Origin of the sequence: Rhizobium changzhiense (assembly GCF_013087625.1) — a bacterium.
Lineage (GTDB): Bacteria > Pseudomonadota > Alphaproteobacteria > Rhizobiales > Rhizobiaceae > Rhizobium > Rhizobium sophorae.
Map to the genome: position 1 here is coordinate 1,452,357 of NZ_JABFCQ010000001.1, position 110,479 is coordinate 1,562,835.

Here is a 110,479-nt window from a genome sequence, read left to right on the forward strand (position 1 = left end):
GGCGCCACCGTGTCATCCGACGTGCCCGAAAATATGAGCTTCGACCCGGCGCGGCTGCGCCAGGTTCTGTTCAACGTCATCGGCAATGCCGTGAAGTTCACCCAGGTTGGCGGCGTCTTCATCCGCGTGTCGCTCGACGCGGACGACCTATCGATCACCGTCACCGATAGCGGTCCCGGCATGACGGCGGAGGAGCAGGCGCGCGTCTTCGGCGAGTTCGAGCAGGGCGGGAGCGTTGCCGACAAGAGCAGCGGGACCGGGCTCGGCCTTGCGATCTCCGCCCGCATCATGCGCGAATTCAACGGCGCGCTGACGGTTGCCAGCGAAAAGGGCAGAGGCAGCGAATTCACCATCCGCTTCCCCATCGATATCGGCAGCGAGCGCCCCGACCGGCGAAACACGCTGCTTGCCGGCAACAGTGTCGTGCTTTTGGCGCCGACAGGTGCGGCGCGCACCGCCATCGCCGAAACCATCACCGCGCTCGGCGGCCTCTGCCATCTCGTCGCCGACGGCGAGACGGCGCGGGCAACACTGCTCGAGCTGGCGAAGGACGGAAAGCGGCCGACCGATATTATCATCGACCATCGCATGTCGGCGGAATTTTCCGCCCATCTTGCCGATCGCGCCGAAATCGCCGCACTTGGCTTGCGCAAGGTCCTGCTCGTCAATCCGGAAGAGCGCAGCGCCCATCCGCTCGACCTCTTCGATGCCTGGCTCATCCGGCCGCTGCGCGAACAGTCGCTGATCGACGTGCTGCGCGGGCGCATGCGCGGCATGGAGAAGCGCGACGCGTTGAACGACAACCAGCCGGGCTTCGGCCTTTCAGTGGCGGAGACGCTGGTTGCCGCCAGTGGGCTCAGCATCCTGCTCGGCGAAGACGATCCGATCAATGCCATGCTGGTGCGTGTCGTTCTGGAAAAGGGCGGGCATAAGGTGCGCCATGTCGAAGATTTCGAGGCGCTGCTCGACTGCGCGCTCTGCGAGGCCAATGCCCGGCCCGATATCATCATCAGCGATCTCTCGATGCCTGGCGGCAACGGCATCGACATGCTGGGACGCCTGCGCGGCCACGAGCGGCGGCTCGATCTCGCCTCTGTGCCGGTGATCGTGCTGACTGCCGACAAGAGCGACGAATCGCGCCGCCAAGTCTTGCTCAACGGCGCCAACCGCGTCATGATAAAGCCGGTTGATCCGGTTCGGCTGCTGACCGAAGTTCAGGCAGTCGCCGCCCTTTCCGCCCGTCGGGCAGAGGCGCGCTGAGCGCCTCGGAAACCGGCACGCTTCTTGCGCTTGGAAATTCAAAATGTCACTTTCCTGTCGTAGAGAAGTGTTTTATGGCGTCGATAAGCCGGCAACGGGAGAATCGTCATGTCCGCCATCGACATCCTGAATCGTGACACCACCGCGGAGGCAGCACGGCCCTCGACGGCTGCTGTACAGAAGGACGGCGATATCCTCGGCCGCATCGGCAATCTGGAGACCCGCCTTGCCCGCACGGCACGCGAGATCGATGCCGCCCAGGCCGTGCGCTACCGGGTCTTCGTCGACGAAATGAAAGCGCAGCTGCCGCTGGACGCCATGCGCCGCCAGCGCGATGTCGACGCCTACGACGCCGTCTGCGATCATCTACTCGTTCTCGACCGCTCGATCGAGGGCGATCCCGAAGACCAGATCGTCGGCACCTACAGGCTGTTGCGCCAGGATGTCGCCATCGCCAATGGCGGTTTTTACTCGGCTTCCGAATTCGAAATCGAGGGCCTTATCGCCAAACATCCGGACAAGCGCTTCATGGAGCTCGGCCGCTCCTGCGTGCTGCCGGAATACCGCACCAAGCGCACCGTCGAACTCCTGTGGCAGGGCAACTGGGCCTACGCCCTGAAGCATGGCGTCAGCGCCATGTTCGGCTGCGCCTCTTTCCCCGGCGTCTATCTCGAAAGCCACGCGCTGGCGCTGTCCTTCCTCTACCACAATGTGCTGGCGGAGAACGAATGGGCCGTCGGCGCCCTGCCGCATCTGGCCCGCAACATGGACCTGATGCCGGTCGAGGCCATCAACCCGAAGCGGGCGCTGATGGCCCTGCCGCCGCTGATTAAGGGCTATCTGCGCCTCGGTGCGATGGTCGGCTCCCACGCGGTCGTCGATCATGCCTTCAACACGACCGACGTGCTGATCGTGCTGCCGATCTCCAGCATTTCGGACCGCTACCTGAATTATTACGGCGCCGACGCCGGCCGCTTCGCGAGCTAAACGCCAAGGACCGCCGGCAATTCAAAGTGTTGCAGCGTCCTTTGCGCGTCTGAAAAAACGCGCGGCGTTGTAAGGCTTGACGATCCCCCGCCATCCCTTCATCCTGACATCGCGTTTTCCGTGGGGCGCATCGGCATTGTGCCGGCTGGGCTATGCCCGCCCACACATCTCAACCATGCGCCATGTCGAATTTCGAAAACCTCCGCAAGAGAGCCAAGCTCTATAAACGTTGGCATCAGAACAGGTATCATCCTGTCGCCGCCGAAATCCGGCGGTGGCTCCCCCGTTACAGCGGCCTGGACGATCGGCAGATTCTCGACTGCGCGTTCAAGCTCGCCGATGCGCAGGAGCTCGTTGCGGCAAAGGAAGGTTTCGAAAGCTGGACGGCGCTGAAACAGGGACTGACCTTGATGAACACGCCTCAACAATCAAAAGTTTCGACACCGACATTCATCGACGCGCAACCGCAACTCTTCGTCCGGGATATCGGCAGCTCCTGTGAATTCTATATCGGCAAGCTCGGCTTTGAGCTTGCCTTCGCCTATGGCGAGCCCGCCTTCTATGCTCAGGTCTTCCGGGGTGCGGCGCGGCTCAATCTTCGCTCAGTCGACATGCCTTTTCTCCATCCGGATTTCCGGCTTCATGAGGAAGACGCGCTTTCGGCAACCATCACGCTTGACGACGCCAAAGCACTGTTCCTGGAATATACGAGAGCTGAGGTCCCGTTCCATCAGGGCTTGAGAATCGAGCCATGGGGTTGCCCAGACTTTCATTGTTCGCGATCCCGACGGCAATCTGATCGCCTTCGTCAGCTGAGCGCCGTTGTCCGGCCAGACTGGACGAGCGCTAACGGAAGAGCCGGATCGGGCCGGGATAGAGCGCGACGGTCTCATCCGTCGTCAGCAACTGAATGCCCTCGACGATCGACTGCGCGATGAGGATCCGGTCGAAGGGGTCGGCGTGGATTGCCGGCAATCGATGCACCGCCAGCGTATGCATGACGGTGATCGGCAATTCGCAATAGTCGTTGTCGATGAGGGCACGGTAGAAGAGCGGCGGATCGAGATTGAAATCGTCGCGGCCGACGGCGCGCTTGGCGCTGAGTTCACCAAAGCTTGCGGGACTGAAGAACAGCTGGTTGAGGGGATCGGCGACCAGCTCCTTCGCAGCAGTCGGCAGTTTCAACGAATCCTCCGCAAGCCAGATCAGCAGCAGCGTGTCGAGCAGGAGCTTCATCGCGGCTCTGAAAACCTTGCGACGTCCTGCAGATCCATGCTGTCGAAATCATCCGGCACGGAGATCCGCCCCTTCAGGAAACCGACACGCCGGATCTGCTGCGCACCGCCGGCATCGAGCGGCACCACCTTGACCAGCGGCTTGCCGGCCTTGGCGATCACGAAGACCTCACCGTTCGCGGCGTTTTCGACGAGCCGCGACAGATGAGTCTTTGCCTCATGGATGTTGATGATTCGCATGTCGCTTCGGCATCCATAAACTTAGTTCAATCAACTTAGTTTATGGATCTGGATTTCGCAAGAAGCAAAATTCCCCTCGAATCAGTTCATTATCAGCAGCTTAGCGTAAATCGCAGCCTATGCGAAGCCGGGTAAGGACAATCCACAAAAACGCTGTACCCGGCCGACGGGCGGTCGGCCGGGCACGGAATGCCATCTCATATGCGCGGAGGAGTTTACGAACCGCCGTAGGCGGCGATCGCCGCCATGTTGACGATGTCGGAATCCTTGGCGCCCATCGAGGTGATCTGCACCGGCTTGTCGAGGCCGACGAGGATCGGGCCGATCACCGTGGAGCCGCCGAGTTCCTGCAGCATCTTCGTCGAGATCGAGGCCGAGTGGAAAGCCGGCATGACGAGGACGTTGGCCGGCCCGGAAAGGCGGCAGAACGGATATTGCTCCATCACCTTGCGGTTCAGAGCGACATCGGCCGCCATCTCGCCGTCATATTCGAAATCGACGCGGCGCTTGTCGAGGATCTTTACCGCCTCGCGCACCCGCTCGGAGCGTTCGCCCGAAGGATGGCCGAAGGTGGAATAGGCAAGCAAGGCGACACGCGGCGGATAACCCATGCGCCTTGCGAGACCAGCAGCTTCCTCGGCGATGTCGGCAAGCTCTTCGGCCGTCGGCATGTCGTGCACTGCCGTATCGGCAACGAAGACCGTGCGGCCGCGGCAGAGCGCCAGGGATACGCCGATGACGCGGTGGCCGGGCTTCTCGTCGATGCAGCGGCGCACATCTTCGAGCGCCGTCGAATAGTTTCGGGTGATGCCCGTCACCATGCCGTCGGCGTCGCCGAGCGCCACCATGGTAGCGGCGAAGTGGTTGCGGTCGTTATGGATCAGCCGCTGGGCGTCGCGGTGGAGATAACCGTGCCGCTGCAGCCGCGCATAGAGATAGTCGATATAGGCCTCGACCCGGGTCGAAAGCCGGGCATTGACGATTTCGAGGCCCGGCCGGTTGAGATCGATGCCGGCACGTTCCGCCGTCGCCCGAATCAGGTCCTCGCGGCCGAGCAGGATGGCGGTGCCGAGCTGCTGGTTGGCATAGGACATCGCCGCACGCAGGACCTGTTCCTCCTCGGCCTCGGCAAAGACGATCCGCTTCGGGCGGCGACGGACACGCTCATAAAGGCTGGCAAGCGTCGAGGCGATCGGATCGCGGCGCGCCGAAAGCTCGCGGGCATAACCGGCCATGTCGGTGATGACCTTGCGGGCGACGCCGCTTTCGATCGCGGCCTGCGCGACCGCGACCGGGATCGCCGAGATCAGCCTGGGATCGAAGGGAACGGGGATGATGTATTGCGCCCCGAAACGCGGCCGGTTGCCCTGATAGGCGGCCACCACGTCATCCGGAACGTCCTCGCGGGCCAGGTTTGCCAGCGCGTTGACGGCGGCAATTTTCATCGCGTCGTTGATTGTGGAGGCACGGACATCGAGAGCGCCGCGGAAGATATAGGGAAAGCCGAGGACGTTGTTGACCTGGTTCGGATAGTCCGAACGGCCGGTCGCCATGATGGCGTCGTCGCGGATGCGGGCCACCTCTTCCGGTGTAATCTCGGGATCGGGATTGGCCATCGCGAAGATGATCGGCCGCTCCGCCATCGAGCGGATCATCTTGGCCGAAAACGCGCCCTTCTGCGACAGGCCGAAAACGACGTCCGCGCCCTTCATCGCCTCTTCCAGCGTGCGCATGTCGGTCTTTGCCGCATGCGCGGATTTCCACTGGTTCATGCCCTCGGTGCGGCCCTGGTAGATGACGCCCTTGGTATCGCAGAGGATGACGTTCTCAGGCGCAAAACCCATCGCCTTGATGAGTTCGACGCAGGCGATCGCCGCAGCACCCGCACCGTTGCAGACGAGTTTCGTCGTTTTCAGATCGCGGCCGGTCAGCTCAAGCGCGTTGATCAGGCCGGCGGCGGCGATGATCGCCGTTCCATGCTGGTCGTCATGGAACACCGGAATGTCCATCAGCTCGCGCAGCCGGCTTTCGATGACGAAACAATCCGGCGCCTTGATATCCTCGAGGTTGATACCGCCGAAGGAAGGACCGAGGAAACGTACACAGTTGATGAACTCATCGACATTTTCCGTATCGATCTCGAGGTCGATGGAATCGACATCGGCGAAGCGTTTGAACAGCACCGCCTTGCCTTCCATGACGGGCTTGGACGCCAGTGCGCCGAGATTGCCGAGGCCGAGGATCGCCGTGCCGTTGGAAATGACGGCAACCATATTGCCCCGCGCCGTATAATCATAGGCCGTCTGCGGATCGGCGGCGATTGCCTTGACGGGCACGGCAACACCCGGCGAATAGGCGAGAGAGAGGTCGCGCTGCGTCGCCATCGGCTTGGTCGGGTTGATCTCCAGCTTGCCGGGCCGGCCCATTGCGTGAAATTCGAGCGCCTCCTGGTCGGTAACCGAGGTCACCGGCCGGTCCTTCTTATCGATATCGGGCATAAATCCTCCAACGTCCTGTGGGCGACGCTTTGCTCTTCCTCAAATGCTGTTGTCATCTATAGCGGCGCGCGGATAGGGTTGGCACCTGTTTTTTTGGGAAAAACTCCACCTCCGTGAACGCACGAATAGACACAGGGAATGAAGCCTTTTCGGCTGCCGAGCTCGCCACGGCGGAAAGCCGTGCCTCGGCGACGCCGATGATGGAGCAATATATCGAGATCAAGGCGAACAATCCCGGTTCGCTTCTGTTCTATCGCATGGGCGATTTCTACGAGCTGTTCTTCGAGGATGCGCTGGAAGCCTCACGCGCGCTCGGTATCACGCTGACCAAGCGCGGCCAGCACATGGGCCAGGATATCCCGATGTGCGGCGTTCCGGTGCATGCGGCCGACGATTATCTGCAGAAGCTGATTTCGCTCGGCTTCCGCGTCGCCGTCTGCGAGCAGATCGAGGATCCGGCCGAAGCGAAGAAACGCGGCGGGAAATCCGTCGTCAAGCGTGACGTCGTCCGCCTGGTCACACCCGGCACGATCACTGAGGAAAAGCTGCTTTCGCCCTCAGAATCCAACTATCTGATGGCGCTGACCCGCATTCGCGCCAGCGGCGAGGCCTTGCTGGCGCTTGCCTGGATCGATATTTCCACAGGCGTCTTCCGGCTTGCCGAGACCGAAGCCTCGCGCTTGCTTGCCGATATTCTGCGCATCGATCCGCGCGAACTCATCCTGCCCGACACGATCTTCCACGATCCCGAACTCAAGCCGGTCTTCGACGTGCTCGGCCGGACAGCCGTGCCGCAGCCGGCCGTGCTCTTCGACAGCGCGAGTGCTGAAGGCCGGATCGCGCGGTATTTCGGCGTCGCGACGCTCGACGGCTTCGGCACCTTCTCGCGCGCCGAGCTGGCGGCAGCAGCAGCCGCCGTCGCCTATGTCGAGAAGACGCAGATTGCCGAGCGTCCGCCGCTTGGAAAGCCGGAACGCGAAAGTGCGGCCTCGACACTGTTCATCGACCCCGCCACCCGCGCCAATCTCGAACTTGCCCGCACACTCTCCGGCGATCGCAATGGTTCGCTCTTGAAGGCGATCGACCGCACCGTCACCGGCGGCGGCGCCAGGCTTCTTGCCGAGCGGTTGATGTCGCCGCTGACCGACCCCGCCCGCATCAATGCGCGGCTCGATTCGATCGGCTTCCTGATCGACGAACCCCTGCTCTGCGGCAATCTGCGCGACACGCTGAAACATGTCCCCGACATGCCGCGCGCCCTGTCGCGCCTGGCGCTTGACCGCGGCGGCCCGCGCGATCTCTGGGCGATCCGCCAGGGCCTTGACGCGGCGGGCGGAGTTGCGGCCATGCTCGGCAAGGCGATGCTGCCCGAAGAGCTCGGCCAGGCGCTATCCGGCCTGCAGGCCCTTCCCGCGGCACTGGAAAAGCTGCTTGCCGAAACGCTTGCCGACGAATTGCCGCTGTTGAAACGCGATGGCGGCTTCCTGCGCGACGGCGCCAGCGCCGAGCTCGACGAGGTCCGGGCACTGCGCGACCAGTCGCGTCGCGTCATCGCCGGCCTGCAATTGCAATATGCTGAGGAGACCGGCATCCGGTCGCTGAAGATCAAGCACAATAATGTCCTCGGTTATTTCATCGAAGTCACCGCCGGCAACGCCTCGCCGATGACGGAGACGGCGGACGCGAAGGCCCGCTTCATCCACCGCCAGACCATGGCGAACGCCATGCGCTTCACCACGACCGAACTTGCCGACCTCGAAAGCCGCATCGCCAATGCCGCCGACCAGGCGCTGACGATCGAACTCGAAGCCTTCGACAGAATGACGGCGGCCGTCGTTGCGGAAGCCGAGGCGATCAAGTCGGGCGCCCGGGCGCTCGCCGTCATCGACGTCGCCGCAGGCTTGGCGCTTCTCGCCGAGGAGCAGGCTTATTGCCGCCCGCAGGTCGACGGCTCGAAGATGTTTGCCATCGAGGGCGGGCGCCATCCGGTCGTCGAGCAGGCGCTGCGGCGGCAGGCGGGCGGCCCCTTCGTCGCCAATCATTGCGATCTGTCGCCCAGGACCGGCGACCGGGACGGCGCGATCTGGCTGCTGACCGGCCCGAACATGGGCGGCAAGTCGACCTTCCTGCGCCAGAACGCGCTGATATCAATCCTGGCGCAGATGGGCTCCTTCGTGCCGGCGACATCGGCCCATATCGGCATCGTCGACCGGCTTTTCTCGCGCGTCGGCGCCTCCGACGATCTGGCGCGCGGACGCTCGACCTTCATGGTCGAGATGGTGGAAACGGCGGCGATCCTCAACCAGGCGAGCGACCGTTCGCTCGTCATCCTCGATGAGATCGGCCGCGGCACCGCTACGTTCGACGGCCTATCGATCGCCTGGGCCGCCGTCGAGCACCTACATGAGGCCAATCGCTGCCGCGGGCTTTTCGCCACGCATTTCCACGAGTTGACCGTTCTTTCGGAAAAGCTGGGCCGGCTATCGAACGCCACGATGCGCGTCAAGGAATGGGACGGCGACGTCATTTTCCTGCATGAGGTCGGGCCGGGTGCGGCGGACCGCTCCTACGGCATCCAGGTCGCGCGCCTTGCCGGGCTTCCGGCCTCGGTCGTGGCGCGCGCCCGCGACGTGCTCACCCGTCTGGAAGATGCCGACCGCAAGAACCCGGCGAGCCAGCTGATCGACGACCTGCCGCTTTTCCAGGTGGCGGTGCGCCGCGAGGAAACGGCCCGCGGCCCCTCCAAGGTCGAGGAGGCGCTGAAGGCGATGAGCCTTGACGACATGACGCCGCGCGAGGCAATGGATGCGCTTTACGACCTCAAGAAGAAGCTGAAATAGGAGCGGCGCGCCATGTTCATGGAAAAACTGGTTCGCGAAACCGAGCGCCTGTCGCTCATCTGCTCCATGCTCGATACGATGCGGCGCGCCGATAAGGACCGCAATGCCCGCGGCTGGACTTCGCCGATCGGCATGCTGAAAATCACCCGCTGCTGCGCTGTGATCTCAGAACTCGGAACCTCGATTGCCAAGGCCGGCTATCGCGAATGCGACAGGCAGGCGCTCGAGGAAATCATGCGCGAGACACGGCAGGTGCTGCATTTGCTGAATGCGCGGGCCGCCAGCTGAGGATTCCGGGAAAGCAGGCGCCTTCGCGTCAAAGCGCCCTTGCCTCTTGCGGCGAACCAACACCATTTCGCCAAATTTAAAGGTTCTTGCAGTATCAAAGCCCGTGTCAATCGCCGGGCAAAGGGGCTATAGCGCATGCAGACGAAACAAGCGGCAGGCCGTGAACCGGCAGTCCGGCATGAACAGGAAACCGCCCCGGCGACAGCGATGCGCGACCTCGATTTCTCCAATATCCTCGACGTCGAGCTCTTGCAGAAGCAGTGTGACGCCGTTGCCGAGGCCAACCGGAACCGGCCGGACGTCCTGCGCGCCGATCTTCTGGTGGTGCTGAAGAAGGCGAGCACCGAAGGCCGGCAGAAGGCGCGCGCCGCACTGATGGCCGACGGCGGCGGGCTGAATTGCGCCTACCGGATTTCCTGGCTGCAGGACCAGATCATCACCGTCCTCTACAATTTCGCCACCGCCCATATCTTTCCGCATCAAAAGGACAAGTTCGCGGTCACCGCCGTCGGCGGCTACGGCCGCGACACGCTGGCGCCGGGCTCGGATATCGACCTGCTCTTCCTGTTCCTGCCGAGGCCGGCGGAAGAGACGCACAAGGCGGTCGAATTCATGCTCTACGTGCTCTGGGACATGGGCTTCAAGGTCGGTCACGCCACCCGCACGGTGGAGGAATGCATCGCGCTTTCCAAATCCGACATGACGATCCGCACCGCCATCCTGGAGATGCGCTACATCTGCGGCCTGCAGCGGCTGGAAACCGAGCTCGAGACCCGTTTCGACAAGGAGATCGTCACCGGCACCGGGCCCGAATTCATCGCCGCCAAGCTTGCCGAGCGCGACGAGCGCCACCGCAAGGCGGGCGACACGCGTTATCTCGTCGAACCGAACGTCAAGGAAGGCAAGGGCGGGCTTCGCGACCTGCACACGCTGTTCTGGATCTCGAAATATTATTATCACGTGCGCGACCAGGCGGAGCTGGTCAAGCTCGGCGTGCTGTCCAAGCACGAATACCGCCTGCTTGAGAAAGCCGACGATTTTCTCTGGGCGGTGCGCTGTCATATGCACTTCCTGACCGGCAAGGCCGAGGAGCGCCTGTCTTTCGACATCCAGCGCGAGATCGCCGAAGCCTTCGGTTATCACACCCGCCCGGGCCTTTCGGCCGTCGAGCGCTTCATGAAGCACTATTTCCTCGTCGCCAAGGATGTCGGCGATCTCACGCGCATCCTCTGTGCCGCACTTGAAGACCAGCAGGCGAAGTCGATCCCCGGCCTCACCGGCGTCATCAGCCGCTTCACCCATCGCAACCGCAAGATTGCCGGCAGCGTCGAATTCGTCGAAGACCGCGGCCGCATTGCGCTGGCCGACCCCGAAGTATTCAAGCGTGATCCGGTCAACATCATCCGGCTCTTCCACGTCGCCGACATCAACGGGCTGGAATTCCATCCGGATGCACTGAAACGCGTTACCCGTTCCCTCGCCTTGATCGACAACAGCCTGCGGGAAAACGACGAGGCCAACCGCCTGTTCATGTCGATCCTGACGTCGAAGCGGGATCCGGCGCTCATCCTGCGCCGCATGAACGAGGCCGGCGTGCTTGGCCGCTTCATCCCCGAATTCGGCAAGATCGTCGCGATGATGCAGTTCAACATGTATCACCACTATACGGTCGACGAACATCTGATCCGCACCGTCGACATTCTCTCCGAGATCGACAAGGGGCGCGCCGAGGATCTGCATCCGCTCGCCAACAAGCTGATGCCCGGCATCGAGGACCGCGAGGCGCTTTATCTCGCCGTTCTCCTCCACGACATCGCCAAAGGCCGCCAGGAGGATCATTCGATCGCCGGTGCCCGCGTCGCCCGCAAGCTCTGCGCCCGCTTCGGCCTGTCGCAGAAGCAGACGGAAATCGTCGTCTGGCTGATCGAAGAACATCTGACCATGTCGATGGTGGCGCAGACCCGCGACCTCACCGACCGCAAGACCATCACCGATTTCGCCGACCGCGTGCAGTCGCTCGACCGGCTGAAGATGCTGTTGATCCTGACGATCTGCGATATCCGCGCCGTCGGTCCGGGTGTGTGGAACGGCTGGAAGGGCCAGTTGCTGCGCACGCTCTATTACGAAACCGAACTGCTGCTCGCCGGCGGCTTTTCGGAGGTCTCCCGCAAGGAACGCGCCAATGCCGCCGCCGAGGCGCTGCATTCAGCACTCGCCGACTGGAGCCAGAAGGACCGCAACACCTATACCAAGCTGCACTACCAGCCCTATCTGCTCTCCGTGCCGCTGGAAGACCAGATCCGCCACGCTGATTTCATCCGCCAGGCGGATAAGGCGGGCCAGGCGCTCGCCACCACGGTGCGCACCGACAGTTTCCACGCGATCACCGAGATCACCGTGCTGTCGCCCGACCATCCGCGGTTGCTCGCCGTCATCGCCGGCGCCTGTGCTGCGGCCGGGGCCAACATCGTCGACGCCCAGATCTTCACGACGTCGGACGGGCGGGCGCTCGACACGATCCATGTCAGCCGCGAATTTACCGACGATGCCGACGAACTACGGCGGGCTGCGACGATCGGCCGGATGATCGAGGACGTGCTGTCCGGCCGCAAACGCCTGCCCGAGGTCATCGCCACGCGTGCGCGCAACCGCAAGAAAAGCAAGGCCTTCGTCATTCCGCCGTCGGTCAACATCACCAACAGCCTGTCGAACAAGTTCACCGTCATCGAGGTCGAATGCCTCGACCGGCCGGGGCTGCTGTCGGAGATCACCGCCGTACTGTCCGATCTGTCGCTCGACATCCAGTCGGCCCGCATCACCACCTTCGGCGAGAAGGTGATCGATACCTTCTACGTCACCGATCTGGTCGGCCAGAAAATTTCCGGCGACAGCAAGCGCGCCAACATCACCGCCCGGATGAAGGCCGTCATGGCCGAGGAAGAAGACGAGCTGCGCGAGCGCATGCCCTCCGGCATCATCGCACCCGCCGCCACCGCCCGGACCCCGCCTGCCAGCGAAAAGAAGGCCGGTTCCCCCATATGAGCCTGAACGCATGAGCCCCAACGCATGAGCCCGAACGCATGAGCTTGGTCAAGAAATTCGCGACCGTCGGCGGCGCCACCCTCGGCAGCCGCATCTTCGGCTTCGCCCGCGAAACGCTGATGGCTGCGGCCCTCGGCACCGGACCGATGGCCGACGTCTTCTACGCCGCCTTCCGCTTTCCGAATCTCTTCCGCCGGCTGTTTGCCGAGGGCGCCTTCAACGCCGCCTTCGTGCCGCTCTTTGCCAAGGAGATCGAGGCGAACGGCACCGATGGCGCCAAGCGCTTTTCGGAAGAAGTCTTCGGCGTGCTGTTTTCGGTGCTGCTCCTCATCACCATCGTGATGGAGCTTGCCATGCCGCTCTTGGTGCGCTTCGTCATCGCGCCGGGCTTTGCCGACGACCCCGAAAAGTTCTCGATCACGATCCGCATGGCGGCCGTGATGTTTCCCTATCTGATGTGCATGTCGCTGACGGCGATGATGAGCGGCATGCTGAATTCGCTGCATCATTTCTTCGCCGCCGCCATCGCGCCCGTCTTCCTCAACGTGGTGATGATCGGGGCGCTGCTTTATGCGCTTTACACCGGCGCGGATCCGCTGGCGACGGCCTGGTATCTCTCCTGGGGCGTGCTTGCCGCCGGCGTGTTGCAGCTCGCCGTCGTTTATGTCGGTGTGCTTGCGGCAGGCATGAGCATCGGATTCCGCTTCCCGAAGATGACGCCGAACGTCAAGCGGCTGCTGATCCTGGCGGTGCCGGCGGCGGTGACCGGCGGCATCACCCAGATCAACCAGCTGATCGGCCAGGCGATCGCGTCGTCCCGCGACGGCGCGATCGCAGCACTGCAATATGCCGACCGCATCTATCAGCTGCCGCTCGGCGTCGTCGGCGTCGCCGTCGGTGTGGTGCTTCTGCCGGAACTGGCCCGAGCGCTGAAGGGCGGCAACCTGCGCGAGGCCGGAAACCTGCAGAACCGCTCGATCGAATTCGTGCTGTTCCTGACGATCCCCGCCGCCTTCGCGCTCTGGATCCTCTCCGACGAGATTATCCGCGTGCTCTATGAGCGCGGCGCTTTCCATCAGGAAAACACCGCCGTCGTCGGCTCGATCCTGGCGATTTACGGCATCGGCCTGCCTGCCTTCGTGCTGATCAAGGCGCTGCAGCCCGGCTTCTATGCCCGCGAGGACACCAAGACGCCGATGCGCTTTTCGGCTATTGCGGTCGCGACCAACTGCGCCACGGCGCTGACCCTCTTCCCTTATATGGGCGCGCCCGGCATCGCGGTTGCGGAAGCCACCGCCGGCTGGATCAGCACCGTGCTGCTGTTTGCCACGCTTTTGCGCCGTGGACATCTGACATGGGAATGGGCGCTGGCAAAGCGCACCGCCCTTTTGATCGTCGCCGCAGCCGTCATGGGTGCGGCCATCGTCTTCCTCAAGCAATACTGGGCGCCGTGGCTTGCTTCCGGCGCGCCGCTTCTCACCAAGATCGGCACCCTTGGGCTGCTGATTGCAATCGCCATGCTGATCTATTTCGCCACCGCCTTCCTGGTCGGCGGGGCAAATCTTGCCATGATCCGACGCAATCTGAACCGAAAGCCGGCGCCGGCAAAGGACGGGTGAGGCCAGTCGCACCACTGTGACTCTGGCTAGTTGATGGCTGTGGCTTGCGACCAGACAACCATCCATCGTTCGTCATGGCGCTCATACGTGTCAGTGTGCCAGTAGTCGTTGAGGGCGACTTTGTGGCCGCCGAAGACAACCTCCAGCTGAGCACGGTACCGAAGAACGGCGACCCCGTCATAAAGGCGCACGGCAATGTCGGCCGGCTGCCAGACCAGGTATTTGATCTGACCGGAGGCGATCGCACCGAGATATTCCTCCTTTGAAAGCATGGCACCGATTGGCGTGATCAACTGGAAGTCCGGAGCGTGAAGCTGATGTGCCCGAACAATATCGGCGTTGACCAGGGCATATAGCCTCGCGCGCTCCGTTTCGCGAAGAAGGTTGGCCTCACTGGCCGGTGAGGATGCGTCGACGGTCGGGATGGTCATGTCCGTTCTCCAATTGAAAGCTAAGGATCAATCGATTCTCCCGGGATAGGCGGCGACGTTGCATCATAGTCACGGGTATCTCCTGACTGCGCACAGATGCGCCTTCATCGATTTAGACAGATAAACATTATTTGTCTACTCGTCTTTTGACAGAATGGTCATGAAGTGTCAGCCTGTCCAAATGATGCAGAATGACCGGAAAATCGCTCAAATCCTGGATGCTGCCCTGCCGGTGTTCGTGCGGTTTGGCTTTCGCAAGACTTCCATGGCCGACATTGCGCGCGCCGCAGGAATTTCGCGAGCATCGCTCTATCTGAGCTTCAACAGCAAGGAAGAGCTTTTCCGAGCCGGTTCCATACGAGCGCATACTCGAGCACTGGATGAGGTGGGAGCGGTTCTGGCAGGACAGGGGAATACCTTTGACCGTATGGAAATGGCCATAGCGGTGTTTCAGCGGGAGTTAATCGCCCCTTTTGGCGGCAGTTCCGATGCAGAAGAACTGTTTGCCGCCAATGTGGCCTTGGCTGCGGATATCACGCTCAACGCGCGGACACGGCTATTGACGATGCTGACACAGACGTTGAATGCCGCTGCGGAAACCAAGGAAATCGATCTCGAACCGCTGCAGGCCTCGCCTGTTCAGCTGGCCAATATCATAATGGCTGCAATGGATGGGATCAAACACGCGCAATGGAATGGTTCCAGCCTCGATGACGATACAAAACTATTCATGCGCCTCCTGCGGGTGGCGGTGACGCCGCGGAGCGGCCAATAGAGGTGGTCGCGGCAGGTCTTTTCGCCGCCACTGAATTGGCGACCCTTGAACCGGAATGGGAAAAGGCGGGCCGGATGGTTCCTCAGCAGTCGACCCATCGTCGCTGCGGTCCGACGTCGACATGAATGATGCCGTTGCAATAGCTGCCGATGCCGCCGATGCCCGGCGCGCTTCTTGCGGCAGCAATGATCGTGCGCTCCGACACGCCGGGCATCCTGAAATCGGCCGCCAGACATTTCCCGTGCAGGGACCCGTGGCGGCGGGGATGCGGTCTGTGGCCCGAGGTTATCACAGGGCGTCGGCCGGTCTTTGCAGCAATATGCGACAGGATCGCTCGCAGGCGCCCTGGAAAGCAGCCGGCACGAACGCTGACGGTCTGGACCGTGTAGGCAAGACGTGCCTGATGTTTTGGAAGATGAACGGCATGCCTTTTCATGTCTTGACCGACGGCACCCGTTGCTGATTGAAAGGCGAAAAGGCCTGCCATGGCGAGCAAAATTGCGTTCTGCATGGTCGCTCCGATCGGCTATCCCAGCGACCCCAACGGCGCCGGCACCAGGCGCAGGATTTTCGGTTCAAAAAAAGCTTTTTTGTGAAATTTTATACTCAATTATGAGTAAGGCGGTTGATCAATTCGGCTTAAAATCCGGGGATTTTCTGCTCAAAACTGGAATAAACATCTCAAACGCGAGGCAGCACATGACGATCCAGTCTCTTTTTCTCGTCACCCTCGTGGTCGACGACTACGACCGCGCCAAGGCTTTTTACTGCGATGGTCTCGGTTTCGATTGCCTTCAGGACGAGCTACAGCCGGAGGGCAAGCGCTGGGTGGTGGTAAAGCCGAGGGGTAGGGATGGAGCCGCTTTTCTGCTGGCGCGGGCGGCAGACGAGACGCAGCGCGCGGCCATCGGCAATCAGACCGGCGGGCGTGTCGGCTTCTTTCTGAAGACCGACGATTTCGCCCGCGACCATGCCGCGATGCTGGCAGCCGGCGTGCGCTTTCTGGAAGAGCCACGTCACGAGGTTTACGGCACGGTGGCGGTGTTCGCGGATCCCTACGGCAACACTTTCGATCTGATCCAGCACACGGCTGCCTGAACCCCTTGATTGCGACCGGTCGCCCGTGCATAAGCCGCCGCGTTAGCAACATGGGCGCAGAGCCCTGGGGCCCTCCACCAGCCTATTGAGGACGACATGAACGAATTCAAGAAACTCGTATTCTCCGGCGTGCAGCCAACCGGCAATCTGCATCTCGGCAATTATCTCGGCGCGATCCGGCGGTTCGTGGCGCTGCAGGAAGGCAATGACTGCATCTACTGCGTGGTCGACATGCATGCGCTCACCGCCCAACTCGTGCATGAGGACATGCCGAGCCAGACGCGCTCGATCGCCGCCGCCTTCATCGCCGCCGGCATCGATCCGGAAAAGCATATCGTCTTCAATCAGTCGGCCGTGCCGCAGCATGCCGAACTCGCCTGGATCTTCAACTGCGTCGCTCGCATCGGCTGGATGAACCGGATGACGCAGTTCAAGGACAAGGCCGGCAAGGACCGCGAGCAGGCCTCGCTCGGGCTCTACGCCTATCCGAGCCTGATGGCTGCCGACATTCTCGTCTATCGCGCCACCCATGTGCCTGTTGGTGAGGACCAGAAGCAGCATCTGGAGCTTGCCCGCGACATCGCGATGAAGTTCAACCTCGACTATGCCGAGCATATCAGCAGGACCGGTTACGGCGTCGACATCACCGTCGGCAACGAGCCGGTGCATGCCTATTTCCCGATGGTCGAGCCGTTGATCGGCGGGCCGGCGCCGCGCGTCATGTCGCTGCGCGACGGCACCAAGAAAATGTCGAAGTCGGACCCCTCCGATCTCTCGCGCATCAACCTGATGGATGACGAGGACGCGATCTCGAAGAAGATCCGCAAGGCCAAGACCGATCCGGACGGCTTGCCGAGCGAGATCGACGGGTTGCAGGGCCGTCCGGAAGCCGACAATCTGGTGGCGATCTATGCCGCACTCGCCGACAAATCGAAGGCGGACGTGCTTGCCGAATTCGGCGGCCAGCAATTCTCCGTCTTCAAGCCGGCGCTGGTCGACCTGGCAATCAACGTGCTCGCGCCGATCACCGGCGAAATGCGCCGGCTGATGGACGATACCAGCCATATCGACGCGATCCTGCGCAAGGGCGGCGAACGCGCCAGGGCACGCGCCGAGGTGACGATGCAACAAGTGCGCGACGTCATCGGCTTCCTCTATTGAGATAGATCTCCCCTTTTCCCGCCAGGGGAGAAGGGGACCTTCCCCTGGGGAGAAGTGGATTTCTTCTCGGGCATCAGGGCAAAAACTGGGCTTGCAAATTTTCCGCTTCGGGTGTCAGAGTCCGCGCCATGGTATCGAAGCGACTCTCACGGCTCGAAGGTCACCGCCGCAAATTCATGGCGGTAATCGACGGTACACCAGAATGCCAACGCGCCGTTCATTATGCCGGCCGGCGCGCGAAGAATTCCAATGGCGGGCTGGTGCTGCTCTACGTGATCCCGGATGGGGATTTCCAGCAATGGCTCGGCGTCGAAGAAATCATGCGGGCCGAAGCGCGTGAGGAGGCCGAGGCGGTGGTTGCCAAGATCGCCCAGATCGTGCGTGAAACCATCGGCATCGAGCCTGAGGTCGTCATCCGCGAGGGCGGTGCTGCCGAACAGATCAACGCCGTGATCGAGGAAGACCGCGATGTGGCGATCCTGGTTCTGGCCGCCGGTTCGGCGAAGGAAGGCCCTGGGCCGCTGGTCTCCTCGGTCGCCGGTCGCGCGGCGGCGTTTCCGATCCCGGTCACCGTGCTGCCGGATACGCTGACCAACGAGGAAATCGACGCCCTCTGCTAGTGCATGATGCCGAAAACTGTGAGTGGTTTTCGGACGACGTCATGCTCTAACTATATAATGTAGAACAGGATTCAGATTTTAGGTCGCCCCGGCCTAAAATCATCCTGTTCTAGCTTTTCTTGAGTACAAGCCTCTTGATTAGAGCCCTCAATCGGCTTATCTTCTTTTGAAGAATTCTAAAGACGGCCGAGACTATGGGCCGGCCGCATGGAGAACCAGATGTTCATTCAGACCGAAGCCACGCCGAACCCCGCCACGCAGAAGTTCCTGCCGGGCAAGGTGGTGATGGAAAACGGCACGGCCGAGTTCCGCAGCGCCGAAGAAGCTCAAGCTTCGCCGCTCGCTGCCCGCCTGTTCGAAATATCGGGCGTCACCGGCGTCTATTTTGGCTATGATTTTATTTCCGTCTCCAAGGACAATGCCGACTGGCAGCATCTTAAGCCGGCTATATTAGGCTCGATCATGGAGCACTTCATGTCCGGCAAGCCGGTGATGGGCGATGCCTCCATCCTGTCCGAAGACGCCGATGCCGGCGACGAATTCTTCGACGAAGGCGATGAATCGATCGTGCTGACCATCAAGGAGCTTCTGGAGACCCGCGTGCGCCCGGCCGTTGCCCAGGACGGCGGCGACATCACCTTCCGCGGCTTCAAGGACGGCAAGGTCTATCTGAACATGAAGGGCTCCTGCGCCGGCTGCCCGTCTTCGACGGCAACGCTGAAGCACGGCGTTCAGAACCTGCTGCGCCATTTCGTTCCGGAAGTGCAGGAAGTGATTGCCGCTTAAAATCCTGAATTCGTCCGGCCGTTCATCTCAGGTTCGACTGAGCGGATTTATCGATAGGCGACACTGGTTCATTCGGAAATTGATGGCATGATCATTCTGGCGCTCGACACGGCGGGTGTGGACTGCGCTGCCGCCGTCTATGACAGCGGCAGGAATACGGTGCTGGGGGAGGCATCGGACATGATCGGCAAGGGGCATGCTGAACATCTGATTGGTATCGTCGATCGCGCACTCGATCAGGCGGGACTGGCCCTTTCGGATGTCGACCGCCTTGCCGTTACCATCGGTCCCGGCTCCTTTACCGGTATCCGCGTCGGTGTTGCCGCAGCCCGCGGTTTTGCGCTTTCCCTCAATGTGCCGGCCGTCGGCGTCACCACGCTCGAAGTCATGGCATCAGACCAGCGCGACAAGACGCCTCATCGCGCCGTGCTGGCAGCGATGGATGCCAAGCGGGACGAAATCTACCTCCAGTCCTTCGCAGCCGACGGTTCGCCGCTCGACGCGCCACGGGCAGTCAGCGTTGCGGAAGCGCAGGCATATGCTGCCGGCTTCGACGGCGAGATAACCGGTTCGGCGACGCCCCTCCTCAAGGCCGGCGCCGGCGGCGATCACACCAACAGGTTCCCGATCTCCGTCGTGGCGCGCCTGGGCGCTGCCGCCTCCCCCGATGCCGGAAAGCCGAAGCCCCTTTATCTGCGCGGACCCGATGCCAAGCCGCAGGCCGGGTATGCGATTGCCCGACGAGTATGACGATGCTGGAAGCCTATCTGACGCTGAAACCGGAATTCGAGATCATCGCAATGGAGCGCGAGGATTGCCGCGATGTCGCCATCCTGCACGGCGAGCGGTTCGCCCGGCCCTGGGGCGACGGTGAATTTCACGGCCTGCTGATGCAGGATACCGTCTTCGGCTTCGTCGCGCGCCAGACCAATGCCATCCTCAAAAAGCCGCTTCCCGGGTTCATCCTCGCCCGCCATGTCGCCGGCGAGGCGGAGATCCTGACGATTGCCGTGCAGGCGAAGGTTGCCCGTGCCGGTCTTGGCTGGCGGCTGATGCAGGCGGCGATGCGGGAAGCGCGCTCGCGCGGCGGCGAGAGCATGTTTCTCGAGGTCGACAACGGCAATACGGCAGCGCTTGGCCTCTACCGCAAGCTCGGCTTCGAAAAGGTCGGCGAACGTCAGGGTTACTACAGACAGGAAAACGGCGCACTCTCCACGGCGCTTGTCATGAAGCGCGTTCTTCGGTAGTTCCTGCCAGCGAGATGACATGCAGGCTGGCGCAAATGCCCAGCGGCGTTGTCGAAACACGAATATCTCTATAGGCCGGCGATGACTGATGTAGCCAAGACCCTCGAGGAGCTTTGCACCGAACGCGGCATGCGCATGACCGAGCAGCGCCGCGTGATCGCGCGCATCCTGGAAGACTCGGAAGACCATCCCGACGTCGAAGAACTCTACCGCCGCTCGGTGAAGGTCGACGCGAAGATCTCGATCTCGACCGTCTACCGCACCGTAAAGCTGTTCGAAGATGCCGGCATCATCGCCCGCCACGATTTCCGTGACGGACGCTCGCGCTACGAAACGGTGCCGGAAGAGCATCACGACCACCTGATCGACCTGAAGACCGGCACGGTCATCGAATTCCGCTCGCCGGAGATCGAAGCGCTGCAGGAGCGTATCGCCCGCGAGCACGGCTTCCGGCTGGTCGACCATCGACTAGAGCTCTACGGCGTCCCGTTGAAGAAAGAAGACCTCTGAAGCAATGGCCGTCCGGGAGACCAGCATTTGATCGCCTGGTTGCGCATCGCCTTCGCCGCGATCGTCATCCTTGCGGTCAGCATCGTGCTCATGCCGCTGCAGCTGCTGGCGCTGCGCTTCGACTGGCGGCTGCGGCGCAGGCTGCCGCGCGTCTGGCACCGTATCGTCTGCTATTGTCTCGGCATCCGCGTCCACGTCACGGGCAGGCTGGAAGACCGCCGGCCGCTGATGCTCTGCTCCAACCATTCCTCCTGGCTTGATATCATGGTGCTGTCGGCCGTTGCCGACGTCGCCTTCATCGCCAAGATCGAGGTGAGCGACTGGCCGATCTTCGGCACGCTTGCCAAGCTGCAGAAGAGCGTCTTCGTCGTGCGCGAGGAGAGGCGCAAGACCGGTCACCAGGCAAACGAGATCGCCGGGCGCATGGCAGACGGCGAGATCGTCGTGCTCTTCCCGGAAGGGACGACCTCGGACGGCAACCGGCTGCTCGAGGTCAAGTCCTCGCTGTTCGGCGCCGCGGCGATGGCGGTGCCTTATTCGCCGACGGGAACCGTCGTGGTGCAGCCGGTGGCGGTTGCCTATACCAGGGTACACGGCATCGCAATGGGACGTTATCACCGGCCGCTCGCCGCCTGGCCGGGTGATATCGAGCTACTGCCGCACCTCCTCGACATCGTGCGCTGCGGCGCGATCGACGCCGAGGTTTCCTTCGGCGAGGCGGTGGATTACCGCAGTGAGACCAATCGCAAGGAGGTAAGCGCGACGATCGCCTTGCGCATTCGCAACCTCCTGAACAGCTGCCTGCGCGGGCGAGAAATCTCCTGAAACAAGATTTCGATTTTCTCGGGCGGCAAAAACCACTAAATAGCGCGCCATGACACAGGACAGCGCCCTTCTCCAGGCCCCGGCGGCAATTCTCCGCGATGGCAGCAACAGCCGCAAGGTCTTCATCAAGACCTATGGCTGTCAGATGAACGTCTACGATTCCATGCGCATGAGCGATGCGCTCGCCCGCGACGGCTATGAGCCGACGGAAGATATGGAAGAGGCGGACCTCGTTCTCCTCAATACCTGTCACATCCGCGAGAAGGCGGCCGAGAAGGTCTATTCGGCGCTCGGGCGACTGCGCGAGATGAAAAAGAAGAAGGCGGCGGACGGCCGGGAGATGATGATCGGCGTTGCCGGCTGCGTTGCCCAGGCCGAAGGTGAGGAGATCCTGCGCCGCGCACCGGCCGTCGACGTCGTCATCGGCCCGCAGACCTATCATCGCCTGCCGGAGGCGCTGCGCCGGGCCAAACAAGGCCAGCGCGTCGTCGACACCGAATATGCGATCGAGGACAAGTTCGAGCATCTGCCGATCGCCGAGAGCCGGAGGATCCGCGCCCGCGGCGTCACCGCCTTCCTGACGGTGCAGGAGGGCTGCGACAAATTCTGCACCTTCTGTGTCGTGCCCTATACACGCGGCTCGGAAGTGTCGCGGCCGGTTTCCCAGATCGTCGAGGAAGCTGAAAAGCTTGTCGACAGCGGGGTGCGCGAGATCACCCTGCTCGGGCAGAACGTCAACGCCTGGCACGGCGCCGGGAGCCAGGGCGAGGCATGGAGCCTGGGCGACCTGCTCTACCGGCTGGCCGAGATCCCCGGCCTGGCGCGGCTGCGTTATACCACAAGCCATCCGCGCGATATGGACGACCGGCTGATCAATGCCCATCGCGACCTCAGCGCACTGATGCCCTATCTGCACCTGCCGGTGCAATCGGGCTCGGACCGCATCCTGAAAGCGATGAACCGGCGCCACACGGCGGCCGAATATCTGACGCTGATCGAGCGCATCCGCACGGTGCGGCCCGACATTGCGCTGTCGGGCGATTTCATCACCGGCTTTCCGGGGGAGACAGATAAGGATTTTGAGGATACACTGAGGCTTGTGGAGGAGGTCCGTTATGCACAGGCCTTCTCGTTCAAATACTCGACACGGCCGGGCACACCCGGCGCGGAACTGAAGGACCAGGTGCCGGAAGAGATCAAGGCAGAACGGCTGGAACGCCTGCAAATGCTTCTCCTGAAGCAGCAGCAGGAATTTGCCGAATCCTGCATCGGCAAAGAGATCGACCTGTTGCTCGAAAAGCCCGGTCGCATGCCGGAACAACTAATCGGACGTTCTCCCTGGCTTCAATCCGTGAATGTTGATGCAAAAGCATCGCAAATCGGTGACATTATTAAAGTGCGAATCACAGGAACCGGAACAAACAGCCTGTTTGCGGAACGCGCAGAGGCTGCGGTTTAACCCAAGGAGCCCGACCGCTTGAACGGACAAGAATTGGTTTCTTCTTCACCGCGCCACCCCCGCACGCCGAGCGATACCAATCACTTCGTCCTGACGTTCGAGAACAACCGGTTCGCCAGCGAGCTCTTCGGTCAATTCGACCAGAACCTCAAGCTGCTCGAGCAACGGCTGAACATCGATGCGCGGGCACGCGGCAATTCGGTCGTCATCACCGGCGATATCGTGACCACCAATCAGGCGAGGCGCACGCTCGACTATCTCTATGAAAAACTTCAGAAAGGCGGCAGCGTGGAACGATCCGACGTCGAGGGTGCAATCCGCATGGCGGTCGCCGCCGACGATCAGCTCAGCCTGCCGACCATGGAGCGCAAGGCCAAGCTGACGATGGCGCAGGTGTCCACGCGCAAGAAGACGATCATCGCCCGCACGCCAACCCAGGACGCCTATATCAGGGCGCTGGAACGCGCCGAGCTTGTCTTCGGCGTCGGCCCGGCCGGCACCGGCAAGACCTATCTCGCCGTCGCCCATGCCGCCCAGCTCTTGGAGCGCGGCGCTGTCGAAAAGATCATCCTGTCGCGCCCGGCCGTCGAGGCCGGCGAACGTCTCGGCTTCCTGCCCGGGGACATGAAGGAAAAGGTCGATCCCTATCTTCGCCCGCTCTATGATGCGCTCTACGACATGATCCCTGCCGACAAGGTCGACCGGGCGATCACTGCCGGCGTCATCGAAATCGCGCCGCTCGCCTTCATGCGCGGCCGCACGCTCGCCAACGCCGCCATCATCCTCGACGAAGCGCAGAACACGACGTCGATGCAGATGAAGATGTTCTTGACGCGTCTCGGCGAGAATGCCCGCATGATCGTCACCGGCGACCCGAGCCAGATCGATCTGCCGCGCGGCGTCAAATCCGGCCTCGTCGAGGCCTTGCAGCTTCTGAACGGCGTCGAGGGCATCTCGATCGTGCGCTTCACGGATACCGACGTCGTCCGCCACCCGCTGGTCGGGCGCATCGTCAGGGCCTATGATTCCACCTATGCCGTCGCCGAAGACGTCAGCCGGCAGGGCTAATGGCCGAACTCGACATCCAGATCAGCGTCGAGGACATCGGCTGGCCCGGCGAGGAGACGCTGCTGTCGTTTTGCGAACGCGTGCTCGGCGCAGCAGTGGTCTATCTCAGCGACAGCGAGAAGCAGCCCTTCCCGACGTTGCCGCCCGAGGTTTCGCTCGTTTTCACCGACGATGCCTCGATCCAGGACATCAACGCCGAATGGCGTGGCAAGGACAAGGCGACCAACGTGCTCTCCTTTCCGGCCTTTCCGGTTCAGCCCGGCAAGATGCCCGGCCCGATGCTCGGCGACATCATCATCGCCCGGGAGACGCTGGAGCGGGAAGCGGCCGAGCTCGAAAAGAGTTTCGACGACCACCTGACCCATCTTCTGGTGCACGGTTTCTTGCATCTTCTCGGCTACGACCATATGAATAGTGCCGAAGCCGAAATTATGGAGGGGTTGGAGACTCGCATTTTGGCGCAGCTCGGCCTATCTGATCCCTACGAGGGTCAAGACCTTAAAATGGAACCATGAGCGACTTTACGACGAAGCCGGCGGCAGACGCCAAGGACTCCGAGCTATCCTCCTCTTCGGACGAGGCAGGCAGTAGTAGTCGGCCATCCGGCCGATCCCAATCCTTCTGGTCGCGCGCCGCGCGCATCCTTCGTCCGCAGCAGGGTTCGCGATTGCGCGAGGATCTCGCCGACGCGCTGATGACCGATGCGGCCGGCGACGACGCCTTTTCGCCCGACGAACGGGCGATGCTCAACAACATCCTGCGCTTTCGCGAGGTCCGCGTCGCCGACGTGATGGTGCCGCGCGCCGATATCGAGGCGGTCGACCAGAACATCACCATCGGCGAGTTGATGATCCTCTTCGAGGAATCCGGCCGCTCGCGCATGCCTGTCTATGCCGATACGCTCGACGATCCGCGCGGCATGGTGCATATCCGCGACCTGCTCTCCTATGTTGCCAAGCAGGCCCGCAACAAGCGCCGCGGCCCGACGAAGCCGGCCGCTGTCGTGCCGGCGATCGAGGTTGCGGCCGAAAACATCCAGAAGACCACGCGTTCGGCCAAGCAGAATTTCGATCTCGCCCGCGTCGACCTGCAAAAGACGCTGGCCGAGGCCGGCATCATCCGCAAGATCCTGTTCGTGCCGCCGTCAATGCTGGCGTCAGACCTGTTGCGCCGGATGCAGGTGAACCGCACGCAGATGGCGCTCGTCATCGACGAATATGGCGGCACCGACGGGCTTGCCTCGCATGAAGACATCGTCGAAATGGTGGTCGGCGACATCGACGACGAACATGACGACGAAGAGGTGATGTTCAAGCGCGTCGCCGAGGACATGTTCATCGCCGACGCCCGCGTCGAGCTGGAAGAGATCGCCCAAGCGATCGGGCCGGATTTCGACATCAGCGAGCAAGTCGACGAGGTCGATACGCTGGGCGGCCTGATCTTCTCCGCACTCGGCCGCATTCCGGTGCGCGGCGAGGTCGTCCAGGCGCTGCCGGGCTTCGAATTCCACATTCTCGACGCCGATCCGCGCCGCATCAAGCGGCTGCGCATCACCCGCAAGCGCCACGCGGTTCGCCGCCGCGCCAAGGCGGATGGCGACGCCGCTCCCGGCTCCGAGGCCGGCGACGACCGGCCGGCGGAATCGACCGCCAACTGACTGGACCCAACTGACGGGACAAAGAGCCGCTTTTTTGAAAGACTGCGAATGGGTTGATTCGCGGTTTGATGGGAGTGTGCATGGAGCGGCTTGCGGACAGGGTTATCCTCGTCTGGGGTTTCAAACGGTCGCTGCTGGCCATCGCCGCCGGGGCATTCGCGGTTCTGGCGCTGCCGCCCATCGGCTTTTTCGCGGCGATGTTCGTTTCCTTCACCCTGCTCGTCTGGCTGATCGACGGGGCGGCGGCTTCGCCTGAAAGCGGCCTGATCGGCAGGCTGTGGCCGGCGTTTGCCACCGGCTGGCTGTTCGGCTTCGGTTATTTCGTCGCCGGTCTCTGGTGGCTCGGCCATGCGCTGCTGGTCGATCAGGAAGAATTCGCCTGGGCGCTGCCCTTGGCAATCCTCGGGCTGCCGGCCTGTCTTGCGATCTTCTACGGCCTGGCGGCCACCCTTGCCCGCATCGTCTGGTCTAATGGCATGGGGCGGATCGCCGCGCTTGCGGCAGGCTTCGGGCTGATGGAATGGCTTCGAAGCGTGATCCTCACCGGCTTTCCCTGGAACGCCATCGGCTACGGCATCATGCCGGTTCCGCTGATGATGCAGTCGGCGCATGTGATCGGGGCGATGGGCGTGACGGCCCTTGCCGTCTTCGTCTTTTCTGCGCCTGCCCTTGCCGGGACGCGGCAGGGCGCGAGACCGGGCATCGCGCTCGCCCTCCTGCTATTTGCTGCCCATCTCGGTTATGGCGCTTACGCTCTCCATCTCGCGCCGCGTCCGGACGCATTGCCTGAGGACAAGCGGCCGTTGGTGCGGCTGGTGCAGCCGGCGATCGACCAGACAGAGAAAATGGATAACGACGTCGACCGCGCCGCGATCTTCGAGACGCATCTGAGGCTGTCGGCCGAAGCGCCGAAGAATGGCGGGCGCAAGCCCGATATCATCGTCTGGCCGGAAACTGCGATTCCCTTCATCCTGACCGACAATCAGGATGCGCTGACGCGGATTGCCGATACGCTCGACGACAATCAGATCCTGATCGCCGGCGCCGTTCGCGCAGAGGAGATGGGACCAGGCACGCCGCCGCGCTACTATAATTCCATCTACGTGATCGATGGCCGCGGACAGATCATCGCCGCGTCCGACAAGGTGCATCTGGTGCCCTTCGGCGAATATCTGCCCTTCGAGGACGTGCTCACCGAATTCGGCATCCAGAATGTCGTCGAGATCCCGGGCGGCTTTTCGGCCGCGGCAAGCCGGCATCTGCTGGCACTGCCCGGCGGGCTCAATCTCTATCCGCTGATCTGCTACGAGATCATTTTTCCCGGCGAAATGACCGGTGACATAAAAGACGCCAACGCGATCCTCAATATCACCAACGATGCCTGGTTTGGCGCGACGCCCGGCCCCTACCAGCATTTCCAGCAGGCGCGCGTGCGGGCTGTTGAAACCGGCCTGCCGCTGATTCGCGACGCCAATAGCGGCATTTCAGCGCTGGTGAATGCGCATGGGGAAATTATTGCGGGCCTCGATCTTGGAGAAACCGGCTTTGTCGATGCAACGCTCGATAGTATCAGCGCTGGAGTCGGAACGACATTCCCCCGGCAAACATACTTCTGGTTGACCGAGGCGCTGCTGATTTTGATTGCGCTAATTTCTCGCAGAGGTTTTATTTCCGGGTTGAATTGACCAAAAACCCCTAAAATTGCATAGTGATGTCAATCGGCGTTCTTAACGTATGTTTGAAGGTGGGTTCCTCACCGCTTGCAACGTGGCGTTTTGGGATGGATCAGGGGCATGCCGGTTAGAAACAGGTTGAAATTCTTAGCTAGGGCACGACCATGATTGAAAACAAGAAGAAGCCTAACCCGATCGACATCCATGTTGGCAGCCGTATTCGCCTCCGCCGTACAATGCTGGGCATGAGCCAGGAAAAGCTTGGCGAAAGCCTTGGCATCACCTTCCAGCAGATCCAGAAATACGAAAAGGGCACCAACCGCGTCGGCGCAAGCCGTCTGCAGAACATCTCGAACATCCTCAATGTTCCGGTGTCGTTTTTCTTCGAGGACGCGCCCGGCGAACATTCCACTGCCGGCGGCGGCATGGAAGCTTCCAGCTCGAATTACGTCGTCGATTTCCTGTCGTCCTCGGAAGGACTGCAGCTCAACCGCGCCTTCGTCAAGATTTCCGATCCCAAGGTTCGCCGCAAGGTCGTGGAGCTGGTGAAGGCGTTGGCCGCTGAAGCCGACGCCGACTGAACCAAGACCATCGCAGAATTCGAAAGGCGGTCGAAAGGCCGCCTTTTTTGCGTTTTTAGGGCAAAATTTGTCACTTTGCCGCAGATATAAAGATATATTTATGTCCTTCTGCGCTTGTCATCGGCCCTCGAACTGAGTACCTACTAGCTGGCTTTTATTCTTTGAGGGGAATCCCGAAATGCGCGCGAATTATCTCTTTACCAGCGAATCTGTTGCCGAAGGTCATCCGGACAAGGTCTGTGACCGCATCTCCGACGAGATCGTCGATCTGGTCTACCGCGAAGCGGCCAAGACCGGCGTCAATCCGTGGGGCGTGCGCATTGCCTGCGAAACGCTGGCGACGACCAACCGCGTCGTCATCGCCGGCGAGGTCCGCCTGCCGCCGAGCCTGATGAAGAAGGACAAGGACGGCAAGGACGTCATCAACCCGTCGAAGTTCAAGGCCGCCGCCCGCCGCGCCATCAAGGATATCGGCTACGAGCAGGACGGCTTCCACTGGAAGAAGGCCAAGATCGACGTGCTCTTGCACTCGCAGTCGGCCGACATCGCGCAGGGCGTCGATAGCGCCGCCGACCAGCAGGGCGACGAGGGCGCCGGCGACCAGGGCATCATGTTCGGTTATGCCTGCCGCGAAACGCCGGACCTGATGCCGGCCCCGATCTATTATTCCCACAAGATCCTGCAGCTGCTCGCAGTTGCCCGCAAGAAGGGCGACGGCGAAGTCGCCAAGCTTGGCCCCGACGCCAAGAGCCAGGTAACCGTGCGTTACGTCGACGGCAAGCCGTCGGAAGTAACCTCGATCGTGCTTTCGACCCAGCATCTCGACGAGAGCTGGGATTCGAAGAAGGTCCGCGCCGTCGTCGAGCCCTATATCCGCGAAGCGCTCGGCGAGCTGAAGATCGCTGACGATTGCAAATGGTACATCAACCCGACCGGCAAGTTCGTCATCGGCGGACCGGACGGCGATGCGGGCCTCACCGGCCGCAAGATCATCGTCGACACCTACGGCGGTGCCGCTCCGCATGGCGGCGGTGCATTCTCCGGCAAGGACACGACGAAGGTCGACCGTTCGGCCGCTTATGCCGCCCGCTATCTTGCCAAGAACGTCGTCGCCGCCGGCCTTGCCGACCGCTGCACGATCCAGATCTCCTACGCGATCGGCGTCGCCCAGCCGCTGTCGATCTATGTTGACCTGCACGGCACCGGCAAGGTTACCGAGGATCAGATCGAAGCGGCTATCCGCAAGAACATGGACCTTTCGCCGACCGGTATCCGCCGCCATCTCGATCTCAACAAGCCGATCTATGCCAAGACCTCTGCTTATGGCCATTTCGGCCGCAAGGCCGGCCGCGATGGCTCCTTCTCCTGGGAGCGCACCGACCTCGTGAAGGCGCTCAAGGAAAGCGTGAAGGCCTGAGATAAAGCATGACGGATATGGAACGCCGCGGCCGGGCGACCGAAGCCTTTTTCGGTCGCCGCAAGGGCAAGGCCCTGCGCGAACAGCAGGCCGAGACGCTGAACAGTCTCCTGCCGGCATTCCTGATCAATCTCTCAGCGGCTCCCCCGGAGCCGCTGACATCCCTCTTCCCGGTTCCGGTCGAAAGATTGCGGCTGGAAATCGGTTTCGGCGGCGGCGAGCATCTGATCCACCGCGCGCTGGAGAGGCCTTCGACCGGCTTCATCGGCGTCGAACCCTTCGTCAATTCCATGCAGAAGCTGCTGTCGCGCATCGGCGAGACGGGTGCCTCCAATATCCGCGTCTATAATGACGACGCGACGCAGCTGCTCGACTGGCTGCCGGACGGCTCACTCGATCAGATCGACCTGCTCTATCCCGATCCCTGGCCGAAGCGGAAGCACTGGAAGCGGCGCTTCGTCTCGAAAACCAATCTCGACCGCTTTCATCGCGTGCTGAAGCCTGGCGGCCTGTTCTGTTTCGCCTCCGACATCGACACCTATGTGAACTGGACGCTGATCAAATGCCGCGACCATGGCGGTTTCGACTGGATAGCCGACAATGCAGCCGATTGGCTGACCGCCTATGAGGGCTGGCCGAGCACACGTTACGAGGCCAAGGCCCGCCGCGAGGGCCGGTCTTCGGCCTATCTGACTTTCAGGAAGATCTGAGGCTGGCGGCAAGTCGGCGAACACGCCGTGATGTTCATCGCTGCGAACAATCGCGTGGGACGCTTGCCTGATGAATTTCCGGCATCCGGATCTAGAATAGCTAAAGCCGACAACAGACCGGACTGAACGAGCTGCGCCCTCACTTGCGGCGCGCAGAGTTCCGCCGATGGACCGGTTGCCATTAGCGCTCACGCGACTATTTTCTGTGCTGGCCACCCTCCTCTCAGATGGAGAGACAATGACCGGGAGCAAGTCATGTGCCGAAATATAAAACCCCTGTTCAATTTCGATCCGCCAGCGACGGACGACGAGGTCCATGATGCCGCGCTCCAGTTCGTGCGCAAGGTGAGCGGAACGACCAAACCGTCGAAGCGCAATGAGGTCGCATTCGAGCGCGCGGTCAGTTCGATCGCGGCATGCGCCCGTGAGTTGCTCGATTCGCTGGAAACGTCTCAGCCTCCTCGTGATCGCGAAGAGGTAGCGGCAAAGGCCCGCGCGAGATCGGCGGTTCGGTTCGCGTAAGAGAGCCCGTCGCGCGCGGGAGATCTAAATCAAGCCTCGAGTGGCCTACCTGACGGCTTTCGGCCCAGACTCACCGTCGCACAATCTGCTAGAGTGATCTAATGTTCGCGACCAATCCGTACGAGTTTCGCAGAGCAACCCTGGATGATCTCGCTTTACTGAAGGCCTGGCGGTCGAATCCGCATGTCCTGGAATGGTGGGGTTCTGGTGAGCCGTATGGTGAAGCAGAACTGGTTGATCCTCGGGTGGCTCGCTGGATCATTTCAATTAACGAACGGCCATTTGCGTTCTTGCAGGACTACACGGTCCACGGATGGGAAGATCACCATTTTGCCGGCCTTCCCAAAGGGTCGCGGGGAATTGATCAATATATCGGAGACCCCGAAATGGTCGGCGTTGGACATGGTTCAGCGTTTATCGGAATGAGGATGCAGGCTCTTTTCGATGAGGGCGCACCTGTGATCGCGACCGATCCGCATCCAGACAATGAACGGGCGATAGCCGTCTACAAGAAGTTGGGGTTCGAACCGTCTGGACCACCCCAAGAGACCGGATGGGGTTTGATCTTACCAATGCTGGCGACGCGGTAAGCAGAATGGATGCAACGGCAGCAAAGACTGCATAGTTGCCATAGCTCTATATAAGGCTGGTGCAGAGGCTGCCGAATCCTGGAATTTTCCACGTCGTCGCCCATAAGGCTCTCGAAAGAGCTACGCGCATATGTCGCGACATCCGTCCCGACCGCAGCGAAATCGATAGAGCGACCGCGCACCGCAAGCAGTGAAACGCGACAGACGGTCTTGACGGTCAGTGCAGGCTGACCGTCTTCAATTCGTCCTCGGCAGCCTTGAAAAAGGTGCTGGAGCGGTTGTCCGTCAAAAGGATCGGCGTGCCGTCGGCGCCGAAGAGTGCCCAGAGATCGACGTTCGGATCGATATCCGGCGCCTCGGGAAAGCACTTGGCGACCTCATCGGTCCGCATTTTTCTGATATAGGCGACCTCGCCGTTGCCGATGTGGGCAAGCTCGGATTTGGTCAAGTGAGACGTGGCTTCTTTCATCAACATTCCTGTTCCTCCGGGAGAAGGGACCAACGGTTCGACAAACCGTTGTGCTACTGTGAGACCGAAATGTTAATTTTCTTGACCATGCGCGCGGGTTCCGGACGAATTAGATCGACGGAGAGCAGGCCGTTCTTCAGGGCCGCACCCAGCACCTGCATGCCGTCGGCAAGAACGAAAGTCCGCTGGAACTGACGGGCGGCGATGCCGCGATAGAGATAGTCTCGCTCGCCCTGTTCCACCTGGCGCCCGCGGATCACCAGCTGGTTCTCCTCGGTGGAGACGTCGAGTTCCTCCTCGCTGAAGCCGGCCACGGCAAGGGTGATGCGCAGACGTTCCGGCGCGCCGCTGTCGGCGGCGATACGTTCGATATTATAGGGCGGATATCCGTCGCTCGCCTTGGAAATGCGCTCCAGCGTCTTTTCCATGGCATCGAAGCCCAGAAGCAGCGGACTGGCGAAAGGGGTAATGCGGCTCATCTCTTTTCAAGTCCTTGATGCAAGCGACCATCCCGGACCTTAACGGCAGCATCCGGATGCCGCTAATATGGGGAGAGGAGCCCGGCGCTGCAAGGCATCGGACGCGCCGCGCCGGCGTCACCTCTGATTTTAAGGCGATGGCGTCAGGCTCCTTCCTTGACAAAGCGCCTGCTGCCTCGCATCAAAACATGCCCGCGCGGATTGTGCTGATTTGTGACGGGACGTGAAGAAATCGGTGCATGCCCGATAACACGCAGTGCGAGGATGGAACCATCGGAATGGCAAGCGCAAGAAAGATCATCATCGACACGGATCCCGGTCAGGACGACGCGGCCGCCATCATGCTTGCCTTCGGCAGCCCTGATGAGCTGGAGGTGCTTGGAATCACCACAGTTGCCGGCAATGTGCCGCTTTCGCTCACCAACCGCAATGCGCGCATCGTCTGCGAGCTCTGCGGCCGGACGGAGACGAAGGTTTTCGCCGGCGCCGACGCGCCGATCGCTCGCAAGCTGGTGACCGCCGAACATGTGCACGGCAAGACCGGCCTCGACGGTCCGGAACTCAGCGAACCGACGATGGCGCTGCAGTCCGGCCATGCCGTCGACTTCATCATCGAGACGCTGCGCCGCGAGCCGGAAGGCACGGTGACGCTGTGTACGCTCGGGCCGCTCACCAATATCGGCATGGCCTTTCAGAAGGCACCCGATATCATTGCCCGTATCCGCGAACTGGTGATGATGGGCGGCGGCTTCTTCGAAGGCGGCAACATCACGCCGGCGGCCGAGTTCAACATCTATGTCGACCCCGAGGCCGCCGATATCGTCTTCCGCTCAGGCGTTCCAATCGTGATGATGCCGCTCGACGTGACGCATCAATTGCTGACCCGCAAGGACCGGGTGAAGCGCATGGCCGAGATCGGCACGGCGCCGGCAAAGGCCATGGTCGAGATGCTGGAATTCTTCGAACGCTTCGACATCGAGAAATACGGCTCCGACGGCGGGCCGCTGCACGACCCGACCGTCGTCGCCTACCTGCTGAAGCCGGAGCTTTTCAACGGCCGGGACTGCAATGTCGAGATCGAGGTCCAGTCCGAACTTACCGTCGGTATGACCGTCGTCGACTGGTGGCACGTGACCGAGCGCAAGCGCAATGCCAGGGTCATGCGCCATGTCGATGCGGACGGCTTCTTCGATCTGCTGATCGAACGCTTCGCCCGCATCTAAAACTTCGGTTTCCCTTCCTCGCGAGGAGGAAGGAAACGATCTCAGGCGTCTTTCTCGTCGAAGACGGAATTGGTTTCGGCTTCGGCCGGCTTCGGGCCGCCCTTGGCAACACCGACCATGGCCGGGCGCAGCACGCGTTCGCCGATGGTGAAGCCTGCCTGCACGACCTGGACGACCGTGTTGTTCGGCACATCAGGGTTCGGCACCTCGAACATCGCCTGATGGAAATTTGGATCGAACTTCTGGCCAACCGGCTCCAGCTTGCGAACGCCGTGGCGCTCGAGAGCCGACAGCATGGCACGCTCGGTCATCTCGACACCCTCGATCAGCGTGCTCAGGCCGGCGTCTGCTGCAGCCTTTGTCTCCGGAGGGATGGCATCAAGCGCGCGGCGCAGATTGTCGGAGACGGCGAGCATATCGCGGGCAAAACCCGCGACGGAATAGGACTTGGCATCCTTTACCTCGCGCTCGGTGCGGCGGCGCAGATTGTCCATCTCGGCAGCAAGGCGCAAATAGCGGTCGCGCAGCTCGCCGTTTTCGGCTTTCAGAAGCTCGATCGGGTCCGGCTGGGCGGGCTCTTGCTGCGCAGTTTCGTTCTCGACGTAGGCGGCAGCGTCGGCTGCGGCATCGGCCGCAGTTGCGTCAGGTCCGTTTTTCGTCGTGTCATCGGTCATGACGGTCTCCGGTTGGTGTCTTCAGATGCGCCCGATATCGAGGTTTGACCAAAAAAAATCAAGTCTGCGTGACAAAGAAGCGAAAATTCCGCGTGACTGATTGCAGCGCATCAAAGCTGATTGCGCGAAAGGCGGGAGACGAGCTGGGCCGTATAGTCCACCATCGGCACGATGCGAGAATAATTGAGCCGCGTCGGGCCGATGACGCCGACGGCACCGACGATACGATCGTCGTCGTCCCGATAGGGCGCGACGATGAGCGACGAGCCGGACAGCGAGAAGAGCTTGTTTTCCGAACCGATGAAGATGCGCACGCCCGAACCGCTTTCGGCGAGATTGAGGATCTCGATCAGGCTGTCCTTCTTCTCGAGATCGTCGAACAGCAGGCGCAGCCGGTCGAGATCCTCGGCGCCGGCGAGGCCTTCGAGCAGGTTGGCGCGGCCGCGGATGATCAGCTGCGTCGGCTTTCCCTCGTCCGGGCTGCCGGCCCAGACAGCAATGCCGCGCTCGACCAGATCGCGCGACAGGGTATCGAGCTCGTGACGGACGTCGTCCTTCAGCCGGCTTAATTGTTTGCGGAGCTCCGGCAGGGTCTGGCCGGACATATGGGCATTGAGGAAATTCGCCGCCTCCGTCAGCTGCGAGGAGGTGACGCCCGCCGGCAGCTCGATGATGCGGTTTTCCACCTGATCGTGATCGCCGACGAGCACGGCCAGCGCCTTTGTCGGTTCGAGCCGGATGAACTCGACATGTTTCAGCACCGGATCGCTTTTCGAGGTGATGACGAGGCCGGCGCCGCGCGAAATGCCGGATAACATGCGGCTTGCCTCGTTCATCATCGATTCGACGGGATTGCCGCCGCTTTCGGCCCGCACCTGACGGTCGATGTTGGCGCGTTCCTCGGCCGAGAGGTCGCCGACCTGCATGAAAGCATCGACGAAGAAGCGCAGGCCGATCTGGGTCGGCAACCGGCCGGCGCTGACATGCGGCGAATAGATCAGGCCGAGCTCTTCGAGATCGCTCATGACGTTGCGCACCGAGGCCGGCGACAGCGACATCGGCAGGATTCGGGACAGGTTGCGCGAACCGAGCGGCTCGCCGCTTTCCAGATAACCTTCGACGATGCGACGAAAAATTTCCCGGGAGCGCTCGTCCAGCGCAGCTACGGCATCCGAAACCGACGTCGACCTGATGCCCATGAAGCTTTCGAACCCGCGCTGATGATACTTCCCGAAAATATAGTCAAACTAACACCCGTGGCAAAAGGGAATTTGCAAATGAGCGCCGCCAATCGTAGAAGCGGTCAAATAAACCCCAGGAGATAAGAATGCGGCCTTCAGGCAGAAAAATCGACCAGATGCGCAAGGTCTCGTTCGAGCGCAATTTTTCCAAGCATGCGGAAGGCTCCTGCCTGGTGAAGTTCGGCGATACGCATGTGCTCTGCACGGCGAGCCTCGAAGAAAAGACGCCGCCATGGCTGCGCAATACCGGCAAGGGCTGGGTCACGGCCGAATACGGCATGCTGCCGCGGGCGACCGGCGAACGTATGAAGCGCGAAGCCGCCGCCGGCAAGCAGGGCGGCCGTACCCAGGAAATCCAGCGGCTGATCGGTCGGTCGTTGCGCGCCGTCGTCGACCTGCAGGCGCTCGGCGAACGGCAGATCACGCTCGATTGCGATGTCATCCAGGCCGATGGCGGCACGCGGACAGCGTCGATCACCGGCGGCTGGATCGCGCTTTACGACTGCCTGAAATGGATGGAAAGCCGCAACATGATCAAGGTCGATCGGGTCCTGAAGGATCATGTCGCCGCCATTTCGTGCGGTATCTTCGCCAGCCAGCCGGTGATCGATCTCGATTACCTCGAGGATTCCTCGGCCGAGACCGATGCGAACTTCGTCATGACGGGCACCGGCGGGATCGTCGAGATCCAGGGCACGGCCGAAGGCACGCCGTTCAGCGAGGGCGAATTCACCTCGCTGATGCAGCTTGCCAGAAACGGCATCGGCGAACTGGTGGCGCTGCAGAAGCAAGCCGTCGAAGGATGAACCCCATGCTGGAAGGCATGTTGGAAACGGCGCTCTATGCGCGGGATCTCGACCAGGCCGAGGCGTTTTACGAAGACGTTCTCGGACTTGAAAAGATCGCCCGCGCCGCCAACCGGCATGTCTTCTTCCGCTGTGGGCCCGGCGTCCTCCTGATCTTCAATCCCGAGGAAACGGTGAAGCCGCCGGCGCCGGACGCACTGCAGGTGCCGCCGCACGGCACGACCGGCCAGGGCCATGCCTGTTTCCGGGTGTCCGGCGGCAATATCGACGCCATGGCCGAACGGCTCACGGCGGCCGGCGTGGCGATCGAATCCGAAGTGCGCTGGCCGAACGGCGGCCGCTCGATCTATTTCCGCGATCCGGCCGGCAACAGCCTGGAATGCGCGGAGGCTAAAATCTGGGGCATCGAACAGGATATCTGAATGCGCAAGCTTGAAACCAAGACCATCGTCGTCGCCAGCCACAATGCCGGCAAGATCCGCGAGATCCAGGAACTGATCGGGCCGCTCGGCTTCACAGCCAAATCGGCTGCGGAGTTGAATTTCGTCGAACCCGACGAGACCGGCACGAGCTTCGAGGAGAATGCGACGATCAAGGCGGTCGCCTCGGCCAATGCCGCCGGCATGCCGGCGCTTTCGGACGATTCCGGACTGGTGGTCGATGCGCTTGGTGGCGATCCCGGCGTCTACACCGCCAACTGGGCGGAGAGGGCCGACGGCACGCGCGATTTCGACATGGCGATGGCCAAGGTGGAAAAGGCGCTGCAGGATGCCGGCGCGATAAAGCCGGAACAGCGCTCGGCCCGTTTCATCAGCGTGCTCTGTCTCGCCTGGCCGGACGGGCACACCGAGCTGTTCCGCGGCGAGGTGGAAGGCAGCGTCGTCTGGCCGCCGCGCGGCACCCAGGGCTTCGGCTACGACCCGGTCTTCCAGCCTGAGGGCTACGACATCACCTTCGGCGAAATGAGCGGCGAGGAAAAACACGGCTGGAACGTCGGCAAGCCGCAAGCGTTGTCGCACCGGGCCCGCGCCTTCAAACTCTTTGTCGAAACCTGCCTGGAGGCATAAGGTCTGTCCGTGGGCACATCAGACACGCCAAGCCTGCTGCGCGATGCAGCACTTTTGCCCGATACCGGTGAGCCGGGCTTCGGCGTCTATGTGCATTGGCCCTTCTGCGCGGCCAAGTGTCCCTATTGCGACTTCAACAGCCATGTGCGCCATCAGCCTGTGGATCAGGAGCGCTTTACGGCTGCCTTCCTGACGGAGATGGCTGCAGTCCGGGCGATCAGCGGGCCGAAGACGGTGACGAGCATATTCCTCGGCGGCGGCACGCCCTCGCTGATGAAGCCGGAAACGGTCTCGGCCATTCTCGACGGCATTGCACGGCACTGGCATGTGCCTGCCGGCATCGAGATCACCATGGAGGCCAACCCTTCGAGCGTCGAGGCCGAACGCTTCCGCGGCTACCGGGCGGCCGGCGTCAATCGCGTCTCGCTCGGCGTGCAGGCGCTGAACGACCGGGATCTGAAATTCCTCGGCCGGCTGCATGATGTCGCCGACGCGCTGAAGGCGATCCGGCTGGCGCGCGACATTTTTCCGCGCATGTCCTTCGACCTGATCTATGCCCGGCCGGAGCAGACGGTCGAGGAATGGGAAAAGGAACTGAAAGAGGCGATCTCCTATGCAGTCGACCATCTTTCGCTCTATCAGCTGACCATCGAGGAAGGCACGCCCTTCTACGGTCTGCACAAGGCCGGCAAGCTGATCGTGCCGGATGGCGAGCAATCGGCACTGCTCTACGAGGCGACGCAGGAGATCACCGCACGCGAGGGCATGCCGGCCTACGAGGTTTCCAATCATGCCCGGCCGGGTGCTGAAAGCCGGCATAACCTGACCTACTGGCGCTACGGCGATTATGCCGGCATCGGCCCGGGCGCCCACGGCCGGCTGACGCGTGGCCCTGAAAAGCTCGCGACGGCGACCGAGCGCAAGCCGGAAACCTGGCTCGACATGGTCGAGCGTGATGGGCACGGCATTCTCGACGAGGAGCGGCTCGGCTTCGAGGAACAGTCCGACGAGCTGCTGCTGATGGGGCTGCGGCTCAGGGAGGGTGTCGATCTTGCCCGCTGGCAGCAGCTTTCGGGCCGCGACCTCGACCCGAAACGCGAGGAATTCCTGCTCGAGCACAAATTCATCGAGCGGATCGGCAATTCGCGCCTGCGCTGCACACCATCCGGCATGCTGATCCTCGATTCCGTCGTCGCCGATCTCGCCTGCTAACGCGGCGGGTTGGATTTGCGGCACGGCGGCATCGGTATTGCCGCCGCACCTGAGGGCATGTCTCAGCCGTGGCTGGTCGCACCCGCCTTGAAGAGGCTGCCGGTCGGTGTCTTCAAAAACATCTCCAGCGGAATATGCTCCTGGTGCAGGAAGCCGGTTGCCGGCAGCAGGCCGTCGCGGACCATCTCGATGACGGCGACGACGGAGGCTGACGTCGTCCAGGCGATCGCCGTGCGGCGCGCCCCGGCAATCTCGATCGGGTAATAGGCGCGCACGAACTCCTTGCGGCGCGGGCTGCCATTCTCGGTGCCTTCGGCAGCGACATGGACATAGACGACGTCGTCTTCAACCGGCGGCTTGGCATTGGTCAGGATCTCGCCGGCGAGCTTGCGCTTGTCGCGCATCAAGAGCTCGTGGAAGAAGAAGTTCATCAGCTCCATATGGCCGGGATAACGCATGGTCTTGTAATCGAGATTGTCGATCTTGCCGAGCATGGTATCGCACATGGTGCCAAGTCCGCCCGACGTCGTGAAGGCTTCGAGCTTCACACCGCCGACATAGACGGTCTCGTGCCATTCCATCGGCGAGACGAGCTTGCGCACACCGCCCTCAATGACCTCGCAGTCGTTCAGATATTCGTTGACGACGCCCTCAGGCGACCAGTTGAAGGCATAGCCGAGTAGCCCGGTCGGATGCTGCGGCAAGGCGCCGACGCGCATGCGGATCGACCGGCAGCGATCGAAGCCGTCGGCCAGGCTTGCGCCGACGATGCCGACGAAACCCGGCGCCAGGCCGCATTGCGGCGCCATCAGGCCGCGGGCGGTCTTCGACAGCTCGATGATGAAATTGGTTGTGGGAACGTCTTCGGTCAGATCGAAATAATGGATGCCGGCAAGGTGGGCGGCGCGCGCCAATTCGATGTTCAAATGATAGGGCAGGCAGGAGAGCACCGCCTCGACACTCGAGAGCAATTCGCCGATCACTTGCGGGTCGGAGATATCGCCGGTGCGGCACTTGAAGGGGACGTCGCTCAGCGGCAATTGCGCGTCGACCCCAATGACCTCGAAGCCGCCTTCATGCAACAGCGTCGCCGCCAGCCGTCCGACCTTGCCCAGGCCGAGAACGGCGATCTTTTCAAAACTCATTCATTCCTCCCACGCGCCGTTTTGGCGCTTCAGTCTTTGACATGCACGTAATGCGCGGGAGGTATAGAATAAAAAACTTAGAAAGGAAAACGGCCGGAATCGCTTCCGGCCGTGGATTTTTCGGGAAAACTAGTCGATTATTCGTTGATCAGCCGCTTCAGAAGCTCGACTTCGTGCGAAAGCTTGGTGTCCCCCGAAATCAGCTCCTCGATCTTACGCACGGCATGCAGCACGGTCGTGTGATCGCGCCCGCCGAACCGGCGGCCGATCTCCGGGAAGGAGCGTGGCGTCAGCGTCTTCGACAGATACATGGCGATCTGGCGCGGCTTAACGATGACGCGGGTGCGGCGGTTCGACACCAGTTCCTGGCGCGAGACGTTGTAATGCCTTGCGACGATGCGCTGGATATCCTCGATGCGCACACGACGGGGCTCACCGGAGCCGACCAGATGGGCGAGCAGTTCGTCGACGCGTTCGATCGACAGGTTCGGCTCGAAGGAGCGGCGGAAGACCAGCTGGTTGAAGGCGCCTTCGAGTTCGCGGCCGCTGGCCGTGACGTTGCGGGCGACATGCTGGAGCAGTTCGGCCGGAATTTCGAGCGACGGATCTTCGAGCCGGGCGACCGCCAGGCGACGCTTGAGGATTTCTAGACGCATCTCGTAATCCGGCGCGTCGAATTCGATCGCCACACCGCCCTGCAGGCGCGAGCGAACGCGGGGGTCGAGCGACTCCAGCTCCCAGGGCGCACGGTCGGCGGCAACGACGACCTGCTTGGCGCTGTCGAGCAGCATGTTGAGGAGATGGCAGAATTCATGCTGGATCATCTTGCCCTGCAGGAACTGCATGTCGTCGATGATCAAGAGATCGATGTTGCGCAGCGAATCCTTCAGTGTCAGCGCATCATTGTCGCGGATCGCGGTGGCGAAACGCCACATGAAATATTCGGCCGTCAGATAGACGACGCGCAGAGCCCTGGGGTTCTGCACTGCTGCATTGGCGACCGCCTGCAGCAGGTGGGTCTTGCCGAGGCCGACGGACGAATGGATGAAGAGCGGGTTGAAGCGCACGGCGCCCTGACCAGCTTCCGCAATCGTCTTTGCAGCCGCAAGTGCGACCCGGTTCGAGCTGCCTTCGACGAAGGTGTCGAAGGTGAAGCGGCTATCGAGCGGCGAACCGAAGAGCGGCGAGCCAAAGCTTGCTGGCCTTGCGGCGGCAACAGCCGAAACCGCCTGCTGGACGGCCTGACCGGCCGGCTGCGCGCTTGTCGGGCGGCGCATCTGCGTGGGGGCGGCTGGTTCCGGCGCGACCGCCTCATCGAGCGCCTTCGTGCCGTGGCGCGTCGCCGTGCGCACCAGGACTTCGATTTTCAGAATTTCCGGATCCTCGGCCTGGAACAGACCGGTGATGAGATCGAGATAACGATTGTTGATCCATGACTTCAGGAAGGTCGTGGGAACCGAAAGGCGAACCACGCTCTTCGAGACCGAATGCAGCTTCAGCCTGGCAAACCAGCTGGCATAGACGTCAGGACCGACCTGGGCCTTCAAGCGCGCGCTGACGCGCTCAAACAATACGTTCTGCTTCATTTCCGCCTTTGCTTCGCCCACTTCGAGACGAATGGAGCCGAACGTCTGCGGTGCCGCATCCCCATTGTCGAGCCCGCCCGTCGTCATCGTATTCATGTGCATAATGCCGCCTTTCAATTCCACCGGGCGGCATCCGCTAAAACAGCCGCCCGATCATTCCCCGCTTTGGCAGGCTGACGGATCCTCATGAGCCGCTCGCCTGCCGGTTCACTCAAAACACTGGTCCCTCAATGGGACCGACGCAGAACTCCGTTGCAGGGGCCGCGGTCATGCGGCAACCTTCATCGGCTTTCCGTGTCAGGCCGGCGGTCGAACCTCGTTTTCGGCCGACCAGCCCGAACGCAATATTACTTTAACCTTCTCCGGTGGCCTCGCCTTAAACGTGCAGCCACTGAAGGCACAAAACATCCCCGCTCCGTAACAGCCACGTTACGGCCCAAATCCGTCGAGTGCTTGAAAAAACGAAAGCGCAAGGCTCCGTAACAAAAGGCACAAACTCATCGCCCTGCCGACGTGGCAGTTAAAACCGAGCCTCTGCAGGTGATGTCCGCGCCCTCTGTTGAAAGCCATTTAGGCAGGATCAAAAGGCAATATCAACGATGAATTTTACGCAAAATTAAGAAGCGGCCATTGACTCCGCCTGCCCTTTTCGGGCGTCACACCAGCGTCAAAAAAGAATCGCAGTTGAATCAAAGAGATTCCCCGTTCGGGCTATTTTGACACGCATTGAAAGAAAAAAAAATAAAATCCTCTTGACTCGCCTGTGGTCCCGGAAGCTTGGGGCAGAGTCGCGCAGTGCAAAAGCATCCTTGCGCAAGCCATTGTTTTTAAACACTTTTTCCTGTCATGGCGCTGACACGAAACAGTCGTGAGATTAACCATGCAGGGGCTGATCGGTTGAATCGAAAAAGCCCGGTAAAATTACCGGGCTAATCATAAAGAAGAAGTCCTTAACGGAAGATTACGCGGTCGTGGTGACCGAAAGAGCCTTCACACGAGCAGCCAGACGCGAGACCTTGCGCGATGCCGTGTTGGAATGCAGCACACCCTTGCTGGCGGCGCGGGCAAGCTCGGGCTGAGCAGCCAGGAAAGCTTCCTTTGCCTTGGCGGCGTCACCGGATGCGATGGCCTCTTCGACCTGGCGAACGAAAGTACGAACGCGCGAGCGACGAGCCTTATTGACGTCGGTACGGCGGGCGATCTTGCGGGTCGCTTTTTTCGCCGAAGTTGTATTGGCCATGGATGCCTCTCTCAAGAATTCGAACAAACTCCGCCATTACCGCGGGCCCTGCGGCCACAAAATCCAGCAATGCGGGAGCAATCGCGGAAAACCAAACCGGCTTTCCGAACCGTGGGCGGGCATATAACTCTAAAGCCGGCCCACGTCAACGCGGATTTTCAAGCTTTACCACCGGCAAGCGCCTAAAAGCATTCAACGGTGCGTAAAAGCAGGTTTGCGCTTCTCGACGAAGGCCGCCATGCCTTCTTTCTGGTCGTCCGTGGCAAAGAGACTGTGAAACAGCCGGCGCTCGAAACGCAATCCCTCCTCCATCGTCGTCTCGAATGCGCGGTTGACCGCCTCCTTGGCCATCATCACCGAGGGGCGCGACAGCGAAGCGATCTTTTCGGCTGCGGCAAAAGCCTCGTCGAGCAGACGTTCGGGCGCCACCACACGCGAAACGAGTCCCGATCGTTCAGCTTCCGCCGCATCCATCATTCGGCCGGTCAGGATGAGATCCATTGCCTTCGCCTTGCCGACGGCGCGCGTCAGCCGCTGCGAGCCGCCCATGCCGGGAATGACGCCGAGGGTGATTTCCGGCTGGCCGAACTTCGCCGTCTCCGAGGCGATGATGAAATCGCACATCATGGCGAGCTCGCAGCCGCCGCCGAGCGCAAAACCGCTGACGGCAGCGATCACCGGCTTGCGCGCCTTGGCGACCTCATCCCAGCCGCTGATGAAATCACTCTTATAGATATCGGCGAACTGGAGCGGCTGCATCTCCTTGATATCGGCGCCGGCAGCAAAGGCGCGCTCGGAACCGGTCAGCACGATCGCCCCGATCGTCTCGTCGGCGTGGAAGGCGGCATAGGCCTCTTTCAACTCCTTCAGGACGGTGGAATTCAGCGCATTCAGCGCCTGCGGGCGGTTCAGCGTGACGAGGCCGACATTGCCTCGGGTTTCGACGATCAGGGTTTCATAGGCCATGCTGTTCTCCCGGTTTCTCACTCTTAACTTCTGGCGGGCTTATTTCTGGCAGGTGGCGCAATAGAAGGTAGAGCGACCCGCCTGGACGATGCGGGCGACCGTACCGCCGCAGCCGGGCGTGCGGCAAGCCTGACTTTCGCGATCATAGACGGAGAAGGAATGCTGGAAATAGCCGAGCGATCCGTCGGTCTGGATATGGTCGCGCAGCGATGATCCGCCGGCGGCGATCGCGTCGGCGATGACGTCGCGGATCGAAGCAACGAGCAGGTCGAGCTGCGTCTTCGGCCGGCCACCTGCCGTCACCAGCGTGCCGGCGGCGCGGATCGGCGAAAGATGCGCGCGCCACAATGCTTCGCAGACATATATATTGCCGAGACCGGCAATGTTCTTCTGATCAAGCAGCGCGCTCTTCAGCGGCTGCGCCTTGTCCCGAAAGCGTTCGGCCAGACAGGCGGCGCTGAGCTCGTTTCCCGTCGGCTCGGGGCCGAGATCGCGGAAGAAGGGATGGGCGGCGAGATCGGCGCGTCCCACCATATCCATGAAGCCGAAACGGCGCGGATCGTTATAGACGACGCGGCGGGGGCCGCTGGCCGCTTGCAGATGGAAGACGACGTGATCGTGCTTCTCGTTCTTCGAGCGGGCATGGTGGAATTCGCCCGGCACGCCGGGCGCAGCCCCCTCCTCGATGCGAAACGAACCGGACATGCCGAGATGCGAAATCAGCGTGTTGCCGTCGTCGAGATCGACCAGCAGGTATTTGGCGCGGCGGCCAAGGCTGACGATGGTGCGGCCGGAAACCCTGTCCGCGAAAGCGTCGGGAAAGGGGAAGCGCAGATCGCCGCGGCGCAGCTCCAGCCTGGTGACGCGCGTGCCCTCCATCGCCGGCGTCAGGCCGCGTTTCACCGTTTCGACTTCTGGCAATTCCGGCATCTTAACCCATCTATCTCTAACGTGTTTCAACCGACGACGATGTGCGCTATAGCGCCAGTGTGCCGCGGAAAACGCGGCCCATAGATAACGTCGCGCGCGGTCTTTCGCTATGGCCGTCGCGCCCGAATCTTTAGGAACGGAGCAGTCTGATGTCAGAAAGCCGCACTTCCGCCGATGGCGGTATGGAGACCTCCTACGGCTTCCGCGAGGTGCCTGACGGCCAGAAGCAGGGCCTGGTCAACCAGGTGTTCCACAAGGTCGCCAAGCGCTACGACATCATGAACGACGTCATGTCGATGGGCATGCACCGAGCCTGGAAGGATGCGATGATCTCGGCGCTGAACCCGCGCAAGGAGCCTGGCTATAAGATACTCGACGTTGCCGGCGGCACGGGTGATATCGCCTTCCGCATCGTCGAGGCGTCGGGCAGACAGGCGCATGCCACGGTGCTCGACATCAACGGTTCGATGCTCGGCGTCGGCGCCGAGCGGGCGGAAAAGAAGAAGCTTTCCGGCAATCTCACCTTCGTCGAGGCGAATGCCGAGGAACTGCCTTTCGAGGCAGGCAGCTTTGACGCCTATACGATCGCCTTCGGCATTCGCAACGTGCCGAGGATCGATGCGGCGCTGTCTGAAGCCTATCGCGTCCTGAAGCGCGGCGGACGGTTGCTGGTGCTGGAATTTTCCGAAGTCGATATGCCGCTTCTCGACAAGATCTACGACGCCTGGTCGTTCAACGCCATTCCGCAGTTCGGCAAGGCGATCACCGGCGATGCCGAACCCTACCAATATCTGGTGGAATCGATCCGCAAGTTCCCGAACCAGGAGAATTTCGCGGCAATGATCCGCCAGGCCGGCTTTTCGCGCGTCACCTTCACCAATTATACCGGCGGCATCGCCGCACTCCATTCCGGCTGGAAGCTCTGACGCATGACGCCGAAAAGTGTAGAGCGGTTTTCGAATAGCGTCGCGCGAGAATCAAACAGAACATGAGTACTTTCGGCGCATATTTCCGCCTTTGGCGCGTCGGCTGGGTGCTCGTGCGTGAGGGTGTCGTGTCAGCCCTTCCTTCCGAAGGGCTGCCGCCTCCGGTCGCGCTCGCCAAATCCTTCGTCACGATTTTCGAGCGAAGCAAGGCGCGGCATCAAAAGCGCAGCGACCGGTTGGCCCAGGCTGTCGAGCGGCTCGGTCCCTCCTATGTGAAGATCGGGCAGTTCCTGGCGACGCGGCCGGATGTCGTCGGCGTCGAATTCGCCAATGACCTGTCGCAGCTTCAGGACCGGATGGCCTTCTTTCCCTCGGCAGCCGCCAAGGCCAATATCGAAGGCTCGCTCGGACGGCCGATCAGCGAGCTCTATGCGAGCTTCGGCGATCCGATCGCCGCCGCCTCGATCGCGCAGGTGCATCCGGCCGAGGTCGATAGCGCCGAAGGCCGGAAGAAGGTCGCCGTCAAGATCGTGCGGCCCGGCGTGCGCCAGCGCTTTGCCCATGACATCGAGGCAATGTATCTCGTTGCCCACATGCAGGAGCGTTTCCTGCCATCCAGCCGGCGGCTGCGGCCGGTCGAGGTGACGAAGACGCTGGAGCAGACGACGAAGGTGGAGATGGATCTTCGCCTGGAGGCGGCCGCTCTTTCCGAGATCGCCGAAAATACCGAAAAGGACCCGGGTTTCCGCGTGCCGAAGGTCGACTGGGAGCGCACCGGGCGCGACGTCATCACCATGGAGTGGATCGACGGCACGCGGATGTCCGATGTCGAGGGCCTGCGCGCTGCGGGCCACGATCTCAACCTGCTTGCCGATACGCTGATCCAGTCGTTCCTGCGCCACACGCTACGCGACGGCTTCTTCCATGCCGACATGCATCCGGGCAATCTCTTCGTCGATGCGGGCGGCATGATCGTCGCCGTCGACATGGGCATCGTCGGGCGGCTGGGCAAGAAGGAACGGCGGTTCCTCGCCGAAATCCTCTATGGCTTCATCACCCGTGACTATATCCGGGTTGCCGAGGTGCATTTCGAGGCCGGCTATGTGCCCGGCCACCACAATGTCGAGAGCTTCGCCCAGGCGATCCGGGCGATCGGCGAGCCGATCCATGGACAGCCGGCCGAGACGATCTCGATGGGCAAGCTGCTGACGCTGCTGTTCGAAGTGACCGAACTCTTCGACATGGCGACGCGGCCGGAGCTGGTGATGCTGCAGAAGACCATGGTCGTGGTCGAAGGCGTATCGCGCATGCTCAATCCGCGCTTCAACATGTGGAAGGCCTCCGAGCCTGTCGTCGGCGACTGGATCCGCACCAATCTCGGACCGAAGCGGATCGCCACCGATCTCAAGGACGGGCTGAAGGCGGCGGTAAAGCTCGCCGAAGCCGTGCCCGAAATCGCGGCGAAGACCGAAAAATTCCACCACCAGCTTCTGCACATGAGCGAGCACGGCTTACGTTTCGATGCTGAGACGGCGGAAGCGATCGGCAAGGCCGAAGCGCGGCACAACCGCTCGGCCAAGATTGCTTTGTGGGTCATCGCATTGACGCTTCTCTATATTGCCTGGATGCTGAGCTGACCGCCTGCCAAAAACATGCTGTGTTCGGTATTTGGGATATCCCATATGACGGAGGGCTCGCTTAGTCTCACTTTTCAGGAGATAGGCACATGAAGCACGGACGCCTTGGCATCGAACTTTCCGGACGACCGCTCGGTTTTGCCGAGATGGTAACGATTGGTGCGGGCAAGGCTGCGATTTCCGCTTCGGCGACAGGCATGGCCCGCATAGCGATCGCCCGCGAGATCGTCGAGGATGCCATTGCCTCCGGCATGCCGGTCTACGGCTCGACGACAGGCGTCGGCGCCATGAAGGATGTGGAGTGGTCGGCCGACGAACTCGACACCTTCAATCTCGGCCTGGTGCGCGCCCATCATTTCGGCACCGGCACCCCCTTTTCCTGCAATATCGTGCGCAATGCCATGGCGATCCGTATCAACACGGCGCTGACCGGCCAGGTCGGCTGCACGCCGGAGCTGATCCAAGCCTATATCAGGATGCTCGAAGCCGATCTCATCCCGGTCGTGCGCCGTACCGGCTCGATCGGCTGTGCGGATATCGGCCTGATGGGACAGATCGGCGCGGTGCTGACCGGCGTCGGCGAAGCGATCTATCGCGGCAACCGGATGCAGGCGGCTGAGGCTTTCCAGGCGGCGGGGCTGGAACCGATGCGTATGGCGCCGCGCGACAGCCTCGCCTCGCTCAGCATCAATGCGGTGAGCTTTGCCTCGGCAGCGGAAACGACGCGCAACGCCGCGGCCTCGATCCGCGTCCTGCTGGCGACGGCGATGATGGCGGCCGGCGCGCTTGGCGCTTCCCGCGATCCCTGGAAGGCGGTCCGGCATGTCGGAACGGCGCGTGAAGCGCTGATCGGCGCATGGCTCTGCAATGCCTCCGACGAATGGAACTGGCCTGTGGCAACGCATGTGCAGGACCCGCTCAGCCTGCGCATGATCGCCCAGGTGTTCGGCGCGGTGATCGAGAACCTCTTATCGACCGGCCACAAGATCCTTGCCGCCACCGGGCGCTCGGACGACAATCCCGTCGTGGTCGAAGGCCGGGTGATGACGTCGGGCGGCTCGCTGCCGCTCGATGTGACGATCCTGCTCGAATCGGCAGCACTCTGCATGGCGCATGCGGCGCGCAACGCCTTCAACCGCTGCGTCATTCTCGGCAATGGCCAGCGGCGCGACCTGCCGGTCAATCTCGTGCCGCCGGGGCGGATTGCCACGGGTTTCGGGCCGATCATCAAACTTGCCGGCGAGATCTTCTCGCGCGTGCTTTCGATGTCCAATCCTGTGTCGGCCCAGTCGCTGGTCGTCGCAGCCGGGCTCGAGGATGAGGCGGCCTTCCTGCCGCTCGTCATCGAACGCTTCGACCGGCAGATGCGGGCGCTGAAGCGCCTTGCAGCCCTCGAGGCGCTGCTGTCGGCCCAGGCGATCGATATTCTCGGCGATGAACCGAAGGGTGTCGCCGCCATGCTCTACGAGGTCGTGCGCAAACATGCGGATTTCTATACGGTCGACCGGCCGCTTTCGGCGGAAGTGGAGGCGATCGAGGAGGAACTTGGTTCGGACGAATTCGTTACGAAGCTGACCGAGCAGGTTCCAATCGCCTCCTTCGACGATTTCTTCGCCCTCGGCTCGCTGGAGCGCATCGAGGAACGGCTGACCCATCACGAGCCGGCAGCAGTCTGATTTCCAGTTACGGAGGAAGCAGCATGGACTTCGATCTCGTTCTGCAGGGCACAGTGGTGCTGCCGGACCGCATTGTCGAAGAGGGCTATGTCGCCGTGCGCGACGGCAAAATCGCCGAGGTCGGCCTCGGTGTGCCGCCTGCGGGCCGCGAACGGCATCTGCTCGGAAAAGCGCTGATCCTGCCCGGGGCGATCGACGCCCAAGTGCATTCGCTTTCCCAGAAAGACCAGGAAGATTTCATCTGGTCGACGCGCTCGGCGGCGGCCGGCGGCGTGACAACAATCGTCGACATGCCCTATGACGAAGGCAATCTCGTCTGCTCGGCAGCGGCGGTGAAGCGGAAGATCGACCATGCCGGCCCGCAGGCGCGCGTCGACTTCGCGCTTTACGGCACCGTCGATCCGGAAGAAGGACCGGCGCGAATCCGCGAAATGGTGGAGGCAGGCGTTGCGGCCTTCAAGTTCTCGACCTTCGGCACCGACCCCAAGCGCTTTCCGCGCATTCCGCCGGCCCTGCTCGACGCCTGCTTTGCGGCAATCGCGCCGACGGGACTGACGGCCGGCGTGCACAATGAAGACGACGAGGCGGTGCGCACTTACATGGAACAGGTGAAGGCGAGCGGCATCACCGACTGGCGGGCGCACGGCCTGTCGCGGCCGCCGATCACCGAATTGCTGGCGATGCATACGATCTTCGAGACCGGCGCCAATACCGGCTGCCCGGCCCATGTGGTGCACTGCTCGCTCGGGCGCGGCTACGATATCGCGCGCGCCTATCGCCGCGATGGCTTTGCGGCGACGGTCGAATGCTGCATCCACTACCTGACGCTCGACGAGGAAAACGACGTGAAGCGGCTCGGCGGCAAGGCGAAGATCAATCCGCCGGTGCGGCCGCGCGCCGAGGTGGAGAGGCTCTGGCGGAAAGTGGCCGAGGGCGATGTCTGGCTGGTTTCGACCGACCACGTCAGCTGGTCGGAAAACCGCAAGACCAATCCCGACATGCTTGCCAACGCCTCCGGTGTTCCCGGCCTCGAGGTAATGGTGCCGCTTTTCGTCAAAGGTGCCATCGAACGCGGCATTCCGCTGACATGGGCCGCCATGCTGATGGCGGAGAACCCGGCGAAGCATTTCCGGCTCGACCATATCAAGGGTGCGCTGACGCCCGGCAAAGATGCCGATATCGTCGTGCTGGAGCCGCGCGACAGCGTCTATGACGCCGCAGCGAGCGGCAACAATGTCGTCGGCTGGAGCCCCTATAACGGCATCCGCCTGCCCTGGACCGTCTCGGCCACCTATCTGCGCGGCGAAAAGATCGCCGAGGGCGGAAAAGTGCTGGCCGAGCCCGGCACCGGGCGCTTCGTGCGGCCGCTGCCGCGCCAGCTTATTGCGGGAGCCGTCACATGAGCCGCAATCTTCCCGTCAATGCCGACCGGATCGCCGAAGACATCGAGGCGCTGGCCGGGATGACCGAGCCGGGGCATCCCTGGACGCGGCGGGCGTTCTCGCCGCTCTTCCTCAAAGGGCGGGCCTATATCGAAGCGCGGATGAAGGCGGCGGGGCTGGAAACGCGGATCGATGCCGCCGGCAATCTGGTCGGCCGGCAGACAGGCCGGAAACCGTGGCTCGGCACGATCATGGTCGGTTCGCATTCCGACACGGTGCCGGACGGTGGCCGCTTCGACGGCATCGCCGGGGTGATCTCGGCGCTGGAGGTGGCGCGAGCGCTTGGTGATCAGAGTATCGAGCTCGATCACGATCTCGAAATCGTTGATTTCCTCGCCGAGGAAGTCAGCATCTTCGGCGTCTCCTGCATCGGCAGCCGCGGCATGACCGGCCAATTGCCGGAGGCTTGGCTTTCGCGCGTCAGCGACGGGCGCGACCTCGCCGAGGGCATCGCTCAGGTCGGTGGCAGACCTGATGTGCTGATGCAGCAGAACAGACCCGATATAGCAGGCTTTCTCGAGCTTCATATCGAACAAGGTCCGGTGCTCGAAGCCGAAAAGCAGGATATCGGCGTCGTCACCGCGATCTCAGGCATCACCCGAATCGAGATCACCGTCGAAGGGCGGGCCGACCATGCCGGCACGACGCCGATGGACCGGCGGGCGGATGCGCTGGTGGCGGCGTCACAGCTGGTGCTCGACATTCGCAATGCCGCCGCCGAGCTTGCCAAAACGCCGGGGCATTTTGCAGCGACGGTCGGCGAATTCCGCATCGAGCCGAATGCCGCCAATGTCGTGCCGTCGAAGGTGGTGCTGCTGATCGATGGCCGTGCCGAAATCCGCGCCGACATGGAGGCTTTCTGCCGCTGGCTCGACGGCCATGTCGAAAAGCTGGCGGGCGCCTACAGCGTGACGATCAAGGCGCCGAACCGGATTTCCGACAATCTGCCGACGCCTGGCGATGCCGGGCTGCTGTCAACGTTGGAGGCTGCCTGCGAGCGGGTCGGCGCGAAGCACAGGCGCATGGCCTCCGGCGCGGGGCACGATACCGCCTGGATCGCCAAAGTGGCGCCGGCGGCGATGATCTTCGTGCCTTGCCGGGAAGGCCGCAGCCATTCGGCCGACGAATGGGCTGACAATGACGATATCGCGCTCGGCGCTGCCGTGCTTTTCGAAGCGGTGCGCGAGATGGACAAAAGCCTGAATCAGGAGAAGGCGAATGGGACGCATACTCGTTGAGAAGGACGTGGAAGCTGCCGTCAAGGGCGGCTCCGTCTACGCCGCCGGCGGCGGCGGCTGGGCCGATCACGGGCGGATGCTTGGGCTTGCCGCCGTCAATGTCGGCAAGCCGGAGCTGGTCTCGATCGACGAGTTGAAGGACGAGGCGTGGATCGCGACTGCGGCCGCGATCGGCGCGCCGGCCTCCACGACCCCCTGGGAAATGCAGGGCATCGACTATGTGAAATCAGTGCAATTGCTGCAGGAGGCGCTGGGCGAAAGGCTGTCCGGGCTGATCATCGGCCAGAACGGCAAATCCTCGACGCTGAACGGCTGGCTGCCGTCGGCAATCCTCGGCACCAAGGTGGTCGACGCCGTCGGCGACATCCGCGCGCATCCGACGGGCGACATGGGCTCGATCGGCATGGCCGGTTCGCCCGAGCAGATGATCCAGACCGCCGTCGGCGGCAATCGTTCCGAAAACCGTTATATCGAACTGGTGGTGAAGGGGGCGACGGCGAAGATCTCGCCGGTGCTGCGGGCTGCGGCCGACCAATCCGGCGGCTTCATCGCCAGCTGCCGCAATCCGCTCCGGGCCTCCTATGTCCGCACCCATGCGGCGCTCGGTGGCATCTCGATGGCGCTTGCGCTCGGCGAAGCGATCATCGCGGCGGAGAAGCGCGGCGGATCTGCCGTCATCGACGCGATCTGCAAGACGACGGGTGGGCATATCCTTGCCGAAGGCATTATCACCCGCAAGGACGTCGTCTACACCAAGGAGGCCTTCGACATCGGTACGATCACCGTCGGCTCGGGCGAAAAGTCGGTGACGCTGCATGTGATGAACGAATATATGGCGGTGGACGACGCGGGTTGCGGGCGGCTAGCGACCTTCCCCGCCGTCATCACCACGCTTTCACCGGAGGGCGAGCCGCTTAGCGTCGGCCAGCTCAAGGAGGGCATGCATGTCTTCATCCTGCATGTGCCGATGGATATCATTCCGCTGTCGGCAAGCGTGCTCGATCCGACCGTCTATCCCGTCGTCGAAAAGGCGATGGGGATCGAGATCGCACGCTATGCACTGGCGACGAAGGCCTGAGCCATGGCGCGTGATTCCGGCCTGGAAGAACTGATGCGTGAGGAACTCGGCGAGCGGCCGGGCCTCGCCGAAAAATCCATGTTCGGCGGCTGGGCCTTCATGCTGAACGGCAATCTTCTCTGCTGCGCGCGCCATGACGGCATGTTGATCCGCCTCGGCAAGGGCAATGACGGCTGGGCGCTGGCGCTGCCGGGCGTGATCCAGATGCTGTCGGGCGAGCGGGTGATGCATGGCTGGGTGCGCGGCAATGCCGAGGTTTACGGCGACGATGCTCTGAGACGGCGTCTGCTCGATGCGGCGCTCGCCTATGTGGGATCGCTGCCGAGCAAATAGCAAAACGAGGAACCCACGATGCCGAAGGCCAATCCACGTCATCCGAAATTTCCGATTCCCGGCGGGCCGGAACTGCGCGCCAAGGGCTGGCGGCAGGAGGCGCTGCTGCGGCTGCTCGAAAACGTGCTCTCTGTCGGCGAGGATCCCGACAATCTGATCGTCTATGCCGCTCTCGGCAAGGCGGCCCGCAACTGGGCGGCGCACAGGGGCATCGTCAAGGCGCTGACGGAGATGGAAGAGGACCAGACGCTGCTCATCCAGTCCGGCAAGCCGATCGGGCTCGTTCGAACGCATGCCAAGGCGCCGCTGGTCATCATGGCGAACTGCAATATCGTCGGGCAATGGGCAAAGGCCGAAGTGTTCTACGAGCTGCAGCGCAAGGGACTGATCTGCTGGGGCGGGCTGACGGCCGGCGCCTGGCAATATATCGGCAGCCAGGGCGTCATCCAGGGTACCTACGAGATCTTCATGCGCATTGCCGAGCGGCGCTTCGGCGGCGATCTCCTCGGCCGGTTTGTGCTGACGGCAGGCCTCGGCGGCATGGGTGGGGCGCAGCCGCTCGCCGGCCGTATGGCGGGGGCTGCGATCCTCTGCATCGACATCGATCCGGAGCGCGCTCGCAAGCGCCAGCAGATCGGTTATCTCCAGGAAATCGCCCCCGATCTCGACACCGCGCTTCGGATGATCGATGCGGCTGTGAAGGAGAAGCGGGCGCTGTCCGTCGGGCTCGTCGGCAATGCGGCGGAAGTCTATCCCGAGATCGCCCGGCGCGGCATCGTGCCCGACATCGTCACCGACCAGACCTCGGCGCATGACCTCGTCTACGGTTACGTGCCGAAGGGCATGAGCCTCGACCAGGTCAAGGGCCTGCGTGACGACGGCCAGGGGCAATTGATGGCGGCAAGCCGCGCCTCGATCGTAGACCATGTGACGGCGATGCTGGAATTCCAGAAGCGCGGCTCGGAAGTCTTCGACAACGGCAACCTGATCCGCACACAGGCGAAAGAGGGCGGCGTCGCCAATGCCTTCGACATTCCGATCTTCACCGAAGCCTATCTCAGGCCGCTGTTTGCGCGGGCGATCGGCCCATTCCGCTGGATGGCTCTGTCAGGCGAGGAGAGCGATATTGCCCGGATTGACGACCTGTTGCTCGAAATGTTTCCCGACAACAAGATCATCACCAACTGGATCCGGCTGGCACGAGAGCACGTGCCCTTCGAAGGGCTGCCGGCGCGCATCGCCTGGCTCGGCCATGGCGAACGCACGGCACTCGCCCGGCGCGTCAATGCGCTGGTTGCGAGCGGCGAACTCAAAGGCCCGGTCGCCTTCTCGCGCGACCATCTCGATGCCGGCGCCATGGCGCATCCGAATATCATGACCGAGCGGATGAAGGACGGCTCGGATGCGATCGCCGACTGGCCGCTGATTGATGCGATGATGCTCTGCTCGTCGATGGCCGATCTCGTCGTCGTCCATTCCGGCGGCGGCGGCTATGCCGGCTACATGACAAGCTGCGGCGTCACCGTCATCGCCGACGGCACGGACGGCGCCGACGAACGGCTCGACCATGCGCTGACCAATGATACCGCACTCGGCGTCATGCGTTACGCCGACGCAGGTTACGAGGAGGCGCTGGACGAGGTGGCGAAGAAGGACGTGCCCTATATCCGGCTTGGTTGATCAAAAATTGCTATGTATCATTTCACAACTCGTCGGGAGCCATGACATGGAAACAGCAAAGATCTTCTGGTCGGGGGATTCACAAGCCGTCCGACTTCCAAAGCAATTCCGCTTCGATGGCGATAGCGTCACCATTCGCCGGCAGGGGCGTGCGATCATTCTCGAGCCGATTTCCGATGATTGGGACTGGCTTGCCGATGTGACCGGTCCGGTCGATCCCGACTTTGCAACAGCGGCGGAAGAGCAGCCTGCTGCGCAGGAGCGATCCTAACTCGGCTTCTTCAAATGAAACATATGCTCTATGCGAATGCCGTCATTCCAAATGATGAAGGGCAACGATCGTCTCGTCGCAAAACTGGGCAAACACCCGCAAATCTTCGACGGATCGGCTGGAGCCGAGCAGCGCGTCAGGCGATCAGATTGGAGACTTCGATGAGGTTGCCGTCGGGGTCTCTGAAATAGACCGAGCGCAGACGTCCGGTCGCACCGGTGCGCTCGACGGGACCCTCTTCGATCGCAACGCCCGCGGCCTGTAGATCAGCGATGACGTCGGCAAGCGGTGTCTCGGCGATGAAGCAGAGGTCGCCGGAGCCGGATGTGGGATGTCTCGCCTTGGGATCGTATTCATGACCGGCCTGGTGCAGGTTGATCTTCTGGCCGCCGAATTTCAGCGCCTTGCGGCCCTCTGCAAAGGTTTCGACCGACATGCCGAGGATGCGAGAATAGAAATCGCAGGTGATGGCGATATCGGCGACAGTCAGCACGAGATGGTCGAGACGGTCTATGCGGATCATGCTTTTCTCCTCGCGAGGTGCTGTGCAACACAGGCGGAAGCGAAGGCCAATGCCAGCATGGCAAGCGTGAAGATAACGACGGCGGCCCAGCCTTCAACCGCGTAGAACCAGCCACCCGCCGAACCCATGAGGCTGGAGCCGACATAATAGGCGAGCATATAGAGCGACGAAGCGTGGCCTTTGGTGCCGTGCGCCAGCTTGCCGACAAGTCCGCTGGCGATCGAATGGCTCATGAAGAAGCCGGTTGTGAGTACGATGATACCAAGGATGATGACCGGGAGCGAGGCTGCGAGCGTCAGCGCGCTGCCGGCGGCGGTGAGCGCCAGACCGAAGAGAAGCACGGAAAAATGCCCGATCCGGTCTCCGAGCAGGCCGCCGATCGAAGAGGCGCCGATGCCGAAGAGATAGACGGTGAAGATCAGCCCGAGTTCGGTCTGATTGAGGTCGTAAGGCGGCGCCACAAGGCGGAAACCGGCATAATTGTAGATAGTCACGAAGGAGCCCATCGCCAGGAAGGCGATGGCGAAGATGAAGGGCAGCGCCGGATTGCTCAGATGGCCGAGCCAGGCTTTTGCATGAAAGCGCGGATCGAAGCCCGGCCGGCGGGCGAAATTGCGTGACGGCGGCAAGAGGGCGATGAAGCCGATCGCGGCGGCAAGGCCGATGGCGCCGATGAGAAAAAGCGCCGGGCGCCAAGTGAGATATTCGGCGAAGATGCCGGTCAGCACGCGGCCGGACATGCCGCCGAAGGCCGTGCCGCCGACATAGAGGCCCATGGTGGCGCCAAGGCCGCGCGGGTCGATTTCCTCGGCGAGATAGGCCATGGCGACAGCAGGCACGCCGCCGAGAACGAAGCCCTGCAGGGCGCGGATGACGAGCAGAAGGTGCCAGTTCGGGGCAAAAGCCGTGGCGATGGTCAGCAATGCCGCGCCGACCAGCGATATCGACATCAGGCTGCGGCGGCCAAGGCCTTCCGAGACGGCGGCGGCACAGACGATCGCGACCGCGAGGAAACCGGTGGAGAGCGAGAGGGACAGCGAGCTTTCGGCCGGACTGACGGAGAATTGCTGCGAGAAGATCGGCAGCAGCGGCTGCACGCAATAGAGCAGCGAGAAGGTGGAGAAGCCGGACAGGAAGAGCGCCAGGCTGGCGCGGCGATAGGCGCCGGTGCCACGGATCAGGTAGTGTTTTTGCCCTGGGATCGCGGTTGTCTCGGCGGTCTTCGCGGCATGCGCTGACGTCGGCATGTGTTCATCCTTCCGACCTCCGATCTAGTCAACGCCGCTCCATTTGTCCAATATATGACACTGGCGATTTCGATATGTTTTGGAGATGGCGATGGAGTTGCGGCACCTGAGATATTTCCTGGCAGTGGCGGAAGAAGGCAATTTCACCCGTGCCGCCGGCAAGCTCGGCATCGGGCAGCCGCCGCTCAGCCAGCAGATCCGCGACCTGGAAAGGGAAGTGGGCGCGGCGCTGTTTCATCGCGTCCCGCACGGGGCCGAATTGACGGCGGCGGGCGTGGCCTTCCTCGGTGAGGCGAAGGCATCGCTGGCAGCGGCGGAAAAGGCGAAGCTTGCGGCGCAAAGCGCCAATCGCGGCGAGACCGGCCGGCTGTCGCTCGGCTTCACCGCATCCTCCGCCTTCAACCCCGTGGTCAGCACGACGATTCGCCGCTTTCGTGCGCGCTGGCCGGAGGTGCAGCTGTCGCTGACGGAAATGAATACGCTGGCGCTGATGCAGAAGCTGGAACGCGGCGAGCTCGACGCCAGCTTCATGCGCCCCAGCCTGGACGATCCCGCCGGTATCCGGCTGCGGCGGCTGCCGGATGAGCCGATGGTGATTGCCCTGCCCGCCAGCCATCCCTTGGCACGGCACAGCAAGCTGCCGCTTGCGACGCTGGCGGACGAACCCTTCATCCTCTTTCCGCGGCTCGTGGGCTTGAGCCTCTACGACGATGTCGTGCTTGCCTGCCGCAAGGCAGGATTCGAGCTGACCGTGGCACAGGAGGCGCCGCAGATTTCCTCGGTCGTCAATCTGGTGGCGGCCGATCTCGGCGTCTCGATCGTGCCGGCCTCGATTTCGCAGATCAAGCTCGAAGGTGTGGCCTACCGGCCGATCGAGGGGCCGCCGGCCGTGGCGCGCCTGGCGCTGGCAATCCTGAAAACACATCGCTCGCCGGTCACCGAGAACCTGATGAGCCTCTTGAATTCATGAATTAACCCGCCGGATCCCAATAGGGCGGATCGCCGAAACTCTTTTTCAGGTGATCGGCGATGGCGCGGAGCTTGGCCGAGGGATTTCGGCCTTCGGGATGGGCCATGTAGATGAATTCGGCCTCCGGCCTATGGCCGACATCGATTTCCGCTAGCCGGCCCTCGCGGATGGCCGGGCCGGCGATGAAGGCAGGCAGCAGCGCGATGCCGAGCCCGGCAATCGCGGCGTCGCGGAGCATGTCGCCATTGTTGATGCCGAGCGCCAGTTTCGCGCGGATGACGATCGCGCCCTCAGGCGTCTGGAAACGCCAGTCGGCAACGCCGCGATTGGTGTAGAAGATGCCGCGATGGCTGTCGAGATCAGCCAGCGACGACGGAACTCCCTGGCGGGCGAGATAATCCGGCGAGGCGCAAAGAAGACGGCGGCTATGCGCGAGCTTCCAGGCGACCAGCCGGCTATCGGCGATCGGACCATTGCGGATGATGGCATCATAGCCGTCCGAGGCGGCATCGACGCGCCGGTCATCGATATCGAGGGTCAGTTCGATCTCGGGATGTTCGGCAAGAAAGGGATAGAGCGCTGGACCGAGATGCATGCGGCCGAAGGTGACGGGGGCGGCGATGCGGATCGGTCCGGACAGTGTTCCGCGCCGCTCGGCCATATCTGCCGCGGCTTCCTCGATCTCGCGCACGATGCGCGCGGCGCGCCCAAGGAAGACCGTGCCATCCTCCGTCAAAGTGAGCTTGCGCGTCGTTCGGTGCAGCAGCATGCCGCCCAGCGATTTCTCCAGTTCCGCCAGCCTTTCGCTGACGACGGATTTGGACAGCCGCAGGCGCCGGGCCGCCTCGCTGACCGAGCCCGCCTCGACCACAGCGACGAAAGCCGCAATACCTTCGATCCTGATCATCGTTCGGCTTTTCCGAATTCGAGTTCCCCAATCTGGAGACTAATCCGAACGAGAGGAAAATGCCATCTTCCACTCATCAAAAGGGACGGCAGGGGCCGCCTCACCTTAAACGCAGGAGATGGAACCATGAACCGCTTGAACAACAAGGTCGCAATCGTCACCGGCGCAAGCTCCGGCATCGGCCGCGCCACGGCAAGGCTCTTCGCCGCCGAAGGCGCCAAGATCGTCGTCGGCGCCCGCCGCCAGGGCGAACTCGACAGCCTCGTCGCGGAGATCAAGGCAGAGGGCGGCGACGCCATCGCCATTGCCGGCGACGTGCGTTCGGAAGATTATCACAGGGCGCTGGTCGCCGCCGCCGTGACGCATTACGGCAAACTCGACATCGCCTTCAACAATGCCGGCACGCTCGGCGAAGCCGGTGCGAGCACTGCCGTTTCGGAAGCAGGCTTCAGCGAGGCGCTGGCGATCAATCTGACGGCCTCCTTCCTCGCCGCCAAGCACCAGATCGGCGCAATGGTGGAAAATGGCGGCGGCTCGGTGATCTTCACTTCGACCTTCGTCGGCTATAGCTTCGCCTTTCCCGGCGTTGCCGCCTATGCCGCCAGCAAATCCGGGCTGATCGGCCTGACGCAGGCGCTTGCCGCCGAATTCGGCCAGCAGGGCGTGCGCGTCAATGCCATCCTGCCGGGTGCTGTTGATACTGACATGTATCGGGACATGAACGATACGCCTGAGAAGCAGGCCTTCGTCACCAATCTGCATGCGCTGAAGCGTGTCGCGACACCCGAAGAACTCGCCCGCTCGGTGCTTTATCTCGCCTCCGACGATGCGAGCTTCGTCACCGGCACGGCCGCGCTGGTCGACGGCGGCGCTTCGATCACCCGCACCTGAGGCGGCGCGGTGCGATTATCCGCTGCGGGTTGACGATCCTTCAACACGCCGGCTTATCGCGCCGCTTTTTTCAGAGCATTCTCCCATCCAACAACAACAACGGGCCGCGGCCCAAAATTCGATCAAAGGAACGTCCTCATGTCACGCCTGCAAAACAAGACAGCCCTCATCACCGGCGGCACCAGCGGCATCGGTCTCGAGACCGCCCGCCAATTCATCGCCGAGGGCGCCCGCGTCGTCGTTACCGGCAGCAGCGCGGCAAGCGTCGAGGCGGCCCGCGCCGAACTTGGCGGCAAAGCCACCGTCATCCAGGCCGATGCCGGCAATGCGGTCGGCCAGAAGGCCGTCGCCGATAGCGTGAGAGAGGCTTTCGGGACGCTCGACATCCTCTTCGTCAACGCCGGGGTCGCCGAATTTGGGCCGCTGGAACAGTGGAGCGAAGCCGCTTTCGACAAGTCGGTTGATACCAACGTCAAAGGCCCGTTCTTCCTGATTCAGTCGCTGCTGCCGATTTTTTCGAAGCAGGCCGCGATCGTGCTCAACACCTCGATCAACGCCCATATCGGCATGCCGAACTCGAGCGTCTACTCGCTGACGAAGGGTGCATTGCTGACGCTCGCCAAGACCCTGTCGGGCGAACTCATCGGCCGCGGCATCCGCGTCAACGCCGTCAGCCCGGGTCCGATCGCCACGCCGCTCTACAGCAAGCTCGGCGCTTCGCAAGCCCAATCCGAGGCGATGACTGCGCAGATCCAGTCCCAGATTCCCGTCGGCCGTTTCGGAACCCCCGGCGAAGTCGCCAAGACGATCGTTTTCCTCGCCTCCGATGAGGCGGCCTATATCGTCGGCAGCGAACTCATCATCGACGGCGGGATGAGCAACCTCTGACCCACGAGTGCGGCGGAGACTAGAGCAGCTTCGATGCCTGTCACCCGCGTGATTGCATGTTCTCCGCCAAAGGCTTAGGGTCGAGGGCGGTCAGAAAAGGCAACGGGTAGAAGGCCATGGCTCTCAGCGGCAAACGCATCCTCCTCATCATCTCGGGCGGCATCGCGGCCTATAAGAGCCTGGATCTGATCCGCCGGCTGCGCGAGCGCGGCGCGAGCGTGCGCCCTGTCATGACCAAAGGCGCGCAGGAATTCGTCACGCCGCTTGCCGTCGGTGCGCTGGCGGCGGACCATGTCTTCCTCGATCTGTTTTCGCGGCACGACGAACAGGATGTCGGTCATATCCGGCTGGCGCGCGACTGCGACCTCGTGCTGATCGCCCCTGCCACTGCCGATCTGATGGCGAAGATGGCGAACGGGATTGCAGACGATCTCGCTTCAACCGTGCTTCTGGCGACCAACAGGCCGGTGCTGGCGGCACCGGCGATGAACCCCGCCATGTGGGCGCATCCGGCGACGCGGCGGAATGCCGCGATGCTCAGAGCCGACGGCATCCGCTTCGTCGGGCCGATGGCCGGCGAGATGGCGGAAAGCCGGGAGGCGGGGCTTGGCCGGATGGCGGAGCCGCTGGAGATCGTCGCTGCCGCCGAAACCATGCTCGACGACGGAGAAAAGCCGCTCAAGGGACGCAAGGCGATCGTCACCTCAGGACCGACGCACGAGCCGATCGATCCGGTGCGCTATATCGCCAACCGCTCCTCCGGCCGGCAGGGGCATGCGATCGCCGCAGCCCTTGCAAAGCTCGGAGCGGAGGTGACGCTGGTATCGGGGCCGGTGACGATCGCCGACCCCGTCGGCGTCAATGTCGTGCATGTCGAGAGGGCCGAGGAAATGCGTGATGCCGTGCTTGCGGCGCTGCCGGCCGACATTGCCGTGATGGTCGCGGCGGTGGCGGACTGGCGCGTCGCCTCGGCGGCCGACCAGAAGCTGAAGAAACATCCGGGCGAATCCATTCCGACGCTGGCGCTGACCGAGAACCCGGACATCCTGAAAACCGTCGGCCATCACACGATGCGGCCGAAGCTGGTGATCGGCTTTGCCGCCGAGACGCAGGACGTGGAAAGCAATGCGAAGGCGAAACTCGAGAGAAAAGGCGCCGACCTGATCGTCGCCAATGACGTCTCTCCTGCGACCGGGATCATGGGTGGCAGCCACAACAGGGTCAAACTCATTCGCCGCGACGGCGTCGAGCAATGGCCTGACCTGACGAAGGAAGAGGTTGCCGAAAGGCTGGCGGCACTGATCGCCAAGCAGCTCCGCTGATCGCCAGCGGCTCGGCTGACGTCGAACGGCTCAGCTGACGCCAAGTGTTCAGGCAGGAATGGCCACGCGCTGCGGCTTGGCAGCACTCCGCTTCTCCGGCCGGAAGTCGGCGACATCGATGCCATCTTTGCCGATAGTGACAGCGCTGCCATCCGGAATTTCGGCCCAGGCATCGCCATCGTCGTTCAATGGTTCCGACACAAGGCAATAGCCCGCGCCGACGGGAGAAGCATAGAGCGTCGGCGCCTTGCGATCTGTGGCGTAACGGATCGCATAGAGCGTGCTGCCGTCGGAGAAGGCGGCTGTAAAGCGCAGCAGGATCGAGCCGATGACGCTTTCGGCCAAGTCCTCGATCACACCGATCATTTTCGCCATCGCGGCGACCGGCGCCTCGCGCAGGCCGAACTGCAGGGCCAGCAGGAACATCAGCTCGGAATCGGTCGTGCCGCCGCGGGCATTGAACAACTCGTCGTCGAGCATCGCCTCCATCGGCCGGCGCAGGCGCTCGAAGCCGGCGATCTGGCCGTTGTGCATGAAGGACCAGGTGCCATGGGTAAAGGGGTGGCAGTTGTCGCGGCGCGTGCCGCCGCCTGTGGCAGCGCGGACATGGGCAAGGAAGAGCGGCGAACGGATCTGCCGCGCCAGGCTCTTCAGGTTGCAATCCGACCATGCCGGCAGGATATCGCGGTAGCGGCCGGGCTCCGGCCTGTCGCCATACCAGGCGATGCCGAAACCATCGCCATTCGTCGCCGTCTTGGCGCGGGTGGCGCAATGAGACTGCTCGATCAGCGAATGGGCGGGCGAGGATACCAGTTCCTCGAGATAGAGAGGGTCTCCGCGATAGGCTGCCCAGCGACACATGGCTCTTTGCTCCGGAACCCGCCGCCGCATCGGCGGGAATGCTGAAATTGTCGAACGACGCAGCTAACAACAGCTTAACGCGCGGCCGGTTTGCAAGCCAAACATGACGGTTTCTTGACGTATAGCCTCTTCAAATTCGGCAAAACACTGTGTTCTCTCGTGAACACCCGTGTTTCCCAAAGCAGGGCATGCGTGCATTTTTGCTTGCATCTCGAAAGAATCAGCCTAACTTTAAGCCATCAGCAACAGAACGAAAGGAAGGTGATCCAATGTCTAATGAGATTTCGGACCTCGTAACGGGCATGGAAGAGGTGACGAAGGCGAGGCAGCCCTCGCTCTAATCCCCGCCTTCCTGGGGCTGCATAGACAGTCCAGGCCAGTTTGAGGCCAAACTCATGGAAAGGGTCGCTGAGGCGGCCCTTTTTTATTGTCTTTATGTCTTGATTGCCGGGCGTTGACGGAAGATCGAAATCCCACTACTCATAAAGTCATCAGATGACTTTATGAGTAGTGGGATGAGAGCGCTCAGCAAGACCAATCTCGCCGATGAGGCGATCGAGGCGATCCGCGGCGACATTCTCGGCAAACGCTGGGCGGTCGGCGAGAAATTGCCGAATGAAGCCTCGCTATCGGCCATGCTTTCCGTCAGCCGGGGCACGGTGCGCGAGGCGGTGCGCGTTCTTGTCTCCCAGGGTTATCTCGAAACAAGGCAGGGATCGGGCACCTATGTCCGCGCCACCAGCGATGCCGGCCGGCCGCTGACGATGGCGCGGCGCGCCAGCCTGCGTGACCAGTTCGAAGCGCGCCTGGCGCTCGACGTCGAGGCCGCCCGACTGACCGCGATCCGCAAAACGCCGGAGACGGTTGCCGGGTTTCGCCGGCTGCTTGCCGAGCGCGGCAATTACGATGGCGGCAACCAGGCCGCCTTCATCGAACGCGACCTCGCCTTTCACAAGGCCATCATCGCCGCTTCGGGCAATCGGGCGATGATCGAGATCTATGATTTCTTCTCGGCCTCGATCGCCGATACCATCGCGGCGACGCTGGGCAAGGACATTCCCGAGCCGGATATGCGGGCGCATGCCGATATCGTCGACGCCATCGAAACCGGCGATCCCGACAGGGCGGATGCGGCGGTGCGCCGCTTCATGGCACCGGTTCTTGCCGCACTCGACCGGATGATCCTGTCATGAACACGCCTGCCAGCCATGCCGTCAGCACGCTTGAGGCGGCCGACGAACTGCTGATCGACGCCGAGGCCGGCAGCCTTCCGCCGCCGCAGGCAACGCCGACGCGGGGAGTTGTGGATCGTTTTCTGCTGGGCGCAAGCCTGGTGCTGATCGCCTTCAACCTGCGCCCGGTCTTCTCAAGCGCCTCGGCGCTGCTGCCGGAAATCCGCTCGGAGCTCGGCCTGAGCGCCCTTGGCGCCAGCTTGCTGACGACGCTTCCGGTCGTCTGCCTTGGAGCCTTCTCGCCGCTTGCGCCTCGTCTTGCCCAGCGCCTCGGTACTGAACGCACGCTGCTCGGCGTTCTCCTGCTTCTAGCCCTCGGCACCGCATTGCGCGGGCTTTCCTCCGTGCCGTTGCTCTTCATCGGCACGGCCCTTGCCGGCGCCTGCATTGCCGTCGGCAACGTGCTGCTGCCGGGGCTGGTGAAGCGGGATTTCGCCGGGCGCGCCGCGCTGATGACCGGCTTCTATACGATGGCGCTCTGCGCCGGGGCAGCAAGTGCCGTCGGGCTGACGCTGCCGATCGAGCATGGGCTGGGCGGCTCTCTAGAGGGCGCCCTCGCCGTCTGGGCGCTGCCCGCCCTGATCGTCAGCCTGCTCTGGCTGCCTGAGGTTCTTCGCAGCGGCAGACAGGCAAGACGGAACGGCTTTCGCGTCGAAGGCCTCTGGCGCGACCGGCTCGCCTGGCAGGTGACGCTGTTCATGGGCCTGCAATCGGCCCTTGCCTATTGCGTCTTCGGCTGGCTGGTTCCGATCTTGCGCGAACGCGGGCTCGACGGCGTCACCGCCGGAGCAATCGTTTCGCTGTCGGTGATGGTGCAGGCGGCATCCTGCCTGATCGTGCCGCATATCGCGGTGCGTGGCCGGGACCAGCGGCTGATCAATGCCAGCCTCTGCGGCGTCGCCGTCATTGCCCTGCTCGGCCTGCTCTTCGCGCCGCTTTCGACGGTCTGGCTGTGGGCGGTGCTGCAGGGCATCGGCCAGGGCGGGCTGATCGCGGCAGCCATGACGACGATCGTGCTGCGCTCGCGCGATCCCGATGTCGCCGCCCATCTTTCCGGCATGGCGCAATGCGTCGGCTATCTGCTCGCCGCCATCGGCCCGCTCATCGTCGGCCTCATCCGCGGCTGGACCGGAAGTTTTTCCTGGTGCGCCGCCCTCTTCGTCGCACTCGGACTGGGCGCGGCAATCAATGGCTGGAAGGCCGGGCGGGCGGTGGAGATCAATGTCCATGCGGTCGAAAAGGACGGCTGAGCCCTTCGCTCACCTGTCCATCACCATCTCTTGATGCCGGTCGTCGGCCGCGGATGTTACGCTATCTCAGCCTCTCATTCCCGACCGCCGGAGGAGACATCTTGCGCCTACGAACCCTGTTTCTGCTCACCGCATTTATGGCGTCGCTGGCGCCTGCCCTTTCCCATGCGCAGGAAAGCGATCCACCGAGGGCGAATGTCCAGAGCGGCGCACGCGACGGCGTGCTGAAGCTGCTGCCGGCCGATTCCATCACAGAGCACGCGCTGGCGATCAGTGGCCGGAAGATCGCCTATACCGCCACCGCAGGCACGCTGGATCTCTTCGGCCAGGACGGAGCGCAGACCGGCGCGATCTTCTACACCGCCTATGTCGCAAGGGATAGCGGGGCGAACCGGCCTCTGACCTTTGCCTTCAACGGCGGGCCGGGTGCCGCTTCCGCCTTCCTGCATCTCGGGCTGGTCGGGCCGAAGGTGCTCGATTTCGGGCCGGATGGACGCGACGGCGCCAATGCGAAACTCGTCGACAACCCGCAAAGCTGGCTCGATTTTACCGATCTGGTGTTGATCGATCCGATCGGCACCGGCTGGAGCCGAACGGCAAAGGCGGACGACGCCTCCAATTATTATAACGTTAGTGCCGACGCCCAGAGCATTGCCAAGGCGATTGCACTCTATATCGCACACAACAACCGTTCCAACTCGCCGAAATATCTTCTCGGCGAAAGTTATGGCGGTTTCCGCGCCGCCAAGGTCGCCTCGGCGCTTCAGGAAAGCCAGGGCATCATCGTCGCCGGTGCGGTGATGCTTTCCCCCTTGCTCGAGGGCCAGCTGATGTTCAATGCCGACCAGTTTCCGCTCGGCGCCGCGCTGGAGCTGCCGTCGCTGGCCGCCGCCGAACTCGACCGGCATAACGCCTTTGACGAAGAGAAGCAGAAGGCAGCCGAGACTTTCGCGCTGGGGGACTATCTGACGACGCTCGCCGGGCCGCCGCCGACGGGTGCCGAGGCCGCCGCCTTCTATGGCAGGATCGCCGCATTGACCGGCATTCCCGAGGATATCGTCACCCGCAACCGCGGCTTCCTCGGCAGTTCCTTCGTCAAACATTCAGATGAGGGCAGCGGCGAGGTGATGAGCTCTTACGACGCCTCCTTTGCAGCGCCTGATCCCTATCCGGAATCGGATTACGATCGCGGCGACGACGCCATCCTCGACGGTTTCACCCGCGCCTATGGCGGGGCTTTCTCCGACTATGCCCGCAACGAACTCGGTTTCAGGACCGAGATGACCTATTCGCTGCTCGACGGCGATATCAGCCGGCGCTGGGAATGGGGCGGCGGGCGCGGCGGCGGATCGCGCTTCCAGGCCAGCGCCACCGACGACATAAGGCAGTTGCTCGCCGCGAACCCGGCCTTCCATCTGCTGATCGCACATGGCTATAGCGATCTGGTGACGCCTTATGGCGTCAGCCGCTACGTGGTCGACCATCTGCCGCCCTCGCTCGCCGGCGGCCGTGTCGGACTGAAGCTTTATCGCGGCGGCCATATGTTCTATACAAGAGCTGATCAGCGGGCCGCCTTCACGGCGGATGCAAAGGCGTTCTACGCCACACATTTGGCCGCTCAGCCGGCGGACTAAAGCGTGGCGATGTCTTTGTCGCTAAACCGCTCTGCAGTTTTGCGCGACATGCTTTGGGGACTTGCCGATGCATATTACCGGAGGATGCCACTGCGGCGCGATACGCTATCAGGCGGAGATCGACCCGGAGCGGGTCTCGATCTGCCATTGCACCGATTGCCAACGGTTGACGGGCTCGGCCTATCGCATCACGGCGCCGGCGCGGCCGGGAAGTTTCACGCTCACGTCAGGCGAGCCAAGAGGCTACGCAAAATATGGCGACAGCGGTGGTCTCAGCCGCCAATTCTTCTGCCCGAATTGCGGATCGCCGCTCTACCGCACGGACGGCGACGGCAGCGCGATCGGCATCCGCGTCGGCAGCATCGACCAGCGGCAGGAGCTGACGCCGAAGAAACAGATATGGTGCCGCTCAGCCCTGCCCGGGGTGGAGAACATCGAAACGCTTCCGCGCTTCGAGGGCGAGGATTAGGCTGGCCTCGGCTTAATATCCCGCCTTTATTCCGGCATAGGCATGTCCGGCCAGCTATCGGTGACGCCGGCCTGTACCGGACGCTCTAGATAGGTGGATAGGGCGATATAGCTGCGGGTGCCGGTGACACCGGGAACGGCGTGGATCTGGGCGAGAAAAGCTTCCAAGGCCTGCGGGCTGGCGGTGCGGACCTTGAAGAGAACGCTGGCGTCGCCGGCGACCGAATGCATCTCCTCGACCTCGGGAAACTGCAGGACCTGCATCAGCCGCTCGCTCTTGCCCCAGCCGGCCGCCTCCACATGCACGAAGGCAAGCAGCGGTTTGCCAAGGGCTGCGCTATCCAGCGCGGCATGCACGCCCTTGATGGCGCCGGATTGTTTCAGGCGGCGCACCCGCTCATGCACGGCCGGCGCCGACAGGCCGACCGCCTCGCCAAGCCTGGCATAGCTCTGGCTGCTGTCGGCAGCGAGCGCGGCTAATATTTTTCGGTCGAATGCATCGATGACAGCCTGCTGCCTGCGTCCCTGCCGAAGATCGTCTGTATTTTTCGCCATTCCGCAAACTCCACTTTCTGCCGAAGGATAATCGCCGATACTGGCTTTCTTCAATAGGATATTCGGAGGAGAAAGAACTCATGGAGATGATCGCGCACAATCCGGCAAACGGGATCTATGCAGCGAGCCCTGATTACATCCATGCGCTGGAGGTCAGGCATCCATCCCGGCTGCTGTTCGTCAGCGGCACCATGGGTCTCCATCAACAGGGAATGGCGGCGGCCGATCTGGAAGGGCAATTGGAGCTCATCTGGTCCAATCTGCGCGCCATCCTCACTTCCGCTGATATGACGGTGGACAATATCGTGCGGCTGACGAGCTATCTCAGCGACGGCGCCTTTATGGAGGCGAACCAGAACGCCCGTCTTCAGGCGCTTGCCGGCCGCGCCGTGCCGACCACGGCGATCATCGTCGAAACGCTGCGCGACGACTGGCTGGTCGAGATCGAGATCATCGCCGCCGGCTGACGGCAGATCGGCCGCCGCGCCGCAGGGGCGCGACGGCCGCGGCGATCAGGCCGCCTGTTTCGACAGGCCGAGCGCTTCGGCCAAATCGACCTCACCGCGGAAACCGCCGCTGCTTTTCGCCTCCTGCCGATGCTCGATCGCATGGGCAAAACGCACGGCGGGCTGCTGCTGCATGCACTCATAGAGGCGATGCAGGCCGGGAAACTGCCGGCGGTCGACGACCTTGTGGAAATCGTTCCAGCGGGCGATGCCGACGAAATAGGCATCCGCCAGGCTCGGGCCGTTGCCAAGAAGCCATTCGCGGTCGTCGAGCAGCCGCTCCAGCGTATGATGCGCCTTTTCGACCGCGGCGATGCCATAGGCGGTGAGGGCCTGCTTCTGCTGCGGCTCCAGCGGATGCTCGATCGCATACCAGAGCGGGCCGAAGGCCTGGAAGAAGGTGGTGTTGAGAAAGGCGAGCATCTGGTTCAGCCGGTCGAAATCCGCCGAGCCCTGCGCAAAACCCAGACCGCTACCGATCGTGCGGGCGCCGATATGGTGCAAGATCGCCATGCTTTCGCTGATTGCCCTGCCATCTTCGAGCAGCAGCGACGGCGTTTCTCCGACCATGTTGATCCGCTTGTAGTCTTCGCTGGAGACTATTTCCGGCATCTCGACGCGGCAGAGCCGATAAGGCAGGCCGGACCATTCCAACGCGACGATCGAGCCGAAAGAGCAGCCCTCCGGAACGCCGTAAAACAATATGGGTGACATCAATCGTTCCTTTCAGAATTGAACCCGTTTGGACGCGATGAATGTGAAGATGTGGACGATCTTGCGGTAGAGGCTATAAATGCATCGCAATGTCCACATATCTGGAAGCTGGCGATGGCGCTTTTCAACCTCAACGATCTCCATCTTTTCGTGCAGGCCGTCGACAGCGGCAGCTTTACCGCCGCGGCCAGACATCTCGGCATTCCGAAATCGACGGTCAGCAAGCGGGTTGCGGAGCTGGAGACACGGCTCGGCGTCCGGCTGATCCAGCGCACGTCGCGAAGCTTCGCACTGACCGAGCTCGGCCGGGAATTCTTTCAGCATGCCCAGGCCTCGATCATCGAGGCGGAGATGGCCGAGGGCATCGTGCGGCGGCATCTGGCCGAACCCGCCGGCAGCGTTCGCCTGACCGCCTCGGTGCCGACGGCGCAGTTTACCTTGACTGAGCATCTGCCGGCGCTGGCTGTGCGCTATCCGAAGCTCCGGCTCTCCGTGCACGTGACGGACCGTTTCGTCGATATCGTCCAGGAGGGTTTCGATATCGCGCTGCGCAGCCACCGGACGCCGCTGCCGGATTCGGCGCTGGTGCAGCGGAAGCTCGCCAGCCACCCTTTCTTCATCCTCGCCTCGCCGGATTATGTGAGTGCCCATGGGCAACCGCGCCGGCCGGAGGAGCTGGCAGAGCATGCAACGATCATGACCAGCCTGACGGAGGATCAGTGGCGGCTTTATTCGGGCGGCGACGAGGTTCTCGTCACGCTGCATTCCGTCATGGCGGCGGATGAGCCCTATGTCTTGATGGAAATGGCCATGTCGGGGCTTGGCATTACCTGCCTGCCGACATCCGTCTGCCGCAAGGCGCTGGCAGACGGGCGGCTGGTGCGGGTGCTGCCGGAATGGACGGCCGGCAGCATCGAAACGACGATCCTGATGCCGCACCGGCGCGGGCAGCTGCCGGCGGTGCGCGCCGTCGTCGACTTCCTGGCGGAACGGCTCGCTGGGTAGAACCGCTTCGTACTTCCTGGAGTTTAGCGATCACGCCGCCTTGGCGGCGTGATATTCCTTGATGGCGACCATCTTGATTGCCGGATGACGCTCGGACTCGTAACGCAGCGAGAAACCGTCCTGGGCGAGGAAGACCGGGTCGCCATCCAGATCGCGGGCGATATCGCCGCGTTTGACGGTGAGGAATTTTTCGAGATCGGCCGGCTGATCAGCCGAGATCCAACGGCAGACCGAGAAACGCGACATTTCGAAGGAGACCGGCAGGCCGTATTCGGCCATCAGCCGCTCCTTCAACACGTCGAGCTGCAGGGCGCCGACGACGCCGACGATCGCCGGCGAGCCGTCTTCCGGCGAAAACAGCTGGACGACGCCTTCCTCGGCCATCTGCTGCAGGGCTTCCTTCAGCTTCTTCGCCTTCATCGCATCTTCCAGACGCACGCGGCGCAGGATCTCCGGCGAGAAGTTCGGCACGCCCTGGAAGACCAGCGATTCACCTTCGGTCAGCGTATCGCCGATCCGGAGCGTCCCGTGGTTCGGAATGCCGACGACGTCACCGGCATAGGCGGTGTCGGCGAGCTGGCGCTGCGAGGCGAAGAAGAATTGCGGCGCCGTCAGGCCGAGCTGCTTGCCGGTGCGGGCAAGCCTTGCCTTCATGCCGCGCTCGAGCTTGCCGGAGCAGATGCGGGCAAAGGCGATGCGGTCGCGGTGGTTGGGATCCATGTTGGCCTGGATCTTGAAGACGAAGGCCGTCATTTTGTCGTCGGTCGCGTGCACGGTCCTGGTATCGGCGACCTGGTCGCGCGGCGGCGGCGCAAAATCGCCGAGCGCGTTGATGAGATCGCGAACACCGTAATTGCGCAGCGCCGAGCCGAAGAAAACCGGCGTCATATGGCCTTCCAGGAAGGCTTGGCGGTCGAAGGGACGGCAGGCCTCGATCGCCAGCTCCGTCTCCTCGATGAAGACCTGGCGCTCGTTTTCCGGCAGCCTGCCGGCCACGCTTTGCGGGCCATTGACCGGCGTTCCCTCGATTTCGGTATCCGAACCGCGCACCGTGTTGGCGGCGATATTGTAGGAGCCGCAAAAGGTCTTCGAGCGGCCGATCGGCCAGGTGATTGGCGCCGTATCCAGCGCCAGCTTCTCTTCGACCTCGTCGAGGATCTCGAAGGGATCGCGGCTTTCGCGGTCCATCTTGTTGATGAAGGTGATGATCGGGATATCGCGCATGCGGCAGACTTCGAAAAGCTTCAGCGTCCGCGGCTCGATGCCCTTGGCGGCATCGATGACCATGACGGCGGCGTCGACGGCAGTCAGCGTGCGATAGGTGTCGTCGGCGAAATCCTCGTGACCCGGCGTGTCGAGGATGTTGAAGACATTGTCGTTATATTCAAAGGTCATCACCGAGGTGACGACGGAGATGCCGCGTTCGCGCTCGATCTTCATCCAGTCGGAGCGCGTCTGCATGCGATCCTTCTTCGCCTTGACTTCGCCGGCAAGCTGAATGGCGCCGCCGAACAGCAGCAGCTTTTCGGTGAGCGTCGTCTTACCCGCGTCCGGGTGGGCGATAATAGCGAATGTGCGGCGGCGGGAGACCGCCTCGGCGAGACTTTCGGCCATACTTGTAAATCCTGTGGAATTGCCGCGTATCTAGCGATTAAAGCCCGGCAATGCAATTGACCTCGGGCCTTCCGGCGCAAAGTAATGGGCCATGACCATTCATCACGATACACGCCCGATGCTGAACCTCATCCGCTTAGCCAATGGCGAAGGCCTCGACCTGCCCGCCTATGAAAGCAAGGGAGCGGCCGGCATGGACCTGCGCGCTGCCGTCGACGAGGCAGCGCCGCTGACGCTTCTGCCCGGCAAGCGGGCGCTGGTGCCGACCGGCTTCATCTTCGAGATCCCCGAAGGTTTCGAGGGACAGGTGCGGCCGCGCTCCGGCCTGGCCTTCAAAAACGGCATCACCTGCCTGAATTCGCCGGGCACCGTCGACAGCGACTATCGCGGCGAGGTGAAGGTGCTGCTCGTCAATCTCGGCGAGGAGCCCTTCATCATCGAGCGCGGCATGCGTATCGCCCAGATGGTGATCGCGCCGGTGACCCAGGCGCGGGTGGCAGAGATCACCGCGGCCAGCGAAACGGCACGCGGCGCAGGCGGCTTCGGCTCCACCGGCGTCTGATGACGCGGCACCCCGACAGCGCAGGCCTGACCTTCCGGCAGGACTATTTCGGTGACCCTGCCGGCTGGGCGGCGCTGGTCTGCCTGCTCAACGATATTTTCGGCATCGATATCGGGCCGCTGCAACAGCTTGGCGGACCCGACCCCACCAGCATGCCCTTCGGCTGGTTTGATTCCGAAGGCGAAGTTGCGGCCAATATCTCAGCCTTTGCGCTGCCCTTCGTCCTTAATGGCAGGATCGTCCATGCCGCCGGGCTGCAATCCGGCGCGGTGCGGCCGCCATGGCGCGGCCGCGGGCTCTACCGTGACGTGACGGTAAAAGCGCTCGACTGGTGCGATCAGCAGGGTTTTGAAGCCGTCATCCTCTATACCGACAAGCCGTCGCTCTACGAAGCCTACGGTTTCCACGCGATACCGCTGCACCGATATGAGGGAGCGGCGCCCGCCCCTTCGGCACCAGCCGCACCCGCCCGGCCGCTTTTGCCGACAAACGCGGATGATCTTGCCCTGCTGCAAGCGCTGCTGAAAAGACGAAGCCCGGTTTCGACCTCGCTGGCGGTCACGGTCAATGCGGCGATGTTTCTGATCAACACCCAGCTCGATCCCGACATCCGCATTAGCTTCCTGGAAGACAAACAGGCGGTCATCGCCTGGAAGATCGATGAGACGGGCCGCTTCAGCCTTCTCGATGTCGTGGCGGCTGATATGCCGTCGCTTGCAGCGATCCTTAGCGGGCTTAGGATCGCGCCCGCCTCCGCCGAGGTGCTTTTCCGTCCCGACAAGCTCGGCTGGGAGGGTGTTCCGCAACCGTTGGAAAGAGGCACGAGGCTGATGCTGCGCGGGCTCGGCGATGCCACCCCGGATTTTCCGGCGATGTTGTCACCGATGGCGGAATTCTAGAGCAGTTCGGTGGATGAACGGCGGGAGCGGTGTTTGTTGGAGGCGCTTATGTCATTTAGGAAAGCGCCATGGCGCTTGATTGCGGGACTAGCTACAGCGCTGATCGCGACACCGACGCTTGCGATCGATTCAACAAAGCTTCAGTCGATTCGCTCATCTCTGTCTTTGGAAGAAATAGTTGCGTTTGCGGTTTCCAAATCGACAGCGCCCATTCTCGATATCGACAAAACAATCGAAATGAACATCGTCCTCAACGTGAAGGGCATGGAGAAGCGCGATATTCAATCTTTGCAGATCGAGCTTTTGCGCGTGTTTTCTGCGATCGGGGCTTACGCGGAAATCAGTATCAATTTCGATGCTAGCCGATCCATAGATTACTCGCCTGCAGCGCCGTATGCGCCTTTCGGCGATCAGAACCAGCCGCCAAACACCCAGACTCTCGACGTGTTCATCGATCGTGATGCGCTTAAATTGGCAAAGTTGGGCCAAATAGCAGTTCACGACATAGACACGCTTCGAGGCAAGCCAGACACCTCGACATGCTATCACGAGAGCCAAATAGGAAACCCAGTTATCAATGTTATCGTCGACCGCGACATCAATCCGGTAGGCTGCGTTTATGGGGTTCTACTACAATCAATCGGACTTACCGATGCTTTTGGCCGAGCTGCCGCGACTTTCAGTCCCGGAAGGATTCCCGGCTTCAGGATCAACGCTGAAATGGCGGCAGCATATGCCGTTCGTGAGTGTCGGGATGTCGTTGATAAAAAAGACCAACTTGAGAAATGTCTGAGAGGCGTTCTCAAGGAAGAGAACTGAGGATCGCGGTATTGGTCGACGCCACCTCGAATTTCCTTGTGATATGGCATCATCGCGGATTCCTTGGAGGTCGAGTCAGTTTCTACCTTTTCCGCGAAAGCGGCGGCAGGCGGCGCTTGACGGGCGAGGCTTTGATCATCGCGGTGTTGGTCTCCGCTCTTTCGGCGACCCGGTCGAGGATGCCGTCGAGGTCGGCCATGGAGCGGATGACCAGGCGGGCAATGAAGCAATCCTCGCCCGTCACCTTGTCGCATTCGATGATTTCCGGAATTTCCTGGATGATCCGCTCGACGATGTGCAGCTGTCCCGGCAGCGGACGCACGCGCACGATCGCCTGCAGGGTATAACCGACGGCGGCGGGATCGAGATCGATAGTAAAGGCCTTGATGACGCCGCGCTCCTCCAGCCGGCGCAGACGCTCGGCGGCACTCGGCGAAGAGAGGCCGACCTGCTGCGCCAGCTCCTTCAGCGAGATCCGCGCATTGCCGGCCAGCGCTTCCAGAATGGCCTGATCGATTTCGTCGAGCGATTGCACATCATTAGCCATGGCGATCTATTTTCCTATTATGATTAGGCCAAGCCTGTCACTTTCCTTTTTATCTTTATATAAAATCGCCTCTCGCCGCAATATTCTTATGCCATCGAAGACGGAGGCAATCATGGGCAGCGACATCAGACGAGGCACGGCGGAAATGACGGCAGCGATGCTGATCTCGGGGACGATCGGCTGGTTCGTCGTCATGTCCGGCCAGCCGGTCATCGGCGTGGTCTTCTGGCGCTGCCTGTTCGGCGCGCTCGCCTTGCTTGTCATCTGCGGCGCTCTCGGGCTGCTGCGGCCCGGCATCATCACGCTGCGCGCCTTCGGCATCGCCACTTTCGGCGGCGTCGCCATCGTCTTGAACTGGCTACTGCTGTTTGCCTCCTACTCGCATGCGACGATCTCGATCGCGACGACCGTCTACAACACCCAGCCTTTCATGCTGCTCGTGCTCGGCGCACTCTTTCTCGGCGAGAAGATCACCGCGACCAAGCTGTTCTGGCTGGCGCTCGCCTTCGCCGGCATGGTGGCGATTGTCCAGGCAAAACCCGGTGCGGGCGGCGCTGCATTCGACGGCTACGGCCTCGGCATTCTGATGGCGCTCGGTGCGGCGTTCTTCTACGCGCTCGCAGCCCTTGCCGCGAAATGGCTGAAAGGCACGCCGCCGCATCTGATCGCGCTCATCCAGGTCGCAACCGGCATGCTGATGCTGGCGCCGATGACGGACTTTTCCCATCCGCCGGGGGATGTCGGCGCCTGGGCGATCCTCGTGACCGTCGGCGTCGTCCATACCGGGCTGATGTATGTTCTGCTCTACGGCGCAATCCAGAGGCTGCCGACGCATCTCACCGGCGCCCTGTCCTTCATCTATCCGATCGCCGCGATCCTCGTCGACCGGCTGGCCTTCGGCCACGCGCTGCAGCCGATGCAGATCGCAGGCGCGGCGATCATTCTCCTTGCCGCCGCCGGCATGAATCTCGGCTGGACGCCGCGGTGGCTGCGGCCGCGGGCGCTCGAGAGTTGAGAACCGGGCGGGCATGGCAGGCACTCCCGGGCATGGCAAGCACGCCCGGGAGATGCCGATATTATTTCTGCCCGCGCGTCGTTTCGAACAGGAACCAGGTGCGGCGCTCGCCCTCGTCGATCCAGTTCTCGATCAGGCTGGCGGTCGCGACATCATTATGCTCGTCGCAAAGTCCATGCACCTCGCGCAGCAGCGAAACGAGCTGAACGTTATCCTCGCGCAGTTCCGACAACATGTCCTCGGGCGTGACGAAATCCGCGTCGTTGTCCGAAATGCGCTGCTGGCGAGCGATCTGGCCGATGGAGCGCAGCGTCGTGCCGCCGATCTTGCGGGCACGCTCGGCAAGGTCGTCGGTCATGGCGAAGATCTGTTCCGCCTGTTCGTCGAGCAGCAGATGATAGTCGCGAAAATGCGGGCCGGACATGTGCCAATGGAAATTCTTGGTCTTCACATAAAGCGTAAAGACATCGGCGAGCAGTGCGGTCAGCGCCGCCGAAATATCGGTAGTGGCGTTGGTCGACAGGCTGGATGGCGTCTTGAGTGGCGAAAGCCTGCGGGTTTCGGCTGGCGTATGGGACATTTAATCTCTCCTTGGTGATGAAAATCTCTAGCGCCACCGGCCGGGAAAACGCGGCGGGCCGCGCTGATCGCACATTTGCAGAGAGAGAAATAGCAAGGCCGGGTCGCTTTCCAAGTGGATTATGGTCTAGCAAACCTATTCCTTATGGTTATGGACCGATCAGCGCCAAAGCATTGATGAGGAAGCGGCGCTTGCCTATAGATGGGCGGTGGAAGCCCTGAGGGTTAAGAAGATGAGCCTCACCGTCCTGATCACCTATGCCGGAGCGCTGTTCATCGCCGCGGCCATTCCGGGACCGGGGATCACCGCGATCGTCGCACGCGCGCTCGGCTCGAATTTCCGCGAGACCTTCTTCATGGGTCTCGGCCTGGTGCTCGGCGACATGACCTATCTGACAGCGGTCATTCTTGGCCTTGCCTTCGTGGCGCAAACCTTCACCGAGGTGTTCATCGCCATCAAGATCGCCGGCGTCCTCTATCTCGGTTACATCGCCTGGAAACTCTGGACGGCGGGATTGCTGCCGCAGGATATCGCGGCGCGCAAATCCACCAATATTGGTATGTCCTTCCTCTCCGGCCTGCTGGTGACGCTCGGCAATCCGAAGACGATGCTCTTCTATGTCGCCCTGGTGCCGACGCTGATCGATATCGGCAATATCGGCTTGCGAGACTATGCGCTCCTGCTCACCACCACCTTCGTGGTGCTGATCGTCGTGCTCGTGCCCTATATGCTGCTTGCCTCGCGGGCTCGCACGATGCTGAAGCAGCCTCGCGCCTTGCAGGCGCTGAACCGGGTTGCCGCCGGCATCCTCGCCGGCACGGCCGCCTTCATCGCCACGCGGGCGGCCTGAAATAAACATTCGGCAAGAAACGGTTTTCAAAGGTTTTTTTCTCTCCTGATCGCCTCTCCAGGTCGAACGCGCTCTGGCCTAGACGGGCCTTTGACCCTATTCTCCCCTCGATTTCAGGAGCAGGATTTCAAAGGGAGGCACCCATGTCGCACAAGCCCGGCCGCGGCCGCATCTATTCCTCGATCACCGAGACCATCGGCGACACGCCGCTCGTGCGCTTCGACAAGCTGGCGCGGGAAAAAGGGGTCGTGGCGAACCTGATCGGCAAGCTCGAATTCTTCAACCCGATCGCCTCCGTGAAAGACCGTATCGGCGTCGCGATGATCGAAGGCCTTGAAGCGCAAGGCAAGATCACCCCCGGCAAGACGGTGCTGATCGAGCCGACCTCCGGCAATACCGGTATCGCGCTCGCCTTTGCCGCCGCCGCCAAGGGTTATCGGCTGATCCTCACCATGCCGGAGACGATGTCGGTCGAGCGCCGCAAGATGCTGGCGCTGCTTGGCGCCGAGCTGGTGCTGACCGAGGGACCAAAGGGCATGAAGGGCGCCATCGCCAAGGCCGAAGAACTGGCGTCCTCCCTTCCGGATGCCGTCATCCCGCAGCAGTTCGAAAACCCAGATAATCCGGAGATCCACCGCAAGACGACGGCCGAGGAAATCTGGAACGATACCGACGGCACGGTCGATATCGTCGTCTCCGGCATCGGCACCGGCGGCACGATCACCGGCGTCGGACAGGTGCTGAAGAGCCGCAAGCCCGAGATCAAGATCATCGCCGTCGAGCCGGCCGATTCGCCGATCCTCTCCGGCGGCAATCCCGGCCCGCACAAAATCCAGGGCATCGGCGCCGGCTTCGCGCCGAAGATCCTCGATACCGGCATCTATGACGAAGTCGTCACCGTGACCAACGACGAGGCCTTCGAACAGGCGCGCCTGGTCGCCCGGCTCGAAGGCGTGCCGGTCGGCATCTCCTCGGGTGCGGCACTGACGGCCGCGATCAAGGTCGGCATCCGTCCCGAGAATGCCGGCAAGAACATCGTCATCATCATCCCCTCCTTCGCCGAACGCTATCTCTCGACGGCGCTGTTTGAAGGGCTGGGGAGTTGAGGCTGTATTTGGCCGGGCTTTGCCGGTCACTCGTCTTCGCAGGATATCGGGCCTGCTTCGGCGCTCTGTGAGCTGCTGATAAAGCCGACCCACTCCTCTTTCGTCATGCTCGGGCTTGTCCCGAGCATCTGCAGCCAGTTGATATGCAGCAGATCCTCGGCACAAGGCCGAGGATGACGCCGAGTAAAGGACGAGCTGCCAACAAACTGTCGGGCGCGCTTCGCGCCTCTCACGCCGCCGCCGTCAGCCTTTCGCCGGCGATGCGGTAGGAGATTGCTTCGGCGAGATGGATGCGGCCGACGGTTGGCTTGCCGTCGAGATCGGCAAGGGTGCGGGCAACCTTGAGCACGCGGTGGTAACCGCGGGCGGAGAATTTCATCTTCTCGGCGGCGTCGCGCAGCAGTTGCAGGCCGCTGGCGTCGGGCTCGGCCAGTTTCTCGATCATCGCGGTGGAGCAGCGGGCATTGGTGCCGATGCCCTTTGCGCCGGTGCTTTCGAAGCGCTCCTGCTGGATCTCGCGGGCGCGGGCGACACGGCGGGCGACGTCGGCGCTGGTTTCAGCTGCCGTGGGCCGGATGAGATCGGCAGCGGAGACGGCCGGCACGTCGATGCGGATATCGATCCGGTCCATCAGCGGGCCGGAGATGCGGGCCTGATAATCGCTCATGCAGCGCGGGCCGCGGGCACAGGTATGGCCGGGCTCGCCGGCCATGCCGCAGCGGCAGGGGTTCATCGCCGCGATCAGCTGGAATTTCGCCGGATAGGAGACGCGGTGATTGGCGCGCGCAATGACGCATTCGCCGCCTTCGAGCGGCTGGCGCAGCGCATCGAGCGCCTGCGGCGTGAATTCGGGAAACTCGTCGAGAAAGAGCACGCCGTGATGGGCAAGCGAGGCTTCGCCCGGACGGGCGCGCAGGCCGCCGCCGACCAGCGCCGCCATGGTGGCGGAGTGATGCGGGGTGCGGAAGGGCCGGCGATCGGAAAGCTTGCCGCCGGAGAGCTGGCCAGCGATCGAATGGACCATCGACACCTCCAGCAGTTCGGCGGCCGAAAGCGGCGGCAGGATCGATGGCAGCCTCGCCGCCAGCATCGACTTGCCGGAGCCCGGAGGACCGACCATCAGCAGATTATGGCCGCCGGCGGCGGCCACTTCGAGCGCGCGCTTGGCGCTTTCCTGGCCCTTGATCTCGGCAAGGTCCGGCAGGTTTGCGGCATTGGCGCGGATCGACGCCTCCGGCCTGGATAGGACCTGCGTGCCGCGGAAATGATTGGCGAGGGCGATCAGGCTGCGCGGGGCGAGAATATCGACTTCGGCGCCCGCCCAGGCGGCTTCGGCGCCGCTTTCGGCCGGGCAGATCAGCCCCTTGCCGAGCGCATTGGCGCCGATCGCAGCCGGCAGCGCGCCTGATATGGCGGCGATCGTTCCGTCGAGGTTGAGCTCGCCGACGACGACAAATTCCGACAGCGCATCGGCGGGAATGGCGCCGAGGGCGGCCATCAGGGCAAGGGCGATCGGCAGGTCGAAATGCGAGCCTTCCTTCGGCAGGTCGGCAGGCGCCAGATTGACCGTCACCCGCTTCGCCGGCAGCGCCAGGCCGGAGGCGTGGAGGGCCGCCTGCACGCGCTCGCGGCTTTCGGCAACCGCCTTGTCGGGCAGACCGACGATCTGCATGCCGACCTTGCCGGGAGCGACCATGACCTGGACCTCGACCGGCACACCTTCGATACCCTGAAATGCCACCGTACTGACACGCGCGACCATATGCCCATCCCTTGTCCCGCAAACTCTTATACCGCCCCCGGCCGTTCAGGGCCAGCGGTTGCAATCTGGCATGGAAGCTGGAATAAAACAAGAACAATCAAAGAACATAGTCAGGCATCCGCTGTGACCTTGGTTGTGCTCGGTCGCGGGACCAGAACGGTCATGAGCGGCTGGCTCAGCCGCGCTTGCGCTCGATCGCATCCCAAAGCAGCGCTGCTATATCGGCGCCGCCGAACTTCTTGACCTCGCGAATGCCTGTGGGCGAGGTGACGTTGATCTCGGTCATGTAATCGCCGATCACGTCTATGCCGACGAGCAGGAAGCCGCGCTCCCTCAGCGCCGGGCCGATGCGGGCGCAGATTTCCTGTTCGCGCGGCGTCAGTTCGGTCGCCTCGGCGCGGCCGCCGACATGCATGTTGGAGCGGCTGTCGTGTTCGGCCGGAACACGGTTGATGGCGCCGGCGAATTCGCCGTCGACCAGGATGATGCGTTTGTCGCCCTTGCGCACGTCGGGCAGATATTGCTGGGCGATGAAGGGTTCGCGGAAAAGCTGGCCGAACATTTCCAGCAGCGAAGAGAGGTTGCGGTCGTCGCGGGTCGAATGGAAGACGCCGGCGCCGCCATTGCCGTAGAGCGGCTTCAGGATGATATCGCCCATCTCGTCGCGGAAGCGGCGGATCTCGGTGGCATCCTTGGTGATCAGCGTCTTCGGCATCAGATCGGAGAATTCGGTGACGAAGATTTTTTCCGGCGAATTGCGTACCCAGGCCGGATCGTTGACGACGAGCGTCTTCGGGTGGATGCGCTCGAGCAGATGCGTCGAGGTTATATAGGCCATGTCGAAGGGCGGGTCCTGGCGTAGCAGCACGACGTCCATGGTCGAGAGATCGACGCGCTCCGGCGCGCCAAGCTCGAAGTGATCACCCTTGACGTCGCGCAGCATCATCGGCTCGACGTGGGCATAGAGCTTACCGTCGCGAAAGCTCAGGCGGTCGGGGGTATAATGGAAGAGCTTGTAGCCGCGCGCCTGGGCTTCCAGGCTCATGGCGAAGGTGGAATCACCTGCGATATTGATGCCTGCGACATGGTCCATCTGGACCGCTACATTGGTGATCTTGGCCATTTCCATCCCTCGCTGAATGCCGGACAGATGTAGGTCGGCCAGATATCAAACGCAACGGGCAATCAAGGGCTTCCGGTCGCAGTTTTCAGGCGGCGATGCCCTGGTTGCCGTTGTTGCGCAGCATGTTGCGGAGACGGTAGGCAATTGCCAATGGCTTCGGGAAGGGCTTGCGCAGGAAGGCGACCTTGCGGACGTAATTGTCGACCCGCCAGCTCGCCCAGGTTCCTCCGGCGAAAAAGGCGACGTCGCCGGCGCAGAGCGTTCGTTCGGTGCCGTCCTCGGCAGTGATATGGACCTCGCCTTCGAGGATCATCACCGTCTCGTCCCAGCCGAAGCGCCAGCGGAATTCGCCCGCCGTGCAATCCCAGATCGCCGTCAGCGAGGCCTCGTCATGGCCGCGCGAATGTTCGGCGGTGCGGGCCTGCGGATTGCCGCTGACGATCCAGTCCGGATTGATCGGTGTGGACTTCAGCGGCAGCAGATCGCTCGCATGCGCCACGAAGGATTTTCCGGCCGGCTTCGCCACCGCATACGGCACCGAGCGCGCGGCCATGGCGACCGCACTTGCAAGCATCAGCTTCCAGGCCATGAAACAACCCCAATTGTTATCCCTACCAAGACTGCGATAGCAGAGAGTCGTAAGGACCTGGTTCAAGCGGGAGCTAAAATTTTAACGATCCGGAAATCCGATGGGTCGAAAGAGGTCAGAAGGCATCCGGAAAGTGCCGCGGCAGCCGGCCGGGCATGATCGCCACGATGTCATAGCGCTGGGAAAGGCGGGCCTGATCCGCCTGGCGGGCGAGCCAGAGATCGCTTGCCGCCCGTATCCGCTTCTGCGAGGCGACAGAGACGGCATCGACCGCCGCGGCCTCGCCATGGCGGGCCTTGACCTCGACAAAGACGGCGAGATCGCCCTTGCGGGCGATGATATCGATCTCGCCGAGCCGGGTGCGGTGGCGTAGCGCCAGGATGCGATAGCCTTTCAGCATCAGGAAGGCTGCCGCGACATATTCCGACATGCGGCCCCGGCGCAGCGCCTTCCTTCTGATCGTTGCGAGATCATTATCGCCCATCGGCGTTCTTGATCTCCAGCAGGCGCTGATAGAGCACCTTGCGCGGCAGGCCGGTGAGGCGGGCCGCCTCGGTCGCGGCGCCGGCCGTCGGCATCGACTTCGACAGGTCGGCCAGCATGGCTTCGACATCGGCCTCATCGGTCTCGACCGGCTCCGGCGGACCGATCACGAGGACGATCTCGCCCTTGACGTTTTCCACCTGCTGATAATGGGCGGCAAGCTCGGCAAGCGTGCCGCGACGGAACTCTTCATAGGTCTTGGTCAGTTCGCGGCAGACGGAAGCGGGGCGCGTGGGCCCGAGCACATCGGCGGCTGCCAGAAGCGTTGCGCCGATGCGATGCGGCGATTCAAAGAAGATCAGCGTCGCGGGTACTGGTGCAAGTTCACCGAGACGGTCGCGGCGGGCCTTGTCCTTGGCCGGCAGGAAACCGGCGAAAAGAAAGGCATCGTTCGGCAGGCCGGAGCCGACGAGGGCTGCGAGCGGGGCGGAGGCGCCGGGAATGGGAATGACGCGGTACCCTGCCACTATCGCCTGCTGCGCCAGCCGATAGCCGGGATCGGAGACCAGCGGCGTGCCGGCATCGGAAACCAGCGCCACCGAACGCCCGGCTTCGAGCGCCTGCAGCAGCCTGGGACCGGCCTCGTCGGCATTGTGCTCGTGATAGGCGAAGGGGCGGTTCTGGATGCCGTAGCGGTCAAGCAGCACGCGGGTGACGCGCGTATCTTCGCAGGCAAGCACGTCGGCGCCGGCCAGCGTTTCGAGCGCCCGCAGCGTGATGTCGCCGAGATTGCCGATGGGGGTGGCGACGAGATAGAGCGCCGACTCCAGCGGCCGTGCCGGCACCGTTGCATTGTGCAGGCGGAAGCTTCGCCGGCTGGCGGCGTCCGCTGTCGTTTCCTCATTCATGCCATTTGCTTTCGTCCCGCCGGCTCGTCGCCGGCATCGAACCCTTATGGGCGAGCCGCACCGCTTCGGCAAGGGTTTGGATTTCTGTGAGCATTGCTCTGGAAAACCGCAAATGCAGGGGTGCCGGCGTCCATGCCTCTTGCAAAGCAATGCTGAAGTCTGCCATTTTGCCCGTCCACTCCCCCGGCCGCAAGCCGGGACAGCATTCTTCGGGTGCTCGACGCGCCCGGACAGTCACGGTCGAAAGCGGTAGCATCCCATGCGTATTACTATTGAGCGGTCAAACCTGTTGAAATCGCTGAACCACGTCCACCGCGTGGTCGAACGTCGCAACACGATCCCGATCCTGTCCAACGTATTGCTCAAGGCCGACGGCCAGAAGCTCGACATGAAGGCGACCGACCTCGACCTCGAAATCACCGAGGCGACACCAGCAAGCGTCGAGCAGCCCGGCGCAACCACCGTTCCCGCCCATCTTCTCTACGACATCGTGCGCAAGCTTTCCGACGGCTCGGAAGTGCTGCTTGCCACCAGCCCCGATGGCGGCGCGATGACCGTGCAGTCCGGCCGCTCGAAATTCTCGCTGCAGTGCCTGCCGGAATCGGACTTCCCTGATCTCACAGCCGGCACCTTCACGCATTCCTTCAAGCTGAAGGCGACCGATCTGAAAATGCTGATCGACCGCACGCAGTTCGCGATTTCGACGGAAGAGACGCGTTATTATCTCAACGGCATCTTCTTCCACACGATCGAGAGCAATGGCCAGCTGAAACTCAGGGCGGTTGCGACCGACGGCCACCGGCTGGCGCGCGCCGATGTCGATGCGCCCTCCGGCTCCGAGGGCATGCCCGGCATCATCATTCCGCGCAAGACGGTCGGCGAACTGCAGAAGCTGGTCGACAATCCCGAAACGACGGTGACCGTCGAGGTTTCCGACGCCAAGATCCGGCTGACGATCGGCTCGATCGTCATGACCTCGAAACTGATCGACGGCACTTTCCCGGATTATCAGCGCGTCATCCCGACCGGCAACGACAAGGAAATGCGCGTCGACTGCACGAGCTTCGCACAGGCCGTCGACCGTGTCTCGACAATCTCCTCCGAGCGTGGACGCGCCGTCAAGCTGGCGCTTTCCGAGGGGCAGTTGATGCTGACCGTCAACAATCCAGACTCCGGCAGCGCGACTGAGGAAGTCGCCGTCGGCTACGACACGGATGCGATGGAAATCGGCTTCAACGCCAAATATTTGCTCGACATCACCGCCCAGCTTTCCGGCGAGGAAGCGATCTTCCTGCTTGCCGATGCCGGCTCGCCGACACTGATCCGCGACACGGCTGGCGACGATGCGCTCTACGTGCTGATGCCGATGCGCGTCTGACCGGAACGAAGGCCGCCCGCTGCCGTTTTTCCTCCTGTCAAAACGGAGGATCTCATGGCCAAAAAGACGGGAGCGGTGCGCATCGGCATATCCGGCTGGACCTATGCGCCCTGGCGCGGCCAATTCTACCCGGAGGACCTGCCGCAGAAGCAGGAGCTTTCCTACGCCGCCCGGCACTTCCGGTCGATCGAAATCAACGGCACATTCTACAGCTTGCAGCGGCCCGAAAGCTTCGGCCGCTGGCGCGATGAAACGCCGGATGATTTCGTCTTCGCGGTCAAGGGACCGCGCTTCATCACCCATATGCTGCGGCTGCGCGATATCGAGACGGCGCTCGCCAATTTCCTCGCCTCCGGCCTGCTGCGGCTTGGCCCCAAGCTCGGGCCGATCCTCTGGCAATTCCCGCCGAACATGGCCTTCGATCCTGATCTTTTCGAGAATTTCCTGGCGTTGTTGCCGCATAATGGGGAAACGGCGGCAGACCTGGCCCGGCGGCACGACGGACACGTCAAGGGGCGAGCCTGGCTTGAAAGCGACGGGCACCAGCCGATCCGCCACGCGCTCGAAATCCGCCACGAGAGTTTCCGCTCGCCGGCTTTCATCGAGATGCTCAGGCGTCACAAGGTCGCGCTTGTCTGTGCCGATACGGTGAAATGGCCGCTGCTGATGGATATCACCGCCGATTTCGTCTATTGCCGCCTGCATGGCTCCGAAAAGCTCTATGTCAGCGGCTATGAGGACGAAGCACTCGACATCTGGGCGCAACGCATCCGCGCCTGGGCCACGGGCGGAGAACCCGAGAATGCGACGCGGGTGCTGGCGCCTCTACCGGCGTGCAACAAGGGCCGCGACGTCTATCTCTATTTCGACAATACCGACGTGAAGCTGCGTGCTCCAGTCGACGCCGATCACTTGAGCGAAAAGCTCGCCGATCTCATGCCGGGTTCAGCGCCGAAAGCTGCATGAACTGTTGACGCCGATGTTCTTGTTGCGAAAATCCTTGTCCCTTAAGCGACAAGCGGCATATTAAGGCATTCGATCAACATGCAGATGGGTGGAGAATGCGCTTACGGGTCAAGGTGAAGGAACGGCTGGGCAAGAAGTTCGACGACGAGATCCGCTTCTTCCGAGGCATGATGCAGGGGCCGAAGACGGTGGGCTCGATCGTACCGACCTCCTCGATCACGGCGAAGCGCATGGCAAGCGTCATCGACACCAATTCCGGCCTGCCGGTGCTCGAACTCGGACCGGGCACCGGCGCCATCACCAAGGCCATTCTCGGCCGCGGCGTGAGGCCGGAAAATCTGGTCGCGATCGAATATTCGACGGATTTCCACCAACATCTGCTGCGGACCTATCCCGGCGTGCACTTCATCAACGGCGACGCTTTCGATCTCAAGACCACGCTCGGCGATTACGGCGACCGGACATTCGATTGCGTCATCTCGTGCATTCCGCTGCTGAACTTCCCGATGGCAATGCGGGTCTCGCTGCTCGAAAACCTGCTCGATCGCCTGCCTGCCGGGCGGCCGGTGGTGCAGATTTCCTACGGCGCGATCTCGCCGATCGCTGCCAACGCCGATCGTTACAGCATTCATCATTTTGATTTCGTCGTGCGCAATATTCCTCCAGCTCAACTCTGGATCTATCGGCGAGGATAAGTGTTCGGACTCTATATCACCCACCCCCAGGTCAAAATCGACCCACAGGTTCCCGTTCCCAAGTGGGGTCTCTCCGACATCGGCGCTGAGCGTGCCCGTAAGGCTGCGTCGAGCAATTGGGCGAAACGGCTGACCCGCATCATCTCCAGCGACGAGACGAAAGCGATCGAAACCGCGGAAATCCTGGCCGAAGCCGCGGGCGTGACAATCGAGATCGTGCATGGCACGCATGAGAACGATCGCTCTGCCACGGGCTTTCTGCCGCCGGACAAGTTCGAAGAGGCAGCCAACTGGTTCTTCGCTCACCCGCAGGAGAGCTTCAGGGGCTGGGAGCGGGCCGCCGATGCGCAGGCCCGCATCGTCGCGGCCGTCAACACCGTTCTGGCCACGCATGATGCGGCAGCACCGATCGCCTTCGTCGGCCATGGCGGCGTCGGCACGCTGCTCAAATGCCATCTGGCGGGCAGGCCGATTGGCCGCGACCGCGACCAGCCTGGCGGCGGCGGCAATCTCTATGCTTTCGGTCTTGCGGATCGGCGCTTATCATGCGACTGGACACCCATCGAAGACTGGCAGGGGTGACTTCAGATGGACGCACGCGAGCGGTTGATCGTCGGCCTGGATGTTCCAACGATCGGCGAGGCGGAAAGACTGGTTTCCACGCTCGGCGACGACATTCTCTTCTATAAGATCGGCTATCAGCTGGTCTTTGCCGGCGGCCTGGAATTCGCCCGCGATCTTGCCGCAAGCGGCAAGAAGATCTTTCTCGACATGAAGCTGCTCGACATCGACAACACCGTTGCCTCCGGCGTCGAGAACATCGTCAAGATGGGCATGTCGATGCTGACGCTGCACGCCTATCCGAAAGCGATGAAGGCGGCGGTCGAGGCCGCGTCCGGCTCCGGCCTCTGCCTGCTCGGCGTGACCGTGCTGACCTCGATGGATGCCGATGACCTTGCCGATGCCGGCTACAGCCAGGATCCGCACAGCCTGGTGCTGCGCCGCGCCGAACAGGCGCGCGCCGCCGGCATGGGCGGTATCGTCTGCTCGGCGGAGGAAGCGGCTGCGGTGCGCGAGATCGTCGGACCCGACATGGCAATCGTCACCCCCGGCATTCGCCCTGATGGTAGCGACAAAGGCGACCAGAAGCGGGTGATGACGCCTTTCGACGCGCTGAAGGCAGGAGCGACGCATCTTGTCGTCGGCCGGCCTGTCGTCAAGGCGCCGGATCCCCGCGATGCCGCCCGCGCGATCCTCAGCGAAATGGTGAGCGCGCTCTGGCCGGCAAACCGCTAAATTAAAGGGAGAAGACCATGGCCAAAGGATACTGGATCGCCCGCGTCGACGTTCGCGATGCCGAGCGCTACAAGGATTACGTGGCGGCGGCCAAGCCGGCCTTCGAAAAATATGGCGCCAATTTCCTGGCGCGCGGTGGCGCCTTTACCGAACTCGAGGGCAAGGCGCGCGTCCGCAACGTGGTGATCGAATTCCCCTCGATGCAGCATGCCGTCGACTGCTATAATTCGCCGGAATACCAGGTCGCCGCGAAAATCCGCCAGGAAGTCGCGGATGCGGAAATGGTCGTCGTCGAGGGCGTCTGATCGACGTCACATCTTAAAAAACTGACGGCGTGATGGGCCTTCCCGTCGCGTCGGGATTCGGCTAAGACGAGAGCCAATTCAGCATCCCGCAAAGCCTTTCGAGGAGCCTGCCATGACCCTTGCCAACCTGCCGCCGCTCGTCACCGTGTTCGGAGGGTCCGGCTTCGTGGGCAGGCACGTGGTTCGGGCGCTGGCCAAGCGCGGCTATAACATCCGCGTCGCAGTGCGCCGTCCCGATCTCGCCGGCTTCCTGCAGCCGCTCGGCAATGTCGGCCAGATCTCCTTCGTGCAGGCGAACCTGCGCTACCGCAGCTCGATCGACCGCGCCGTCGACGGTGCGAGCCACGTCGTCAACTGCGTCGGCATTCTGCATGAGACCGGCCGCAACACTTTCGACGCCGTGCAGGAATTCGGCGCTCGTGCGATTGCCGAAGCGACGCGCGGCGCAGGTGCGACGCTGACGCATATTTCGGCGATCGGCGCCGACGCGAAATCCGATTCCGACTATGGCCGCACCAAGGGTCGCGCCGAAACGGCCATCCTCTCAATCAAGCCCGATGCGGTGATCTTCCGTCCGTCGATCGTCTTTGGACCGGAAGACAGCTTCTTCAACAAGTTTGCCGAGATGGCGCGCATATCGCCGATCCTGCCGCTCGTCGGCGGTGGCAAGACGAAATTCCAGCCTGTCTATGTCGAGGATGTCGCCGAGGCCGTCGCCCGCGCCGTCGACGGCAAGGTTGCCGGCGGCAAGGTCTATGAGCTTGGCGGGCCTGAGGTGCTGAGCTTCCGCGAATGTCTCGAAACGATGCTGAAGGTGACGTGCCGCAAGAACCCGCTGGTATCCCTGCCCTTCAGCATCGCTTCGATGATCGGCAGCATCGCCTCGCTGGTCCCCTTCATAACGCCGCCGATCACGCCGGATCAGGTGCGCCTGCTGAAGCGCGACAACATCGTCTCCCGGGAAGCTGAGGCGGAAGGCCGCACGCTGAAGGGCCTCGGCATCGCGCCCACCATGGTGGCATCGGTGCTCGGCTCCTATCTCGTGCACTATCGTCCGCACGGCCAATACACCGGCACCGGCAAGGCCGCCTGACCATCTTTTCCACATGATGAAACTTGGCCGTCTGCGGATGTCGCGGGCGGCCTTTTGACGTTGCCGTGTCCCGCAAAGCCCGGCGCAAGTTTGAAGTGTTCTGGTGCTCGGCATATTCAGTAGCGTTGCATAAAAGACGCATCGGAATTTTTGTGGAATTAACGCCAAATTTAGCAGGAACGTTTATTGCTATTTGTCATTCCACTGACTACCAAACCCGCGCGTCTTCCAACGGACTCAACGCCTGCGAAAAGCGTGCGGCAATCACTGTGAAAGGCATTTCTCGATGGGCAAGTCAATCGCGCTCCTGTTTGCGTGTGCGGCGCTGGTTATCCTTGCAGGCTCTTTCGTTGCGCCCGGTTCGGTCGCGGCGGTAAAGGGCGATTGCTCGCCGGCCTACGGCGTCGATCCTTGCTCTACGGCCTCGATCATCCACTAGCAAAAGGACTGGCGTTGGCGCCGCCATTCTTATTAAAGACAAGAAGGTTAACCCGAACGCCTGATTTAAGGCGCTTGAAATGCGGGTACCGTCCGGCAATATCAAACGGCGCGGGCGTGCGCCACTTAGGTCATTGCAAAACTGCCCCTTGTAATACACTTTCAAAACAGCTGTGGTCGGATGGCTTTTTGAGAGGTTGAAAAGATGTTGCAGGTGCCACAAGAGACCGAACGCCTCGCGCGGCTCGTCGCCGACCGCACGGGGCGAAGCGCCGAAGACGTCGTTCGCATCGCGATCGAGCGTGAAGCCATCACCTTCGGAGTGCTCGATAAGCCGAAGCACCGGATGACGGCGGAGGAGATGCTCGCCTTCGGAGATAGGATTGAGGCCATGCCCGTGCTCGATCCGCGCAGTCCTCAAGAGATCATGGACGACTTAAACGCAGTATGATCGTCATCGACACGTCTGCTCTGATCGCCATCTTCGAGAAAGAAGCCGACGCGGCGACTTATGCCGGCGCGATCGCCAACGCCGACCGATTGGTCATGTCGGCGCTGAATGTCTATGAAACCGCGATGGTCCTCCGCTCTCGCCGCGGCGAGGCGGCGGTCAATCAGCTCTGGATCTATCTGGACGAAGCGCAGGTCGAGATCGCCGCATTCGATCGAGAGCAGGCCCGATTGGCGGCCATAGCTTTCGGACGATTCGGCAAAGGAATTCATTCGAAAGCTAAACTCAACCTTGCCGATTGTGCTGCCTACGCGCTGGCGAAGAGCCTATCTCTACCCCTCCTCTTCAAAGGCGACGACTTCGCCCATACGGATATCGAACCATGGCATTGATCACGGATTTCGACCCGTGATCAAACGGCGCAGGCAAGCTTCGCAGAATCGTCAGCCCCGATAGGGCACCTTGCATTCGCGCCGGGAGTTGCGCGAATGCAAAGCGGAACGGATGTCTCAGGCAATCAAGCCGGTCGCGGCCATGCCGAGCAGCAAAACACCGAGAATGATGCGGTAGATGGCAAACAGCGTAAACCGGTTGCTTCTGATATAGGCCAGCAGCCATTTGACGGCGATGAAAGCGACGATCGTGGACACGACGAAGGCGATGCCGAGCGCCGTCCAGTCTTCGCCCGCCGCTCCGCCATCCCTGAACGTCTTCAGCAATTCATAGCCGCTTGCGGCGTACATTGTGGGTATGCCGACGAGAAAGGCGAATTCGGTCGCCGCGGCGCGGTTGCCCGTGCCTGCCAGCATGGCGACGAAGATCGTGGCGCCAGAGCGCGACGTTCCCGGGAAGACGCCGGCAACGATCTGGGCGATGCCGACCAGGATGGCGACAAGCCAGGTGATCTCTTTATGGGGCGGCCTGCGCGCAGCGGCCCACTCGGCAAAGATCATCCAGATACCGCCGATGATGAGCGCCCAGGCGATCGGTGTCGCGGTCTCCGGCAGTTCAAAGCCGAGCTTCTTGACGACCAGTCCGAGAATGGCGGTGATGAGAAAGGCGACGATCAGCTTGGCGGCATAATCGCGGTTGGCAGGGTCGCGCCAGCCAAGCACCAGATCCACCAGACGACGCCAGTAAATGATGGTGACGGCGAGGATGGCGCCCGCCTGAATGACGATATTGAACATGTCCGACCGGTGGCCGAGCCATTGTTCCGCAATGATCAGGTGGCCGGTGCTCGAGATCGGCAGAAACTCGGTGATCCCCTCTATGATACCGAGAATGACAGCACTGATATAATCCATATATTGTCTCCGGTTTAAAGTTCGGCCGGGCCTGAGCGCTTGGGTCGATCAGGCCGCCGCTTCCATTCGTTCATTAGACCGTGTTTCGCCATCGTCAGATGGGGTAAAATCCGATTCGCTTGTATTGGCGGGGCCAAGCTCCTATAGCTTCAACCAATGAGTCATGACTAGGGCGCTATAATTGAGCTGCCACACAGTCCTGTAACAGCAATCACAAAGCTCGAGTATCGATGCCCACGCTTTATCATCATCCCATGTCATCCGCATCTCGCTTCGTCCGGCTGATCCTGGCGGAATACGGCTATCAGGCGGATCTGATCGAGGAGCAGACATGGGAGAAGCGCCGGGATTTCCTGGCGCTCAATCCGGCCGGCACGCTGCCTGTCTATGTTGACGACAGCATGCGCGCGCTTTGCGGCGCGAGCGTTATTTCCGAATATCTGGACGAGACGCACGGCGTCTTGAAGCGCGACCGGCGGCTGCTCGCCGAAGACCCTTTCCAGCGGGCGGAAATCCGCCGGCTGACCGAATGGTTCATGCAGAAGATGGAAAATGACGTGACCAAGCCGCTCGCCCGCGAGCGTGTCTATAAGTTGCAAATGACCGCCGATCAGGGCGGCGGAGCGCCGGATTCGAAGGTTCTGCGCACGGCCCGCGCGAATATCCGCCAGCATATGCGCTATCTCACCTGGCTTGCCGGCTCGCGCCAGTGGCTGGCGGGCGAGCGGATGAGCTATGCCGACCTTGCCGCCGCGGCCTCGATCTCGATCCTCGATTATCTCGGCGAGATCGAGTGGGCGGATTCGCCCGTCGTCAAGGACTGGTACCAGCGGCTGAAGTCGCGTCCATCCTTCCGGCCGATGCTGACCGAGCGCGTGCGCGGCCTGACACCGGTTTCACACTATGCCGATCTGGATTTCTGACGAGGGCTCTTCATGCCCGAACCTGACAATGACGACAAAGAGCGCCGCCGCCGCGACAATTTGACCGAGTTCGTCCGGTCGGAATCTGCCGCCAAGGGCTTCGATCTCTGCCGCATCACGCGCCCGGACGCGATCCCCGAAGCCAAGGAGCGCCTCGGCCAGTTCATCGATGCCGGGCGCCACGGGACCATGGACTGGATGGCGGAGACGCGCGACCGGCGCGGCGATCCGCTGACACTCTGGAGCGAGGTGCGCTCCGTCGTCGTCTTCGGCCTGAATTACGCCCCGGAAGAAGATCCCCGCGGCATTCTCGACAAGCCGGACAAGGCAGCGATTTCGGTCTATGCCCGCAACCGCGATTATCACGACGTCATCAAGGGCCGGCTGAAGGAGATCGCCACGCGCTTTGCGGCGCGAGCGGGCGCCGATGTGAAGGTCTTCGTCGATACGGCGCCGGTCATGGAGAAACCGCTGGCGGCGGCAGCCGGACTCGGCTGGCAGGGCAAACACACCAATCTCGTCAGCCGCACGCACGGTTCCTGGCTGTTTCTCGGCACGATGTTCACCACCGCCGATCTTGCCATCGATGCGCCGGAGAGCGATCATTGCGGCTCCTGCCGCGCCTGCCTCGACATCTGTCCGACGGCGGCCTTCCCGGCGCCTTATCAGATCGACGCGCGGCGCTGCATCTCCTATCTCACCATCGAGCACAAGGGACCGATCGATGCCGATTTGCGCGCGCTGATCGGCAACCGCGTCTATGGCTGCGACGACTGTCTTGCCGCCTGTCCCTGGAACAAGTTCGCAAGTTCCGCCTCCGAGATGAAGCTCAAGGCGCGGGAAGATCTGAAGGAGCCGTCGATCGCCTTTCTGCTGACACTCGACGATGCCGCCTTCCGTGCCTTTTTCAGCGGCTCGCCGGTGAAGCGGATCGGCCGCGACCGCTTCGTCCGCAACGTGCTGATCGCCGCCGGCAATTCCGGCGAGAAAGGGCTCATCGGGCAATGTCGAATGCTTTCGGGCGATCCCTCACCCGTGGTACGCGGCATGGCGGTCTGGGCGCTTTCGCGGCTGATGGAGGCTGGCGAATTCTCAGTCTTTGCCGCACAAAGGGCGGATGAGAGAGATGACGACGTCCTGAACGAATGGCGATTGGCGGGAGTGGGCTGATGCATGTGATGATCTTTGGCTGCGGTTATTCCGGCACGGCAATCGCCAAGGCCTTTGCCGGCGACGGCGTGTGCGTTTCCGGCACGACGCGCTCGCCAGACAAGATGGAAGCGCTTAGCCGGAACGGCATAGAGGCATTCCTTTTCGACGGCGAGAGCATGGAAGACGGGCTGCGCCAGGCTTTGGACGGCGTTACTCATCTGGTGCAGTCGATCGCCCCTGGAAAGGCCGACCCGCTGCTGCGGCTGCTTGATAAAGACAGCGCACGCCTGCTGCCAAAGCTCGAATGGATCGGTTATCTCTCCACCGTCGGCGTCTATGGCGATCACAAGGGCGCCTGGGTGAGTGAGGAAACGCCGTGCGTGCCCGTTTCCGGGCGATCGAAGGAGCGGCTCGAGGCGGAAGACGGCTGGCTGGCAATGGGCCGGGAACGCGGCGTGCCGGCGGCGGTGCTGCGCCTTTCCGGCATCTATGGGCCGGGCCGCAACGCCTTCTGCAATCTGGACAAGGGCACGGCGCGACGGCTGATCAAGAAGGACCAGGTGTTCAACCGCATCCGCGTCGAGGATATCGGTACGGCGACACGCTTCCTGTCGGAGCGCGGTCTCGGCGGCATCTATAATGTCACCGACGACCGGCCCGGCCCGCCGCAGGATGTGATCGTCGAGGCAGCCCGCCTGATGGGCGTCGAACCGCCACCCGAGCAGGCGTTCGAGACCGCCGAACTGACGCCGATGGCACGCTCCTTCTATGGCGAGAACAAACGCATCTCGAATGCGAAACTCAAGGCCACCGGCTTCGAATTCTCCTTCCCGAACTATCCGATGTCGCTTGCGCAATTGTGGCAGGACGGGCGCTGGCGTGGTTAGAACGCAGTCCTGTTTGCGACGCAATGCGCTCACCCAAAATGAGTAGGAAATTCCAACTTTCCCGCTTTGGTCGGACAATTTTCGCCGCATCTTATGGTTAACGGCCTTTAAATTTGCCCAAATGTGGCAGCAAATATGGCGAAATCGGAAAAATATTTTCGCGATTTTCGTGAACGCTAAGGCGTTAACTATCCCTTCGGAAAATTCGTTCGGATTTTAGCTGATTTTATTAGGTTTTTTCCACATTTGGCGGTGGCATGGATTCCTGAGATTCCATCACCGCCCTCACGAATGTTACAGTTTGTAATATTCCGTGAACTTGCCCGGCACTTTTTCGCCACTTTTTCACAGGTTTAAGCCCCGCCGCCTGCAAGGGCGTGAGTTCAATAGTTGAGGGATACTCTGTTTTGAAGAAAATACGTCGTTCTATTATCGTTGCCGCAACTATTGCCGCCTGTTCTTCCATGCTTCCGGCGGAAGGTTTTGCTGCAAATGGCTGTGGCGGTGCTTCATGGTACGCACTTCGCTCCAAAACTGCTTCCGGGGAACGTATGAACCCTGCCATCTTGACTGCCGCACATCGTTCGCTTGCTTTCGGCACCAAGGTGAAGGTCACCAACCGCAACAATGGCCGCACCGTCGTCGTTCGCATCAACGATCGTGGTCCGTTCATCCGAGGTCGTGTGATCGACTTGTCGCGCGCCGCCGCCCAGAATATCGGCATGGTGAGCTCCGGCACTGCGAAGGTCTGCTACCAGGTCATCAGCTGAGGCCACCACTGACTGCGCCGGAAGCGGCGCTTGCTCTTGCCGTCAATCGCGGTTACCACCCGGTTGAGACTTGTGAACAATCCACTGCGTGACCATCGCGTTTGCGCTGATCGTTCACATGCCATGGCAACAGGAGACATGTGAATGCGTCTGGGCGGCCGCCTCGAAGGGGCGATTTCTGTGCTCGCGGACATCGATGCCCGCAAGCGGCCCGTCGCCGACGCGCTGAAGGACTGGGGCCTCGCGCACCGCTTCGCCGGCTCCGGCGATCGTGCTGCGATCGGCAACATCGTCTATGACGCACTGCGCATGCGGCTTTCCCATGCCTGGCTGATGGATGACGACAGTGCCGCGGCCATTGCCCATGCCGTCATGTTCCGCCAATGGGGTTTCACCCCGGATAGCCTTGCCAGTGAGCTGGCGGATGACAAGTTTGCGCCGGCGCCGCTTTCGGCCGACGCTGTTGCGGCCTTTCAAAGCCGCTCGCTCGACGATGCGCCGCCGCATATCCGCGGCGATATTCCCGAATGGGTCCAATCCTCCTTCGAACAGGCCTTTGGCGCCGGCTGGCTCGCCGAGGCACAGGCGCTCGCCGCCCGCCCGACGCTCGATCTGCGCGCCAACCTGCTCAAAGCCTCCCGCGACAAGGTCGTCAAGGCGCTCGAAAGAGCTGGCGCGCATGCCGCGAAGATCGCCCGCCACGGCATCCGGATTGCCGCCGGCGAAGGCGCCTCGCGTCTTCCCAACGTGACAGCCGAGCTTTCGTTCCAGAAAGGCTGGTTCGAAGTTCAGGACGAGGGATCGCAGATCGTCGCCGACCTGGTCCTCGCCCATGATGGCGAACAGGTTCTCGACTATTGCGCCGGCGGTGGCGGCAAGACGCTCGCCATGGCGGCGGCCATGCAGAACAAGGGACAGGTTCACGCCTATGACGCCGACCGCAAACGGCTGGCGCCGATCATCGAGCGGCTGAAGCGGGCAGGCACACGCAATGTCCAGGTGCATGACGACGCCAGGGCGCTCTCCGCCCTTGCCGGACGCTGCGACAAGGTGCTGGTCGACGCGCCCTGCACCGGCACCGGCACGTGGCGCCGCCGCCCCGATACGAAGTGGCGGCTGACGGCGAAGAACCTCGACGAACGCACCGCCCAGCAGCAGGAAGCGCTGGCGCAGGCGAGCGACTTCGTCAAGCCTAGCGGCGAACTGATCTACGTGACCTGCTCGGTGCTGCCCCAGGAGAACGAGGAACAGGCGCGCCGCTTCACGGCCGCCAATCCTGATTTTCAGATCGTCAGCGCCCTGCCTGCTTGGGATCAGCTCTTCGGAAAGGACGCCCCGCGTCCGCATTCTTCCGACGGACTGACGGTGACGCTGACGCCCGCCTCCACCGACACGGACGGCTTCTTCTTCTGCCGTATGCAGCGGAAGGGCTGAGGCGGTTTCCGCGGAGGCCTGTGACGGATAGCGATGCCGCAGCGAAATGGCGCGGTTGCTGCGAATTTTTCAAGCAGATACCGTTCAAAAATGACCGGTTAGCCGCGCCTGTCCATTCTTAAAATCATTCCAAACTAGAGTGTTTGACACCAGTTTGCTTTTGCGCGAAGAGACGGAGCCCGATTAGACGGAAAATCCCGTCACAGGAGAGGATCATGAAGCTCAACCGCAAATTCCGCGCAGCCGTGCTGGCGATCGCCCCCGCAGCCCTGCTCGCCCTTCCCGCGCATGCCGAGACCAATGCTGCCGCCGTGGTGAAACACTATGCCGACGTGGCGCATGCGAAATACGAGGACTCGCTGACGACGGCCAAGGCGCTCGACGCCGCGATCGACGCCTTCCTGAAGGCGCCGACCGATGCGACGCTCAAGGCCGCCAGGGAGGCCTGGATCAAGGCGCGTGTCCCCTACCAGCAGACGGAAGTCTATCGCTTCGGCAATCCGATCGTCGACGACTGGGAAGGCAAGGTCAATGCGTGGCCGCTCGATGAAGGCCTGATCGACTATGTCGATGCTTCCTACGGCACCGAGAGCGACGAGAATTCTCTCTATGTGGCCAATGTCATCGCCAACAAGACGATCAAGATCGACGGCAAGGATGTCGACGCCTCCAAGCTGACACCGGAATTCCTCTCCGGCACGCTCGCCGAGGCCGGCGGCATCGAAGCCAATGTCGCGACCGGCTATCACGCCATCGAATTCCTGCTTTGGGGTCAGGATCTGAACGGCACGGGTCCCGGCGCCGGCGACCGCCCGGCAACCGATTACGACCTCAAGAACTGCACGCACGGCAATTGCGACCGCCGCGCCGAATATCTGAAGTCCGCCTCCACCCTGCTCGTTTCCGATCTGCAGGAAATGACCGACAACTGGAAGCCGGATGGTGCAGCGACGAAGAACGTCGAAACCGATCCGAAGGCCGGCCTCGTGGCGATCCTGACCGGCATGGGTTCGCTTTCCTACGGCGAGCTTGCCGGCGAGCGCATGAAGCTCGGCCTGCTGCTGCACGATCCGGAAGAAGAGCATGATTGCTTCTCGGACAATACCTACAACTCGCATCTCAACGACGCGATCGGCATCGCTGCCGCCTATACCGGCAACTATACCCGCGTCGACGGCAGCAAGCTCAGCGGCCCATCGCTGCACGATCTGGTAGCCGCCAAGGACAAGGCGCTCGATGCCGAAGTGGAAGGCAAGCTCAACAAGACACTCGATGCGATGAATGCCATGGCAAAGCGCGGCGAGACCGTCGAGAAGTACGACCAGATGATCGGCGAAGGCAACAAGGAAGGCAACGCCGTCGTCCAGGCCGCCATCGACGGGCTGATCGACCAGACGAAATCGGTGCAGCGCGTTATTGCCGCACTCGATCTCGGCACGGTTCAGCTTGAAGGTTCCGACAGCTTGGATAATCCTAACGCCGTCTTCAAATAAGCAAAAAGGCGGGCCGCTTCGACAGCCGGAGCGGCCCGGACCCTGAAATGTCGCATGCCCCGGCCCGCCGATTTTTCGCCAGCGCAACGCTCTGCGCCACGCTTGCCGGTTTTTCCGTCAGCATCGCAGCCGGTTTCGACCTGCCGACGAAACGCACCGACCTCTCCGAATCCGATCTGCAACGCGTCGCCGACGTCACCCGGCCGACAGCGGATTTTTCCAAAGCCGAACAATACGAAGCGATGCAGGCAGGGGCTACGACCTCGATCGACCCTGTCACCGAGGACAGCTTCTCGCATATTTCGGCCAACATCCCTTTCGACGAAGAGCAGAATTTCAAGCTCGGCAATGCGCTCTTCCGCAAGCTCTGGGTGTCCGCTCCCTCCTCGACGCAGGCTTCCGATGGTCTCGGGCCGCTGTTCAACGCCCGCTCCTGCATGAGCTGCCATGTCAATGACGGCCGCGGCAAACCGCCGGAGGGAGGTCCGAGCGCCACCTCGATGTTCCTGCGGCTTTCCCGCGCCGCCACGACGCCGGAGGACGAAAAGGCCATCGCGCAGGCTGATGTCGTCAATTTTCCCGATCCGGTCTACGGCCACCAGCTGCAGGATCTCGCCGTTCCCGGCCTTGCCGCCGAAGGGAAGATGGCGATCAGCTACCGCGAAGAGAGGGTGACGCTCGGCGACGGCGAGACCGTGTCGCTGCGCCGGCCGAGTTATGCGGTGACGAACCTTGGCTATGGGCCGCTCGACCCCGCGACGACGATTTCGCCGCGTGTCGCCTCGGCGATGATCGGCCTCGGACTGATCGAGGCCATTCCCGAAGCCGATATCCTTGCCCATGCCGATCCGGACGATGCCGACGGCGACGGCATTTCGGGGAAGGCGGCGATCGTGCGCGACCATCGCAGCGGCAAGATCGCGCTCGGCCGCTTCGGCTGGAAGGCGCAGAACGCCACGGTGCGCGACCAGAGTGCCGATGCCTTTGCCAATGATATCGGCATCTCGACGCCCGATCACCCGGATGCGCAGGGCGATTGCACCAAGGCGGAAGAGAAATGCCTTGATATGCCGACCGGCGTGCAGAAAAGGCTGGGCGCAGAAGAAGCGCCAGCTCCCATTCTCGACCTCGTCACCTTCTATTCCGGAAATCTTGCCGTTCCGGCGCGCCGCAAGGCGAGTTTCGCCGAGACGCTGCAGGGCAAGCGGATCTTCTACGAAAGCGGCTGCATTTCCTGCCATGTGCCGAAATTCGTCACCCGGCGGGATGCGCCCGACAAAGCGCAGTCCTTCCAGCTGATCTGGCCCTATTCCGACTTTCTTCTGCACGACATGGGCGACGGGCTTGCCGACGGGCAGCAGGTCGGCCTTGCAAGCGGACGTGAATGGCGCACGCCGCCGCTATGGGGTATAGGACTGACCCGGACTGTCAGCGGACACAGCTTTTTCCTGCATGACGGCCGTGCGCGGAGCCTCACCGAAGCGATCCTCTGGCATGGCGGCGAAGCTGAAAAGGCCCGCAACGCTTTCTCCGCCCTGCCGAAAGACGACAGGGCGGCCCTGATTACATTCCTGGAGTCACTTTGATGCGCCTTTGGCACCCCCTGCTCTGCCTTCCTGTGATCGGTCTCGCGACATCCGCGGCCGCCCAGACGGCCACTCCCCCGGCAGGGCTGAACGAGGATGCCGTTCCCGCCGTCATGCAGCGCGCCGTCGACGAGGTGATCCGTCCCGGCTATCGCAACATGCAGCAATCGGCCGCCCGGCTGACGACGGCGATGAAGGATCTTTGCGCCGACGGCACGCAGCAGACGCTCGACAAAGCGAAGTCCACCTTCGACGACACGATCCGCTATTGGTCGATCATCGAGATCGTCCAGACCGGGCCTGTTATCCAGGACAATCTCTTCGAGCACATCCTGTTTTATCCCGACCGCAAGGGCGTCGGCCTCAAGCAGGTGCAGGCGCTGATCGCCAAGGCCGATCCGAACGATGCGACCGTTGATGCGATCGCCGGCAAGAGTGTTGCGTTGCAAGGGCTGACGGCGCTGGAATACGTGCTTTACGGCAATGGCTCCGACGATCTCGTCGGGCAGAAGGGCAGTTTCCGCTGCCTTTACGGCCAGGCGGTCGCCGGCAATATCCAGCGTGAGGCCGGCGAAGTCGTCGCCGCCTGGGAAAAGCCCGACGGCGTGCAGGCGAGCTGGAAACATCCAGGACCGCAGAGCAATGATTTCATGGACAACAAGGAAGCGGTGACGGCGTTGCTCGGCATTCTCGTCCATGGCGCGGAGAATGTCCGCGACCAGCGGCTGGAGCAGTTCTACAAGGGCAAGGACACCACGCCACGGCCGCGCATGGCGATCTACTGGCGCTCCAAGAATACCTGGAAATCGATAGCCGCCAATCTGGAGGGCCTGCGCACGCTCTGGCAGAAGGCCGGCATGGCCGAACTTCTGCCGCCGGACAAGCAGCCGATTGCCGCCGCGATCGACGAGGACTTCAAATCGCTGCTCGACAGCGTACCGAAGCTCAATCCCGACATCGACGTCGCCACAAGCGATGCGGAGAAGGCCAAGCTCGATACGCTGCTTGCCGAAAGCCGCGACCTGATCACCCGGATCAGCGACGAATATGGCGCAGCCATCGGCCTTTCGGCCGGCTTTTCCTTTTCGGACGGAGACTGAGACGATGATGCAAAGTGCCGCAATCGACCGACGCAACTTCGTCAAGGCGGCCGGCCTTGGCTTCCTTGCTTCTTTGGCGCCGAGGTCGCTGATGGCACTCGAGCGGACCGATGCGGTCTATGCCTCGGGCATTCGGGCAGCCGACGGCTCCTTTGCCATTGCGACCGTGACCGAGCGCGGCGAGATCGTCGATCAGGTGGCGCTTCCCGCCCGCGCCCACGGCATGGCCTTCAGCGCCAGTACCGGCAAGACGGTCGCCTTCGCGCGCCGGCCCGGCACCTATGCGATGATCTTCGATCCCTGGAACAAAAGCGAGCCGATCGTCATCAGCTCCAGGGAGGACCGGCATTTCTACGGCCACGGCGCCTTCTCTCCTGACGGCCGCTTGCTCTACGCCAGCGAGAACGACTTCGACGGCAATCGCGGCATGATCGGCCTCTACGACGCCACCAATCGCTTCGCCCGCATCGGCGAATTCGAGACCTACGGCATCGGTCCGCACGACATGACGGTGTCCGACGACGGACGCCTGCTCATCGTCGCCAATGGCGGCATCGAGACGCATCCGGATTTCGGCCGCACCAAGCTCAATCTCGGAGAGATGCAGCCGTCGCTGGCGCTGATCGATGCGGCAACCGGGGCGCTGGTCGAAAAACATGTGCTGCCGGCAGAATGGGCAGAACTCTCCACCCGCCATGTCGATCTCGACGGCGAGGGTCGCATCTGGTTCGCCTGCCAGTATGAAGGCCACCGCAAGGATTTGCCGCCGCTTGTCGGCCATTTCGCCAAGGGCGAGAATCTTACCTTCATCGACCTGCCGGAGGAGACGACGCGCAGGCTTGCCAATTACGTCGGGGCGATCGCCGTCAATCGCAGCGAAGGTCTCGTCGGCATCACCTCGCCGAAGGGCGGCGCCTCGGTGACCATCGACGCTAGGACGGGCAGGATGCTGGCCGAGACTTCCGTTCGGGATGCAGCGGGCATCGCGCCGGCAAGAAGCGGCTTTGCCGTCTCCTCCTATGACGGCGATTTCCTGTCGACCCGCAGCGACGTCGCCTGGGATCAGCACATCGTGCGGATCTAAATCAGAGAAGCGCAATTCCGGACGCAAAACCGCTGCACACTTTTGCTGGAATTGCTTTAGCCGGCGCGGGAATAGGCTTTCTGCTCGGCACTGACGCTCGATGCCGCGGCCCTTGCCGCCTCGTGCAGCCAGTCGTTTCCCCGCGCTGCCAAATCCTTCGAGATCGACGCAATCGCCGCCGCATCGTCGGAATGGCAATTGGCGATCTCGAAGCCCATCAGTTCGAGCATCGTCGGCGAAAGCAGGATCTCCGGATGCCGGTCGATTTCGATCTTGCAGCTGTTCGGCGAGAGCCGGCGCACGAGGATGCGGCCGGAGACCCGGTAGTGAGGATCGGCTGAGCGCGCCCGCCCATTGGCGATCTCGCTTGCATGGATCGCCACATCCTGCGGCCTGTGGCGAAGCGACCAGGCGGACGGCACCAGCGCCTTTGCCTCGCGCAGCACCGGTCCACCTTGCCATTCGGCATAGGCGACGAAACGCGGCCGGCCGAGGCTGCCGGTGCCGCCGCTGCGCGGCTTCGCCACGAAAGGTCCTGATCCCAACGGCAGCGCGTCTGCAAGCGCCTTGACATAGGCTGATGGTGCCGGCTTCTTGCCGGGCTGCAACATTTCATATTTCTCCCAGAATTCCCGGCGTTCGGAATTCGGCAGCAGCAGCGCCTTGCGCAGCCATTTGTGGTCGCGCTCGAGGATGACGGGCAGCGGATTTTCGAGGCCGCGGCGATAGCCGCTCAAGATCAATTGGCCGATCATGCGAACCGAGGGACCGTCGCCGCCGCGGGCCAGGACGGCGCTTGCAGCAAGGCGAACGAGATCCAGCGCATAGGGCATCACCGCCGCGTCGTCGAAATCATTGACGCCCCAGACGAGCCGGCCCTCGACATCGCGCCAGGTGCCGAAATTCTCCAGATGCGTATCGCCGATTGCCAATACCTCGGGAGCGCGGCCGAGTTCCGGGCAGATATCGAGGACGATCTCGCACCAGCGCCAATAGGTGGCGCGCAGGAAGACGAAATCGTCGCTCCGCATCTTCTCGTGCTTCTCTCGCAGATCATCCTTGACGAGATCGCCGCCGAGTTCGCCGGCCAGCCAGGTCTCGAAATTCCGCACCGATTGCGATATCGTCGTCATGCTGGCGCTCCATCATTTCGCGACCCGATGCGGAGAATACGCGCACCGCGCGAAGCTGCAATCGTCTTCGCATCGGATCGCCACAATCCAGCGGTACTGGCCAGCGCTACCGGCCAGCCGTACCGGCTTGCACGGCGGCGGAAAGGTGAAGGGTTGCCCCGGCGACACGGTCCCGGGTTTCCATCGCCGCCCGGACCGATTTCAACAATGTCCAGCTTGTCGAATGCGGCGCGCCATGCCACTTTCGCGGCTGCAAGAGGGGCAGACATGAGCGAGACTGACAGGGGCGATTTCCGCGCGCGAATCCGCCGCAATTTTGCGCGGCAGGCGGCGATGGAGACAATCGGCGCGGAGTTGACGCGTGTTGAGCACGGCGTCGTCGAGATCGAGCTTCCCTTCGACGTCAAACTGACACAGCAGCACGGCATCCTGCATGCGGGCATCATTTCCGCCGCGCTCGATTCGGCTTGCGGCTTTGCCGCCTATAGCGTCATCGACCCGGAAGCCTCGATCCTGACGATCGAGTTCAAGGTCAATCTCATGTCGCCGGGGCGTGGCGATCGTTTCCTGTTTCGCGGGGAAATCACCAAACCCGGCTCCACCATCATCGTCGCCGACGGGCGAGGCTACGCAATCAGCGACGGGCCGGCCAAACTCATCGCCTCCATGACCGGAACGATGATGGTGATCCGCGGTAGAGAGGGCATTACGGGATGAAGTTCGAACTGAAATCGGTCGCCGGGAAATCCATCCTTTTCGTCATGGCGGCGGAGGCCGAATACGGTCCCTTCCTGCGTTCGCGCATCGAACCTTTGATGACCGGTGTCGGCCCGGTCGAAGCAGCCATCGCGCTGAGCAAGACATTGGCGCGGCTGGATGCAGCCGACGACCTGCCCGATCTCGTCGTGTCCCTCGGCTCGGCCGGCTCCGCGAAACTGGAGCAGACCGAAATCTATCAGGTGACCTCGGTTTCCTACCGCGACATGGACGCCTCGCCGCTCGGCTTCGAAAAGGGCAAGACACCCTTTCTCGACCTGCCGGCAACGCTCGAGCTGCCGCTGCGCATTCCCGGCATTGCCGAAGCAAGCCTTTCCACCGGCGGCAACATCATTTCGGGCGCCGCCTATACCAATATCGACGCCGACATGGTCGATATGGAGACCTATGCGGTGCTGCGCGCCTGCCAGGGCTACAAGCTGCCGCTGATCGGCCTTCGCGGCATTTCCGACGGCGCCGTCGAGCTGCAGCATATTTCGGGCTGGACCGAATATCTGCACATCGTCGACCGCAAGCTCTCCTATGGCGTCGACAGCCTGTTCACGGCGCTGGAGGACGGGGTTTTCTGGTTCTGAGCCCTGAAGCGCCGCGCGCCTTGTCAGACGCGCGGGGGACAATCGGAACAATAAAAACCTGATGCCGCCGATTTCCCGGATTGCAAGGCGAGGCGCTTTTCATTAAAGCCTCGCCATGACCCAGACAGCACATCCCGACTCCGTTCTCATCGTCGATTTCGGCAGCCAGGTGACCCAGCTCATCGCACGACGCGTGCGCGAGGCCGGCGTCTATTGCGAGATCGTCCCCTTCCAATCGGCCGAAGAAGGCTTCAACCGCCTGCAGCCGAAGGCCGTGATCCTGTCCGGCAGCCCGGCTTCCACGGTGGACGAGGGATCGCCGCGAGCGCCCCAGATCATCTTCGACAGCGGTCTGCCGGTCTTCGGCATCTGCTACGGCCAGCAGACGATGTGCATGCAGCTCGGCGGCAAGGTCGAGAGCGGCCACCACCGCGAATTCGGCCGTGCCTTCCTCGACGTGGACAGGGACTGCCAGCTGTTCGAGGGCCTCTGGTCCTCCGGCTCGCGCCATCAGGTCTGGATGAGCCATGGCGACCGCGTCACCGCGCTGCCGGATGGTTTCGAAGTGGTCGCCACCTCCTCCAACGCGCCCTACGCCTTCATCGCCGACGAGAAGCGTAAATATTACGGCGTGCAGTTCCACCCGGAGGTGGTGCATACGCCTGACGGCGCCAAGCTGATCGGCAATTTCATTCATAACATTGCCGGCATCAAGGGCGACTGGTCGATGTCGGCCTACCGCCAGAAGGCGGTCGAGCAGATCCGCGCGCAGGTGGGCGACAAGCGCGTCATCTGCGCGCTTTCGGGCGGCGTCGACAGTTCCGTCGCGGCCCTCCTGATCCACGAGGCCGTCGGCGACCAGCTGACCTGCATCCTCGTCGACCACGGGCTGATGCGCAAGGACGAGGCGGCCGGCGTCGTCGCCATGTTCCGCGAGCACTACAATTTGCATCTGCTGCATGTCGATGCCGCCGATCGCTTCATCGGCGAACTCGAAGGCGTCAGCGACCCGGAAACCAAGCGCAAGATCATCGGCCGGCTGTTCATCGAGACCTTCGAGGAAGAGGCAAAGAAGCTTGGCGGTGCCGATTTCCTCGGCCAGGGCACACTCTATCCCGACGTGATCGAGAGCGTTTCCTTCACCGGCGGCCCGTCGGTGACGATCAAATCGCACCACAATGTCGGCGGCCTGCCGGAGCGCATGAAGATGCAGCTCGTCGAGCCGCTGCGCGAGCTCTTCAAGGACGAGGTGCGCGCGCTCGGCCGCGAGCTCGGCCTGCCCGACAGTTTTATCGGCCGCCACCCCTTCCCGGGCCCCGGCCTGGCGATCCGCTGCCCCGGCGGCATCACCCGCGAAAAGCTGGAGATCCTGCGCGAGGCCGATGCGATCTATCTCGACGAAATCCGCAAGGCCGGCCTTTACGACGCCATCTGGCAGGCCTTCGCCGTGCTGCTGCCCGTTCAGACCGTCGGCGTCATGGGTGATGGCCGCACCTACGAATTCGTCTGCGCGCTGCGCGCCGTCACTTCGGTCGACGGCATGACCGCGGACTTCTACCACTACGACATGGAATTCCTCGGCCGCGCCGCGACCCGCATCATCAACGAAGTGCGCGGCATCAACCGGGTGGTCTACGACGTCACCTCGAAGCCGCCTGGTACAATCGAGTGGGAGTGAGGGATACAAACGACAAGCTGCATTGTCCAACTTCGAAAAGCTGACATTGCTTATGACGCATCCGAATGCCAGCCGATTATTTCGGTGCTATGCGTTCGAATCCCGCCCGGTCCGCCATTCCGCCACGTACCGCCGTTTGCCGCCGCTTCCAGCTTTTGAGCCGCAGCCCCCTACGCTTTGTCCCGAAAAGACGGCCGGTGGGACGAAGCCGACATTTCTGAGCTATGCCTTGGACGGCCGGCTACCGACACTTCCATTTCTAAACCGCAGCCGCTTCCCGACGCCTGCCACGGAGGGCAAACGTCGGGGCAGGACTTCAGACGGTCCGAACGGTGCCGCCATCGATGACGAACTCGGCGCCGTGGATTGCGGCGGCGCGATCGGAGGCCAGGTAGGCGATCAGGTCGGCGACCTCATAGGGTTCGGCCGCCCGTCCGATCGGGATGCCGCCCAGGCTGTCAAGGACAACTTGCCGCGCGTCGTCGATCGTGCCGCCATTGGCGGCCTGAAGACGTTCCAGCAGGTGGACCGACGACTCGGTCATGATCCAGCCGGGCGAGACGACGTTGACCCGCACGCCTTTCGGCCCCAGTTCCTTGGAGATGGACTTGCTGTAGGTCCTGAGCGCGGCCTTGGCGGCAGCGTAGGCGGTGGTCGCCTCGGGAAGCGGCAGGACCGACTGGATGGAGGTGACATGCACCACCGCGCCGGCGGCCCGTTCGATCATCTGCGGAACGAGGAGGCGATCGAGACGGACCGTAGCCAGGAGGTTCAGGTTCAGTTCGGCGAGCCAGTGATTGTCGGTCAGGGCGACAAAGCCGCCGCCGGGCGTGGACGAGCCGCCGATCACATGGGCTAGGATGTCGACGCCGCCGAGACGCTCGAGCGCCGCCTTGGCCAGGACTTCTCCGCCCACAGCCGTCGTCAGGTCCGCCTGGACGTATTCGACGCCGTCTATGGGCTCAAGGGTTCCGCGGGCGGAGGTGATCACCCGGGCGCCGCCAGCCAGGAAGCGGTCGACGGTGGCGCGGCCCAGCCCCTTGGTGCCGCCGCTGATGAGCACCCGCTTTCCTGCGAACTCGGTCGGATCAACCTTGAGGTTCATAGCGTGATCTCCAAGGTTTTGATCGCATCGTTTTCGAGCGTGAAACCATAGGTGAAGCGAAGCGGGCTGCCTGGGAAGTCGCCATGGGCAGGGCCTTCGACCACGACCTGATCGTTCTCATGGCGAACGGTATCCGGCGTGAAGATCGCCTTCGCGCCGACTACCGCCTCTTCGAGCAGAGTCCGCACCTCGGCGTGGCCCTCGAAACGCTTTCCGTTGTCCAGGATGACCGCATTGGCGGCGAAAGGCTTCAGCATGCCGTCCACATCGAGCTGTGCGTTGGCCTCTACGTAGTCGGCTATGGGTTTGGGTAATTCGATCATTGTTGCTCCTTGACGTGAGAAGCTTGATTTAGGGGCAGACATAACTCACGATAATCGGGGTAAACTGGGATGTGGTATTGCGAAAAATGGGACAATGTCGAAACACGGCCTGACCGAATTTGATGCTGTTCTCGCCATTGCGCGGCGCGGATCGTTCCGGGCGGCGGCGCTGGAGCTTGACCTGTCGACCACTGCACTGAGCAATGTCATCGGCAAGGTGGAGCGCCAGCTCGGCGTCCGACTGTTCAATCGCACCACCCGAAGCGTTTCGCTCACAGACGCGGGACGAAACTTCGTCGATCAGATTGGCCCTGCCGTGCAGACGCTGCACGATGCGATGGGCGCGGCCCGCTCGCAGCAGGAGACCCCATCCGGAACCCTTCGGATCAATGCATTCGCGACAGGTGCGCGGGAGGTGCTGGGTCCGCTTCTGTTGAAGTTCTTGCGGCGCCATCCCCAAGTTCACATCGATCTCGTGACCGAGGGCCGGATCGTGGACATCGTTGCCGAAGGGTTCGATCTTGGCCTGAGGAGCGCGGACCTGGTGCCAAGCGACATGATTGCCGTTCCCGTCGGTCCTCCACGCAGCTTTGCCGTGGTCGCATCGCCCGAATATTTCAAAGCCAACGGCAAGCCCCGCGTGCCCCCGGACCTACTGCGCCTCGCATGCCTCCGCATCCGGTTGCCGAATGGCGCGCTGCATCGCTGGCAATTCGAAAAGGATGGTCAGCCCGTCCAGATCGACGTTCAAGGTCCTATTACGCTGGATGAGGCAAGCCTCGCGCGCATCACTGTCCTCGATCACGTCGGCATCGGTTACTTTATGGAGTCGGATGTGCGCGAAGACATCGAGGCAGGGCGTCTCGTTCGGGTCCTGGACGACTGGACGCCGCTACTGGCACCCCTGTGTCTCTACTATCCTAGCAGGCGCAATCCCTCGGCCGCGTTTAAGGCATTGATCGACATGGCGCGTAACCCTGCTAACTGAAGGTTTGCAGATGACGGGTTTTGTCGAAAGCGCGAGTTAGCAATCGCGGTGCCAACGACCGAGCTTAGTCGAGGCCATTCGTGTGCTCGTAGCGCTACAGCGTAGATATAGTGCTCATCTTCATCGGGCGTGGCCCGCCAAACACCGCCGATTGCCCTCCATGGCCCGCTATTCCTGTCGATTGCCGCATGACACCAAGCGGCATGGAAAACTTCGTCATCCTGATACCGCATCATCAGGACACGCACTCGGCTTGGCTTCTTGGTCATTTTATCCTCCAGTGATTGGAGGATTCCTGATGCAGGCCAGGCCTTGCCCGTTTGCGTAGGTGCCGGGTCGTGCCAACGCTGTCGGTACTTTTCGCCGCAATCTGGGTTCGGGCGTCAGAGCGGGAAAGGATCAGGAAGAGCCGATAGTAGCCGATAGATGGCTTGCGGAGGTCGACGAAAATTCCTCAACGATATCAGTCGTGTAGCTTTCTGACGGGTCCTGGGCCGGTAGTAATTGGGCGGAAAAATATTTTCTGTAATAAATTCAGATGGTTGATGTGCCCCCCGAACAATCGAGTGGGAGTAGGGGATAGTGTAGGCGGGCCGCCTCCGAGGTCAGAGGTGCCGTATCTCTGCCGGCGCCCGGTCCCATCGGTCGTGGAGGCCATCGACATGGTGTATGGGCGCGGCCATCACAGCGTCCATGTCCAGCTCCTCCACACAGTTCACATTGACGTTGTAGTACTGCCGGTTCTCCGCTGGGAGGTCGACGAACTCATACGGATGGACGCCACAGCGCTTGCAGAAATAGTGATGCGCGACGTGGTCATTGAAGCTGTAGTCCTGCAGGTATTCCGCGCCGGCCAGCAGCCGCACGGCGTGCGATCCGGCCTCGAAGGACCACAGTCGATTCCTGGCGCAGATCGTGCAATTGCATTTCCAAGTGCCCGCCGCCAGGTCGATATCGGCCTCGAATCGGATGGCACCACAATGGCAGCCGCCAGTATATGTCTTGAGCATGGCTACTCCTTTCGAGTCTTTGTCGAACGCGGTCCGCGTAGATAGACACTCGCGAGAGCATCTGAATAGAGGGGCACCCTGCACCGTCATGGCCAGGCACGCCCCGTCTGGTCACCGGCTGCGGCCTCGATACGGTGGAACAGGACCGCTCCCGCTGTCTCAAATTGCAGCGGATCTTACGCGGGATGACGCCGCCTCGTACGGCTGCAGTGATTGCGTCCCTTGTCGGTCCCCCAAAGGGCGAAGACGATCGCCTCGTCTCACGTCGCATTTGCTTTTCCGCGCGGCGGCGGCCGCGCGCATTCCAGACCGACGCTCTTGGAGCAGGCGGTCTGTTGGCATGGCGTCGCGAAGCCCAAAGGGCTTACTGCTTCTCTATCATCTCAATGATCTGGATCAAATTTCCGCAGGTGTCGTCGAAAACAGCCATGCGAACTGTGCCAGCATCCATCGGTTCTACCGTGAACCTGACGCCAAGATCACGCAATCGCTGATACTCGGCGTCAAGGTCATCGACTTGAAACGAGGTGGCAGGTATGCCGTCCGCAACCAGAGCGCTTTTATAGGGCTTCGCCGCGGGATGGCCACTGGGCTCCAACAGCAGCTCGGTTCCCGCCGGATTCTCCTTTGACACGACGGTTAGCCAGCGATCGTCGCCTATCGGCACGTCGTGCTTCGGAACGAAGCCCAGTAACTTGGTGTAGAAGTCCAAGGCCTTCTGCTGGTCATCGACCAGCACGCTGGTGACATAGATTCTCATGGATATTTCCTTCCACCGCTCCCGCTTGCACGTCTTCCTACAATGTGTAACTTACATTCTGTAGAAATCAAGGAGGTGAGTTGCGTTGGTGAAGCTGCAGAAGCAACTGCGTCGAGAACAGCTTCTCGACGTCGCGCTGAGCATTGTTAGTGAACGGGGCGCCGATGAGTTGACGTTGGGCAATCTGGCGCTCAGGGCCGGCGTCAGCAGGCCCGTGGCCTACGAGCACTTCACGACGCGAGCAGGGCTTCTCATTGCTCTATACCAGCGGTTGGAGGACAGCTATGTCCGGACGCTGAAAGACGCGCTGGCTGCCGCGCCGCGGGACCTTGAGGCGATCGCAGCAGTCATGAGCGCGTCCTATTTCAACTGCCTTGCCGACCTTGGTCCGGAAGCTCTGGCGATTTCGGCGGCGCTCCAGGGAAGTGGGGAAATGGCCAAGCAACAGCAGAGAATGATGGACGAGTATGTCGCAATCATGGGCGCCGCGTTGCGCCCCTTTATCGCGCCGCCCGGCGAAAGCTTGCGCATCCTCTGTGTCGGGCTGCTGGGCGCCGCTGAGGCAATTGCCCGCGATGTGCAGGCCTCTCGCACCTCGCAGGCGGCAGCCGTTCAGGCATTGACATCGCTCATCGCCAAGGGCGTTGGCGATCGAAGGCAGCGGTGATCTGAGCCGCTCATCGCCTGCCTATCTCTGGCCCCTTCCTCGTGAACTCCCATATCCAAACGAAGCGAGGGTGCCCGGATCGGCGACTTCTTCCCTAGGATGGTCCCAAACAATAGTCTGATTCTGCTCGTAGTTTTGTTTGTGGATTGAGTTGAGGAGGATTGAGGCTATGACGACGCCCTTGTTCTGGCTTTCCGATGAGGCGGGGACAGCTCTCGAACCGCATCTGCCGAAGAACCAGCCGGGTGCGCCTCGGGTCGATGATCGGCGCGTGATTTCTGGCATCTTGCATGTGCTCAAGGTCGGCTTCCCAACCGTAGGCCATTTGCATCCCAGGAAATCGACGGGACGCGATCTTATCGCACCTCGGACTTAAGGCGGTCGGCTCTCCGGAGTGCAGGGAATATTCTCATCCAAACCGCCATGACGACCAGAGTACCGAATCCGCCGAAGGCCACGGCCGGCACAGTCCCGATCAGGGCTGCGACAACACCGGACTCAAACGCACCGAGTTCGCTGGAAGCGCCTATGAACAGCAGGTTCACCGCTGAAACTCGACCGAGCATTGCGTCGGGAGTGGCAAGCTGAACCAGCGACGTGCGGATGTTGACGCTCACCATATCGCTAGCGCCCAGAACAAAAAGCGCTGAGAGCGATAGAACGAGCGAGCGCGAGAAGGCGAATATCAGGGTGGCGATGCCGAAGACGGCGACGGCGGCAAACAGCTTCTCGCCAACGCGCCGCTCCGGTGGATGGCGCACCTGTAGGAGTGCGACAAGGCATGCGCCGACGGCAGGCGCGCTTCTCATGAGCCCTA

General features: G+C 62.3%; 117 protein-coding genes and 1 pseudogene (2 of these 118 only partly in view). 81 read left to right on the forward strand and 37 right to left on the reverse strand.

The features are described 5' to 3' along the window. The 3 genes from G9X68_RS07245 to G9X68_RS07255 form a co-directional block, all read left to right on the forward strand. Positions 1-1,260, forward strand: partial view of a PAS domain-containing hybrid sensor histidine kinase/response regulator gene (locus G9X68_RS07245; RefSeq protein ID WP_171601816.1) — the 3' portion only. Its footprint begins 1,023 nt before the window's first position; only the last 1,260 of its 2,283 coding nucleotides appear in the window; its start codon lies off the left edge, out of view; the stop codon is at positions 1,258-1,260. Positions 1,261-1,368: 108 nt separating this feature from the next. Then, positions 1,369-2,247, forward strand: coding sequence for a l-ornithine N(alpha)-acyltransferase (gene olsB, locus G9X68_RS07250; RefSeq protein WP_171601817.1), 879 nt, complete (start codon positions 1,369-1,371; stop codon positions 2,245-2,247). A gap of 182 nt (positions 2,248-2,429) precedes the next feature. Beyond that, positions 2,430-3,185: a VOC family protein gene (locus G9X68_RS07255; RefSeq protein ID WP_342355315.1), complete on the forward strand. Its 756-nt coding sequence runs from the start codon at positions 2,430-2,432 to the stop codon at positions 3,183-3,185. Here the strand turns inward: G9X68_RS07255 and G9X68_RS07260 are convergent. The 3 genes from G9X68_RS07260 to G9X68_RS07270 all read right to left on the reverse strand — a co-directional run bounded on the left by G9X68_RS07260 (position 3,094) and on the right by G9X68_RS07270 (position 6,220). Beyond that, complete coding sequence (locus G9X68_RS07260; RefSeq protein WP_171601818.1) at positions 3,094-3,483, reverse strand: type II toxin-antitoxin system VapC family toxin; 390 nt, start codon at positions 3,481-3,483, stop codon at positions 3,094-3,096. The two genes, G9X68_RS07255 and G9X68_RS07260, sit on opposite strands and share 92 nt — an antisense overlap. Next, positions 3,480-3,722 (reverse strand): type II toxin-antitoxin system Phd/YefM family antitoxin, encoded by a 243-nt coding sequence (locus G9X68_RS07265; RefSeq protein WP_062943825.1) that lies wholly within the window; start codon positions 3,720-3,722, stop codon positions 3,480-3,482. Before G9X68_RS07265 ends, G9X68_RS07260 begins: the two co-directional genes overlap by 4 nt. Positions 3,723-3,937: 215 nt before the next feature. Continuing rightward, positions 3,938-6,220 carry an NADP-dependent malic enzyme gene (locus tag G9X68_RS07270; protein ID WP_171601819.1) on the reverse strand — a complete coding sequence of 761 codons (2,283 nt, stop codon included), beginning with the start codon at positions 6,218-6,220 and terminating at the stop codon, positions 3,938-3,940. Positions 6,221-6,333: 113 nt separating this feature from the next. On the opposite strand from G9X68_RS07270, the gene mutS reads away from it, so the two are divergent. From mutS to murJ, 4 genes are all read left to right on the forward strand, one after another. Further along, entirely contained in the window at positions 6,334-9,060 is a 2,727-nt protein-coding gene (gene mutS / locus G9X68_RS07275) for a DNA mismatch repair protein MutS (protein ID WP_171601820.1), read from the forward strand. A gap of 12 nt (positions 9,061-9,072) precedes the next feature. Next, entirely contained in the window at positions 9,073-9,348 is a 276-nt protein-coding gene (locus G9X68_RS07280; RefSeq protein ID WP_168314609.1) for a hypothetical protein, read from the forward strand. Between the two features lie 135 nt (positions 9,349-9,483). Continuing rightward, positions 9,484-12,390 carry a [protein-PII] uridylyltransferase gene (locus G9X68_RS07285; RefSeq protein WP_171601821.1) on the forward strand — a complete coding sequence of 969 codons (2,907 nt, stop codon included), beginning with the start codon at positions 9,484-9,486 and terminating at the stop codon, positions 12,388-12,390. 38 nt (positions 12,391-12,428) lie between these two features. Then, a complete protein-coding gene (gene murJ, locus G9X68_RS07290) occupies positions 12,429-14,009 on the forward strand; it encodes a murein biosynthesis integral membrane protein MurJ (RefSeq protein ID WP_171601822.1) in 1,581 nt (526 codons plus the stop codon). A 26-nt stretch (positions 14,010-14,035) separates the two neighbouring features. Here murJ and G9X68_RS07295 read toward each other — a convergent pair whose 3' ends face one another. Then, positions 14,036-14,440, reverse strand: a complete 405-nt coding sequence (locus G9X68_RS07295) for a nuclear transport factor 2 family protein (protein ID WP_171601823.1) — start codon at positions 14,438-14,440, stop codon at positions 14,036-14,038. 181 nt (positions 14,441-14,621) lie between these two features. Here G9X68_RS07295 and G9X68_RS07300 point away from each other — a divergent pair, with 181 nt between their 5' ends. Beyond that, positions 14,622-15,215, forward strand: a complete 594-nt coding sequence (locus tag G9X68_RS07300) for a TetR/AcrR family transcriptional regulator (protein WP_244956119.1) — start codon at positions 14,622-14,624, stop codon at positions 15,213-15,215. Between the two features lie 82 nt (positions 15,216-15,297). Here G9X68_RS07300 and G9X68_RS07305 read toward each other — a convergent pair whose 3' ends face one another. Beyond that, on the reverse strand, positions 15,298-15,726 hold the full coding sequence (locus G9X68_RS07305) for a YcbK family protein (RefSeq protein WP_171601825.1): 429 nt from the start codon (positions 15,724-15,726) through the stop codon (positions 15,298-15,300). Between the two features lie 188 nt (positions 15,727-15,914). On the opposite strand from G9X68_RS07305, the gene G9X68_RS07310 reads away from it, so the two are divergent. The 18 genes from G9X68_RS07310 to G9X68_RS07395 all read left to right on the forward strand — a co-directional run bounded on the left by G9X68_RS07310 (position 15,915) and on the right by G9X68_RS07395 (position 31,139). Next, a complete protein-coding gene (locus G9X68_RS07310; RefSeq protein ID WP_171601826.1) occupies positions 15,915-16,313 on the forward strand; it encodes a VOC family protein in 399 nt (132 codons plus the stop codon). 96 nt (positions 16,314-16,409) lie between these two features. Then, positions 16,410-17,474, forward strand: coding sequence for a tryptophan--tRNA ligase (gene trpS / locus G9X68_RS07315; RefSeq protein ID WP_113548407.1), 1,065 nt, complete (start codon positions 16,410-16,412; stop codon positions 17,472-17,474). Positions 17,475-17,602: 128 nt separating this feature from the next. Continuing rightward, on the forward strand, positions 17,603-18,094 hold the full coding sequence (locus G9X68_RS07320) for a universal stress protein (protein WP_003544884.1): 492 nt from the start codon (positions 17,603-17,605) through the stop codon (positions 18,092-18,094). A 219-nt stretch (positions 18,095-18,313) separates the two neighbouring features. Further along, positions 18,314-18,880 (forward strand): NifU family protein, encoded by a 567-nt coding sequence (locus G9X68_RS07325; RefSeq protein WP_017958704.1) that lies wholly within the window; start codon positions 18,314-18,316, stop codon positions 18,878-18,880. Positions 18,881-18,967: 87 nt separating this feature from the next. Continuing rightward, complete coding sequence (gene tsaB / locus G9X68_RS07330; RefSeq protein WP_171601827.1) at positions 18,968-19,630, forward strand: tRNA (adenosine(37)-N6)-threonylcarbamoyltransferase complex dimerization subunit type 1 TsaB; 663 nt, start codon at positions 18,968-18,970, stop codon at positions 19,628-19,630. After that, positions 19,627-20,127 carry a GNAT family N-acetyltransferase gene (locus G9X68_RS07335; RefSeq protein ID WP_171601828.1) on the forward strand — a complete coding sequence of 167 codons (501 nt, stop codon included), beginning with the start codon at positions 19,627-19,629 and terminating at the stop codon, positions 20,125-20,127. The genes tsaB and G9X68_RS07335 overlap by 4 nt, the downstream gene beginning before the upstream one ends. An 81-nt stretch (positions 20,128-20,208) precedes the next feature. Further along, on the forward strand, positions 20,209-20,637 hold the full coding sequence (locus G9X68_RS07340) for a Fur family transcriptional regulator (RefSeq protein ID WP_003544875.1): 429 nt from the start codon (positions 20,209-20,211) through the stop codon (positions 20,635-20,637). 27 nt (positions 20,638-20,664) lie between these two features. Beyond that, a complete protein-coding gene (olsA, locus tag G9X68_RS07345; RefSeq protein WP_171601829.1) occupies positions 20,665-21,462 on the forward strand; it encodes a lyso-ornithine lipid O-acyltransferase in 798 nt (265 codons plus the stop codon). Between the two features lie 49 nt (positions 21,463-21,511). Then, on the forward strand, positions 21,512-22,921 hold the full coding sequence (miaB, locus tag G9X68_RS07350; RefSeq protein ID WP_171601830.1) for a tRNA (N6-isopentenyl adenosine(37)-C2)-methylthiotransferase MiaB: 1,410 nt from the start codon (positions 21,512-21,514) through the stop codon (positions 22,919-22,921). An 18-nt stretch (positions 22,922-22,939) separates the two neighbouring features. Beyond that, a complete protein-coding gene (locus tag G9X68_RS07355; RefSeq protein ID WP_003544862.1) occupies positions 22,940-23,989 on the forward strand; it encodes a PhoH family protein in 1,050 nt (349 codons plus the stop codon). Further along, entirely contained in the window at positions 23,989-24,504 is a 516-nt protein-coding gene (ybeY, locus tag G9X68_RS07360; RefSeq protein ID WP_012755778.1) for an rRNA maturation RNase YbeY, read from the forward strand. Before G9X68_RS07355 ends, ybeY begins: the two co-directional genes overlap by 1 nt. Next, a complete protein-coding gene (locus G9X68_RS07365) occupies positions 24,501-25,646 on the forward strand; it encodes a hemolysin family protein (RefSeq protein WP_171601831.1) in 1,146 nt (381 codons plus the stop codon). The genes ybeY and G9X68_RS07365 overlap by 4 nt, the downstream gene beginning before the upstream one ends. Positions 25,647-25,726: 80 nt before the next feature. Then, positions 25,727-27,331, forward strand: a complete 1,605-nt coding sequence (lnt, locus tag G9X68_RS07370; protein WP_171601832.1) for an apolipoprotein N-acyltransferase — start codon at positions 25,727-25,729, stop codon at positions 27,329-27,331. A gap of 152 nt (positions 27,332-27,483) precedes the next feature. Next, complete coding sequence (locus G9X68_RS07375; protein ID WP_064648423.1) at positions 27,484-27,900, forward strand: helix-turn-helix domain-containing protein; 417 nt, start codon at positions 27,484-27,486, stop codon at positions 27,898-27,900. Between the two features lie 178 nt (positions 27,901-28,078). Then, positions 28,079-29,317: a methionine adenosyltransferase gene (gene metK, locus G9X68_RS07380; RefSeq protein ID WP_168314615.1), complete on the forward strand. Its 1,239-nt coding sequence runs from the start codon at positions 28,079-28,081 to the stop codon at positions 29,315-29,317. A gap of 8 nt (positions 29,318-29,325) precedes the next feature. After that, positions 29,326-30,027 (forward strand): tRNA (guanine(46)-N(7))-methyltransferase TrmB, encoded by a 702-nt coding sequence (gene trmB, locus G9X68_RS07385; RefSeq protein WP_171601833.1) that lies wholly within the window; start codon positions 29,326-29,328, stop codon positions 30,025-30,027. A gap of 255 nt (positions 30,028-30,282) precedes the next feature. After that, positions 30,283-30,549 carry a DUF2277 domain-containing protein gene (locus G9X68_RS07390; RefSeq protein WP_171601834.1) on the forward strand — a complete coding sequence of 89 codons (267 nt, stop codon included), beginning with the start codon at positions 30,283-30,285 and terminating at the stop codon, positions 30,547-30,549. Between the two features lie 101 nt (positions 30,550-30,650). Continuing rightward, positions 30,651-31,139: a GNAT family N-acetyltransferase gene (locus tag G9X68_RS07395; protein WP_171601835.1), complete on the forward strand. Its 489-nt coding sequence runs from the start codon at positions 30,651-30,653 to the stop codon at positions 31,137-31,139. Between the two features lie 217 nt (positions 31,140-31,356). On the opposite strand, the gene G9X68_RS07400 is transcribed toward G9X68_RS07395, so the two are convergent. Next, positions 31,357-31,614, reverse strand: coding sequence for a BQ00720 family protein (locus tag G9X68_RS07400; RefSeq protein WP_003544838.1), 258 nt, complete (start codon positions 31,612-31,614; stop codon positions 31,357-31,359). A gap of 47 nt (positions 31,615-31,661) precedes the next feature. Then, positions 31,662-32,087 carry an Hsp20 family protein gene (locus tag G9X68_RS07405; RefSeq protein ID WP_171601836.1) on the reverse strand — a complete coding sequence of 142 codons (426 nt, stop codon included), beginning with the start codon at positions 32,085-32,087 and terminating at the stop codon, positions 31,662-31,664. A gap of 278 nt (positions 32,088-32,365) precedes the next feature. On the opposite strand from G9X68_RS07405, the gene G9X68_RS07410 reads away from it, so the two are divergent. Further along, entirely contained in the window at positions 32,366-33,310 is a 945-nt protein-coding gene (locus tag G9X68_RS07410) for a nucleoside hydrolase (RefSeq protein ID WP_171601837.1), read from the forward strand. Between the two features lie 41 nt (positions 33,311-33,351). Here the strand turns inward: G9X68_RS07410 and grpE are convergent, their stop codons facing one another. Together grpE and hrcA are read right to left on the reverse strand one after the other, a co-directional pair. Continuing rightward, the gene (gene grpE / locus G9X68_RS07415) at positions 33,352-33,984 is read right to left on the reverse strand and encodes a nucleotide exchange factor GrpE (RefSeq protein ID WP_003544834.1); all 633 of its coding nucleotides are present in this window, start codon (positions 33,982-33,984) and stop codon (positions 33,352-33,354) included. A 110-nt stretch (positions 33,985-34,094) separates the two neighbouring features. Beyond that, the gene (gene hrcA, locus G9X68_RS07420) at positions 34,095-35,183 is read right to left on the reverse strand and encodes a heat-inducible transcriptional repressor HrcA (RefSeq protein ID WP_171601838.1); all 1,089 of its coding nucleotides are present in this window, start codon (positions 35,181-35,183) and stop codon (positions 34,095-34,097) included. Between the two features lie 128 nt (positions 35,184-35,311). Between hrcA and rph the strand changes: the two genes are divergently transcribed. The 4 genes from rph to hemW are packed head-to-tail and all read left to right on the forward strand — an operon-like array spanning position 35,312 to position 38,310. Beyond that, complete coding sequence (gene rph, locus G9X68_RS07425; RefSeq protein WP_011650181.1) at positions 35,312-36,031, forward strand: ribonuclease PH; 720 nt, start codon at positions 35,312-35,314, stop codon at positions 36,029-36,031. Beyond that, positions 36,028-36,453 (forward strand): VOC family protein, encoded by a 426-nt coding sequence (locus G9X68_RS07430; RefSeq protein WP_171601839.1) that lies wholly within the window; start codon positions 36,028-36,030, stop codon positions 36,451-36,453. The genes rph and G9X68_RS07430 overlap by 4 nt, the downstream gene beginning before the upstream one ends. Next, complete coding sequence (gene rdgB, locus G9X68_RS07435) at positions 36,454-37,098, forward strand: RdgB/HAM1 family non-canonical purine NTP pyrophosphatase (protein ID WP_171601840.1); 645 nt, start codon at positions 36,454-36,456, stop codon at positions 37,096-37,098. Between the two features lie 9 nt (positions 37,099-37,107). Beyond that, on the forward strand, positions 37,108-38,310 hold the full coding sequence (gene hemW / locus G9X68_RS07440; protein WP_171601841.1) for a radical SAM family heme chaperone HemW: 1,203 nt from the start codon (positions 37,108-37,110) through the stop codon (positions 38,308-38,310). Positions 38,311-38,372: 62 nt separating this feature from the next. Here hemW and G9X68_RS07445 read toward each other — a convergent pair whose 3' ends face one another. The 5 genes from G9X68_RS07445 to mutM form a co-directional block, all read right to left on the reverse strand. After that, complete coding sequence (locus G9X68_RS07445; protein ID WP_171601842.1) at positions 38,373-39,455, reverse strand: saccharopine dehydrogenase family protein; 1,083 nt, start codon at positions 39,453-39,455, stop codon at positions 38,373-38,375. 137 nt (positions 39,456-39,592) lie between these two features. Further along, positions 39,593-41,143 carry a chromosomal replication initiator protein DnaA gene (gene dnaA, locus G9X68_RS07450; protein WP_171601843.1) on the reverse strand — a complete coding sequence of 517 codons (1,551 nt, stop codon included), beginning with the start codon at positions 41,141-41,143 and terminating at the stop codon, positions 39,593-39,595. Between the two features lie 859 nt (positions 41,144-42,002). Continuing rightward, positions 42,003-42,281 carry a 30S ribosomal protein S20 gene (gene rpsT, locus G9X68_RS07455; protein ID WP_003544819.1) on the reverse strand — a complete coding sequence of 93 codons (279 nt, stop codon included), beginning with the start codon at positions 42,279-42,281 and terminating at the stop codon, positions 42,003-42,005. A 192-nt stretch (positions 42,282-42,473) separates the two neighbouring features. Next, a complete protein-coding gene (locus G9X68_RS07460) occupies positions 42,474-43,247 on the reverse strand; it encodes an enoyl-CoA hydratase (protein ID WP_171601844.1) in 774 nt (257 codons plus the stop codon). A 39-nt stretch (positions 43,248-43,286) separates the two neighbouring features. Continuing rightward, on the reverse strand, positions 43,287-44,177 hold the full coding sequence (gene mutM / locus G9X68_RS07465) for a bifunctional DNA-formamidopyrimidine glycosylase/DNA-(apurinic or apyrimidinic site) lyase (RefSeq protein WP_171601845.1): 891 nt from the start codon (positions 44,175-44,177) through the stop codon (positions 43,287-43,289). A gap of 149 nt (positions 44,178-44,326) precedes the next feature. Here mutM and ubiE point away from each other — a divergent pair, with 149 nt between their 5' ends. The 9 genes from ubiE (at position 44,327) to G9X68_RS07510 (ending at position 54,458) form a co-directional block, all read left to right on the forward strand. Further along, positions 44,327-45,103, forward strand: coding sequence for a bifunctional demethylmenaquinone methyltransferase/2-methoxy-6-polyprenyl-1,4-benzoquinol methylase UbiE (ubiE, locus tag G9X68_RS07470; protein WP_138332276.1), 777 nt, complete (start codon positions 44,327-44,329; stop codon positions 45,101-45,103). Between the two features lie 62 nt (positions 45,104-45,165). Further along, positions 45,166-46,740 (forward strand): 2-polyprenylphenol 6-hydroxylase, encoded by a 1,575-nt coding sequence (ubiB, locus tag G9X68_RS07475; RefSeq protein ID WP_171601846.1) that lies wholly within the window; start codon positions 45,166-45,168, stop codon positions 46,738-46,740. Between the two features lie 89 nt (positions 46,741-46,829). Next, positions 46,830-48,416: an aromatic amino acid lyase gene (locus tag G9X68_RS07480; RefSeq protein WP_171601847.1), complete on the forward strand. Its 1,587-nt coding sequence runs from the start codon at positions 46,830-46,832 to the stop codon at positions 48,414-48,416. A gap of 23 nt (positions 48,417-48,439) precedes the next feature. Continuing rightward, entirely contained in the window at positions 48,440-49,819 is a 1,380-nt protein-coding gene (locus G9X68_RS07485; RefSeq protein WP_171601848.1) for a dihydroorotase, read from the forward strand. Further along, positions 49,816-51,096 (forward strand): Zn-dependent hydrolase, encoded by a 1,281-nt coding sequence (locus G9X68_RS07490; protein ID WP_171601849.1) that lies wholly within the window; start codon positions 49,816-49,818, stop codon positions 51,094-51,096. The genes G9X68_RS07485 and G9X68_RS07490 overlap by 4 nt, the downstream gene beginning before the upstream one ends. Then, positions 51,077-52,174 (forward strand): thiohydantoin desulfurase, encoded by a 1,098-nt coding sequence (locus G9X68_RS07495; RefSeq protein WP_171601850.1) that lies wholly within the window; start codon positions 51,077-51,079, stop codon positions 52,172-52,174. Before G9X68_RS07490 ends, G9X68_RS07495 begins: the two co-directional genes overlap by 20 nt. 3 nt (positions 52,175-52,177) lie before the next feature. Next, the gene (locus tag G9X68_RS07500) at positions 52,178-52,507 is read left to right on the forward strand and encodes a TfoX/Sxy family protein (protein ID WP_171601851.1); all 330 of its coding nucleotides are present in this window, start codon (positions 52,178-52,180) and stop codon (positions 52,505-52,507) included. An 18-nt stretch (positions 52,508-52,525) separates the two neighbouring features. Continuing rightward, positions 52,526-54,187, forward strand: coding sequence for a thiourocanate hydratase (locus tag G9X68_RS07505; protein ID WP_171601852.1), 1,662 nt, complete (start codon positions 52,526-52,528; stop codon positions 54,185-54,187). A 46-nt stretch (positions 54,188-54,233) separates the two neighbouring features. Then, positions 54,234-54,458, forward strand: a complete 225-nt coding sequence (locus G9X68_RS07510; RefSeq protein ID WP_171601853.1) for an antitoxin — start codon at positions 54,234-54,236, stop codon at positions 54,456-54,458. Positions 54,459-54,594: 136 nt separating this feature from the next. On the opposite strand, the gene G9X68_RS07515 is transcribed toward G9X68_RS07510, so the two are convergent. Further along, entirely contained in the window at positions 54,595-54,981 is a 387-nt protein-coding gene (locus tag G9X68_RS07515) for a VOC family protein (RefSeq protein WP_171601854.1), read from the reverse strand. Then, positions 54,978-56,228, reverse strand: coding sequence for an MFS transporter (locus tag G9X68_RS07520; RefSeq protein WP_171601855.1), 1,251 nt, complete (start codon positions 56,226-56,228; stop codon positions 54,978-54,980). Before G9X68_RS07520 ends, G9X68_RS07515 begins: the two co-directional genes overlap by 4 nt. A gap of 91 nt (positions 56,229-56,319) precedes the next feature. On the opposite strand from G9X68_RS07520, the gene G9X68_RS07525 reads away from it, so the two are divergent. Further along, on the forward strand, positions 56,320-57,198 hold the full coding sequence (locus G9X68_RS07525; protein WP_171601856.1) for a LysR family transcriptional regulator: 879 nt from the start codon (positions 56,320-56,322) through the stop codon (positions 57,196-57,198). A gap of 1 nt (position 57,199) precedes the next feature. On the opposite strand, the gene G9X68_RS07530 is transcribed toward G9X68_RS07525, so the two are convergent. Beyond that, the gene (locus tag G9X68_RS07530; RefSeq protein ID WP_171601857.1) at positions 57,200-58,105 is read right to left on the reverse strand and encodes a LysR family transcriptional regulator; all 906 of its coding nucleotides are present in this window, start codon (positions 58,103-58,105) and stop codon (positions 57,200-57,202) included. Positions 58,106-58,231: 126 nt separating this feature from the next. Here G9X68_RS07530 and G9X68_RS07535 point away from each other — a divergent pair, with 126 nt between their 5' ends. From G9X68_RS07535 to coaBC, 3 genes are all read left to right on the forward strand, one after another. Next, positions 58,232-58,996, forward strand: coding sequence for an SDR family oxidoreductase (locus tag G9X68_RS07535; protein ID WP_171601858.1), 765 nt, complete (start codon positions 58,232-58,234; stop codon positions 58,994-58,996). Between the two features lie 138 nt (positions 58,997-59,134). Then, on the forward strand, positions 59,135-59,884 hold the full coding sequence (locus G9X68_RS07540) for an SDR family oxidoreductase (RefSeq protein WP_171601859.1): 750 nt from the start codon (positions 59,135-59,137) through the stop codon (positions 59,882-59,884). Positions 59,885-60,000: 116 nt separating this feature from the next. Then, positions 60,001-61,206: a bifunctional phosphopantothenoylcysteine decarboxylase/phosphopantothenate--cysteine ligase CoaBC gene (gene coaBC / locus G9X68_RS07545; protein WP_171601860.1), complete on the forward strand. Its 1,206-nt coding sequence runs from the start codon at positions 60,001-60,003 to the stop codon at positions 61,204-61,206. A gap of 48 nt (positions 61,207-61,254) precedes the next feature. Here the strand turns inward: coaBC and G9X68_RS07550 are convergent, their stop codons facing one another. Further along, positions 61,255-62,067 carry a class II glutamine amidotransferase gene (locus G9X68_RS07550; protein WP_171601861.1) on the reverse strand — a complete coding sequence of 271 codons (813 nt, stop codon included), beginning with the start codon at positions 62,065-62,067 and terminating at the stop codon, positions 61,255-61,257. Positions 62,068-62,582: 515 nt separating this feature from the next. Here G9X68_RS07550 and G9X68_RS07555 point away from each other — a divergent pair. The 4 genes from G9X68_RS07555 to G9X68_RS07570 all read left to right on the forward strand — a co-directional run bounded on the left by G9X68_RS07555 (position 62,583) and on the right by G9X68_RS07570 (position 66,652). Beyond that, positions 62,583-63,260, forward strand: coding sequence for a FadR/GntR family transcriptional regulator (locus G9X68_RS07555; protein ID WP_171601862.1), 678 nt, complete (start codon positions 62,583-62,585; stop codon positions 63,258-63,260). After that, positions 63,257-64,549 (forward strand): CynX/NimT family MFS transporter, encoded by a 1,293-nt coding sequence (locus G9X68_RS07560; protein WP_171601863.1) that lies wholly within the window; start codon positions 63,257-63,259, stop codon positions 64,547-64,549. Before G9X68_RS07555 ends, G9X68_RS07560 begins: the two co-directional genes overlap by 4 nt. A 101-nt stretch (positions 64,550-64,650) precedes the next feature. Further along, positions 64,651-66,183 carry a S10 family peptidase gene (locus G9X68_RS07565; protein ID WP_171601864.1) on the forward strand — a complete coding sequence of 511 codons (1,533 nt, stop codon included), beginning with the start codon at positions 64,651-64,653 and terminating at the stop codon, positions 66,181-66,183. A 67-nt stretch (positions 66,184-66,250) separates the two neighbouring features. After that, a complete protein-coding gene (locus G9X68_RS07570; RefSeq protein WP_171601865.1) occupies positions 66,251-66,652 on the forward strand; it encodes a GFA family protein in 402 nt (133 codons plus the stop codon). 26 nt (positions 66,653-66,678) lie between these two features. Here G9X68_RS07570 and G9X68_RS07575 read toward each other — a convergent pair whose 3' ends face one another. Beyond that, the gene (locus G9X68_RS07575; RefSeq protein WP_171601866.1) at positions 66,679-67,260 is read right to left on the reverse strand and encodes an Lrp/AsnC family transcriptional regulator; all 582 of its coding nucleotides are present in this window, start codon (positions 67,258-67,260) and stop codon (positions 66,679-66,681) included. A gap of 26 nt (positions 67,261-67,286) precedes the next feature. Between G9X68_RS07575 and G9X68_RS07580 the strand changes: the two genes are divergently transcribed. Then, positions 67,287-67,673, forward strand: a complete 387-nt coding sequence (locus G9X68_RS07580; RefSeq protein WP_171601867.1) for a RidA family protein — start codon at positions 67,287-67,289, stop codon at positions 67,671-67,673. Between the two features lie 45 nt (positions 67,674-67,718). Here the strand turns inward: G9X68_RS07580 and G9X68_RS07585 are convergent, their stop codons facing one another. Further along, a complete protein-coding gene (locus G9X68_RS07585) occupies positions 67,719-68,426 on the reverse strand; it encodes a glutathione S-transferase family protein (protein WP_171601868.1) in 708 nt (235 codons plus the stop codon). 114 nt (positions 68,427-68,540) lie between these two features. Between G9X68_RS07585 and G9X68_RS07590 the strand changes: the two genes are divergently transcribed. Continuing rightward, positions 68,541-69,431: a LysR substrate-binding domain-containing protein gene (locus G9X68_RS07590; protein WP_171601869.1), complete on the forward strand. Its 891-nt coding sequence runs from the start codon at positions 68,541-68,543 to the stop codon at positions 69,429-69,431. 30 nt (positions 69,432-69,461) lie between these two features. On the opposite strand, the gene G9X68_RS07595 is transcribed toward G9X68_RS07590, so the two are convergent. Next, positions 69,462-71,045, reverse strand: coding sequence for a peptide chain release factor 3 (locus G9X68_RS07595; RefSeq protein ID WP_168304508.1), 1,584 nt, complete (start codon positions 71,043-71,045; stop codon positions 69,462-69,464). A gap of 91 nt (positions 71,046-71,136) precedes the next feature. Here G9X68_RS07595 and dut point away from each other — a divergent pair, with 91 nt between their 5' ends. From dut to G9X68_RS07610, 3 genes are read left to right on the forward strand one after another with little or no spacing between them, the layout of a single operon-like run. After that, positions 71,137-71,607: a dUTP diphosphatase gene (gene dut / locus G9X68_RS07600; RefSeq protein WP_171601870.1), complete on the forward strand. Its 471-nt coding sequence runs from the start codon at positions 71,137-71,139 to the stop codon at positions 71,605-71,607. After that, positions 71,607-72,506: a GNAT family N-acetyltransferase gene (locus G9X68_RS07605; protein ID WP_171601871.1), complete on the forward strand. Its 900-nt coding sequence runs from the start codon at positions 71,607-71,609 to the stop codon at positions 72,504-72,506. The genes dut and G9X68_RS07605 overlap by 1 nt, the downstream gene beginning before the upstream one ends. Positions 72,507-72,554: 48 nt before the next feature. Then, complete coding sequence (locus G9X68_RS07610) at positions 72,555-73,325, forward strand: hypothetical protein (protein ID WP_168314643.1); 771 nt, start codon at positions 72,555-72,557, stop codon at positions 73,323-73,325. An 82-nt stretch (positions 73,326-73,407) separates the two neighbouring features. On the opposite strand, the gene G9X68_RS07615 is transcribed toward G9X68_RS07610, so the two are convergent. Beyond that, a complete protein-coding gene (locus G9X68_RS07615) occupies positions 73,408-73,872 on the reverse strand; it encodes an Lrp/AsnC family transcriptional regulator (RefSeq protein ID WP_171601872.1) in 465 nt (154 codons plus the stop codon). Between the two features lie 112 nt (positions 73,873-73,984). Between G9X68_RS07615 and G9X68_RS07620 the strand changes: the two genes are divergently transcribed. Then, positions 73,985-74,887, forward strand: a complete 903-nt coding sequence (locus G9X68_RS07620) for a DMT family transporter (RefSeq protein WP_168314645.1) — start codon at positions 73,985-73,987, stop codon at positions 74,885-74,887. Between the two features lie 61 nt (positions 74,888-74,948). Here G9X68_RS07620 and G9X68_RS07625 read toward each other — a convergent pair whose 3' ends face one another. Further along, positions 74,949-75,467, reverse strand: a complete 519-nt coding sequence (locus G9X68_RS07625) for a Dps family protein (RefSeq protein ID WP_168314646.1) — start codon at positions 75,465-75,467, stop codon at positions 74,949-74,951. A 232-nt stretch (positions 75,468-75,699) separates the two neighbouring features. Here G9X68_RS07625 and G9X68_RS07630 point away from each other — a divergent pair, with 232 nt between their 5' ends. Further along, entirely contained in the window at positions 75,700-76,317 is a 618-nt protein-coding gene (locus G9X68_RS07630; RefSeq protein ID WP_171601873.1) for a LysE family translocator, read from the forward strand. Positions 76,318-76,460: 143 nt separating this feature from the next. After that, complete coding sequence (cysK, locus tag G9X68_RS07635) at positions 76,461-77,423, forward strand: cysteine synthase A (RefSeq protein ID WP_003544751.1); 963 nt, start codon at positions 76,461-76,463, stop codon at positions 77,421-77,423. A gap of 229 nt (positions 77,424-77,652) precedes the next feature. Here the strand turns inward: cysK and G9X68_RS07640 are convergent, their stop codons facing one another. The 6 genes from G9X68_RS07640 to G9X68_RS07665 all read right to left on the reverse strand — a co-directional run bounded on the left by G9X68_RS07640 (position 77,653) and on the right by G9X68_RS07665 (position 82,454). Next, positions 77,653-79,185: a YifB family Mg chelatase-like AAA ATPase gene (locus tag G9X68_RS07640; RefSeq protein WP_171601874.1), complete on the reverse strand. Its 1,533-nt coding sequence runs from the start codon at positions 79,183-79,185 to the stop codon at positions 77,653-77,655. Positions 79,186-79,360: 175 nt separating this feature from the next. Then, positions 79,361-80,308 (reverse strand): glutathione synthase, encoded by a 948-nt coding sequence (gene gshB, locus G9X68_RS07645; protein ID WP_168314649.1) that lies wholly within the window; start codon positions 80,306-80,308, stop codon positions 79,361-79,363. Between the two features lie 85 nt (positions 80,309-80,393). Then, positions 80,394-80,897, reverse strand: coding sequence for a cupin domain-containing protein (locus G9X68_RS07650; RefSeq protein ID WP_171601875.1), 504 nt, complete (start codon positions 80,895-80,897; stop codon positions 80,394-80,396). Positions 80,898-81,012: 115 nt separating this feature from the next. Beyond that, positions 81,013-81,381, reverse strand: a complete 369-nt coding sequence (locus G9X68_RS07655) for a YraN family protein (protein ID WP_168308001.1) — start codon at positions 81,379-81,381, stop codon at positions 81,013-81,015. After that, positions 81,371-82,288 (reverse strand): 16S rRNA (cytidine(1402)-2'-O)-methyltransferase, encoded by a 918-nt coding sequence (gene rsmI, locus G9X68_RS07660; RefSeq protein WP_171601876.1) that lies wholly within the window; start codon positions 82,286-82,288, stop codon positions 81,371-81,373. The genes G9X68_RS07655 and rsmI overlap by 11 nt, the downstream gene beginning before the upstream one ends. Further along, positions 82,281-82,454, reverse strand: coding sequence for a methyltransferase (locus G9X68_RS07665; RefSeq protein ID WP_168314398.1), 174 nt, complete (start codon positions 82,452-82,454; stop codon positions 82,281-82,283). The genes rsmI and G9X68_RS07665 overlap by 8 nt, the downstream gene beginning before the upstream one ends. 93 nt (positions 82,455-82,547) lie before the next feature. Between G9X68_RS07665 and dnaN the strand changes: the two genes are divergently transcribed. The 10 genes from dnaN (at position 82,548) to G9X68_RS07715 (ending at position 89,302) form a co-directional block, all read left to right on the forward strand. Further along, a complete protein-coding gene (dnaN, locus tag G9X68_RS07670; protein ID WP_003555981.1) occupies positions 82,548-83,666 on the forward strand; it encodes a DNA polymerase III subunit beta in 1,119 nt (372 codons plus the stop codon). Between the two features lie 54 nt (positions 83,667-83,720). Continuing rightward, the gene (locus G9X68_RS07675; RefSeq protein ID WP_171601877.1) at positions 83,721-84,632 is read left to right on the forward strand and encodes a DUF72 domain-containing protein; all 912 of its coding nucleotides are present in this window, start codon (positions 83,721-83,723) and stop codon (positions 84,630-84,632) included. A 95-nt stretch (positions 84,633-84,727) separates the two neighbouring features. Then, a complete protein-coding gene (pmtA, locus tag G9X68_RS07680; RefSeq protein WP_171601878.1) occupies positions 84,728-85,327 on the forward strand; it encodes a phospholipid N-methyltransferase PmtA in 600 nt (199 codons plus the stop codon). Further along, complete coding sequence (locus G9X68_RS07685) at positions 85,328-85,909, forward strand: histidine phosphatase family protein (RefSeq protein WP_171601879.1); 582 nt, start codon at positions 85,328-85,330, stop codon at positions 85,907-85,909. A gap of 6 nt (positions 85,910-85,915) precedes the next feature. Continuing rightward, complete coding sequence (gene pyrF / locus G9X68_RS07690; protein WP_171601880.1) at positions 85,916-86,623, forward strand: orotidine-5'-phosphate decarboxylase; 708 nt, start codon at positions 85,916-85,918, stop codon at positions 86,621-86,623. 17 nt (positions 86,624-86,640) lie between these two features. Then, entirely contained in the window at positions 86,641-86,928 is a 288-nt protein-coding gene (locus G9X68_RS07695; protein WP_171601881.1) for a DUF1330 domain-containing protein, read from the forward strand. A gap of 112 nt (positions 86,929-87,040) precedes the next feature. Beyond that, the gene (locus G9X68_RS07700) at positions 87,041-88,021 is read left to right on the forward strand and encodes a complex I NDUFA9 subunit family protein (RefSeq protein ID WP_171601882.1); all 981 of its coding nucleotides are present in this window, start codon (positions 87,041-87,043) and stop codon (positions 88,019-88,021) included. Between the two features lie 286 nt (positions 88,022-88,307). Further along, positions 88,308-88,460, forward strand: a complete 153-nt coding sequence (locus G9X68_RS07705) for a hypothetical protein (RefSeq protein ID WP_003544729.1) — start codon at positions 88,308-88,310, stop codon at positions 88,458-88,460. Positions 88,461-88,664: 204 nt separating this feature from the next. Further along, positions 88,665-88,910, forward strand: a complete 246-nt coding sequence (locus G9X68_RS07710) for a type II toxin-antitoxin system VapB family antitoxin (protein WP_171601883.1) — start codon at positions 88,665-88,667, stop codon at positions 88,908-88,910. Next, positions 88,907-89,302, forward strand: a complete 396-nt coding sequence (locus G9X68_RS07715) for a type II toxin-antitoxin system VapC family toxin (protein ID WP_171601884.1) — start codon at positions 88,907-88,909, stop codon at positions 89,300-89,302. Before G9X68_RS07710 ends, G9X68_RS07715 begins: the two co-directional genes overlap by 4 nt. A gap of 117 nt (positions 89,303-89,419) precedes the next feature. On the opposite strand, the gene G9X68_RS07720 is transcribed toward G9X68_RS07715, so the two are convergent. Next, positions 89,420-90,217: an undecaprenyl-diphosphate phosphatase gene (locus G9X68_RS07720; protein WP_171601885.1), complete on the reverse strand. Its 798-nt coding sequence runs from the start codon at positions 90,215-90,217 to the stop codon at positions 89,420-89,422. Between the two features lie 230 nt (positions 90,218-90,447). Between G9X68_RS07720 and G9X68_RS07725 the strand changes: the two genes are divergently transcribed. From G9X68_RS07725 to G9X68_RS07735, 3 genes are read left to right on the forward strand one after another with little or no spacing between them, the layout of a single operon-like run. Further along, positions 90,448-91,140, forward strand: coding sequence for a glutathione S-transferase family protein (locus G9X68_RS07725; RefSeq protein WP_003544722.1), 693 nt, complete (start codon positions 90,448-90,450; stop codon positions 91,138-91,140). 12 nt (positions 91,141-91,152) lie between these two features. Continuing rightward, positions 91,153-92,310: a tRNA epoxyqueuosine(34) reductase QueG gene (gene queG / locus G9X68_RS07730; protein WP_171601886.1), complete on the forward strand. Its 1,158-nt coding sequence runs from the start codon at positions 91,153-91,155 to the stop codon at positions 92,308-92,310. Further along, positions 92,310-93,179 carry an SDR family oxidoreductase gene (locus G9X68_RS07735; protein ID WP_171601887.1) on the forward strand — a complete coding sequence of 290 codons (870 nt, stop codon included), beginning with the start codon at positions 92,310-92,312 and terminating at the stop codon, positions 93,177-93,179. Before queG ends, G9X68_RS07735 begins: the two co-directional genes overlap by 1 nt. 229 nt (positions 93,180-93,408) lie before the next feature. On the opposite strand, the gene G9X68_RS31820 is transcribed toward G9X68_RS07735, so the two are convergent. Beyond that, entirely contained in the window at positions 93,409-93,711 is a 303-nt protein-coding gene (locus G9X68_RS31820) for a hypothetical protein (protein ID WP_244956142.1), read from the reverse strand. Between G9X68_RS31820 and G9X68_RS07740 the strand changes: the two genes are divergently transcribed. The 6 genes from G9X68_RS07740 (at position 93,644) to G9X68_RS07765 (ending at position 100,646) form a co-directional block, all read left to right on the forward strand. Continuing rightward, entirely contained in the window at positions 93,644-93,949 is a 306-nt protein-coding gene (locus G9X68_RS07740) for a septal ring lytic transglycosylase RlpA family protein (protein WP_018447889.1), read from the forward strand. The two genes, G9X68_RS31820 and G9X68_RS07740, sit on opposite strands and share 68 nt — an antisense overlap. Positions 93,950-94,093: 144 nt before the next feature. Then, on the forward strand, positions 94,094-95,383 hold the full coding sequence (locus G9X68_RS07745; RefSeq protein ID WP_171601888.1) for an RsmB/NOP family class I SAM-dependent RNA methyltransferase: 1,290 nt from the start codon (positions 94,094-94,096) through the stop codon (positions 95,381-95,383). Positions 95,384-95,598: 215 nt separating this feature from the next. Continuing rightward, complete coding sequence (locus tag G9X68_RS07750; RefSeq protein WP_171601889.1) at positions 95,599-96,876, forward strand: imelysin family protein; 1,278 nt, start codon at positions 95,599-95,601, stop codon at positions 96,874-96,876. A gap of 47 nt (positions 96,877-96,923) precedes the next feature. Beyond that, positions 96,924-98,462, forward strand: a complete 1,539-nt coding sequence (locus tag G9X68_RS07755) for a di-heme oxidoreductase family protein (RefSeq protein WP_171601890.1) — start codon at positions 96,924-96,926, stop codon at positions 98,460-98,462. Next, a complete protein-coding gene (locus tag G9X68_RS07760; protein ID WP_171601891.1) occupies positions 98,462-99,562 on the forward strand; it encodes an imelysin family protein in 1,101 nt (366 codons plus the stop codon). Before G9X68_RS07755 ends, G9X68_RS07760 begins: the two co-directional genes overlap by 1 nt. Before the next feature lie 4 nt (positions 99,563-99,566). Further along, positions 99,567-100,646 carry a DUF1513 domain-containing protein gene (locus tag G9X68_RS07765; protein ID WP_171601892.1) on the forward strand — a complete coding sequence of 360 codons (1,080 nt, stop codon included), beginning with the start codon at positions 99,567-99,569 and terminating at the stop codon, positions 100,644-100,646. A 56-nt stretch (positions 100,647-100,702) separates the two neighbouring features. Here G9X68_RS07765 and G9X68_RS07770 read toward each other — a convergent pair whose 3' ends face one another. Beyond that, positions 100,703-101,779, reverse strand: coding sequence for a DUF2252 family protein (locus tag G9X68_RS07770; RefSeq protein ID WP_171601893.1), 1,077 nt, complete (start codon positions 101,777-101,779; stop codon positions 100,703-100,705). Positions 101,780-102,046: 267 nt separating this feature from the next. On the opposite strand from G9X68_RS07770, the gene G9X68_RS07775 reads away from it, so the two are divergent. The 3 genes from G9X68_RS07775 (at position 102,047) to guaA (ending at position 104,809) form a co-directional block, all read left to right on the forward strand. Further along, positions 102,047-102,496 carry a PaaI family thioesterase gene (locus G9X68_RS07775; RefSeq protein ID WP_003544704.1) on the forward strand — a complete coding sequence of 150 codons (450 nt, stop codon included), beginning with the start codon at positions 102,047-102,049 and terminating at the stop codon, positions 102,494-102,496. Further along, positions 102,493-103,131, forward strand: a complete 639-nt coding sequence (locus tag G9X68_RS07780; RefSeq protein ID WP_168308017.1) for a 5'-methylthioadenosine/S-adenosylhomocysteine nucleosidase — start codon at positions 102,493-102,495, stop codon at positions 103,129-103,131. Before G9X68_RS07775 ends, G9X68_RS07780 begins: the two co-directional genes overlap by 4 nt. A 115-nt stretch (positions 103,132-103,246) precedes the next feature. Continuing rightward, positions 103,247-104,809 (forward strand): glutamine-hydrolyzing GMP synthase, encoded by a 1,563-nt coding sequence (gene guaA / locus G9X68_RS07785; protein ID WP_027669259.1) that lies wholly within the window; start codon positions 103,247-103,249, stop codon positions 104,807-104,809. A gap of 316 nt (positions 104,810-105,125) precedes the next feature. Here guaA and G9X68_RS07790 read toward each other — a convergent pair whose 3' ends face one another. Both G9X68_RS07790 and G9X68_RS07795 read right to left on the reverse strand, forming a co-directional pair. Beyond that, complete coding sequence (locus G9X68_RS07790; protein ID WP_171601894.1) at positions 105,126-105,914, reverse strand: SDR family oxidoreductase; 789 nt, start codon at positions 105,912-105,914, stop codon at positions 105,126-105,128. Beyond that, the gene (locus G9X68_RS07795; protein WP_171601895.1) at positions 105,911-106,237 is read right to left on the reverse strand and encodes a nuclear transport factor 2 family protein; all 327 of its coding nucleotides are present in this window, start codon (positions 106,235-106,237) and stop codon (positions 105,911-105,913) included. Before G9X68_RS07795 ends, G9X68_RS07790 begins: the two co-directional genes overlap by 4 nt. A gap of 94 nt (positions 106,238-106,331) precedes the next feature. Here G9X68_RS07795 and G9X68_RS07800 point away from each other — a divergent pair, with 94 nt between their 5' ends. Further along, positions 106,332-107,225, forward strand: coding sequence for a LysR family transcriptional regulator (locus G9X68_RS07800; protein WP_171601896.1), 894 nt, complete (start codon positions 106,332-106,334; stop codon positions 107,223-107,225). Positions 107,226-107,830: 605 nt separating this feature from the next. Here the strand turns inward: G9X68_RS07800 and G9X68_RS07805 are convergent. Beyond that, positions 107,831-108,235: a GFA family protein gene (locus tag G9X68_RS07805; RefSeq protein WP_171601897.1), complete on the reverse strand. Its 405-nt coding sequence runs from the start codon at positions 108,233-108,235 to the stop codon at positions 107,831-107,833. Positions 108,236-108,599: 364 nt separating this feature from the next. Next, positions 108,600-108,995 (reverse strand): VOC family protein, encoded by a 396-nt coding sequence (locus G9X68_RS07810; protein ID WP_171601898.1) that lies wholly within the window; start codon positions 108,993-108,995, stop codon positions 108,600-108,602. 88 nt (positions 108,996-109,083) lie between these two features. On the opposite strand from G9X68_RS07810, the gene G9X68_RS07815 reads away from it, so the two are divergent. Together G9X68_RS07815 and G9X68_RS07820 are read left to right on the forward strand one after the other, a co-directional pair. Continuing rightward, a complete protein-coding gene (locus G9X68_RS07815; protein ID WP_342355322.1) occupies positions 109,084-109,662 on the forward strand; it encodes a TetR/AcrR family transcriptional regulator in 579 nt (192 codons plus the stop codon). Positions 109,663-109,831: 169 nt separating this feature from the next. Beyond that, positions 109,832-109,969: pseudogene (locus G9X68_RS07820) on the forward strand (IS5/IS1182 family transposase); the annotation flags it as partial. Positions 109,970-110,018: 49 nt separating this feature from the next. Here the strand turns inward: G9X68_RS07820 and G9X68_RS07825 are convergent. Beyond that, positions 110,019-110,479 carry the 3' end of an MFS transporter gene (locus G9X68_RS07825; RefSeq protein ID WP_171601899.1) on the reverse strand. The gene runs 775 nt beyond the window's last position, so only the last 461 of its 1,236 coding nucleotides appear in the window; its start codon lies off the right edge, out of view; the stop codon is at positions 110,019-110,021.

What these genes read in the sequence shown, in the direction of transcription:
- G9X68_RS07530 (WP_171601857.1), bottom strand. Translation starts at nt 58,105, where the DNA reads ATGATCAGGATCGAAGGTATTGCGGCTTTCGTCGCTGTGGTCGAGGCG.
- G9X68_RS07560 (WP_171601863.1), top strand. Translation starts at nt 63,257, where the DNA reads ATGAACACGCCTGCCAGCCATGCCGTCAGCACGCTTGAGGCGGCCGAC.
- G9X68_RS07590 (WP_171601869.1), top strand. Translation starts at nt 68,541, where the DNA reads ATGGCGCTTTTCAACCTCAACGATCTCCATCTTTTCGTGCAGGCCGTC.
- dnaA (WP_171601843.1), bottom strand. Translation starts at nt 41,143, where the DNA reads ATGCACATGAATACGATGACGACGGGCGGGCTCGACAATGGGGATGCG.
- trmB (WP_171601833.1), top strand. Translation starts at nt 29,326, where the DNA reads ATGACGGATATGGAACGCCGCGGCCGGGCGACCGAAGCCTTTTTCGGT.
- G9X68_RS07285 (WP_171601821.1), top strand. Translation starts at nt 9,484, where the DNA reads ATGCAGACGAAACAAGCGGCAGGCCGTGAACCGGCAGTCCGGCATGAA.
- G9X68_RS07735 (WP_171601887.1), top strand. Translation starts at nt 92,310, where the DNA reads ATGCATGTGATGATCTTTGGCTGCGGTTATTCCGGCACGGCAATCGCC.
- G9X68_RS07325 (WP_017958704.1), top strand. Translation starts at nt 18,314, where the DNA reads ATGTTCATTCAGACCGAAGCCACGCCGAACCCCGCCACGCAGAAGTTC.
- rdgB (WP_171601840.1), top strand. Translation starts at nt 36,454, where the DNA reads ATGCGCAAGCTTGAAACCAAGACCATCGTCGTCGCCAGCCACAATGCC.
- G9X68_RS07500 (WP_171601851.1), top strand. Translation starts at nt 52,178, where the DNA reads ATGGCGCGTGATTCCGGCCTGGAAGAACTGATGCGTGAGGAACTCGGC.
- ybeY (WP_012755778.1), top strand. Translation starts at nt 23,989, where the DNA reads ATGGCCGAACTCGACATCCAGATCAGCGTCGAGGACATCGGCTGGCCC.
- G9X68_RS07515 (WP_171601854.1), bottom strand. Translation starts at nt 54,981, where the DNA reads ATGATCCGCATAGACCGTCTCGACCATCTCGTGCTGACTGTCGCCGAT.
- G9X68_RS07805 (WP_171601897.1), bottom strand. Translation starts at nt 108,235, where the DNA reads ATGCTCAAGACATATACTGGCGGCTGCCATTGTGGTGCCATCCGATTC.
- G9X68_RS07460 (WP_171601844.1), bottom strand. Translation starts at nt 43,247, where the DNA reads ATGGCCTATGAAACCCTGATCGTCGAAACCCGAGGCAATGTCGGCCTC.
- G9X68_RS07770 (WP_171601893.1), bottom strand. Translation starts at nt 101,779, where the DNA reads ATGACGACGATATCGCAATCGGTGCGGAATTTCGAGACCTGGCTGGCC.
- pyrF (WP_171601880.1), top strand. Translation starts at nt 85,916, where the DNA reads ATGGACGCACGCGAGCGGTTGATCGTCGGCCTGGATGTTCCAACGATC.
- G9X68_RS07765 (WP_171601892.1), top strand. Translation starts at nt 99,567, where the DNA reads ATGATGCAAAGTGCCGCAATCGACCGACGCAACTTCGTCAAGGCGGCC.
- murJ (WP_171601822.1), top strand. Translation starts at nt 12,429, where the DNA reads ATGAGCTTGGTCAAGAAATTCGCGACCGTCGGCGGCGCCACCCTCGGC.
- G9X68_RS07595 (WP_168304508.1), bottom strand. Translation starts at nt 71,045, where the DNA reads ATGGCCGAAAGTCTCGCCGAGGCGGTCTCCCGCCGCCGCACATTCGCT.
- G9X68_RS07750 (WP_171601889.1), top strand. Translation starts at nt 95,599, where the DNA reads ATGAAGCTCAACCGCAAATTCCGCGCAGCCGTGCTGGCGATCGCCCCC.
- G9X68_RS07630 (WP_171601873.1), top strand. Translation starts at nt 75,700, where the DNA reads ATGAGCCTCACCGTCCTGATCACCTATGCCGGAGCGCTGTTCATCGCC.
- G9X68_RS07335 (WP_171601828.1), top strand. Translation starts at nt 19,627, where the DNA reads ATGACGATGCTGGAAGCCTATCTGACGCTGAAACCGGAATTCGAGATC.
- G9X68_RS07260 (WP_171601818.1), bottom strand. Translation starts at nt 3,483, where the DNA reads ATGAAGCTCCTGCTCGACACGCTGCTGCTGATCTGGCTTGCGGAGGAT.
- G9X68_RS07490 (WP_171601849.1), top strand. Translation starts at nt 49,816, where the DNA reads ATGAGCCGCAATCTTCCCGTCAATGCCGACCGGATCGCCGAAGACATC.
- G9X68_RS07390 (WP_171601834.1), top strand. Translation starts at nt 30,283, where the DNA reads ATGTGCCGAAATATAAAACCCCTGTTCAATTTCGATCCGCCAGCGACG.
- G9X68_RS07585 (WP_171601868.1), bottom strand. Translation starts at nt 68,426, where the DNA reads ATGTCACCCATATTGTTTTACGGCGTTCCGGAGGGCTGCTCTTTCGGC.
- guaA (WP_027669259.1), top strand. Translation starts at nt 103,247, where the DNA reads ATGACCCAGACAGCACATCCCGACTCCGTTCTCATCGTCGATTTCGGC.
- G9X68_RS07340 (WP_003544875.1), top strand. Translation starts at nt 20,209, where the DNA reads ATGACTGATGTAGCCAAGACCCTCGAGGAGCTTTGCACCGAACGCGGC.
- G9X68_RS07740 (WP_018447889.1), top strand. Translation starts at nt 93,644, where the DNA reads ATGCTTCCGGCGGAAGGTTTTGCTGCAAATGGCTGTGGCGGTGCTTCA.
- rsmI (WP_171601876.1), bottom strand. Translation starts at nt 82,288, where the DNA reads ATGAATGAGGAAACGACAGCGGACGCCGCCAGCCGGCGAAGCTTCCGC.
- G9X68_RS07700 (WP_171601882.1), top strand. Translation starts at nt 87,041, where the DNA reads ATGACCCTTGCCAACCTGCCGCCGCTCGTCACCGTGTTCGGAGGGTCC.
- rpsT (WP_003544819.1), bottom strand. Translation starts at nt 42,281, where the DNA reads ATGGCCAATACAACTTCGGCGAAAAAAGCGACCCGCAAGATCGCCCGC.
- G9X68_RS07270 (WP_171601819.1), bottom strand. Translation starts at nt 6,220, where the DNA reads ATGCCCGATATCGATAAGAAGGACCGGCCGGTGACCTCGGTTACCGAC.
- G9X68_RS07300 (WP_244956119.1), top strand. Translation starts at nt 14,622, where the DNA reads ATGATGCAGAATGACCGGAAAATCGCTCAAATCCTGGATGCTGCCCTG.
- G9X68_RS07305 (WP_171601825.1), bottom strand. Translation starts at nt 15,726, where the DNA reads ATGCAGAACGCAATTTTGCTCGCCATGGCAGGCCTTTTCGCCTTTCAA.
- G9X68_RS07395 (WP_171601835.1), top strand. Translation starts at nt 30,651, where the DNA reads ATGTTCGCGACCAATCCGTACGAGTTTCGCAGAGCAACCCTGGATGAT.
- G9X68_RS07640 (WP_171601874.1), bottom strand. Translation starts at nt 79,185, where the DNA reads ATGGTCGCGCGTGTCAGTACGGTGGCATTTCAGGGTATCGAAGGTGTG.
- G9X68_RS07295 (WP_171601823.1), bottom strand. Translation starts at nt 14,440, where the DNA reads ATGACCATCCCGACCGTCGACGCATCCTCACCGGCCAGTGAGGCCAAC.
- G9X68_RS07715 (WP_171601884.1), top strand. Translation starts at nt 88,907, where the DNA reads ATGATCGTCATCGACACGTCTGCTCTGATCGCCATCTTCGAGAAAGAA.
- G9X68_RS07580 (WP_171601867.1), top strand. Translation starts at nt 67,287, where the DNA reads ATGGAGATGATCGCGCACAATCCGGCAAACGGGATCTATGCAGCGAGC.
- G9X68_RS07255 (WP_342355315.1), top strand. Translation starts at nt 2,430, where the DNA reads ATGTCGAATTTCGAAAACCTCCGCAAGAGAGCCAAGCTCTATAAACGT.
- G9X68_RS07625 (WP_168314646.1), bottom strand. Translation starts at nt 75,467, where the DNA reads ATGTCCCATACGCCAGCCGAAACCCGCAGGCTTTCGCCACTCAAGACG.
- metK (WP_168314615.1), top strand. Translation starts at nt 28,079, where the DNA reads ATGCGCGCGAATTATCTCTTTACCAGCGAATCTGTTGCCGAAGGTCAT.
- G9X68_RS07650 (WP_171601875.1), bottom strand. Translation starts at nt 80,897, where the DNA reads ATGGCCTGGAAGCTGATGCTTGCAAGTGCGGTCGCCATGGCCGCGCGC.
- G9X68_RS07550 (WP_171601861.1), bottom strand. Translation starts at nt 62,067, where the DNA reads ATGTGTCGCTGGGCAGCCTATCGCGGAGACCCTCTCTATCTCGAGGAA.
- G9X68_RS07400 (WP_003544838.1), bottom strand. Translation starts at nt 31,614, where the DNA reads ATGTTGATGAAAGAAGCCACGTCTCACTTGACCAAATCCGAGCTTGCC.
- ubiB (WP_171601846.1), top strand. Translation starts at nt 45,166, where the DNA reads ATGAGTACTTTCGGCGCATATTTCCGCCTTTGGCGCGTCGGCTGGGTG.
- G9X68_RS07745 (WP_171601888.1), top strand. Translation starts at nt 94,094, where the DNA reads ATGCGTCTGGGCGGCCGCCTCGAAGGGGCGATTTCTGTGCTCGCGGAC.
- G9X68_RS07320 (WP_003544884.1), top strand. Translation starts at nt 17,603, where the DNA reads ATGGTATCGAAGCGACTCTCACGGCTCGAAGGTCACCGCCGCAAATTC.
- dnaN (WP_003555981.1), top strand. Translation starts at nt 82,548, where the DNA reads ATGCGTATTACTATTGAGCGGTCAAACCTGTTGAAATCGCTGAACCAC.
- queG (WP_171601886.1), top strand. Translation starts at nt 91,153, where the DNA reads ATGCCCGAACCTGACAATGACGACAAAGAGCGCCGCCGCCGCGACAAT.
- G9X68_RS07795 (WP_171601895.1), bottom strand. Translation starts at nt 106,237, where the DNA reads ATGATCGAATTACCCAAACCCATAGCCGACTACGTAGAGGCCAACGCA.
- G9X68_RS07535 (WP_171601858.1), top strand. Translation starts at nt 58,232, where the DNA reads ATGAACCGCTTGAACAACAAGGTCGCAATCGTCACCGGCGCAAGCTCC.
- coaBC (WP_171601860.1), top strand. Translation starts at nt 60,001, where the DNA reads ATGGCTCTCAGCGGCAAACGCATCCTCCTCATCATCTCGGGCGGCATC.
- cysK (WP_003544751.1), top strand. Translation starts at nt 76,461, where the DNA reads ATGTCGCACAAGCCCGGCCGCGGCCGCATCTATTCCTCGATCACCGAG.
- G9X68_RS07655 (WP_168308001.1), bottom strand. Translation starts at nt 81,381, where the DNA reads ATGGGCGATAATGATCTCGCAACGATCAGAAGGAAGGCGCTGCGCCGG.
- G9X68_RS07520 (WP_171601855.1), bottom strand. Translation starts at nt 56,228, where the DNA reads ATGCCGACGTCAGCGCATGCCGCGAAGACCGCCGAGACAACCGCGATC.
- pmtA (WP_171601878.1), top strand. Translation starts at nt 84,728, where the DNA reads ATGCGCTTACGGGTCAAGGTGAAGGAACGGCTGGGCAAGAAGTTCGAC.
- G9X68_RS07705 (WP_003544729.1), top strand. Translation starts at nt 88,308, where the DNA reads ATGGGCAAGTCAATCGCGCTCCTGTTTGCGTGTGCGGCGCTGGTTATC.
- G9X68_RS07755 (WP_171601890.1), top strand. Translation starts at nt 96,924, where the DNA reads ATGTCGCATGCCCCGGCCCGCCGATTTTTCGCCAGCGCAACGCTCTGC.
- G9X68_RS07505 (WP_171601852.1), top strand. Translation starts at nt 52,526, where the DNA reads ATGCCGAAGGCCAATCCACGTCATCCGAAATTTCCGATTCCCGGCGGG.
- G9X68_RS07525 (WP_171601856.1), top strand. Translation starts at nt 56,320, where the DNA reads ATGGAGTTGCGGCACCTGAGATATTTCCTGGCAGTGGCGGAAGAAGGC.
- tsaB (WP_171601827.1), top strand. Translation starts at nt 18,968, where the DNA reads ATGATCATTCTGGCGCTCGACACGGCGGGTGTGGACTGCGCTGCCGCC.
- G9X68_RS07605 (WP_171601871.1), top strand. Translation starts at nt 71,607, where the DNA reads ATGACGCGGCACCCCGACAGCGCAGGCCTGACCTTCCGGCAGGACTAT.
- dut (WP_171601870.1), top strand. Translation starts at nt 71,137, where the DNA reads ATGACCATTCATCACGATACACGCCCGATGCTGAACCTCATCCGCTTA.
- grpE (WP_003544834.1), bottom strand. Translation starts at nt 33,984, where the DNA reads ATGACCGATGACACGACGAAAAACGGACCTGACGCAACTGCGGCCGAT.
- G9X68_RS07780 (WP_168308017.1), top strand. Translation starts at nt 102,493, where the DNA reads ATGAAGTTCGAACTGAAATCGGTCGCCGGGAAATCCATCCTTTTCGTC.
- G9X68_RS07405 (WP_171601836.1), bottom strand. Translation starts at nt 32,087, where the DNA reads ATGAGCCGCATTACCCCTTTCGCCAGTCCGCTGCTTCTGGGCTTCGAT.
- G9X68_RS07280 (WP_168314609.1), top strand. Translation starts at nt 9,073, where the DNA reads ATGTTCATGGAAAAACTGGTTCGCGAAACCGAGCGCCTGTCGCTCATC.
- G9X68_RS07720 (WP_171601885.1), bottom strand. Translation starts at nt 90,217, where the DNA reads ATGGATTATATCAGTGCTGTCATTCTCGGTATCATAGAGGGGATCACC.
- lnt (WP_171601832.1), top strand. Translation starts at nt 25,727, where the DNA reads ATGGAGCGGCTTGCGGACAGGGTTATCCTCGTCTGGGGTTTCAAACGG.
- G9X68_RS07495 (WP_171601850.1), top strand. Translation starts at nt 51,077, where the DNA reads ATGGGACGCATACTCGTTGAGAAGGACGTGGAAGCTGCCGTCAAGGGC.
- G9X68_RS07430 (WP_171601839.1), top strand. Translation starts at nt 36,028, where the DNA reads ATGAACCCCATGCTGGAAGGCATGTTGGAAACGGCGCTCTATGCGCGG.
- G9X68_RS07365 (WP_171601831.1), top strand. Translation starts at nt 24,501, where the DNA reads ATGAGCGACTTTACGACGAAGCCGGCGGCAGACGCCAAGGACTCCGAG.
- G9X68_RS07480 (WP_171601847.1), top strand. Translation starts at nt 46,830, where the DNA reads ATGAAGCACGGACGCCTTGGCATCGAACTTTCCGGACGACCGCTCGGT.
- G9X68_RS07555 (WP_171601862.1), top strand. Translation starts at nt 62,583, where the DNA reads ATGAGAGCGCTCAGCAAGACCAATCTCGCCGATGAGGCGATCGAGGCG.
- G9X68_RS07610 (WP_168314643.1), top strand. Translation starts at nt 72,555, where the DNA reads ATGTCATTTAGGAAAGCGCCATGGCGCTTGATTGCGGGACTAGCTACA.
- G9X68_RS07810 (WP_171601898.1), bottom strand. Translation starts at nt 108,995, where the DNA reads ATGAGAATCTATGTCACCAGCGTGCTGGTCGATGACCAGCAGAAGGCC.
- G9X68_RS07710 (WP_171601883.1), top strand. Translation starts at nt 88,665, where the DNA reads ATGTTGCAGGTGCCACAAGAGACCGAACGCCTCGCGCGGCTCGTCGCC.
- G9X68_RS07445 (WP_171601842.1), bottom strand. Translation starts at nt 39,455, where the DNA reads ATGAGTTTTGAAAAGATCGCCGTTCTCGGCCTGGGCAAGGTCGGACGG.
- G9X68_RS07695 (WP_171601881.1), top strand. Translation starts at nt 86,641, where the DNA reads ATGGCCAAAGGATACTGGATCGCCCGCGTCGACGTTCGCGATGCCGAG.
- G9X68_RS07310 (WP_171601826.1), top strand. Translation starts at nt 15,915, where the DNA reads ATGACGATCCAGTCTCTTTTTCTCGTCACCCTCGTGGTCGACGACTAC.
- G9X68_RS07570 (WP_171601865.1), top strand. Translation starts at nt 66,251, where the DNA reads ATGCATATTACCGGAGGATGCCACTGCGGCGCGATACGCTATCAGGCG.
- G9X68_RS07775 (WP_003544704.1), top strand. Translation starts at nt 102,047, where the DNA reads ATGAGCGAGACTGACAGGGGCGATTTCCGCGCGCGAATCCGCCGCAAT.
- hrcA (WP_171601838.1), bottom strand. Translation starts at nt 35,183, where the DNA reads ATGGGCATCAGGTCGACGTCGGTTTCGGATGCCGTAGCTGCGCTGGAC.
- G9X68_RS07725 (WP_003544722.1), top strand. Translation starts at nt 90,448, where the DNA reads ATGCCCACGCTTTATCATCATCCCATGTCATCCGCATCTCGCTTCGTC.
- rph (WP_011650181.1), top strand. Translation starts at nt 35,312, where the DNA reads ATGCGGCCTTCAGGCAGAAAAATCGACCAGATGCGCAAGGTCTCGTTC.
- G9X68_RS07540 (WP_171601859.1), top strand. Translation starts at nt 59,135, where the DNA reads ATGTCACGCCTGCAAAACAAGACAGCCCTCATCACCGGCGGCACCAGC.
- mutM (WP_171601845.1), bottom strand. Translation starts at nt 44,177, where the DNA reads ATGCCGGAATTGCCAGAAGTCGAAACGGTGAAACGCGGCCTGACGCCG.
- G9X68_RS07510 (WP_171601853.1), top strand. Translation starts at nt 54,234, where the DNA reads ATGGAAACAGCAAAGATCTTCTGGTCGGGGGATTCACAAGCCGTCCGA.
- miaB (WP_171601830.1), top strand. Translation starts at nt 21,512, where the DNA reads ATGACACAGGACAGCGCCCTTCTCCAGGCCCCGGCGGCAATTCTCCGC.
- G9X68_RS07790 (WP_171601894.1), bottom strand. Translation starts at nt 105,914, where the DNA reads ATGAACCTCAAGGTTGATCCGACCGAGTTCGCAGGAAAGCGGGTGCTC.
- G9X68_RS07760 (WP_171601891.1), top strand. Translation starts at nt 98,462, where the DNA reads ATGCGCCTTTGGCACCCCCTGCTCTGCCTTCCTGTGATCGGTCTCGCG.
- G9X68_RS07375 (WP_064648423.1), top strand. Translation starts at nt 27,484, where the DNA reads ATGATTGAAAACAAGAAGAAGCCTAACCCGATCGACATCCATGTTGGC.
- gshB (WP_168314649.1), bottom strand. Translation starts at nt 80,308, where the DNA reads ATGGCCAAGATCACCAATGTAGCGGTCCAGATGGACCATGTCGCAGGC.
- olsB (WP_171601817.1), top strand. Translation starts at nt 1,369, where the DNA reads ATGTCCGCCATCGACATCCTGAATCGTGACACCACCGCGGAGGCAGCA.
- G9X68_RS07800 (WP_171601896.1), top strand. Translation starts at nt 106,332, where the DNA reads ATGTCGAAACACGGCCTGACCGAATTTGATGCTGTTCTCGCCATTGCG.
- G9X68_RS07620 (WP_168314645.1), top strand. Translation starts at nt 73,985, where the DNA reads ATGGGCAGCGACATCAGACGAGGCACGGCGGAAATGACGGCAGCGATG.
- G9X68_RS07665 (WP_168314398.1), bottom strand. Translation starts at nt 82,454, where the DNA reads ATGGCAGACTTCAGCATTGCTTTGCAAGAGGCATGGACGCCGGCACCC.
- trpS (WP_113548407.1), top strand. Translation starts at nt 16,410, where the DNA reads ATGAACGAATTCAAGAAACTCGTATTCTCCGGCGTGCAGCCAACCGGC.
- G9X68_RS07410 (WP_171601837.1), top strand. Translation starts at nt 32,366, where the DNA reads ATGGCAAGCGCAAGAAAGATCATCATCGACACGGATCCCGGTCAGGAC.
- G9X68_RS07265 (WP_062943825.1), bottom strand. Translation starts at nt 3,722, where the DNA reads ATGCGAATCATCAACATCCATGAGGCAAAGACTCATCTGTCGCGGCTC.
- ubiE (WP_138332276.1), top strand. Translation starts at nt 44,327, where the DNA reads ATGTCAGAAAGCCGCACTTCCGCCGATGGCGGTATGGAGACCTCCTAC.
- G9X68_RS07675 (WP_171601877.1), top strand. Translation starts at nt 83,721, where the DNA reads ATGGCCAAAAAGACGGGAGCGGTGCGCATCGGCATATCCGGCTGGACC.
- G9X68_RS07485 (WP_171601848.1), top strand. Translation starts at nt 48,440, where the DNA reads ATGGACTTCGATCTCGTTCTGCAGGGCACAGTGGTGCTGCCGGACCGC.
- G9X68_RS07615 (WP_171601872.1), bottom strand. Translation starts at nt 73,872, where the DNA reads ATGGCTAATGATGTGCAATCGCTCGACGAAATCGATCAGGCCATTCTG.